This window comes from Streptomyces violaceusniger Tu 4113 (assembly GCF_000147815.2).
Taxonomy (GTDB): domain Bacteria; phylum Actinomycetota; class Actinomycetes; order Streptomycetales; family Streptomycetaceae; genus Streptomyces; species Streptomyces violaceusniger_A.
The window spans coordinates 6,989,804-7,102,796 of sequence record NC_015957.1 but is presented as its reverse complement, the minus strand read 5'-3'; the positions used below and the strand labels follow the sequence as shown (position 1 = coordinate 7,102,796).

General features: G+C 70.9%; 98 protein-coding genes and 9 pseudogenes (2 of these 107 cut by a window edge). 58 read left to right on the top strand and 49 right to left on the bottom strand.

What is annotated here, in order from left to right; genetic code table 11:
- The 9 genes from STRVI_RS28920 to STRVI_RS28880 form a co-directional block, all read right to left on the bottom strand.
- Nucleotides 1-332, bottom strand: the 5' portion of a protein-coding gene (locus STRVI_RS28920; RefSeq protein WP_014059170.1) for an aldo/keto reductase. 664 nt of this gene lie to the left of the window's left edge; only the first 332 of its 996 coding nucleotides appear in the window; it begins with the start codon at nt 330-332; its stop codon lies beyond the left edge, outside the window.
- A gap of 159 nt (nt 333-491) precedes the next feature.
- Nucleotides 492-1,838, bottom strand: coding sequence for an NADP-specific glutamate dehydrogenase (gene gdhA / locus STRVI_RS28915; RefSeq protein ID WP_014059169.1), 1,347 nt, complete (start codon nt 1,836-1,838; stop codon nt 492-494).
- Between the two features lie 71 nt (nt 1,839-1,909).
- Nucleotides 1,910-2,485 carry a TetR/AcrR family transcriptional regulator gene (locus STRVI_RS28910; RefSeq protein ID WP_043236677.1) on the bottom strand — a complete coding sequence of 192 codons (576 nt, stop codon included), beginning with the start codon at nt 2,483-2,485 and terminating at the stop codon, nt 1,910-1,912.
- A 32-nt stretch (nt 2,486-2,517) separates the two neighbouring features.
- Nucleotides 2,518-3,687: a pyridoxal phosphate-dependent aminotransferase gene (locus STRVI_RS28905; protein ID WP_014059167.1), complete on the bottom strand. Its 1,170-nt coding sequence runs from the start codon at nt 3,685-3,687 to the stop codon at nt 2,518-2,520.
- 23 nt (nt 3,688-3,710) lie between these two features.
- Nucleotides 3,711-4,508 (bottom strand): SDR family oxidoreductase, encoded by a 798-nt coding sequence (locus STRVI_RS28900; protein ID WP_014059166.1) that lies wholly within the window; start codon nt 4,506-4,508, stop codon nt 3,711-3,713.
- Nucleotides 4,509-4,543: 35 nt separating this feature from the next.
- Nucleotides 4,544-5,566 (bottom strand): biotin-dependent carboxyltransferase family protein, encoded by a 1,023-nt coding sequence (locus tag STRVI_RS28895; protein WP_014059165.1) that lies wholly within the window; start codon nt 5,564-5,566, stop codon nt 4,544-4,546.
- Nucleotides 5,563-6,306, bottom strand: a complete 744-nt coding sequence (locus tag STRVI_RS28890) for a 5-oxoprolinase subunit B family protein (protein WP_014059164.1) — start codon at nt 6,304-6,306, stop codon at nt 5,563-5,565. The genes STRVI_RS28895 and STRVI_RS28890 overlap by 4 nt, the downstream gene beginning before the upstream one ends.
- Before the next feature lie 19 nt (nt 6,307-6,325).
- A complete protein-coding gene (locus tag STRVI_RS28885) occupies nt 6,326-7,132 on the bottom strand; it encodes a LamB/YcsF family protein (RefSeq protein ID WP_014059163.1) in 807 nt (268 codons plus the stop codon).
- A 28-nt stretch (nt 7,133-7,160) separates the two neighbouring features.
- Nucleotides 7,161-8,537 (bottom strand): MFS transporter, encoded by a 1,377-nt coding sequence (locus tag STRVI_RS28880; RefSeq protein ID WP_014059162.1) that lies wholly within the window; start codon nt 8,535-8,537, stop codon nt 7,161-7,163.
- A gap of 572 nt (nt 8,538-9,109) precedes the next feature.
- Here STRVI_RS28880 and STRVI_RS28875 point away from each other — a divergent pair.
- Entirely contained in the window at nt 9,110-9,754 is a 645-nt protein-coding gene (locus tag STRVI_RS28875; protein WP_014059161.1) for an RraA family protein, read from the top strand.
- Nucleotides 9,751-10,926, top strand: coding sequence for a D-2-hydroxyacid dehydrogenase (locus STRVI_RS28870; protein WP_014059160.1), 1,176 nt, complete (start codon nt 9,751-9,753; stop codon nt 10,924-10,926). The genes STRVI_RS28875 and STRVI_RS28870 overlap by 4 nt, the downstream gene beginning before the upstream one ends.
- Before the next feature lie 38 nt (nt 10,927-10,964).
- Here STRVI_RS28870 and STRVI_RS28865 read toward each other — a convergent pair whose 3' ends face one another.
- Both STRVI_RS28865 and STRVI_RS28860 read right to left on the bottom strand, forming a co-directional pair.
- A complete protein-coding gene (locus tag STRVI_RS28865; protein ID WP_014059159.1) occupies nt 10,965-11,396 on the bottom strand; it encodes a pyridoxamine 5'-phosphate oxidase family protein in 432 nt (143 codons plus the stop codon).
- 117 nt (nt 11,397-11,513) lie between these two features.
- Nucleotides 11,514-12,350 carry an NAD(P)H-binding protein gene (locus STRVI_RS28860; protein WP_014059158.1) on the bottom strand — a complete coding sequence of 279 codons (837 nt, stop codon included), beginning with the start codon at nt 12,348-12,350 and terminating at the stop codon, nt 11,514-11,516.
- Nucleotides 12,351-12,432: 82 nt separating this feature from the next.
- Here STRVI_RS28860 and STRVI_RS28855 point away from each other — a divergent pair, with 82 nt between their 5' ends.
- Nucleotides 12,433-13,401, top strand: a complete 969-nt coding sequence (locus STRVI_RS28855; protein WP_043236674.1) for an AraC family transcriptional regulator — start codon at nt 12,433-12,435, stop codon at nt 13,399-13,401.
- A 32-nt stretch (nt 13,402-13,433) separates the two neighbouring features.
- Here STRVI_RS28855 and STRVI_RS28850 read toward each other — a convergent pair whose 3' ends face one another.
- Complete coding sequence (locus STRVI_RS28850) at nt 13,434-14,417, bottom strand: quinone oxidoreductase family protein (protein ID WP_014059156.1); 984 nt, start codon at nt 14,415-14,417, stop codon at nt 13,434-13,436.
- A 44-nt stretch (nt 14,418-14,461) separates the two neighbouring features.
- The gene (locus tag STRVI_RS28845; RefSeq protein ID WP_014059155.1) at nt 14,462-15,328 is read right to left on the bottom strand and encodes a helix-turn-helix transcriptional regulator; all 867 of its coding nucleotides are present in this window, start codon (nt 15,326-15,328) and stop codon (nt 14,462-14,464) included.
- A gap of 116 nt (nt 15,329-15,444) precedes the next feature.
- Here STRVI_RS28845 and STRVI_RS48815 point away from each other — a divergent pair.
- Nucleotides 15,445-15,855: pseudogene (locus STRVI_RS48815) on the top strand (FAD-dependent oxidoreductase); the annotation flags it as partial.
- Nucleotides 15,856-15,965: 110 nt separating this feature from the next.
- Here STRVI_RS48815 and STRVI_RS28840 read toward each other — a convergent pair.
- The gene (locus STRVI_RS28840) at nt 15,966-16,298 is read right to left on the bottom strand and encodes an AMP-binding enzyme (protein WP_014059154.1); all 333 of its coding nucleotides are present in this window, start codon (nt 16,296-16,298) and stop codon (nt 15,966-15,968) included.
- Between the two features lie 201 nt (nt 16,299-16,499).
- Nucleotides 16,500-17,555, bottom strand: a complete 1,056-nt coding sequence (locus STRVI_RS28835; protein ID WP_014059153.1) for an NADP-dependent oxidoreductase — start codon at nt 17,553-17,555, stop codon at nt 16,500-16,502.
- Between the two features lie 70 nt (nt 17,556-17,625).
- On the opposite strand from STRVI_RS28835, the gene STRVI_RS28830 reads away from it, so the two are divergent.
- Entirely contained in the window at nt 17,626-18,777 is a 1,152-nt protein-coding gene (locus STRVI_RS28830; protein ID WP_014059152.1) for a GlxA family transcriptional regulator, read from the top strand.
- Nucleotides 18,778-18,801: 24 nt separating this feature from the next.
- Here the strand turns inward: STRVI_RS28830 and STRVI_RS28825 are convergent, their stop codons facing one another.
- Entirely contained in the window at nt 18,802-19,998 is a 1,197-nt protein-coding gene (locus STRVI_RS28825) for a PucR family transcriptional regulator (protein WP_014059151.1), read from the bottom strand.
- Between the two features lie 254 nt (nt 19,999-20,252).
- On the opposite strand from STRVI_RS28825, the gene STRVI_RS46595 reads away from it, so the two are divergent.
- Nucleotides 20,253-21,086, top strand: a complete 834-nt coding sequence (locus tag STRVI_RS46595; RefSeq protein WP_014059150.1) for a DUF6328 family protein — start codon at nt 20,253-20,255, stop codon at nt 21,084-21,086.
- On the opposite strand, the gene STRVI_RS28815 is transcribed toward STRVI_RS46595, so the two are convergent.
- Nucleotides 21,037-21,786 (bottom strand): SDR family NAD(P)-dependent oxidoreductase, encoded by a 750-nt coding sequence (locus STRVI_RS28815; RefSeq protein WP_014059149.1) that lies wholly within the window; start codon nt 21,784-21,786, stop codon nt 21,037-21,039. The two genes, STRVI_RS46595 and STRVI_RS28815, sit on opposite strands and share 50 nt — an antisense overlap.
- A 95-nt stretch (nt 21,787-21,881) precedes the next feature.
- On the opposite strand from STRVI_RS28815, the gene STRVI_RS28810 reads away from it, so the two are divergent.
- Nucleotides 21,882-22,490, top strand: a complete 609-nt coding sequence (locus STRVI_RS28810; RefSeq protein WP_014059148.1) for a TetR/AcrR family transcriptional regulator — start codon at nt 21,882-21,884, stop codon at nt 22,488-22,490.
- 48 nt (nt 22,491-22,538) lie between these two features.
- Here the strand turns inward: STRVI_RS28810 and STRVI_RS28805 are convergent, their stop codons facing one another.
- Nucleotides 22,539-23,309 (bottom strand): SDR family NAD(P)-dependent oxidoreductase, encoded by a 771-nt coding sequence (locus tag STRVI_RS28805; protein ID WP_014059147.1) that lies wholly within the window; start codon nt 23,307-23,309, stop codon nt 22,539-22,541.
- A gap of 193 nt (nt 23,310-23,502) precedes the next feature.
- On the opposite strand from STRVI_RS28805, the gene STRVI_RS28800 reads away from it, so the two are divergent.
- Both STRVI_RS28800 and STRVI_RS28795 read left to right on the top strand, forming a co-directional pair.
- Nucleotides 23,503-24,066, top strand: coding sequence for a TetR family transcriptional regulator (locus tag STRVI_RS28800; protein WP_014059146.1), 564 nt, complete (start codon nt 23,503-23,505; stop codon nt 24,064-24,066).
- A gap of 79 nt (nt 24,067-24,145) precedes the next feature.
- Complete coding sequence (locus STRVI_RS28795; RefSeq protein ID WP_014059145.1) at nt 24,146-25,210, top strand: threonine ammonia-lyase; 1,065 nt, start codon at nt 24,146-24,148, stop codon at nt 25,208-25,210.
- Between the two features lie 19 nt (nt 25,211-25,229).
- Here STRVI_RS28795 and STRVI_RS28790 read toward each other — a convergent pair whose 3' ends face one another.
- From STRVI_RS28790 to STRVI_RS28780, 3 genes are all read right to left on the bottom strand, one after another.
- Nucleotides 25,230-26,663 carry an amidase gene (locus tag STRVI_RS28790; protein WP_014059144.1) on the bottom strand — a complete coding sequence of 478 codons (1,434 nt, stop codon included), beginning with the start codon at nt 26,661-26,663 and terminating at the stop codon, nt 25,230-25,232.
- A gap of 233 nt (nt 26,664-26,896) precedes the next feature.
- Entirely contained in the window at nt 26,897-28,498 is a 1,602-nt protein-coding gene (locus STRVI_RS28785; protein ID WP_106685732.1) for an AbgT family transporter, read from the bottom strand.
- Nucleotides 28,498-29,811 carry a metal-dependent hydrolase family protein gene (locus STRVI_RS28780; protein ID WP_014059142.1) on the bottom strand — a complete coding sequence of 438 codons (1,314 nt, stop codon included), beginning with the start codon at nt 29,809-29,811 and terminating at the stop codon, nt 28,498-28,500. Before STRVI_RS28780 ends, STRVI_RS28785 begins: the two co-directional genes overlap by 1 nt.
- A gap of 38 nt (nt 29,812-29,849) precedes the next feature.
- Between STRVI_RS28780 and STRVI_RS28775 the strand changes: the two genes are divergently transcribed.
- The gene (locus STRVI_RS28775) at nt 29,850-31,049 is read left to right on the top strand and encodes an Lrp/AsnC family transcriptional regulator (protein ID WP_014059141.1); all 1,200 of its coding nucleotides are present in this window, start codon (nt 29,850-29,852) and stop codon (nt 31,047-31,049) included.
- 94 nt (nt 31,050-31,143) lie between these two features.
- Entirely contained in the window at nt 31,144-31,764 is a 621-nt protein-coding gene (locus STRVI_RS28770) for an L-threonylcarbamoyladenylate synthase (protein WP_014059140.1), read from the top strand.
- 29 nt (nt 31,765-31,793) lie between these two features.
- Here STRVI_RS28770 and STRVI_RS28765 read toward each other — a convergent pair whose 3' ends face one another.
- Nucleotides 31,794-33,248: a glycoside hydrolase family 28 protein gene (locus STRVI_RS28765; RefSeq protein ID WP_014059139.1), complete on the bottom strand. Its 1,455-nt coding sequence runs from the start codon at nt 33,246-33,248 to the stop codon at nt 31,794-31,796.
- Nucleotides 33,249-33,259: 11 nt separating this feature from the next.
- Entirely contained in the window at nt 33,260-36,244 is a 2,985-nt protein-coding gene (locus STRVI_RS28760) for an alpha-L-fucosidase (protein ID WP_014059138.1), read from the bottom strand.
- A 219-nt stretch (nt 36,245-36,463) separates the two neighbouring features.
- Here STRVI_RS28760 and STRVI_RS28755 point away from each other — a divergent pair, with 219 nt between their 5' ends.
- From STRVI_RS28755 to STRVI_RS28735, 5 genes are all read left to right on the top strand, one after another.
- Nucleotides 36,464-37,468 carry a LacI family DNA-binding transcriptional regulator gene (locus STRVI_RS28755; RefSeq protein ID WP_014059137.1) on the top strand — a complete coding sequence of 335 codons (1,005 nt, stop codon included), beginning with the start codon at nt 36,464-36,466 and terminating at the stop codon, nt 37,466-37,468.
- Between the two features lie 297 nt (nt 37,469-37,765).
- On the top strand, nt 37,766-39,127 hold the full coding sequence (locus tag STRVI_RS28750) for a hypothetical protein (RefSeq protein WP_251982954.1): 1,362 nt from the start codon (nt 37,766-37,768) through the stop codon (nt 39,125-39,127).
- A 420-nt stretch (nt 39,128-39,547) separates the two neighbouring features.
- Complete coding sequence (locus STRVI_RS28745; protein ID WP_014059135.1) at nt 39,548-39,829, top strand: hypothetical protein; 282 nt, start codon at nt 39,548-39,550, stop codon at nt 39,827-39,829.
- Nucleotides 39,822-40,889, top strand: coding sequence for a polyprenyl synthetase family protein (locus tag STRVI_RS28740; RefSeq protein ID WP_014059134.1), 1,068 nt, complete (start codon nt 39,822-39,824; stop codon nt 40,887-40,889). Before STRVI_RS28745 ends, STRVI_RS28740 begins: the two co-directional genes overlap by 8 nt.
- A gap of 85 nt (nt 40,890-40,974) precedes the next feature.
- Nucleotides 40,975-42,138, top strand: a complete 1,164-nt coding sequence (locus STRVI_RS28735) for an oxygenase MpaB family protein (protein ID WP_014059133.1) — start codon at nt 40,975-40,977, stop codon at nt 42,136-42,138.
- A 52-nt stretch (nt 42,139-42,190) separates the two neighbouring features.
- Here STRVI_RS28735 and STRVI_RS28730 read toward each other — a convergent pair whose 3' ends face one another.
- Nucleotides 42,191-43,711: an FAD-dependent oxidoreductase gene (locus tag STRVI_RS28730; protein WP_014059132.1), complete on the bottom strand. Its 1,521-nt coding sequence runs from the start codon at nt 43,709-43,711 to the stop codon at nt 42,191-42,193.
- A gap of 268 nt (nt 43,712-43,979) precedes the next feature.
- Between STRVI_RS28730 and STRVI_RS28725 the strand changes: the two genes are divergently transcribed.
- Nucleotides 43,980-47,348, top strand: coding sequence for a BTAD domain-containing putative transcriptional regulator (locus tag STRVI_RS28725; protein WP_014059131.1), 3,369 nt, complete (start codon nt 43,980-43,982; stop codon nt 47,346-47,348).
- Between the two features lie 92 nt (nt 47,349-47,440).
- On the opposite strand, the gene STRVI_RS28720 is transcribed toward STRVI_RS28725, so the two are convergent.
- Nucleotides 47,441-47,701, bottom strand: coding sequence for a hypothetical protein (locus STRVI_RS28720; RefSeq protein WP_014059130.1), 261 nt, complete (start codon nt 47,699-47,701; stop codon nt 47,441-47,443).
- Between the two features lie 505 nt (nt 47,702-48,206).
- On the opposite strand from STRVI_RS28720, the gene rph reads away from it, so the two are divergent.
- From rph to STRVI_RS28705, 4 genes are all read left to right on the top strand, one after another.
- The gene (gene rph / locus STRVI_RS28715; protein ID WP_014059129.1) at nt 48,207-50,813 is read left to right on the top strand and encodes a rifamycin-inactivating phosphotransferase; all 2,607 of its coding nucleotides are present in this window, start codon (nt 48,207-48,209) and stop codon (nt 50,811-50,813) included.
- Nucleotides 50,814-50,954: 141 nt separating this feature from the next.
- Nucleotides 50,955-51,098: a hypothetical protein gene (locus tag STRVI_RS52950; RefSeq protein ID WP_167543230.1), complete on the top strand. Its 144-nt coding sequence runs from the start codon at nt 50,955-50,957 to the stop codon at nt 51,096-51,098.
- Nucleotides 51,099-51,486: 388 nt separating this feature from the next.
- The gene (locus STRVI_RS28710; RefSeq protein ID WP_014059128.1) at nt 51,487-52,338 is read left to right on the top strand and encodes an alpha/beta fold hydrolase; all 852 of its coding nucleotides are present in this window, start codon (nt 51,487-51,489) and stop codon (nt 52,336-52,338) included.
- Between the two features lie 244 nt (nt 52,339-52,582).
- A complete protein-coding gene (locus tag STRVI_RS28705) occupies nt 52,583-53,761 on the top strand; it encodes a serine hydrolase domain-containing protein (protein WP_251982757.1) in 1,179 nt (392 codons plus the stop codon).
- Nucleotides 53,762-53,865: 104 nt separating this feature from the next.
- Here the strand turns inward: STRVI_RS28705 and STRVI_RS28700 are convergent, their stop codons facing one another.
- Both STRVI_RS28700 and STRVI_RS28695 read right to left on the bottom strand, forming a co-directional pair.
- Nucleotides 53,866-54,132, bottom strand: a complete 267-nt coding sequence (locus STRVI_RS28700; RefSeq protein WP_043236670.1) for a hypothetical protein — start codon at nt 54,130-54,132, stop codon at nt 53,866-53,868.
- 25 nt (nt 54,133-54,157) lie between these two features.
- Nucleotides 54,158-54,583, bottom strand: a pseudogene (locus STRVI_RS28695) (cytochrome P450); the annotation flags it as partial.
- Between the two features lie 404 nt (nt 54,584-54,987).
- Between STRVI_RS28695 and STRVI_RS28690 the strand changes: the two are divergent.
- From STRVI_RS28690 to STRVI_RS52945, 4 genes and pseudogenes are all read left to right on the top strand, one after another.
- Nucleotides 54,988-55,641: a TetR/AcrR family transcriptional regulator gene (locus STRVI_RS28690; RefSeq protein ID WP_014059126.1), complete on the top strand. Its 654-nt coding sequence runs from the start codon at nt 54,988-54,990 to the stop codon at nt 55,639-55,641.
- Between the two features lie 136 nt (nt 55,642-55,777).
- Nucleotides 55,778-55,969, top strand: a pseudogene (locus tag STRVI_RS48800) (ferredoxin); the annotation flags it as partial.
- Nucleotides 55,939-56,402 (top strand): annotated as a pseudogene (locus tag STRVI_RS28685) (FAD-dependent oxidoreductase); the annotation flags it as partial. The pseudogenes STRVI_RS48800 and STRVI_RS28685, both read left to right, overlap by 31 nt.
- A gap of 20 nt (nt 56,403-56,422) precedes the next feature.
- Nucleotides 56,423-56,569, top strand: a complete 147-nt coding sequence (locus STRVI_RS52945) for a hypothetical protein (protein WP_167543229.1) — start codon at nt 56,423-56,425, stop codon at nt 56,567-56,569.
- Between the two features lie 9 nt (nt 56,570-56,578).
- Here the strand turns inward: STRVI_RS52945 and STRVI_RS28680 are convergent, their stop codons facing one another.
- Complete coding sequence (locus STRVI_RS28680) at nt 56,579-56,938, bottom strand: hypothetical protein (protein WP_014059125.1); 360 nt, start codon at nt 56,936-56,938, stop codon at nt 56,579-56,581.
- Between the two features lie 236 nt (nt 56,939-57,174).
- Here STRVI_RS28680 and STRVI_RS28675 point away from each other — a divergent pair, with 236 nt between their 5' ends.
- Nucleotides 57,175-57,930, top strand: a complete 756-nt coding sequence (locus STRVI_RS28675; protein WP_014059124.1) for a PDZ domain-containing protein — start codon at nt 57,175-57,177, stop codon at nt 57,928-57,930.
- A 79-nt stretch (nt 57,931-58,009) separates the two neighbouring features.
- On the opposite strand, the gene STRVI_RS28670 is transcribed toward STRVI_RS28675, so the two are convergent.
- Nucleotides 58,010-58,408: a GlxA family transcriptional regulator gene (locus tag STRVI_RS28670; RefSeq protein WP_251982756.1), complete on the bottom strand. Its 399-nt coding sequence runs from the start codon at nt 58,406-58,408 to the stop codon at nt 58,010-58,012.
- Between STRVI_RS28670 and STRVI_RS48795 the strand changes: the two genes are divergently transcribed.
- Nucleotides 58,379-59,080, top strand: coding sequence for an HD domain-containing protein (locus tag STRVI_RS48795; protein WP_150112927.1), 702 nt, complete (start codon nt 58,379-58,381; stop codon nt 59,078-59,080). The two genes, STRVI_RS28670 and STRVI_RS48795, sit on opposite strands and share 30 nt — an antisense overlap.
- A gap of 38 nt (nt 59,081-59,118) precedes the next feature.
- Here STRVI_RS48795 and STRVI_RS28660 read toward each other — a convergent pair whose 3' ends face one another.
- Nucleotides 59,119-59,805: a DUF899 domain-containing protein gene (locus STRVI_RS28660; RefSeq protein ID WP_043236667.1), complete on the bottom strand. Its 687-nt coding sequence runs from the start codon at nt 59,803-59,805 to the stop codon at nt 59,119-59,121.
- 143 nt (nt 59,806-59,948) lie between these two features.
- Between STRVI_RS28660 and STRVI_RS28655 the strand changes: the two genes are divergently transcribed.
- Nucleotides 59,949-60,641: a hypothetical protein gene (locus tag STRVI_RS28655; RefSeq protein WP_014059121.1), complete on the top strand. Its 693-nt coding sequence runs from the start codon at nt 59,949-59,951 to the stop codon at nt 60,639-60,641.
- Between the two features lie 8 nt (nt 60,642-60,649).
- On the opposite strand, the gene STRVI_RS28650 is transcribed toward STRVI_RS28655, so the two are convergent.
- Nucleotides 60,650-61,348, bottom strand: coding sequence for a DUF4232 domain-containing protein (locus STRVI_RS28650; protein WP_014059120.1), 699 nt, complete (start codon nt 61,346-61,348; stop codon nt 60,650-60,652).
- A gap of 197 nt (nt 61,349-61,545) precedes the next feature.
- Between STRVI_RS28650 and STRVI_RS28645 the strand changes: the two genes are divergently transcribed.
- Nucleotides 61,546-63,027, top strand: a complete 1,482-nt coding sequence (locus tag STRVI_RS28645) for a helix-turn-helix domain-containing protein (RefSeq protein WP_014059119.1) — start codon at nt 61,546-61,548, stop codon at nt 63,025-63,027.
- Nucleotides 63,028-63,197: 170 nt separating this feature from the next.
- Complete coding sequence (locus STRVI_RS28640) at nt 63,198-63,890, top strand: DUF4232 domain-containing protein (protein WP_014059118.1); 693 nt, start codon at nt 63,198-63,200, stop codon at nt 63,888-63,890.
- A 100-nt stretch (nt 63,891-63,990) separates the two neighbouring features.
- On the opposite strand, the gene STRVI_RS28635 is transcribed toward STRVI_RS28640, so the two are convergent.
- The gene (locus STRVI_RS28635; protein ID WP_014059117.1) at nt 63,991-64,515 is read right to left on the bottom strand and encodes an AAA family ATPase; all 525 of its coding nucleotides are present in this window, start codon (nt 64,513-64,515) and stop codon (nt 63,991-63,993) included.
- 270 nt (nt 64,516-64,785) lie between these two features.
- Here STRVI_RS28635 and STRVI_RS28630 point away from each other — a divergent pair, with 270 nt between their 5' ends.
- Nucleotides 64,786-65,787 carry an alpha/beta hydrolase gene (locus STRVI_RS28630; RefSeq protein ID WP_014059116.1) on the top strand — a complete coding sequence of 334 codons (1,002 nt, stop codon included), beginning with the start codon at nt 64,786-64,788 and terminating at the stop codon, nt 65,785-65,787.
- 61 nt (nt 65,788-65,848) lie between these two features.
- Nucleotides 65,849-66,233, top strand: a pseudogene (locus STRVI_RS54920) (VOC family protein); the annotation flags it as partial.
- A 171-nt stretch (nt 66,234-66,404) separates the two neighbouring features.
- Here STRVI_RS54920 and STRVI_RS28625 read toward each other — a convergent pair.
- Nucleotides 66,405-68,015, bottom strand: coding sequence for an MFS transporter (locus tag STRVI_RS28625; RefSeq protein ID WP_014059115.1), 1,611 nt, complete (start codon nt 68,013-68,015; stop codon nt 66,405-66,407).
- A gap of 90 nt (nt 68,016-68,105) precedes the next feature.
- On the opposite strand from STRVI_RS28625, the pseudogene STRVI_RS54915 reads away from it, so the two are divergent.
- The 3 genes and pseudogenes from STRVI_RS54915 to STRVI_RS28610 all read left to right on the top strand — a co-directional run.
- Nucleotides 68,106-68,393: pseudogene (locus STRVI_RS54915) on the top strand (helix-turn-helix domain-containing protein); the annotation flags it as partial.
- 516 nt (nt 68,394-68,909) lie between these two features.
- Nucleotides 68,910-69,572, top strand: a complete 663-nt coding sequence (locus tag STRVI_RS28615) for a TetR/AcrR family transcriptional regulator (RefSeq protein ID WP_043240088.1) — start codon at nt 68,910-68,912, stop codon at nt 69,570-69,572.
- Nucleotides 69,573-69,853: 281 nt separating this feature from the next.
- The gene (locus STRVI_RS28610) at nt 69,854-70,480 is read left to right on the top strand and encodes an RraA family protein (protein WP_014059113.1); all 627 of its coding nucleotides are present in this window, start codon (nt 69,854-69,856) and stop codon (nt 70,478-70,480) included.
- 64 nt (nt 70,481-70,544) lie between these two features.
- Here the strand turns inward: STRVI_RS28610 and STRVI_RS28605 are convergent, their stop codons facing one another.
- Nucleotides 70,545-71,288 carry a flavodoxin family protein gene (locus STRVI_RS28605; RefSeq protein ID WP_014059112.1) on the bottom strand — a complete coding sequence of 248 codons (744 nt, stop codon included), beginning with the start codon at nt 71,286-71,288 and terminating at the stop codon, nt 70,545-70,547.
- Nucleotides 71,289-71,563: 275 nt separating this feature from the next.
- Between STRVI_RS28605 and STRVI_RS28600 the strand changes: the two genes are divergently transcribed.
- From STRVI_RS28600 to STRVI_RS28590, 3 genes and pseudogenes are all read left to right on the top strand, one after another.
- The gene (locus tag STRVI_RS28600; protein WP_014059111.1) at nt 71,564-72,112 is read left to right on the top strand and encodes a dihydrofolate reductase family protein; all 549 of its coding nucleotides are present in this window, start codon (nt 71,564-71,566) and stop codon (nt 72,110-72,112) included.
- A 228-nt stretch (nt 72,113-72,340) separates the two neighbouring features.
- Nucleotides 72,341-73,555, top strand: coding sequence for a helix-turn-helix domain-containing protein (locus STRVI_RS28595; protein ID WP_014059110.1), 1,215 nt, complete (start codon nt 72,341-72,343; stop codon nt 73,553-73,555).
- 125 nt (nt 73,556-73,680) lie between these two features.
- Nucleotides 73,681-74,102: pseudogene (locus tag STRVI_RS28590) on the top strand (ATP-binding protein).
- Between the two features lie 347 nt (nt 74,103-74,449).
- On the opposite strand, the gene STRVI_RS28585 reads toward STRVI_RS28590, so the two are convergent.
- The 3 genes from STRVI_RS28585 to STRVI_RS28575 all read right to left on the bottom strand — a co-directional run bounded on the left by STRVI_RS28585 (nt 74,450) and on the right by STRVI_RS28575 (nt 77,623).
- The gene (locus STRVI_RS28585) at nt 74,450-75,196 is read right to left on the bottom strand and encodes a hypothetical protein (RefSeq protein ID WP_014059108.1); all 747 of its coding nucleotides are present in this window, start codon (nt 75,194-75,196) and stop codon (nt 74,450-74,452) included.
- Between the two features lie 247 nt (nt 75,197-75,443).
- A complete protein-coding gene (locus STRVI_RS28580) occupies nt 75,444-76,727 on the bottom strand; it encodes an MFS transporter (RefSeq protein ID WP_014059107.1) in 1,284 nt (427 codons plus the stop codon).
- A 107-nt stretch (nt 76,728-76,834) separates the two neighbouring features.
- Nucleotides 76,835-77,623 (bottom strand): DeoR/GlpR family DNA-binding transcription regulator, encoded by a 789-nt coding sequence (locus STRVI_RS28575; RefSeq protein WP_014059106.1) that lies wholly within the window; start codon nt 77,621-77,623, stop codon nt 76,835-76,837.
- 212 nt (nt 77,624-77,835) lie between these two features.
- Here STRVI_RS28575 and STRVI_RS28570 point away from each other — a divergent pair, with 212 nt between their 5' ends.
- Genes STRVI_RS28570 through STRVI_RS28550 form a run of 5 tightly spaced genes read left to right on the top strand, consistent with a single transcriptional unit; the run spans nt 77,836 to nt 83,241 of the window.
- Nucleotides 77,836-78,504 carry an HAD family hydrolase gene (locus tag STRVI_RS28570; RefSeq protein ID WP_014059105.1) on the top strand — a complete coding sequence of 223 codons (669 nt, stop codon included), beginning with the start codon at nt 77,836-77,838 and terminating at the stop codon, nt 78,502-78,504.
- Nucleotides 78,505-78,510: 6 nt separating this feature from the next.
- Entirely contained in the window at nt 78,511-79,581 is a 1,071-nt protein-coding gene (locus STRVI_RS28565; protein ID WP_014059104.1) for a 2-hydroxyacid dehydrogenase, read from the top strand.
- Entirely contained in the window at nt 79,578-81,038 is a 1,461-nt protein-coding gene (locus STRVI_RS28560) for an FGGY-family carbohydrate kinase (RefSeq protein ID WP_014059103.1), read from the top strand. The genes STRVI_RS28565 and STRVI_RS28560 overlap by 4 nt, the downstream gene beginning before the upstream one ends.
- Nucleotides 81,035-82,780 (top strand): dihydroxyacetone kinase family protein, encoded by a 1,746-nt coding sequence (locus STRVI_RS28555; protein WP_014059102.1) that lies wholly within the window; start codon nt 81,035-81,037, stop codon nt 82,778-82,780. The genes STRVI_RS28560 and STRVI_RS28555 overlap by 4 nt, the downstream gene beginning before the upstream one ends.
- On the top strand, nt 82,777-83,241 hold the full coding sequence (locus STRVI_RS28550; protein ID WP_014059101.1) for a ribose-5-phosphate isomerase: 465 nt from the start codon (nt 82,777-82,779) through the stop codon (nt 83,239-83,241). The genes STRVI_RS28555 and STRVI_RS28550 overlap by 4 nt, the downstream gene beginning before the upstream one ends.
- 74 nt (nt 83,242-83,315) lie before the next feature.
- Here the strand turns inward: STRVI_RS28550 and STRVI_RS28545 are convergent, their stop codons facing one another.
- From STRVI_RS28545 to STRVI_RS28520, 7 genes and pseudogenes are all read right to left on the bottom strand, one after another.
- Entirely contained in the window at nt 83,316-84,287 is a 972-nt protein-coding gene (locus STRVI_RS28545) for a glycoside hydrolase family 16 protein (protein WP_014059100.1), read from the bottom strand.
- 541 nt (nt 84,288-84,828) lie between these two features.
- Complete coding sequence (locus STRVI_RS28540; RefSeq protein ID WP_014059099.1) at nt 84,829-85,347, bottom strand: cupin domain-containing protein; 519 nt, start codon at nt 85,345-85,347, stop codon at nt 84,829-84,831.
- A 187-nt stretch (nt 85,348-85,534) separates the two neighbouring features.
- Complete coding sequence (locus STRVI_RS28535) at nt 85,535-86,464, bottom strand: NAD(P)H-dependent flavin oxidoreductase (RefSeq protein WP_014059098.1); 930 nt, start codon at nt 86,462-86,464, stop codon at nt 85,535-85,537.
- Nucleotides 86,465-87,082: 618 nt separating this feature from the next.
- On the bottom strand, nt 87,083-87,736 hold the full coding sequence (locus STRVI_RS28530) for a class I SAM-dependent methyltransferase (protein WP_014059097.1): 654 nt from the start codon (nt 87,734-87,736) through the stop codon (nt 87,083-87,085).
- Between the two features lie 99 nt (nt 87,737-87,835).
- On the bottom strand, nt 87,836-88,261 hold the full coding sequence (locus STRVI_RS56105; RefSeq protein ID WP_353477082.1) for an aminotransferase class I/II-fold pyridoxal phosphate-dependent enzyme: 426 nt from the start codon (nt 88,259-88,261) through the stop codon (nt 87,836-87,838).
- 94 nt (nt 88,262-88,355) lie between these two features.
- Nucleotides 88,356-88,988 (bottom strand): annotated as a pseudogene (locus STRVI_RS56100) (aminotransferase class I/II-fold pyridoxal phosphate-dependent enzyme); the annotation flags it as partial.
- Between the two features lie 200 nt (nt 88,989-89,188).
- Complete coding sequence (locus STRVI_RS28520) at nt 89,189-89,533, bottom strand: peptidase inhibitor family I36 protein (RefSeq protein WP_014059096.1); 345 nt, start codon at nt 89,531-89,533, stop codon at nt 89,189-89,191.
- 143 nt (nt 89,534-89,676) lie between these two features.
- Here STRVI_RS28520 and STRVI_RS28515 point away from each other — a divergent pair, with 143 nt between their 5' ends.
- Nucleotides 89,677-90,381, top strand: coding sequence for a GntR family transcriptional regulator (locus STRVI_RS28515; protein WP_014059095.1), 705 nt, complete (start codon nt 89,677-89,679; stop codon nt 90,379-90,381).
- 14 nt (nt 90,382-90,395) lie between these two features.
- Complete coding sequence (locus STRVI_RS28510; RefSeq protein WP_043240078.1) at nt 90,396-91,259, top strand: SCO6745 family protein; 864 nt, start codon at nt 90,396-90,398, stop codon at nt 91,257-91,259.
- Between the two features lie 18 nt (nt 91,260-91,277).
- On the opposite strand, the gene STRVI_RS28505 is transcribed toward STRVI_RS28510, so the two are convergent.
- Together STRVI_RS28505 and STRVI_RS28500 are read right to left on the bottom strand one after the other, a co-directional pair.
- Nucleotides 91,278-94,139 carry an FHA domain-containing protein gene (locus STRVI_RS28505; protein ID WP_014059093.1) on the bottom strand — a complete coding sequence of 954 codons (2,862 nt, stop codon included), beginning with the start codon at nt 94,137-94,139 and terminating at the stop codon, nt 91,278-91,280.
- Between the two features lie 303 nt (nt 94,140-94,442).
- Nucleotides 94,443-95,650, bottom strand: a pseudogene (locus tag STRVI_RS28500) (serine hydrolase domain-containing protein).
- Between the two features lie 313 nt (nt 95,651-95,963).
- Between STRVI_RS28500 and STRVI_RS28495 the strand changes: the two are divergent.
- From STRVI_RS28495 to STRVI_RS28465, 7 genes are all read left to right on the top strand, one after another.
- Entirely contained in the window at nt 95,964-97,241 is a 1,278-nt protein-coding gene (locus STRVI_RS28495) for a glycoside hydrolase family 16 protein (RefSeq protein ID WP_014059092.1), read from the top strand.
- Nucleotides 97,238-98,626, top strand: coding sequence for a chitinase (locus STRVI_RS28490; protein ID WP_014059091.1), 1,389 nt, complete (start codon nt 97,238-97,240; stop codon nt 98,624-98,626). The genes STRVI_RS28495 and STRVI_RS28490 overlap by 4 nt, the downstream gene beginning before the upstream one ends.
- 199 nt (nt 98,627-98,825) lie before the next feature.
- On the top strand, nt 98,826-99,881 hold the full coding sequence (locus STRVI_RS28485) for a sugar ABC transporter substrate-binding protein (RefSeq protein WP_435532592.1): 1,056 nt from the start codon (nt 98,826-98,828) through the stop codon (nt 99,879-99,881).
- Nucleotides 99,882-99,933: 52 nt separating this feature from the next.
- A complete protein-coding gene (locus tag STRVI_RS28480) occupies nt 99,934-101,022 on the top strand; it encodes a mandelate racemase/muconate lactonizing enzyme family protein (protein ID WP_014059089.1) in 1,089 nt (362 codons plus the stop codon).
- On the top strand, nt 101,019-102,098 hold the full coding sequence (locus tag STRVI_RS28475; RefSeq protein ID WP_014059088.1) for an ABC transporter permease: 1,080 nt from the start codon (nt 101,019-101,021) through the stop codon (nt 102,096-102,098). Before STRVI_RS28480 ends, STRVI_RS28475 begins: the two co-directional genes overlap by 4 nt.
- Nucleotides 102,095-103,171 carry an ABC transporter permease gene (locus STRVI_RS28470; protein WP_014059087.1) on the top strand — a complete coding sequence of 359 codons (1,077 nt, stop codon included), beginning with the start codon at nt 102,095-102,097 and terminating at the stop codon, nt 103,169-103,171. The genes STRVI_RS28475 and STRVI_RS28470 overlap by 4 nt, the downstream gene beginning before the upstream one ends.
- On the top strand, nt 103,168-104,712 hold the full coding sequence (locus STRVI_RS28465) for a sugar ABC transporter ATP-binding protein (protein WP_014059086.1): 1,545 nt from the start codon (nt 103,168-103,170) through the stop codon (nt 104,710-104,712). The genes STRVI_RS28470 and STRVI_RS28465 overlap by 4 nt, the downstream gene beginning before the upstream one ends.
- Nucleotides 104,713-104,763: 51 nt before the next feature.
- On the opposite strand, the gene STRVI_RS28460 is transcribed toward STRVI_RS28465, so the two are convergent.
- On the bottom strand, nt 104,764-105,495 hold the full coding sequence (locus tag STRVI_RS28460; RefSeq protein ID WP_014059085.1) for a GntR family transcriptional regulator: 732 nt from the start codon (nt 105,493-105,495) through the stop codon (nt 104,764-104,766).
- Between the two features lie 153 nt (nt 105,496-105,648).
- On the opposite strand from STRVI_RS28460, the gene STRVI_RS28455 reads away from it, so the two are divergent.
- Nucleotides 105,649-105,891: a hypothetical protein gene (locus STRVI_RS28455; protein ID WP_043236663.1), complete on the top strand. Its 243-nt coding sequence runs from the start codon at nt 105,649-105,651 to the stop codon at nt 105,889-105,891.
- Nucleotides 105,892-105,950: 59 nt separating this feature from the next.
- On the opposite strand, the gene STRVI_RS28450 is transcribed toward STRVI_RS28455, so the two are convergent.
- Entirely contained in the window at nt 105,951-107,828 is a 1,878-nt protein-coding gene (locus STRVI_RS28450; protein WP_014059084.1) for a propionyl-CoA synthetase, read from the bottom strand.
- A gap of 336 nt (nt 107,829-108,164) precedes the next feature.
- Between STRVI_RS28450 and STRVI_RS28445 the strand changes: the two genes are divergently transcribed.
- The 4 genes from STRVI_RS28445 (at nt 108,165) to STRVI_RS28430 (ending at nt 111,791) form a co-directional block, all read left to right on the top strand.
- A complete protein-coding gene (locus STRVI_RS28445) occupies nt 108,165-109,508 on the top strand; it encodes an aminomethyltransferase family protein (protein WP_014059083.1) in 1,344 nt (447 codons plus the stop codon).
- 29 nt (nt 109,509-109,537) lie between these two features.
- Nucleotides 109,538-110,410 (top strand): methylenetetrahydrofolate reductase, encoded by an 873-nt coding sequence (locus tag STRVI_RS28440; RefSeq protein ID WP_014059082.1) that lies wholly within the window; start codon nt 109,538-109,540, stop codon nt 110,408-110,410.
- Between the two features lie 169 nt (nt 110,411-110,579).
- The gene (locus STRVI_RS28435; protein ID WP_014059081.1) at nt 110,580-111,506 is read left to right on the top strand and encodes a LacI family DNA-binding transcriptional regulator; all 927 of its coding nucleotides are present in this window, start codon (nt 110,580-110,582) and stop codon (nt 111,504-111,506) included.
- 51 nt (nt 111,507-111,557) lie between these two features.
- Nucleotides 111,558-111,791 (top strand): hypothetical protein, encoded by a 234-nt coding sequence (locus STRVI_RS28430; RefSeq protein WP_014059080.1) that lies wholly within the window; start codon nt 111,558-111,560, stop codon nt 111,789-111,791.
- Nucleotides 111,792-111,854: 63 nt separating this feature from the next.
- On the opposite strand, the gene STRVI_RS28425 is transcribed toward STRVI_RS28430, so the two are convergent.
- The gene (locus STRVI_RS28425; RefSeq protein ID WP_014059079.1) at nt 111,855-112,778 is read right to left on the bottom strand and encodes an SDR family oxidoreductase; all 924 of its coding nucleotides are present in this window, start codon (nt 112,776-112,778) and stop codon (nt 111,855-111,857) included.
- Between the two features lie 85 nt (nt 112,779-112,863).
- Here STRVI_RS28425 and STRVI_RS28420 point away from each other — a divergent pair, with 85 nt between their 5' ends.
- Nucleotides 112,864-112,993, top strand: partial view of a TetR/AcrR family transcriptional regulator gene (locus tag STRVI_RS28420; protein WP_014059078.1) — the 5' end (the start) only. Its footprint extends 437 nt past the window's final position; the window shows 130 of its 567 coding nt (coding positions 1-130); the start codon lies at nt 112,864-112,866; the stop codon falls past the right edge of the window.

The window sequence follows — 112,993 nt, the reverse complement described above, 5'->3', positions numbered from 1 at the left end:
TCCTGCCCGTCGCAGGTGCGGGTCCGCTCGTCGAAGAGGTTGCCCCATTTCGTCGCGATGACGACGTCGGTGCGGTGCTTGCCGAGGGCGCGGCCGAGCAGGCGTTCGCTGTGGCCGGTGCCGTACGCGTCGGCGGTGTCGAAGAAGGTGACGCCGAGGTCGAGTGCGCGCTGAATCGCCCGTACGGACTCCTCGTCGTCGACCTTGCCCCACCCCAGGGGCTGCCCGTCGGCGGACTGCCACTCACCGCCGATGGCCCAGCAGCCGAAGCCGAGAGCGCTCACCTCGATGCCGCTGCGGCCCAGTGTTCTGTTGTGCGCCGTGGTCTCCATGCCCGGGGACAGTAGGAGTTGGAGCGCACGCGAAGGCAAGCCCAAGCCCTGACGGGATTGCCTTCGCGTGCAGGAGGTTGCCTTCGTGTGCGCCGTCGTGTGTGTCTTCGGATGCGCTTTCGGGTGCGTCGCGGTGTGCGCCGTCTTGTGCGCCGCGGGTCAGATGACTCCCTGGGCCATCATCGCGTCCGCGACGTGGCGGAAGCCCGCGGTGTTCGCGCCGAGCACATAGTCCTCGGCGTCACCTCCGTAGATCTCGGCGGAGGCGCGGCACTGGGCGTGGACCTGCCGCATGATGCCGGCGAGCTGGTCCTCCGTGCGCTCGAAGGTCCAGCGGTCGCGGGAGGCGTTCTGCTGCATCTCCAGCGCGGAGGTGGCGACCCCGCCCGCGTTGGCCGCCTTGCCCGGGCCGAAGAGGACTCCCGCGCCGCGGAACACCTCGACCGCCTCGGGTGTGCACGGCATGTTCGCGCCCTCGGCCACGGCGAGCACACCGTTCTTCACCAGCGCGCCGGCGTCCTGCTGGTGCAGCTCGTTCTGGGTCGCGCACGGCAGGGCGATCTCGCACGGGACGTCGAACACCGACCCCCGGTCGGAGAACCGCGCGCTCGGCTTCGCCTCGGCGTAGGCGGAGAGCCGGGCGCGGCGCACCTCCTTGATCTCCTTCAGCAGGGCCAGGTCGATGCCGTTCTCGTCGACCAGGTAGCCGGAGGAGTCGGAGCAGGCCACCACGAGACCGCCCAGGGCGTGGACCTTCTCGATGGCGTAGAGGGCGACATTTCCCGACCCGGAGACCACGACCCGCCGCCCGTCGAAGCCCTGACCGCGGGTGGCGAGCATTTCGTGGGCGAAGAAGACCGTGCCGTAGCCGGTGGCCTCGGTACGGGCGTGTGAACCGCCCCAGCCGACCGGCTTGCCGGTCAGCACCCCGGCCTCGAAGCGATTGGTGATCCGCTTGTACTGGCCGAAGAGGTAGCCGATCTCACGGCCGCCCACTCCGATGTCCCCGGCGGGCACATCGGTGTGCTCGCCGAGGTGGCGGTACAGCTCGGTCATGAAGGACTGGCAGAACCGCATCACCTCGGCTTCCGAGCGGCCCTTGGGGTCGAAGTCCGACCCGCCCTTGCCGCCGCCGATGGACAATCCGGTCAGCGCGTTCTTGAAGATCTGCTCGAAGCCGAGGAACTTCACGATGCCCAGATTGACGCTCGGGTGGAACCGCAGGCCGCCCTTGTACGGTCCCAGGGCGCTGTTGAACTCCACCCGGAAACCGCGGTTGACCTGCACCGTTCCCTGATCGTCCACCCATGGGACCCGGAACATGAGCTGTCGTTCCGGTTCGCACAGCCGCTCCACGATCCGGGCGTCCGCGTACTCCGGGTGCGCCTTGAGCACGGGGCCTATGGCGTGCAGGACTTCGTGGGCCGCCTGGTGGAACTCCGCTTCCCCGGGGTTCCGGCGGCGGAGGGTGTCGTAGACGGCTTCGATCTGGGCACTGACGTCCATGTGGTGTCTCTCTGCTCAGGTGAGGGCGAGCCGGGCGTGGATCCGTGGGTCGTGCGGTTGCCGCGCCCAGATTAGGGGCTGGGGGCGGACCAGCCGATCAGGGCGCCGCGCAGGGCGGCCACGAGGCGGGTGGCCGCCTCGTCCTCGGTACGTCCACTCTTGATGAGGTCGAGGATGTCCCGCGGATCGAACAGCGCGTTCCACAAATACAGGGCCTCGTCCCCGAGATCCCCTAGACCGAGTTCCTCGGTGGTCTGCCGCAGCGGTTCGGTGAGCGCCTCCGCCTGCGGGGTGAGATAGCCGGTGCCCTCACTCAGCCGTTCGAGATAGCCGCGGTGCGACCGCATCTGTGCCATCGCACCGCCGTGTTCCAGGACGAGGGACACCCAGTACCGCGACACCGCTTCGAGCCTCACCATGCCTCGTGTGGTCTGCCGGCCGCTGAAGTCCCGTAGCTCGGAGCCCACCTGGGCCCGGAACGCGTGCAGGATCTCCTCGACGGAGGAGAAGTGCCGGTAGGCCGTCGCGGTGGACACCTCGGCGTGCTTGGCGATCTCGGCCAGGCTGACCGGTGTCGGCGAGTTCTCGAAAAGCAGCGCGGCGGCCTTGATGAGGTGCCTGCGGTTGCGCTCGGTGTCACTGCGCATGGGTCGACTCCTCGTCGGGTGGGGGACGGCGCTCACCGCAGGGCCGACAGGCCCTCGGCCAGTCGGCGTACGCCCTCGGTGATGGCCTGCGCGCTGGCAGCGTACGACAGCCGGAGGTGCCCCTCGCCCTGGGCGCCGAACTCGCTTCCGGGCCGGACGGCGACGCCGTGGGCGCGGAGTGCCGCGACGACCTCCACCGAGGGCAAGTCCAGGTCGTAGCACGGGAATTGGTAGAACGCGCCCTCGGGCGAGCTGAGCGTGAGGCCCGGGATCGCGGCGAGTTCCGTACGCATGATGTCGCGCCGCTGCTCGTACGCCTCGCGCATGCGGGCCACGTCCTCGTCGCAGCTTCGCACCGCGGCGAGCGCGGCGTCCTGGACGAAGGTGTTCACCGAGCCGTTGAAGGTGTTGTGGATGCGTGCCGACGCCTGGATGAGCGCCGACGGGCCCCACAGGTAGCCGACGCGCCAGCCGGTCATGGCGTAGCTCTTGGAGAAGGTCTGGCAGTACACGGTGCGGTCGCGCAGGCCGTCGAGCGAGATCGCCGAGGTGAACGGGCGGCCGGTGTAGTCGAGGTCGGAGTACGCCTCGTCGGAGATGACGATGGTCGAGGTGGCGTCGAGCAGCTCGGCGAGCGCTTCGAGCTCCTCGCGGCTGTGCACGATGCCGGTCGGGTTGCCGGGGTTGCAGAAGACGAAGAGCCGGGCGCCGGTGAGGGCGTCGGCGAGCCGGTCGAGGTCCCAGTGCAGGTCCGGCGCGAGCGGGACGGGCACGACGGTGGCTCCGGCCATGCTGACCAGATCGGCGTAGAGGGAGTAGGTGGGGTCGGGGATGACCACCTTGTCGCCGGGGTTGACGATGCCGAGGATCGAGGCGGCGAGGCCCGCGGTCCCGCCCTGGGTGATCAGGATGTCCGCGGCGCTGACCGCTGTCCCGGCCAGGCCGGTGAGCTTCTCGGCGAGCGCCTCGCGCAGTGCCGGTTCGCCGAGCAGCGGTGAGTAGTGGGTGCGTCCGGCGCGCAGCGAGGCGTGGGCCGCCTCGGTCACGGGGCGGGGGGTGTCGAAGTCGGGTTCGCCCATGGCGAGGGAGACCAGGTCGGCCCGGGACTGCGGCTGCTGCGTCCGGCGGGAGGCGGCCGCGATGCGGGCGACGGCCTCGGCGGTGGCGAACGGGGGCGGCTGCGTGGTGATGGTGGGCGGCATGCGCTCCTCCTGGTGGCGGGTGTTCAGGGCTGCGGTGTGGCGCCGGCGGGTGCGCCCGCCCAGCGGCTGATCTCGAGGTCGGCGGAGGTGTCGCGCTGCCGGGTGGGGGCGACGACGATCTCCTGGAGGACGACGCGCTGGGGGAGGGTGACGGCGAGGCGGATGGCCTGGGCCACGTCCGCGGGCCGTACCATCTCGGCGCGCTCCTCCGGGGCCGGAGGGCGGGCGCGGTTGTCGAGGATGGGGGTGTCCGCTTCACCGGGGAGCACGGTGATCGCGCGCAGCCCCTGGTTGCGGAAGGTGTTGTGCAGGAAGGTCATGAAGTTGCGGACCCCGGCCTTGGCCGCGCCGTAGGCGGCGCCGCCGAGCAGATTGGGGTTGACGGCGGCGAGCGAGGAGACGGTGACGATCGTCCCGCCGCCACGGCCGAGCATGTCGGGCAGCACGGCCTGGGTGAGCTGGAAGACCGCGGTGAGGTTCACTTCCAGGACGTGACGCCACTCGTCGTGCGGGAGCCACTGCGGGTTGAGCACCGTCGAGGAGCTGCCCGCGTTGTTGACCAGGACGTCTACGGGGCCGAGTTCGGCGTGGACCCGGTCGAGGACCTGTGTCACATCGTCGGCACTGGTGATATCGGCGGCGAGGGCGAGTGCCGTGCCGCCCTCGTCGCGGATGGTGGCCGCGACGGCGTCGAGCGCCTCCTGTCTGCGCCCGAGCAGCACGACGGTGGCGCCGTCCTGGGCGAGCAGCCGCGCGGTCTCCAGGCCCATCCCACTGCCCGCTCCTGTGATGAGAGCGGTCCTGCCGGACAACGTCGTCACCGTTCCTCCTCTACCACACAAATGAGATTCCGATTTCAAGTGAGAATATCTTCTCGTTTATTGCGGGACAAGGGTTCCCCGAAACCGAGGGCGCCGAACGCCTCGGCGGCCGCCTGCCCCAGTGCGCACACCTCCGCCTCGCGCCGCGCGAAGCGGCGCAGCGAGACCTCGCGGTCGGCCCAGCGGAACCGCAACTCCCGCCCCGGACCGGCCTGTCCGAGCAGGGGCAGCGACGCCCGCGAGGCGACACCGACGATCGGATAGCCCGCCGTCAGGCTCCGGTAGCGGCCGAGCACGATCAGCTCGTCGGCATGCGGGATCTGGAGCGCCCCGATGGGCACTCCGTGCGACACGATCTCGGTGTCGGAGTCCGGATGCAGCACCGGCCCGTCGAGCCGCAGCCCCACATGGTTGGAGCGCGGGGTGACGACGTACGCCGACTCCGCGATCAGCTCACGGATGCCGGGGATCGTGCGCACGCCGTGGCTCGCGACGACGTCGACGACCCAGGGCCCGTCGTCGAAGCGCGGAACGGGGACGGGCAGCCGGAACAACGGCGAGGCGAACAGCCGATGGCCGAATCCCCGGAACTCCGTGCCCAGCAGCACCCGTTCACCCGGGGCGATGACCTGCCCGAATCCCATCCTGGCGTCCGGGGCCGCGCTCCCCAGCAGGGTCTTCGCGGCGAGTGTGCCGTTCACGGCCAGATAGGTACGGATCCCCCGGCTCATGTCCCCGCGGACGCGTAGCTCCTGGCCCGCCGGTACCACCAGCGGCGACCAGGTGTCGACGGGCGCGCCGCCGACGGTGACCCGGGCGGGTGCGCCGGTCACCGCCAGCAGGACGTCGGCGTCGGGGACCAGGCCCAGTTCGCCGCCGAAGTTCTCGATCAGTGTCGCGCCCCGGGCGTTGCCCACCAGGCGGTTCGCCACGGCCGCCGAGTGCTGGTCGGCCGCGCCACCGGTGGGGACACCGCGCCGCTCCGTATCGCGGCGGCCGAGATCCTGGAACGTGGTGACCCATCCGGTGCTCGTGATGTCCAGCGCCACGGTCGTCATACGGCCTCCTCCACCGGCAGCAGGAAACCGGCATCCCGCACCGGGGCCTCGTCCCGGGGCACGGGGACGAAGCGCACGATGTCGCCGGTGCCGAACGAGACGGGGTCCGGCCGGGAGATGTCGACGATGGTGTACGGGGTGCGCCCGACGACACGCCATCCGGTCGGACCGGGGAACGGCTGGATGATCGCGTTGGTCCCGGCGATCATGATCGCTCCGGGGGCGACGTCCGTCCGCGGTTCGGCCCGCCGGCGCACCGGTCTGGGCACCTTGAGCCCGTCCATCATCGGGGCCATCGCCGCGCCGAGGAGGGAGATCGTGAAGGTGGACTCCGCGATGGCCTCGATGACCTCGGCGGGGGCCAGGCCCAGTTCCTCGGCGACGGACCTCAGATCCGGGCCGGTCTCCTCGTCGAAGACGACGGGGACGGTGAACGCGCGCACCGCCCGCGGGCGGGCCGTACCCGTACCCTCCGACGGCGAAGGCGCCCACCGCGCCACCAGACGGGCCGCGTACTCCACATGCTCGAGCGCGGTCCGCAGCGGGTCGAACTCGATGAGCAGGGACTCCAGACCGGAGACGACATCGAGCACGCCGTGCGGGCGGTGGGCCAGGAACCGGTCGCGGAAGGCGACGATCCCGGCCCTTCGGATGGCCTGGTCGGGGTGGGGGATGGTCACCATCACCGCCGAGTCCCCGAAGGGCTCGACGGTGAGGGCGCCGTACTGTGCTGTGGTCATCGCCTGGTGCGCTCGGCCGTCAGCCGGCGAGCGCGACCTCCGCCTTTTCCGCCAGGACCTCGCGCAGCCCGGCGACGCGGATGCCCGCGGCGCCGAGCGCGCCGCGCAGCGCGGTGCCGTTCGCGAGGACGGACGGGTGGTCGCCGTGCAGCAGCAGCACATCGGCGTCGTGGCCGAGCGGGACCACATTGCCGTTGACCGAGCGCACGGTGCCCTCCCGCACCACCTGGGCCGAGCGCTGCCCGATCAGCTCGGGGTCGTGGATGAGGCCGCCTTCCTGTGAGCGGGGGACGGGCATGCCGTCGTCGCCGTAGCCGCGGTCGGCGAGGAACACATAGCCGACCTCCAGCCCGCGCTTGCGCGACTCCTCGGCGAGCAGACCGCGTTGGCAGATGACGATGTAGTCGGTGTTGTATGCGGCGATCGCGTCGGTGATGGCCCGCGCGTGCTTGGCGTCGGTCTGCGCGATCGAGCCCATCCGCCCGTGCGGGGCGACATGGCTGATGGTGCCGCCGTGCACCCGCGCGAAGGCGTCCAGCGCGCCGAGCTGGTAGAGCACATCGGTACGGATCTCCTCTTCGGACGCCTCGATGAGACGACGGCCGAAGCCGACGAGGTCGGGGTAGCCGGGGTGGGCGCCCAGCTCGATGCCGCGCGCGACGCAGCCCGCGACGGTCCGGTCCATGATGCGCGGGTCACCGGCGTGGAAGCCGCAGGCGATGTTCGACGAGGTGACGAGGGTGAGCAGGGCTCCGTCGTCCCCGATGGTGTAGTTGCCGAAGCTCTCGCCGAGGTCGGCGACGACGGCTACGGAGTTGATTCCCATGGTGTCTCCTTGTGCCGGGGTGGGTGGTTCAGCGGGCGGTGAGGGGCCGGCCCTTGGTCTCGCGCAGGAAAGCGATGGCGATCAGGGTGATCACGGCGGTGATGATGGAGGCGAAGGCGGGGACGAGCGCGGAGCCGGTCGACTCGATCAGCTCGGTCATCACCAGCGGGGCGCTGCCGCCGAAGATGATCGTCGAGATGCTGAACCCGATGCTGTAGGCGGAGTAGCGCACCGTGGTCGGGAACATCTCGGCGAGCGCGGTGTGGACGACCGCGGCGTGGCCGGAGAAGGCGATCGCCAGCACGATGGTGCCGATGCAGGCGAGCCCGAACTCGCCCGTGGTGATGAGCCGGAACATCGGGTACGAGACGGCGGCCATGGCCACGGCGGAGCCGGTGAGGACGGGCTTGCGGCCGATCCGGTCGGACAAGCGGGCCATGAGCGGGATACAGAGGGAGATGGCCACCAGGCTGAACGCCGTGACGGTGAGCGACCGCAGCATCGAGAAGTTGTGCTCGCCGAGCGAGGACCTCAAGTAGGTCGGCATATACACGAACAGCAGGTAGTAGCCGGGGCCGTTGAGCGCCGGGAGGAAGATCGTGAGGGCGATCGCCTTCAGATGGCGCGGGGAGGTCAATGCCTCCCGCAGCGGGTTGCGCGCGACGGTGTTCTGCTCCCGCAGCGCCTCGAAGTGCGGGGTCTCCTCCAGCCGGCGGCGGATGTAGAAGCCGACGTAGCCGAGCGGGACGGCCAGGAGGAAGGGCACCCGCCAGGCCCAGGAGGTCATCGCGTCATCGCCGAGCGTCGTGATGAGAAGGGCGGAGAGGGCGCTGCCGAACATCAGGGCCACGAACGAGCCGACCGCGATGAAGCTCATCATGTAGTTGCGGCGGGTGTCGGGCGCGTACTCGCCGACGAAGGACATGGCACCGGCCACCTCACCACCCGCCGAGAAGCCCTGGAGCACACGGAGCAGGACCAGCAGCGCGGGCGCGGCGACACCGATGACACCGGACGACGGTATGAGGCCGATGGCCGCGGTCGCGGCGGAGATGAGGACCAGCAGGGTGGCGAGAAGGCCCTTGCGCCCGAGCCGGTCACCCAGATATCCGCAGATGACGCTGCCGAACGGGCGGGCGACGAAGCTGATCAGGAAACCGATGTTGGTGAGGAAGAGTCCCCCGGCCTCGGCCTCCCCCATGATGTTGATCGCGAGGTAGGTGACCAGCAGGCCGTACACGCCGTAGTCGTACCACTCGACGAAGGACCCGATGGCGCCCGCGAAGGTGGCCTTGCGGACGACCTTGCCGTCAGCGGAGACGATGTCGACCGGTGCCGCGTTGGGCGTGTCCGACGCGGCGTCGTGACGATCTGAAGTGGTGTCGAGCCGATCTGACGTAGTCATACGCGATTACTTTCGGTGTCGCGGACTCCTGGAACGGTGTCCTGAAGGATCATGCGCTGAACGGGGTCGCTGTCAGCGGTCGCTCCTGGGCCGGGGCGCACCTGGACGTTTCGTGGTCTACGGGTTCTATGGGAAGGCGATGACGGCGCTCGGGCCGTGCTCGCTCGCCTGAGTGAGGCCAGAGGTGAGGCAGGACGGAAGGGTCGCGGAGCGGCGTCAGAGCCAAGTTGCGACGTGAACCGCGAATGAGAATAGATTCGCATTCTGGGGTGGTCAAGGATGTGTGTTGCCCCCTCGTTAACCTTTCGCTTCCATCGCGCTTCCGCCTTGGACTCCAGGGTTCGCCCGGCGATTTGAGGGTGCTTTCGATGGTGGTGTCGGGGTACGACCTGTCCCGAAGGGGCTGATCTCGCGGGCTGGGCACCTCTTGTCTTGCGTCACGGATGGATGCAGACTGACTCTCGCGAAACGCGAAACCTTTCGCACTTTCTCGTTTGGGGCGTGGTGATCCCACGACGCCCGCACCGCCACCGCCCCGCCCGGCGGAACCGGACCCGGTGAAGGAGCCTGCGATGACCCAGGACAACGTGCGCGTGAGCAGCGCGTGGGAACGCGTCGAGGGACAGGTGCTGGATCAGTTCCGCGCCCACTCCGTGGCCAACCTCGGGGATGCCCTCGACCGGCTGAACATCGTCGACGGTGGCATCGCGCCCATCTGGAACGGGGCCAAAGCCGTCGGCACGGCGCTTCCCATTCTCACCGTCGCGGGAGACAACAAGGCCGTGATCGCGGCGCTCGAGCACATCCGCCCCGGTGACATCCTGGTCATCAACGCCTTCGGCCACGACGGCCGCGCCATCATCGGCGACAACCTCGCCCAGCGCTTCGCCGTCTACGGTGCCGCCGGGGCGGTGGTCGACGGATATGTGCGCGACGCCGCGATCATCGGAGAGCTCGGGGTCCCGGTCTTCGCCCGCGGGCTCACCCCCGCCGGTCCGTTCAAGAACGGCCCGGGCACGATCGGCGAACCGGTCGCCATCGGCGGTGTCGTGGTGAACCCCGGAGACATCGTCGCCGCCGACGGGGACGGCGTCATCGTCATCCCGCCGCACCGGGCCGATGAGGCGCTGAGGGCGGTCGAGGAGATCGTCGCCCGCGAGGCGGCGCTGGACGCGGAGGTCGAAACGCTGCGGAACCAGGTCAAGGCCGTCCGATGAGCGGCCGGGACGAGACGACGGGGCAGGATCGGCTGACCGCCCGGGACCAGATGACCGCCCGGGACCAGATGACCGCCCGGGACCAGATGACCGCCCGGGACCAGATGACCGGCTGGGGCCGCGTGGCGGACCGCCTCCGCGTGGCGGTCGCCGCCCCGCTGTCCGAGGAGAACTGCGCCCGCATCCGGGAGTTGGAGCCGCGGATCGACCTCGTCGTCGACCACTCCCTCCTCCCGCCGATGCGCTGGCCCGCCGACTTCGCCGGCGACCCGGCCTGGCGGCGCGGCCCCCAGCAGCAGCGCGCCTACGAGGCGGCGATCGACTCGGCCGACGCCCTGTACGGCATCCCCGACCTGGACCCGGCCGCCCTGGCGCGGGCGGTCCGGGCCAACCCGCGGCTGCGCTGGGTGCACACGATGGCCGCGGGCGGCGGTGGCCAGGTCAAGACGGCCGGGCTGAGCGCCGAAGAGCTCGACCGGGTCCTGTTCACCACCTCGGCCGGTGTGCACGGGCGCCCGCTCGCCGAGTTCGCCGTCTTCGGCGTGCTCGCGGGTGCCAAGGACCTTCCCCGACTGCGGCGCCGGCAGGACGACCGGGAGTGGACCGGCCGCTGGACAATGGGGCAGGTGAACCAGCAGACGGTGCTGGTCCTCGGCCTCGGCGGGATCGGCCGGGTCGTCGCCGAGACCCTCCACGCGCTGGGGGCCACGGTCATCGGCACGAGCAGGAGGGACGTCACCGTCACCGGCGTCTCCACCGTGGTGCACCCCGACCACATCACCGAAGTGGCTCCCACCGTGGACGCCGTCGTGAACACCCTCCCCGGCACCGAGGCCACCGAGCACCTCCTCGGCGAACGGTTCTTCGGCGCCCTTCGGCCCGGCGCCTGTCTCGTGAACGTCGGCCGCGGAAGCGTCGTCGACGAGGCCGCGCTGATCGGCGCGCTCGACTCCGGCCGGGTCGGCTTCGCCGCGCTGGACGTCTTCGAGACCGAACCGCTGCCCGCGCACAGTCCGCTGTGGGACCACGACCGGGTGCTGGTGAGCCCGCACACCGCCGCGCTCGACGCGGCGGAGGACCGCCGCATCGCCGAACTCTTCGCCACCAACACCACCCGGCTCCTCGACGGGCACGAGTTGCTCAACCGCGTGAACACCGTCGAGTTCTATTGACCGGGGCGGCGGCGCACTCGAAGAGGTTGTCGCGGAGGTCAGAACGCGTAGCGGCGCACGGTCTCCGGGTGGATGACGAGACGGACCCAGTCCTCGGCCAGGATCCCGGCGAGGTCGTCGGCGCGGGCCGGGTCGTCGTCGAGGTCCCAGTAGCGCGCGGCCAGCCGGGCGGCCAGGTCGTGTGCTCCGTCGGTTTCCACCGTGGTGCGGCCGGCCACCCACAGCCAGCGCTCGCGTTCGCCCACCGGGGCGGCGACCACGATCGAGGCGCGGGGGTCGCGGCGCAGGCGCCGCACTTTGAGCGTGTCCGGGCCCGTGAAGAGCTGGATCGTGCCCTCGGCGGTGGCCTCGAACCACACCGGCCGGGGCTGTGGCGGAAGCGGCCCCCCGGCCACGGACAGGAACCCGTACAGGGGGCGCCGGAGGAACTCGAGGTCCTGGGTGGTCAGCGAAGTGGCGTCGGTGCTCATCACGGCCCTTCCGATGGGTGAGGGGGAATGGTTTCGAGGTCGTTGAACGAGGCGTCGGCTCGTTCTGATCGTGTGATCCCAGGGCGATGGCCAGGCAGCTCGGCCGCCGCCGGGCGGTCATCGCCCCCAGGCTCCCGCCGCCGCGGCCCGCACGACGTAGTCCTCAAAGGTCCGGGGCGCCCGTCCCAGGACGGTGGCGAGGTCATCCGTCGTCCCGGCCAGCAGCCCGCGTTCCATCAGTACGAACATCTCGGCCACGTGGTGGGCGTCCTCCTCGCCCACGCCCTCCTCGACCAGCGCCGCGGTGTACTCGGCGGGGGAGACCTGCCGGTAGGCGATGGGCCGCCCGGACGCCCGGGAGATCAGCCGGACGGCCTCGCCGAAGGTGAGCGCACGCGGTCCGGTCAGCTCGTAGATCCGTCCGGCGTGCCGGTCGGTCTCGGTCAACACCGCGGCCGCGGCGTCGGCGACGTCCTCCGCGTCGATGAACGGCTCGGGAACCTTGCCGGCCGGGAGCGCCAGCTCCCCGGCGATCAGCGGGGCGTGGAAGACGTCCTCGTCGAAGTTCTGGGCGAAGTTCGACGGCCGCAGGACGGTCCACTCCAGCGCCGAGCCGCGTACGGCATCCTCGGCCGAGCGCATGTCAAGGCCGAACGTGGAGTCGCCCCAGGTGTCGGAGCCGCGCCCGGAGAGCAGGACCAGCCGCCGCACTCCGGCGGCCTCGGCCCGGGCCACGAACTCGTGCACCGGGCCCGGCACGCGCGGGGCCACCAGATAGGCGACGGCGATGCCCCGCAGGGCCGCGTCCCAGCCGCCGGGGTCGGACCAGTCGAACCGGGTCCGGCTCGATCGGGAGGCGGCCCGCACCGGTGTGCCGTGCAGCCGCAACCGGGCGAGGATCCGCCGACCCGTCTTGCCGGTCGCGCCGAGGACGAGAGTGGTGTCGTTGCTCATGAGACCGATTGAACATGGCCGACTCGGACGAACCCATAGGCAAAAAGCTGGACCACCTGTGTATGCGTCTAAAATCGCTGAGGTGGACGCCTTCAGTGACCTGATCCGCGGGGTGCGAGCCCATGGCTCGTTGTTCGGCAGCTCGACCCTGTCCCCGCCCTGGGCACTGCACTTCGTGGACGGCGCGCCGCTCACCCTGTGCACCGTCCTCACCGGGGCGGGCTGGATCGTGCCGGAGCACGGTCCGCCCGAGCCGCTGCGCGCCCGCGAGACGGTCGTCGTGCGCGGCCCCGCCACGTTCACCTTCGTCGACGAGGTCGGCACCCGGGCCGAACCGATCGCATGCGGCGAGCACTGCGCGACGCCCGAGCAGGGCGGGACCCGGCACCGGCGCGGCTGGAACGACTCCGGCGGGGACACCGGTCACGGCCCCGGCGGGGACACCGGTCACGGCCGTGCTGCCACGACCCTGATCGTCGGCGCCTATCCCGTGCGCGGCGAGATCAGCCGCCGACTGCTGGACGCGCTGCCCGTCGTGCTGCGTGTGGACGCGGGGGGCACGGGCGACCCCGTGCTGGACCACCTCGCCGCCGAGGTCGCCGTCGACACACCGGGCCAGCAGGTCGTACTCGACCGGCTGCTGGACTGGATGATGGTCTGCACGCTGCGCGAGTGGTTCGACCGGCCCGGCGGCGAGCCCCCGGCCTGGTGGGCCGCCCAGCGGGACCCGGTGGTCGGCGGCGCGCTGCGCCTGCTGCACGCCGAACCGGCGGCACCATGGACGGTCGCCGCCCTGGCCGAGCACATCGGGGTGTCGCGTTCGACGCTGGCCAAGCGGTTCGCCGACCTGGTCGGCGAACCCCCGCTGACCTACCTCACCCGCTGGCGCATGACGCTCGCCGCAGACCTCCTGGTCGAGCGGAAGGCCGCGACCATCGCGGACATCGCCCGCACCGTCGGCTACTCCGACCCGTTCGGATTCAGCGCGGCGTTCAAACGCGTCCGAGGCGCCAACCCCAGCGAATTCCGGCGCGCCGCGACCACGTCATAGCGCCGCGACCACGTCATAGCGCCGCGACCACGTCATAGCGCCGCGACGTCCAGTACCAGCTTGCCCGTGGTCGCCCCCGCCTCGATCCGGCGGTGCGCTTCGGCGACTCGCTCCAGCGGCAGAGCCTCAACCTGTACCCGCAGCTCTCCCTTGGCCACCGCCTCCACCGCACGGCGCAGCGCCCGGCCCGCCTCGTCGGGGTGGGCGGCGGCGAAGGCGGCCAGATTGAAGCCGGAGACCGTCCTGTTGGTGAACCACAGTTCGTTGGCCGGGACGCCGACGTCCTGGGCGCCCGAGGCATTGCCCATGATCACCAGGCGGCCCATGGAGGCCAGCCGGTCCAGGCTCGCTCGGCGGGTGGAGCCGCCGACCATGTCGACGACGATGTCGAACCGGCCGGCGTCGGCGAGCCGGTCACGGAGGATCACCTCGTCGTAGCCGAAGCCCTTGGCGGTGTCGATCTTGGAGGCGCTTCCGACCGTGCCGACCACGCGGCCCGCGCCCAGCAGACGGGCGGCCTGGCCGAGTTGGCTCCCTACGCCGCCGGCGGCGGCGTGCACCAGGACGCTCTCGCCGGGAGCGATGCGGGCGACCCGGTCGAGCACCAGGAAGGCGGTGGTGCTGTTGGACGGCAGAGCCGCGGCCGTGCCCATTCCGATATCCAGGCCGTCCAGCGGGGCGACCAGGTCCGCCGAGGTGACCGCCACCTCGGCGTAGCCGCCGGAATCGACGATCGTCAAGGCGGCCACCGGCCGACCGGGCCACAGATCCTCGACGCCCTCGCCAACGGCGCGGACGTATCCGGCGACCTCGATGCCCGGTACGAAGGGCAGCGGCACATCGACCACGCCGCGCCGGTAGAGGACCTCGGCGAAGTTCGCACCCGCGTAGGCCACGTCGATGGCGACCTGGCCCGGCCCCGGGACAGGGATCGGCACCGTGTCGGCGCGGAGCACCCCGGCGTCGCCGAACTCGGGGATGGTCACTGCCTTCATCTGTGTGTCATCGCTGTTCATGGCAGTGATGCTGCCGCTTGGTCAGGGGGCCGGGCAGTGTCCGTTCATCCTGGGTGTGCCACCACCAGGCTGCGCCGCCGCATCAGCTCCTCCAGCCGCTGCCGGGTGTCGGTGCCCGGGCGGGGGTTGTGCAGGATCAGATGGTGCCCGGGGTGCTCGGGCAGCGGCAGCAGCGTGGCGTCGAAGACCAGGGTCCCGGCCGTGGCGTGGTCGACCGCCTTCACCGCACTGGTGTGCTCGGCCACGTCGTGGCGCGCCCACAGCTCCGCGAACTCCGGACTGACCGCGGCCAGGTCGCCGGCGATGCGATCGAATTCCGGATCGTCCGGATAGTGTGCCGCATCGGCCCGGAAGCCGGCGGCCACCTGGGGCGCGGTCTCGGCCCAGTGCCGGTGCAGCGTCCGGTAGCGGGCGTTGGTGAAGAACGAGACCAGGCAGTTGTGGTCGGTCTCGCCGTAGCCGAACACCTCCCGGGCCATGTCGTTGACCGCGGTGAAATTCCAGTGGCGGTCGCGGACATAGCCGGGCCGTGGCAGCCAGGAGTCGAGCAGCCGTCGCAGCTCGGGCGAGGTGGGCACGGCGGGCGCGGGCGCGTCCCGCGGCGGGTTGAGCCCGGCCAGCCGGTACAGGTGCCCGCGTTCGGCCGCGTTCAGCAGCAGCGCGCGGGCGATGGCGTCGATGACCTCCTCGGACACCGTGATGTCGCGCCCCTGCTCCAGCCACGTGTACCACGACACCCCGACCCCGGAGAGCACCGCGACCTCCTCGCGCCGCAGCCCCGGGGTGCGCCGCCGACCGCCTTCCGGCATACCGACATCGGCCGGTGAGACCCGCGCCCTGCGGCTGCGCAGGAACTCCCGCATTTCGGCGCGGCGGCGGTCACGGGACAAGGAGGAGCGAGCACTGGCCATGAGACAAACCCTAAGGCTGCTTCTCCGCCGGATGGGCGTGCGTCCGGGTACTCGACGATTAGGAAAAGCGCCCAGGACGGACGAGGCGCCGCCGCACATCGTCCGGCGACACCACCCTGTACCCGCTGCGCGGCCCCCTTTTCCATGTGCGCGACCACGGCAAGGCCATGCCGCGGATCACCAGCGCGCACGCGATGGCGTTCGACGCCTCGCGTGGCGACCAGAACATGGTCTTCGTCGTCCCGCGCGGCGACCACTGCGTGGTGCTGGGCGGCCTCGTACAGGCCAACGAGTGGCCGACGCATCTGCCCTTCCGCCATGCGCCGGTGCAGGACATGGTGCGGCGCTGCCAGGAGTTCCTGCCCGCGCTGCGCACGGCCGTGCCACAACTGGCGCCGGTACGGGTGGGGTTGCGGCCCGCACGGCGCGGAAACGTCTGCCTGGAGGCCGGGACCGGCACCCGCCTGGTGCACAACTACGGGCACGGCGGCTCGGGATTCACCCTGTCCTGGGGCTGTGCGCGGGAAGCGGCGCGACTGGCCGCCGAGGTGGCGCGGGCCTGGAGATGTGCTGCGCGGGTGGGGGAGCGGGCCGCCGGGATGCACCCGGCGGCCCGCTCCCCCACCCGCTCCAGGCGTCAGGAGCAGGTCTTGCGCAGCTCGCGCTTGGAAACCTTGCCGGTGGGGCCGAGGGGCAGGGCGGTCATGAAGACCACCTTGCGCGGGTACTTGTGCCCGCCGAGCCGTTCCCGGGACCAGGCGATGACCTCCTCGGCGGACGGGACGCGCAGGTCGGCCCGCAGCACCACCGCGGCGCACACCTCCTCGCCCTTGACGTCGTCGGGCACTCCGACGACCGACACCTCGGCGATGGCCGGGTGCCGGGCCAGCCGGATGTCGCCCTCGACGATCGCGAGGCGGTGCGGATGGCGACGGGCGGAATCGCCGAGGATGGCGGCGACACTCAGCATGGCGTCTCCCCTGAGGCCGAGCGGTGGATGCCGTGGCTTACGACGGGCCCAGAATCAGACATCGCCGCTGGTCCCGACCATGTGCGGGTGCCACCCTTGGCGGTCGCGAGGTGGGCACGGGCCCTCGCCGGCGAGGCGCCGTGCGTACGGGCCACGGTTGGTCGCCCTCCTGTGCCTCGGCACGGCCCCGGGCATCCCGCCTCAGCGCACGGTGATGACCAGCTTGCCCGTGGTGCGACCCGTCTCCCCCTGGACATGGGCCCGGGCGCCCTCGGCGAGCGGGAAGGTGCCGGAGACATGGGCGCGGAGCCTGCCCCGGTCGACGAGCTCGGCGATGGCGCGCATCCCGGCCTGGTCGTGCTCGACGAGCAGGGAGACGGCGCGGACCTGTGCCTTCTCCGCCGCGGCCCGGGTGTCCTGGGCGCCCGGCAGCAGGGAGACGAGGACGCCGCCGGGGCGGAGCACGCTCACCGAACGGGTGGCGGTCTCCCCGCCGAGGGCGTCGAGGACGACGTCGTAGCGCTCCTCGGCGCCGGTGAAGTCCTCGGAGCGGTGGTCGACGCAGGCATCCGCGCCGAGTTCGCGCAGGAAGTCGTGTTTGGGGGCGCTCGCCGTCCCGGTGACATGCGCGCCGCGCTCCTTGGCGAGCTGTACGGCGAGATGGCCGACACCGCCGGCCGCGGCGTGGATCAGCACCCGCTGCCCGGCCCGCAGGTCCGCGGTCTCGACGAGGGCCTGCCAGGCGGTGAGCGCGGCCAGCGGCAGAGCCGCCGCCTGGACGTGGTCGATCCCGGCGGGCTTGGCGGCGAAGGCGCGGGTGGGGCCGGTCACGTACTCGGCGTGGGAGCCCGCCCCGTACGGGTAGGGCAGCATGCCGAACACCTCGTCACCGGGCTGGAAGAGGGTGACGCCGAAACCGGTCTCCACCACGGTGCCGGAGACGTCCCAGCCGAGGGTCAGCGGCGGGGGCGGCAGGAAGATGCTCAGGGCGCGGTGCTTGAAGTCCGTGGGATTGAGCCCGGCGGCGTGTACGGCGACGAGGATCTCGCCGGGGCCGGGCGCGGGCCGCGGCAGCTCGGTCAGCCGCAGGACCTCGGGGCCGCCGAGGGCCGTCTGGTGCAGGGCGAGCATCACGGGGGCGCCGCCTGGGGCGGCGGGGTGCGGGGAGTCCGTGGCGGCTGCCGGGGCCGGGGAGTCGGGGTTCTCGGGGGTGTCAGCCGAAGGGGTGTCCGTTGAAGGGGTGTCCCTCGAAGTCATGGCTCGATCCTGGCCGTACGGTCCGGGCCGGGGCGATGGCCAGAAGGTCAGCCTCCGATACATTCCTGCCATGACCGTCGACCCTGCCGCCCACCGCATTCCCGGCACCCGCACCACTCCGACCGCCCGCACCACTCCGACCGCCCGCCCCGCGTCCGCCGCGCCCTCCCGGGCCCGTGAGCTCGCCGACCGCGCGGCCGAACTGGACCGACAGATGCGCCCGGAGCCGCGGCCCGGCGCCCACAAGGTCGTCGTCCTTGCCCTCGACGGCGTCTATCCCTTCGAACTCGGCATTCCGCACCGGGTCCTGGGCTCCGCCGGCGGCCGCTACGAGGTGCTGTCCGCGAGCGTGGACGGGCGGCCCGTGCGTACCGACTCGGATCTGACCGTCACCCCCGGGCACGGTCCCGAGGTGCTGGCCGAGGCGGACACCGTGGTCATCCCTCCGTACGCGATCACCCGGGCCTCGGCCGCCGCCCCGGACCCGCAGGTCCTGGCCGCGCTCTCCCGCGTCCGCCCCGGCACCCGGCTGGTGTCCATCTGCACCGGTGCCTTCCTGCTGGCCGCCGCCGGTCTCCTGGACGGGCGCCGGGCCACCACCCACTGGGCGCTCACCGACCACTTCCAGGAGCTGTTCCCCCGGGTCGAGCTGGACGCAGGTGTGCTCTTCGTCGACCACGGTGATGTGCTGACCTCCGCGGGGGCGGCGAGCGGTGTCGACGTCTGCCTGCATCTGGTGCGCCAGGACCACGGCAGCGAGGTGGCCAACCACGTCGCCCGTTGCTGCGTCGTGCCGCCGTACCGGGACGGCGGGCAGGCGCAGTACATCGAGCGGCCGCTGCCGCCGGCGAGCGAAACCGGCACCGGGCCCACCCGCGACTGGGCGCTGCGGCGGCTGGAACTGCCTTTGTCGCTGGACGAACTGGCCGCGCACGCGGCGATGAGTACCCGTACCTTCGCCCGGCGCTTCCGGGAGGAGACCGGTCTGAGCCCCGGCCGCTGGCTGACCCAGCAGCGGCTGCGGCGGGCACGGCATCTGCTGGAATCCAGCGATCTGCCGGTGGAACGGGTCGCCCACGAGGTCGGCTTCGCCACCGCAACCTCGCTGCGGCGGCACCTGGCGGCGGAGGCGGGGGTCGCCCCGTCGGCGTACCGGCGCACTTTCCGCGCCTCGGGTCCGGCCGCGGGCGGCGTCAGGGAGGAGTCACGGGCCGGGGGCTGAGTGGCCGTCGTCTCCTGATGCGCGCTACGTACTCGGCAGCAGGTCCAGCGTGAGCAGCCCGAGATGGCCGGCCAGGAGGAAGCGGTGGTCCTCCAGCGAGCTGCCGCTGAGCTGCTCGATGCGGCGCAGCCGGTTGAGGATGGTATTGCGGTGGGAGTACAGCACGCCGGCGGCACGCGCGGCGGAGCGGCCGCTCCGGTACCAGATCGTCAGCGTCTTGAGCAGCACCTCCCGCTCGTCGTCCGGCAGGTCGAGCACCGCGCCCAGGGCGCGCCTGGTCAGCCGCTCGGCGAGGGCCGGGCTGGAGATGACCAGGGCCTCGGGCAGGCGTTCGGCGATCCACGCCACCTCGTCGCCCTCGTGCCGCACGGTCTGCAGGGCGACATCGGCCGAACGGTGGGCCTCGGGCAGTTCGTGCATCGCGTCGAAGGGGTCGGAGACGCCGATCCGGCCGGACGGGTTGCGGTTGAGCGCCCTGATCAGCCGGGGCACGCTGGAGTGACCGAGTGCCACCAGGCCGATCTCGCGGTCGCCGCGGATGCGCCAGGCGGCTGGGAAGGAGTAGGCGTCGCAGGCGTCGCGGGCGGCACTGAAGGTGTGGTGGGCGGCGATGTCGAAGGTCGCCACGGCCACGGCGTACGGGCCGGTGGCCGGCAGGCCGAGGATCTCCAGTGCCTCGGCGGCCAGTTGGGGGTCGCCGCCGCGGCCTTCCAGAAGGGCGTCGAAGGTGGCCTGCCGGCGCTGAGCGTCCCGGCGCTGCAGTTCGGCCTCGGTGGTGCGGTAGCCCTGGACGACGGCCTCGGAGTGACGGTCCATGACGTTCATCACGGCCGTGGTGACTTGGAGGAATTCCGTCAGTTCGGTGTGGGAGCGGCCCTCGACCTCGGCCAGCAGCGAATTGAGCACCAGCTCGGTGGCGAGCCGGTAGGCGCGTAACACCGCCTCCAGCGGCACCCCTTGCTGGGCCCGGCGGCGTCCGGTGGTGCGCCCCACCGCCAGTTCCTCCTCCGGCGGGCGCTCGACTCCCGCCAGGGACTCCAGGATCGCCCGCAGGTTCTCCTGCACCGATGCGGCGAGGATCTCCAGCGGTACGGCGCCGATCGACTGGTACATCGGCTCCTGCGCGACGATCTGCCCCACGATGCGGCGGCTGAGTTCCGGGACCTGGCTGAGCATGCGATGGGCCACCGCCGTAAAGGCGGTGCGGGAATCTGCCGACATGTGTCGGGAGGGTAGCGAGGGATTTCCACTGCGTGAACAGCCCGTGGCCGTCGGCTTGAGAACACCTGGACTCAAGTGAGAACGGGGGTTGAACGGCAGGCGAACGCGCCCTGCACAATCAGCCCCGCCAGAGGCTGTGCACCGGAACAGAGCGGCAGCTCGGGCCCACACATACCGTGAGCCAACCGAGATCCCCGCCGTTCACGGACCCGACGCGTTCGCGTCACGGGTATCCGCTCAGGGAGGCGAATGCGATGCAGGAGATGCAGTACCGCGCACCGGACGGCGAGCACGAGGGGTGGCTCGAACCCGCCGAGCACAAGGGGTGGTTCGAACCGGGACACCGGCACGCGCCCCAGACGAAGCAGGGCGCCGTGGTGACCAGCACGATGCCGCTGCCCCGCTCCGAGCCCCTCGTGGCGCACCAGGACCAGCCCCAGCCGCGCAGCGCGCCCGCCCACCACACCGACCAGCGGCCGACGGTCACCCAGCGGCACACCGAGCGGCACACCGAGCGGCTCCACCGCAGGTACGCCGAGATCCTTCAGGAGGTGCGCATCGCCCAGTGCGGCATTCAGATCCTCTTCGCGTCCCTGCTGACCCTCGGGGTGACCCCGAAGTTCGCGCAGCCGACCGCGTTTCAGCAGTGGACCTACTGTGCCGCGCTCGGCTGCGCGCTCGGCGCGGCCGGTACGCTGCTCGCGCCCGCCGCCCTGCACCGGCTCGTCCGGGGCGACCACGCCAGGGACGCCCTGGTCGATTCCGCCCATCGCTGCCTGATAGCGGGGATGGCGTTTCTCGCCCTGGCGCTCAGCACCGCCATGACGCTGATCATGGATATGGCGATCGGCACCATTCCCGCTCTCATCAGCGGCGCCGCCGCGCTGTTCTGGTTTCTCCTGCTGTGGCTGCTCGGGCCGATGCACATCCGCAGACGTATACGGCCGGTCGGGCCGAAGGGTGTGCACACCGCCGCGACATCCGTGTCGGCCGGACAGGCTGCCCCGCCCGCTGACATGACGGGACAGCCGGCGGCGGTCAGAACTGGTTCTCGCCCCCGTCGACGTACAGGTTGGCGCCGAGGATGAAGCTGCTCTGCTCGGAGGCGAGGAAGGCCACCGCGTTGGCCACCTCGTCCGCGCGCCCGATCCGGCCGAGCGGGACACCCGCCGCGAATTGCGACTTGGTGACGGGCGCGTCCGCCGTGGCGACCACGCCATCGAGCCCAGGAGTGTCGATGGTGCCCGGGGAGACCGCGTTGACCCGGATGTTCCGGTCCTTGAGCTCGTTGGCCCAGGTCCGGGAGAAGGACCGGAGCGCTGCCTTGGAGGCCGCATAGGTGCCGAACGCCGTGACACCGTCATCGGCGCGCACCGAGGAGTTGAGGATCACCGAGGCGCCGTCGTTGAGCAGCGGCAGTGCCTTCTGCACGGTGAACAGCGTGCCCCGCACATTGACGTCGAAGGTCTGGTCGAAGTGCTCCTCGGTGATCTGCTCCAGCGTCGCGAACGACGCGGCGGCGGCGTTGGCGAACAGTACGTCCAAACCCCGGCCCCAGGCGCGGACCGTGTCGTACAGCCGGTCCAGGTCGGCGAGGTTCGAGATGTCGCCCGCCACCGCGGTGGCCCTCGCCGAGCCGATGGTCTCCACGGCCGCGTCCAACTGGGTCTTGCGCCGGCCGGTGATGAACACGTGCGCGCCCTCGTCGGCCAGCCGTACGGCGGTGGCCAGGCCGATGCCGGTGCCGCCTCCGGTCACGACGGCGGTCTTGCCCTCGAGCTGTCCCATGCGAATGACCTCCCCAAAACTTCAGTACCGATCGGTACTGAATAAGACCATAGCACTTCCGTACCGATCGGTGCGGAAGAGATAGACTGGGGGACATGGATACGCACGAGAAGGCGTCGATCGGCCGACCGAGGGGATTCGACGCCGACGAGGCCCTCGAACGGGCCATGCGGGTCTTCTGGGAACAGGGCTACGAAGGTGCCAGCCTCACCGACCTGACCAGCGCCATGGGCATCACCCGCACCAGCATGTACGCGGCCTTCGGCAACAAGGAGGATCTGTTCCGCAGGGCGCTGGAGCGCTATACCGAAGGCCCCGCGTCGTATGCGGCCCGGGCCATGCGGGAGCCGACCGCCCGGCAGGTGGCCACCGCGTTCCTGGGCGGCTCCGTCCGGGCCACCACCCGCCCCGGCTGCCCCACCGGATGCCTCGGCGTCCAGGGCTCCCTCGCCGCCGGCGCCCCTGGGCGCAACGCCCGCGACGCCCTCGTCGCCTGGCGCGACGAGGCCATCTCGGACCTCCGCGACCGGTTCCAACGGGCCGTCGACGAAGGCGACCTGCCCCCGGACACCGATCCCGGACTGCTCGCCCGCTACCTCATGACCGTGGCGAACGGCATCGCCGTCCAGGCCGTCGGCGGCGCCACCCGCGACGACCTGCAGCAGGTGGCCGACATGGCCCTGCGAACCTGGCCGCCCGCCTGACGCAACCGCTGGGCCGGCCGGCCGTGGCGGCCTGCCCGGCGGCGTGTCTCAGCTCTGTTCGGTGGGGCGGAGGAGGAGCTGGTTGAGGGCGACGTGGCGGGGGCGGGTGACGATGTAGGCGACGGCGTCGGCCACGTCGTCGGGCTGGAGGGTCTCCATGGAGGCGTACCAGTCCTGGTTCATCTCGCGGATGCCGTCGCGGATGTGGTCGGTGAGCTCGGTCGCCACGGCGCCGGGCTCGACGGAGCTGACGCGCACGTGCTGCTGGGTGAGTTCCTGGCGCAGTGCCTCGCTGAACGCGGTGACGGCGAATTTGGTGGCGGAGTAGACGGAGGCGCCGCCGATGGCCTGGCGTCCGGCGACGGAGCTGATGTTGACCAGGTCGGCCACGCCGCGCGGGGAGTCCTGTGCGGCCGCGGTCAGATGCGGCAGGGCGGCATGGGTGAGCTGGAGGAGGGCGGAGACGTTGAGGTCGACGTTGCGCTGCCACTCGCTGAGCGGGGCGTCGGCGGCGGGGCCGACGAGCATGATGCCGGCCGCGTTGACCAGCGTGTCGAGGCGTCCCAACTGTGTGGTGACGCGCTCGGTGAGTGCGGCGGCTTCCCCCTCGGCGGTGATGTCGGCGGGGAAGGGGTGGGCCGCGCCCCCGGCGGCGCGGATGTCGGCGGCGATGGCGTCCAGGCGGTCCGCGCGGCGGGCGGCCAGGGCGACGGTGGCCCCATGACCGGCCAGGGTGCGGGCGGTGGCCTCGCCTATTCCGCTGCTGGCGCCGGTGACGAGGGCGACGGTACCGGACAGGCGATTGATGGAAATGCTCACTTGCGGTGCTCCTGCGTAGGGATCGGGGGCGGACACGTGGCCGTGTGTCCCACGGAGGCGGTGGGGCGCTCTCGGGGCGGATCGTGGCGGGCTTGGTCAACTTCACGAGAAACGAACTGGTTCGTTTTTCTCGGGAACCGTAACGCGTCGCATGCGGCACCGCAAACAAACTGGTTCGTTTAGGATGGGGAGCATGGACAAGGCACAAGCCAGTAGGCGGCGGCTCCTGGACGCGGCCGCCGCCGAGTTCGCGGCTCACGGCATCGCCGGGGCGCGCGTCGACCGCATCTCGGCCGACGCCAAGGTGAGCAAGGCGCAGATGTACGCCTACCACGGCAGCAAGGAAGACCTGTTCGACGCGGTCCTGACCGACCAGGTCGACTCCATCCTCGACACCGTGCCCCTGACCCCGGATGACCTGCCCGGCTACGCGGTGCGGCTGTACGACGCCTACCTGGCCGGCCCCCAACTGGTCCGTCTCGCCATCTGGGCACGCCTGGAGCGCACGCCCTCCGGCCACCTGTTCAGCGCCTCCGATGAGGAGCCGAAGATCCAGGCGATCAGCCGCGCCCAGGAAGCCGGGCAGGTGACCCGCGACCTCCCGGCGGAGGACATCCACTCCATGGTCATCGCCCTGGCCATGACCTGGTCACCGGCCAGCCTCACCTACGCCGCGACAACGGCCGATCCCGCCGCCGACCGGCAGCGCCACCGCGACAGCCTGGCCGCCACCGTGCGCCGCGCGTTCGTACCCTGACGACACCGACGGACGGGACAACGCGCGTACCCTGCCCGATGCGGGACCCCGCACCGACCACGCGAGAGGACACCCACCGTTGTCCGAGATCCACGACCGGCCCGGGGAGCGGGGGCCGCGTCCGCCCGAGCCCCCGGAAGCGAAGGCGGCGGCCGTCGCGGACGGCATCGTGCCCGGCTTCGGCATCGACACCATTCACGAGGCGGCGCGGCGCCTGTCCGGTCATGTGGTCCGGACACCTCTGCTCACCTCTCCGATGCTGGACGAGCTCGTCGGCGCCCGCGTCCTGGTCAAGGCCGAATGCCTCCAGCTCACCGGCTCGTTCAAGGTGCGCGGGGCGCTCAACGCCCTGCTCACCCTGGACGAGGAGGCGCGCCGCGCCGGGATCGTGGCCTACTCCGCAGGCAACCACGGACAGGGCGTGGCCGCGGCGGCACGGCTCGCCGGTTGCCCCGCGGTCATCGTCATGCCGCATGACGCCCCGCGCATCAAGGTCGACAACTGCCGCTGGTGGGGCGCCGAGACGGTCCTGTACGACCCGCGGACCGAGGACCGGGAAGAGGTCGCCCGGAAGATCCTTCAGGACCGCGGCATGACGCTGATCCCGCCCTTCGACGACGTCAGGGTCATGGCCGGGCAGGGCACCGTCGGCCTGGAGGTCGCCGAGCAGGCGCGCGGGCTGGGCCTGCCTCCGGACGCGGTCCTGGTGAACTGCAGTGGCGGCGGGCTGGCCTCCGGTGTGATCACCGCGCTCGACCACGCGTTCCCCGGCATGACGCACCACATCGTCGAACCGGCGGGCTTCGACAAGATGGCGCGGTCCCTGGCGACCGGCCGCGTATGCGCCAACCCCCACCCGCCCGGTGGCCTCATGGACGCCATCTCCGGCCCGGTGGCCGGTGCGCGCCCCCTGGCCGTCCTCCGCCACCACGACGTGACCGGCCTGACCGTCACCGACGAGGAGGTCCTGGCCGCCATGGGCACGGCCCACCGGCTCCTCAAGATCGTGGTGGAGCCGGGGGCCGCCGCGTCCCTGGCGGCACTGCTGTCCGGGAAGGTGGACGTACGGGGCAGGACCGTGGCGCTCGTGGCGTCGGGCGGCAACGTCGATCCAGCGGTCTACCGCCGGGCCCTGGCGGACTGAACCGCCCCGCCGAGGACTACTACATCCCCTCGGCGGGGAACACCTGTGGCCGATGTGACGCCCAGGGGCGCTCCGCCTCCAACTGCGCGGCCACGCACACCAGCAGGTCCTCCCGTCCGTAAGCCGCCGCGAGCTGGATGCCGATGGGCTCGCCGGACTCGGTCAGCGTCGCCGGTACCGCGATCGCGGGCTGGCCGGTGGTGTTGAACGGTGCGGTGAAGGTGAGCACGTCCACAGACTTCTGGAGGCCGTCCGGTTCCCGCCACGGCCACCCCACCGGCTTGGGCGGTGTGGCGAACACCGGACTCAGCAGCAGGTCGAACTCCTGCCACCAGTGGGCCATGGCGGCCCGGAGCCCGTTCTGCCAGGCCAGGGCGTCGGCGAGCTCCAGCCCGGAGATCTCCCGCCCGCGCCGCACCCAGAGCCAGGTGACGGGGTCGAGGTCGTCGGGGCCGGGCTCCTCGCCGAGTTCCCTGGTCAGCGCCTCCACGCTCTGCACCGCGGTGACACTCAGCGCGTCGAAGAACGCGGTGAGGCACCGGGGTTCCAGCATGCGTGCCGGATACGCCTCCTCGACCTCGTGGCCGAGCCGCTCGAGTATCCGGGCCGTGTCGAGAACGGCGTCCCGCACCTCATCCGCCACCTGGGGCGCGTGGTCGGGCGCATGGGCGAGGACACCGACCCGCAGCCGCCCCGGATCACGGCCGACCACCGCGGCCAGGCCGCCCGGCGGAAGCGGCGCGGGGCCGCCCAGGTCTCCGGGCGCGCCACCGCTCACCGCGTCGAGCACCGCCGCCGTGTCGCGCACGGTCCGGGTGACAACGGCCGGGACGCTATGCCCCCACCTGCTGGACTTGCCCGGACCCGCGCTGACGCGCCCCACGCTGGGCTTCAGGCCGACCAGGTGGCAGAACGCGGCCGGCATCCGGATCGAGCCGCCGCCGTCGCCGCCCTGCGCCACCGGCACCATGCCCGCGGCGACCGAGGCCGACGCGCCACCTGATGAACCACCCGGGGTGATATCGGTACGCCACGGGTTCCGCGTCACACCGTGCACTCGGCTCTCACTGACCGAGAGCAGGCCGAACTCCGGCGCCGAGGTCTGGCCGACGACGACGAAGCCCGCCTCCTTCAGCCGCCGGTTGACCACGGCGTCCTCCCGCGCCACGCGACCGTGCCCGGCCACCCACGCGCACCCGAAGTTGGCCGGGTCGCCTTCGCTTTCGTTGAGGGCCTTCGTCAGCGTGGGCACTCCCGCGAACGGGGTGTCCCGGCGCACCCGGTCCGCCTCCGCGAGCGCCCGCTCGTACCGCCGGTGTGTGATCGCGTTGATCTGGGGGTCGGTTGCCTCGATGCGTTCGATGGCAGCCTCGACGAGTTCTCGCGGGGAGACCTCGCCCCGCCGTACCAGGTCCGCCTGGTCCAGTGCGTCCATCGTGGCCAGCGTGGTCATTCAGTTCTCTCCTGATCTGTGGGGGGCAGCGGAACGTGCGCCGGCCGGTCCGCTGAGCGGTCCGGATCCGTGACAGTCGGGGCGAGATGGCCGTAGCATCCCAGCCCGACCGATGACGGAGGCGCCATGCTTCCCACCGAGCCGTGCTTGGCGGGGGAAGGGGCGTGGGGGTGACCGGCCACGCGCAATGGAGTGTCCCGAGGGCCGACCGTGTCGCGGAGTCGCGTGCGCGGTCACTTCATGCCGATGTGCGCACCGGGCCCCAGGGGCAGACCGAACCCGTAGAAGACGCCCAGGATCGCCAGCCACACCACCAGGAACGGCACGGCGAAGACCGCGAGGCGGGCGATGAGAGTGCCGAGCCGGGCCTCGGGTTCGTACTGGCGGAGCATGCCGAGGATCAGGAAGAGGTACGGGTTCATCGGCGTGAGGATGCCGGTGGCGGAGTCCCCGATGCGGAAGGCCGCCTGGCTGAGCGCGGGACTCATCCCGAGCAGCATGAACGCCGGGACGAAGATGGGGCCGGCCAGGGACCACAGGGCGGAGCCGGAGACGATGAAGAGGTTGAGGCAGGCGGTCAGCAGGACGAATGCCACGATGACCCAGAAGCCCGTGAGCCCGATGGAGTTGAGGGACGCGGCGGCCTTCACGGCCAGCAGGATGCCGACGTTGGACCAGTTGAAGAGCGCGATGACCTGCGCCGCCACGAACATCATCACGAGGTAGCCGGACATGGTCTTCAGCGAGTCGGAGACGGCCGTGATCATTTCTCCGGCGCTGGTGAGGGTCCTGGCCGCCATGGCATAGGTGACGGCCGCCAGGAGGAAGCCGCAGAACACGATCGGGACCATTCCGGTGAGGACCGGGGACGGCAGCAAGGCTCCGCCCTCGCCGCGCAGTGGGGCTCCGGAGGGCAGCCACAGGGCGAGGACCGCCGCCAGGTAGGCGGCGATGACGAGCCCGGTGTACAGCAGGCCCCGGCGCTGGGCGGGGGTGAGGGTCAGGTCCTCGGGCTCGGGCTCGCCCTCGGCCACCTGGTAGGGCCCGAGGCGCGGTTCGATCACACGGCTGATGAGGAAGCCGCCGAGCAGGCCGAGCACGATGCTGCTGGCCGCGGTGAAGAAGTAGTTGATGAGCAGATGGATGTGCAGCCCGTCGCCGCCGGGGAGTGCCGAGGCCGCCTGCTGGGTGATGCCGACGTAGGTGGCGTCGAGCGAGCCGACGGTGAATCCGGCGGCGTACCCCGCGCTGACACAGGCGAAGGCGCCGATGAGACCTGCCACGGGGTGGCGGCCCGCGCTCTTGAAGACCATGGCCGCCAGCGGCGGGAAGACGAGCGCGGCGACATCGGTCATCACATGCGCCTGGCAGGCGAAGAGCGCCAGCGCGTATGGCAGTACGGCCTTGGGGGCGCGGGCCAGTGTGGCCCGCATCAGGGTGTTCAGCAGGCCGGTCTTCTCCGCCAGACCGACGACCATGAACAGTGTCAGAACCGTGCCGATGGGCGGGAAGGTGGCGAAGTTGAGGACCAGGTTCTCCAGCAGCCAGCGCAGTCCTTCGCCGGTGAGCAGACCGGTGATGTGCTTGGTCTCCGCCGTGCCCGGCACCGTGGCGGACACGTCGGCGAGGTCGAGCACGGTGGAGATGACGGCCAGCAGGGCGAAGAGCGCGGCGAACAGGACGACGGGGTTGGGCAGCGTGTTGCCCGCCCGCTCGATCAGCGAGAGCAGCCGGTCGAGCCCGGTGGGCCGCGGGTCCTGCGGGGTCTTCCCGTCCGCGGCCTGACTGCCCGGGGTCTGATGGTCCGGGGTGGGGAGGCTGTGCAATGAGGACATCATGGCTGCCTTACGGCCGGGGCGGCTGGGGTGGCCGGGGTGCCGGCCGGGGACAGCAGGTCCTTGCGGACCACACCGTCCTGGACGACGCAGACGACGTGGGCGGGGTCGCCGAGGATGCCGATGTCCGTGAGCGGATCGCCGTCACAGATGATCAGGTCGGCGGTGCGGCCGGGGACAAGGGTGCCGAGCCGGTCGGCCAGGCCGAGGAGTTCGGCGGACGTACGGGTACCGGCCACGATGGCCGCCATGGGGTCCATGCCGAGGTTCACCAGGTGGCCGAGCTCTTTGAGGTTCACACCGTGCGGGGCGATGGCCGCGTCCGTGCCGAGCGCGACGCGGGCGCCGCGCTCAATGGCACGGGAGATGTTCTCCTTGGTGATACCGGCCCAGCGGGTCTTCTTCTGGTACTGGTACTCCGGCATCGTGTTCTTGTCGATGCTCGTGAACGCGGCGGACAGCGTCGGTACGACGAAGACGCCGCGCTCACCCGCCATCTCCAGCGCCCGCTCGTCCAGCCCGTAGCCGTGCTCGATGCTGGTGACACCGCCGCGGATGGCGTTGATGATGCCCGCGGTGCCCTGGGCGTGGGCGGCGACCGGCGTGCCGCCGTGCCGCCGCGCCTCGTCCACGACGGCGCGGATCTCCTCTTCCAGAAGTCCCTCGTCCTCGGGCTGGTCGTACGGGCTCGCCATACCGCCGGTGGCGCAGATTTTGATCACGTCGGCGCCCGCGCGCAGCACTTTGCGTACGGCCAGGCGGGCCTCGTCCACGGTGTCGGCGAGGTCGGCCATCTCACCGCCGGTGAGGTCGGTGCCGTCGAGCAGCCGGAAGTCGGCGTGGCCGCCGGTGTGGCCGATGATCCGCACGGCCGTGTGCAGCCGCGGGCCCACGATGCGTCCGGTCTCCACCGCCGTTCGGTAGCCCGCGGACAGCCCGCCCAGGTCACGGGCGGTGGTGATGCCCGCGTCGAGGGTCTGCCGCAGCCGCGTGGCCGTGTCGTAGGTGACCAGCACCGGATCGAGTTCGCCATGGCGTCCGGGGTGGGCCCGGTGGGCGTACGCGAGATGGACATGGCAGTCGAAGAAGCCGGGCAGCACGGTCCGGCCGCCCGCGTCGACGTCCCGGACCGGGGACGCGCCCTCGGGCCCCGAAGGCGCGGTCGCGGCGGGTCCGGCGTAGGTGATGGTTCCCTCGGCGTCGACGGTGACGACGGCGTCGTCCACGGGGGAGGCACCCGTGCCGTCGATGAGCCTGGCATGGTGTACGCGCAGTGCGGTCCTGGCGGTCTCGTGCGTCGTGGCATCCGTCATGGCGGGCGGAATCACTCCTCGAATCTCAGGAACAGTGAATGGAGTGTGGAATGCTGAGGAAAGGCCCACGTCGCGATGCAACTTTGAGCCGCGATTCCCGGGAAACCCGCAGGAACGCGCCTCCTCAAACCGCGCAGGATCGCGCCGCGCCGGAACTGGACGAACTCGACCGCGGCATCGTGCACGCCCTCCAGATCCACCCCCGAGCCCCCTGGACGCTCGTCGGTGAGGTGCTCGGAGTCGACCCGGTGACGGCGGCGCGGCGCTGGCAGCGCCTGGAGGACGCGGGGCTCGCCTGGGTGACCGCACATCCGCGGCTGGCCAATTCGCGGCTCGTGGCGACCGGCGTCATCGAGGTCGACACGGACCCCGGCGCCGCGGCGAACATCGCCCGGGCCCTGGCGGCGGACCACGCGGTGGTCAACGTCAAGCTCACGGCGGGCGGCCGCGATGTGATCGCCGAGGTGCAGGTCCGGGACCTGAACGAACTGCTCCGCCTCACCACACGGCTGTTCCAGGGGACACCCGGGGTACGGGCGACCCGAGCACACATATCCACCGGCATGCCGACAGAGGGCAGCCGATGGCGGCTCCGCAGCCTGGACAGCGACCAGTGCGCCCGCATCGACGCGGCCCTGCCCCCGTCGGCCCGGCCGGCGGACGATACCGCCGTGGGCTGGGACGCCCTGGACACGCGGCTCCTGGAACTGCTCAGCGCCGACGGCCGCATGTCGATGCGCAAGCTGGCGGCGGCCGCCGACGTGGGCCTCACCACGGTGCGGCGCAGACTCCAGTCGCTGCTTCCGTCGCAGGTGAGCCTGCGCTGCGACCTCGCCCGCTCGCCGTTCGGATGGCCGCAGTCCGCGGTGTACTTCGCGTCCGTACCGGCCCAGCACCTGGAGGAGACGAGCCGTGTGCTGTCCGGCTTCCGCGAGGTCCGCGCGTGCGCGATCATCGCGGGCCCGCACAATCTGGTGGTCGACGTCTGGCTGCGCGGCCTGAGCGATGTGCACGCCTTCGAGGCTCACCTCTCCCGGCGGCTGCCCCGTCTGACCATCGACGACCGTTCGCTGGTCCTGCGCACGGTCAAGCACATGGGCCGGTTGCTGGACGAGGACGGCCGCTCGGTGGGCGTCGTCCCGCTGCTGCACCCGCACGGCCCGCGCTCATCCGACGCCGGCAACGCCGACCTGGCCGACACGAGCCCGGCCGCGGGTCTCGACCTCCATACGGTCTAGGCCACCATCGCCGCGAGCGCCGCCCGGCCATCGCGGCGCCGCCGATCAGGCCACCGAGGTCGAGGCGCACCGTCGGTGCACGTAGGCTCGGTGGATGGCGAAGTATTTCGATGTGCATCCCGATAACCCTCAGCAGCGCACCATCAGCAATGTGGCGGACAGGATCCGCTCCGGCGGGCTGGTCGCCTATCCGACGGACTCCTGCTTCGCGCTGGGATGCCAGATGGGCAATCGCGACGGAATTAATCAAATCCGGTCGATTCGCAAGCTCGACGACCGTCACCACTTCACCCTGATGTGCCAGAACTTCGCGCAGCTCGGCCAGTTCGTGCACATCGACAAGGATGTGTTCCGCGCGATCAAAGCGGCGACGCCCGGCAGTTACACCTTCATCCTCCCGGCGACGAAGGACGTACCGCGTCAGCTTCCGCATCCGAAGAAGAAGACGGTCGGCGTCCGGATCCCCGACCATGTCGTCACCCAGGCACTGCTCGCCGAGCTCGGTGAGCCACTGCTCTCCAGCACCCTGCTGCTGCCCGACGAGGACGAGCCGATGACGCAGGGCTGGGAGATCAAGGAACGGCTCGACCATGTGGTGGACGCCGTCGTCGACTCGGGGGACTGCGGCACCGAGCCGACCACGGTCATCGACTTCTCCAGCGGCGAGGCCGAGATCGTACGCCGGGGGGCGGGCGACACGGCACGGTTCGAGTAGCCGCGCCGCCGGCCCCGACCGCGCGCCGATCAGGGGTGTGGCAGGGGTGGCATCTCCTGGCCGTTGACGATGACCCGCCGGAAGGTCAGGTCGTCGGTGCAGGCGATGCTGTCGGGGTTGAGGATGCCGGTGAAGGTGGAGCGGGAGAGGCGCACACCGCGCAGATGGTCGGTGTCCAGGCCGACCAGCCGCAGCACGGTCTGGGCGCCGTCGATAGCCATACGGTCCATATGGATGTTTCGCACGGACACCGGCAGGGTCCCGTCCTCGCCGCCGTTGTAGGCCATGGTCACGAACGCGATGTCGCGCTCCACGTCCTGTCCGGTGAAGTTCCGGATGTGCACACCGTCGATGAAGCCGCCGCGCTTCTTGTTCGCCTTGACGTACAGCGCGTGCTTGACGGGGTAGCGGCCGGGGAAGTCCGGTGGGTTGATCTCGCAGTTCTCGGCGAAGATGTCGCGCACCCCGCCGGACATCTCGCTGCCGACGGTCATCCCGCCCCAGCGGCCGGAGAACTGGCAGTCGCGCACGACGATGTTCCTGCTCGGCACGCCGACGCGGTGGCCGTCCTCGTCCCGGCCGGACTTGACGGCCACGCAGTCGTCGTTGGTGTTGAAGCGGCAGCCGGTGATGAGCACATCCGAGCAGCACTCCGGGTCGCAGCCATCGGTGTTGTAGAGCGTGCTGTCCACGGTGACACCGCGCACGGTGACGTTGCTGGAGAGCACCGGATGCACGGTCCACATCGGCGGGTCGACGATGGTCAGGTCGCTGACCAGGACGTTGCGGCAGCGGTAGAACTGCACCATCTTCGGCCGCAGACAGTGGCCGTCACCGAAGACGCGCCTGGCCACCGGCGCTCCCGTGGAGCCCATCTCACGCAGCAGCTTCTGATCGGCCCCCTGCGGTCCGCTGTCGCGGTACCAGCTCTCCCACGGGCCGAGCCGCGCCTGCCCGTCGAGGGTGCCGGGCCCGGTGACCGCGACGTCCCGCGCGCCGTACGCGTAGATGAAGGGCGAGTAGTTGTAGCACTCGGTGCCCTCCCAGCGGGTGAGCACCACCGGCAGGAAGTCGCGTGGATCCGGGCTGAAGGCGATGGTGGCGCCCGCGGTGACATGCAGGTTCACCCGGCTGCGCAGATGGATCGCGCCGGTGAGGAAACGGCCCTCGGGGACGACGACCTGGCCGCCGCCCGCCCGGTGGCAGGCGGCGATGGTGGCCCGGAACGCCGCGGTGTTCATCGTCCGCCCGTCGCCGACCGCGCCGTAGTCGGTGATCCGGAAGCTCCGGCGGGGGAAGGCGGGCGGCCTGATCCGGTCCAGGATCCCCGGCACCGCGCGCCACGCCCCGGTGTAGTCGGTGGCCGCGCCGGTGTGCGACGTGGCCGCGTACGCCTGCCCGGCGGGCAACTGGGGGAGCAGCGCGCCTGCCGCCAGCAGACCGCCGGTGCGCAGCGCCGAGCGGCGGGAAGGTCTCGGATGCATCGCCTGGCTCCTCAGGTGGTCCGGCCGAGGGAGAGCCGGTCGAGGTCGGGGGCGGACTCGGTGTCGTTGGAGATCTTGATGGTGTTGGCGCCGGATTTGAGGGTGACCGGGATGGAGGCCGTGCGCGGGGTGGTGTTCCCGGTGTCGGTCACGGTCACCTTGGTCGCCGGGCCGCCGTTGACGCTCACCTGGAACGAGCGGGTGCCGTTGACCGTGTAGTCGAGGTGGAGCGTGTGCTGCCCGCCGTCGGGGACGACGACATCGGGGAAGACCATGGCCGCCTGCTCGCTGCCGCCGATGTTGCGCACCTTCTCGGCCCCGGAGCAGGGCCCGCAGTTGGTGAGGCCCGTGCTGCCGAACTGGTTGGCCGAGTCCTCCGCCTCGCGTGCCCAGATCCGGTCGGCGGGCAGTGGCCGCACCTTGACCTGGTCCGAGGCCGACTTCTGCCGGCCGAGCAGCCCGAAGTCCGCCGTGACGGGGATATCGGCCGAACCCGCGTCCTGGCCGGGCGGGGAGGTCAGCGTCCAGGTGCCCCGCACCGTTTGGCCGAGCCGCAGCGACCGGGCCGTGACCGGGCCGCCGTCCGCGGTCCAGCCGGCCGGCAGCCGGGGAGCGAGGCTGATGCCGTCGAGCTGCTCGTCGGCGTCGAGCCGGAGAGCCGCCGTGACGGTGAGGGACCGCTGGCCGGGCCCGACCCACTGCAGACCGTGGGGCTGGACGGTGAGCGTGGTCTTGGGCGTGTACGAGGCCGGGGGCAGCGGGGCGACCGCGATCCGGTCCAGCCCGGGGCCGCGGCGCCCGGTGCTGAAGACCTTCACCGTGTTGGCGCCCGCCTTGAGCGGCGCGGACACCGCCGTGCTCTCCGGCACCTCGGGGCTGCCCGCGACGACGGGGACCTCGACCGGTGCCGCGCCGTTGACGCTCACGGACAGTGAGGAGGCGGCCTTCGCGGTGTGGTCCAACTGGAGCCGGTAGTCGCCGCTTTCGGGGGCGCGGACGTCACGGTACGTCACGGAGTTGCGGGCCCCGCCACCGAGGCCGTCCACCCGCCGGCCGCCCGAGCAGGCGCCGCATGCCACGGAGTGGACCGCGCCCGACGACGCGTTCTGCCGGGCCTCGGCCTCCAGCGGCAGCTCGGTGCGGGTGGTCTTCGAGCGGCCGTAGGCCACCTGGATCTCGTCGATGCGCAACTGGTTGGAGAACTCCGGCGCCTGCGGGCCGCCCCACAGGCTGCGCACCTCCAGCTTCAGATAGCGGGCGTCCCGGCCACCGATGTCGATGGTCCGCACCCCGCGGGCGCTGGGCAGGGTGCCGGAGCGCACCTGCGTCCAGCGCTTGCCGTCGCCGCTGGCGTAGACGCGGTAGTCCTTGATGCGTGCGGAGTCCTCGGGGCGCCCGAAGGACGACCGGGCGTGCGTCGGCGACCACTCGCGCTGGTTCACCGCCAGCGCCGTGGTGTGCTTGCGCGCGCCGAGGTCGAGGGTGACGGAGACGGGCAGCTTGCCGTCACTGTCCCAGTAGGTCTCGTAGTCGCCGTCGGCCAGGCCGGCCGCCGGGTGGCCGGTCCGCGCGGAGGTGGCGGTGGCGCCGATACCGGACTGCGGATAGAAGGGCCGGCGGCCGTCGGTCTCGACCCTGAAGACGGTGTCGTACGGATCCCAGTCGTGGGCGCCGAGGATGGACAGATGGCCGCCGGACTGGCTGAAGCGCATCTTCTCGCCGGTGCGGAGGTTGGTGACCCGGCGCACCGTGTAGCCGTTGTCGCCCAGCCGCACCATGTCGGTGCGGGGCGGGGTGACCACGTGGACGTACTGGGTCCGGTCGCCGTTCTCGCCCCGGCCCACGGTGACCACGCCGTGGGCGCCGTCGTTCCAGAACCCGGGTTGCATGCCGCCGTACATATAGCCGCCGCCCTCGACGCCGTGCACCGACTCCTTGATGGGCTCGACCCAGTTCCCCATGACATCGTTGAACTCCTCCTGCTGGCTCGGGAGTTTGCCGTTCACCATGGGCGTCTCGGCCATGAGCGACTTGATGGAGGAGCCCGCGTTCGTGATGTAACGGCCGGTGCTGAGCCGGGCGTCGACCTCGTGGTCACCGCCGTCGTACCACCAGTCGCCGGTGGTCGGCAGCTTGTAGTCGGCCTCGGTCAGCCGGGGCATGGGAACGCTCACGGCGGCGGGGTAGTCGTACGCCGGGGTCATGCCGGTCTTCTGCTCATTGCTGACCGTGTCCATGATCGGCGTGTCTTCGTTGTTGTTGCTCAGCAGCCAGTCGGGCCGGCGCTCGCGGATCTTCTCGTAGAGGCCGTGCTCCTCCCAGTACTCGTTGTCGTTGTCGATCCAGAACCCCGACAGGTCCGGGTACTTCTCCATGGCCTCGAGGAACAGGTCGTAGCTGTACCTGCCAAAGCCTTGGCGCGTGGTGAGGTCGATCTGCTCGCCCTTGTACGCCGAGTAGGCGGCCGAATCCAGCGCTTCGACGCCGTCCGCGTTGTGCCACTGCGGGTCGTCGGTCATATAGAGGACGATGTGCACGCCCTTGGCCTTACCGGCGGCCACCAATTCGCCGAGCAGATCGCGCTCGGTGGCACAGCTTCCCGGAATCTTCGACGGCCAGGGGCGGGCGTAGCCCAGCCTGCTGTGGAAGGTCGCCAGCACGATGTACGAGGCGCCGAGCTTGCGCGCCTCGTCCACCCAGTAGTCGGCGCTCCAGCCGCCCTTGGTGACATCGCGCTCCCACTCGGCGCAGTCGCGGTGCCGGGGGTGGGTGAACATGCCCCAGTGCAGGAAGAGCCCGGCGGTGGACTGGCGCAGCCACTCCTGCCGGGGGTGCTGGACCTCGGCCTTGGCGGGGGCGGCGAGGAGACCGATGGCCAGGGCGAGTACGACCGCCGCGCACACAGCGCGCCACCGCGAGCGGGTGGCGCGGACGGCATGTGTGGTGCGGGCGGCAGAGATGCGGAAGGGGCGGAGCGGGATCCTCGGCGTGGGCATATCCTGTCCTCCGTGAACGTTCCCGTGAGCGCTCACGGAGCACTGTCCGGCCCACCCGGCCGCCGTGTCAATATGCGTGCGGCGGTGGGGTGTTAGGCGGTGGCGATCCGTTGACGTCCAGGGGCGCCGCGGTGATTATCAAGGCGGGAGTGGATCGGGGACCGCATCCATGAGCGCGCCCGAGTGCCACGTCCGCGGGTGCGGAGAGGGGTGGGGACCATGCCCGCGAACGGCAGGTCGCGCCGTATCACCATCGACGACGTGGCTCGCTCGGCCGGGGTGTCCCGGCAGACCGTGTCCCGCGCGGTCAACGACAAACCGGAGATCGATCCCGCCACCCGGCAGCGGGTGCTCCTGGTGGCCCAGTCCATGGGCTACCGGCCCAGCCGGTTCGCCCGTGGCATGGTCGGCCCGGGGCTCACCACGCTGGGGCTGGTCATCGCGGATGTGCTCAACCCCTTCTTTCCCGAGGTGGTCTCCGGCGTGCTGGCGGCGGCCGACGAGCGCGGCTGGCAGGTTGCCGTCTACAGCACCGGATCCGCCCTGGAACGCGAGACCGCGGTGGCGGAGACCGTGGTGAACCACGTGGACGCGTGTATCGCCTTTCTGCTGGATCCCGGCGCCATCGAGCTCATCCGGCGCTCCGGAATGCCCTTCGTACTGCTGGACAACGAGCACCGGCCACCGGCGGTGAGCGGGGGGCGGATCGACTTCGCCAGCGGAATGCGCCAGGTGGTCGGCCACCTCGCCGAGCGCGGCCACCGCCGGATCGCGATGCTCGACGACCGCGGGCGCCCCGACGCGGGCGACCGCGGCACCCGGCACTCGCTCTTCCTCGGGACCGCGGCCGAACTGGGGCTGCCCGCGGACGAGAGCTGGGTGTTCCCGGCGGCCAACTCCCTCGACGGCGGGGCGGCGGCCATGGACGATGTGCTGGACACCGGCTTCGGCGCGACGGCCGTGCTCGCGTACAACGACCTGATCGCCATCGGTGCCATGCGCCGCGCCCGCGACCGCGGGGTGCGGGTGCCGGAGGACTGCGCGTTCGTCGGCTGCGACGGGCTGACGCTGAGCCGGCTCGTGGACCCACCGCTGACCACCCTGACGGTCGACAAGGAACTCCTCGGCCGGGCCGCCGTGCGGCAGGTCGCCGCGCAGATGACCGGCGCCGGAACGGGCGAGACGGTGATCGAGCCACGCCTCGTGGTCCGCGCGTCCTCCTGACCGCCCGCCGCCGCCGTTGGCGTTCCCGGCGGTTCCCGGCGGTTCCCGGCGGTTCCCGGCGGTTCCCCGCGGTTTCCGGCGGTTTCCGGCGAACAATATGAACGCAATGATCGACGGGATGGCGCTCGCCCCCGGCGGTTCTTAGCATCCCCGTGCGCAGCGCAGCTTCGCGCGGAGCACGATAGGAGCCACTCCTTGAACACATCTGACGCGCCCACGCATGTCTCCTGGTGGGCTTCACACCGCCGACGCCGTCCAGCGGTACTGGCGGCCGTGCTCGCGGCCGTGTCCCTCGGCATGCTCGGCAACGCACCCGCCGGCCACGCCCAGACCCCCCGGCCCGCGGCCGCCACCTGCCCGGCCAAGCTGGCCGGGAAGGCGAAGTGCTACACCGGCCAGGACACCAACGGGGCGTACTACGCGATCGCGGTGCCCACGCACTGGAACGGATCCCTCGTCGTGCACGCACACGGCGGACCCGACCTCGGCGACTCCTCCGATCCGTCCCGCAGCACCGACGACCTGGAGCGCTGGGCGGTGATGGTCGACCAGGGATACGCCTGGGCCGGCTCCTCCTACCGCCGTGGTGGCTACGGAACCCGGATGGCCGCCGCCGACACCGAGAACGTACGCCGCCTGTTCCTCGCCCGGTTCGGCAAGCCGAAGCGGACCTATGTCCACGGCCAGTCCTGGGGCGGCGACGTCGCCGCGAAGGTCGCGGAAACCTACGGCGCACAGCCCGGGGCCTACGACGGGGCGCTGCTGACCAGCGGTGTCCTCGGCGGTGGCTCGCGCGGCTACGACTACCGCGTCGACCTGCGGGTGGTCTACCAGTACTACTGCCGCAACCACCCCCGGCCGACCGAGCCGCAATACCCCCTGTGGCAGGGGCTGCGCCCGGACTCCACCCTGACGAACGCCGGGCTCCGCGCCCGTCTGCAGGAGTGCACCGGCTACGCGTCCGACCCCGCGGACCGGACCGCGACGCAGCAGCGCAACCTCGACGACATCCTCGCCGTCACCCGCATCCCGGAGCGCTCACTCGAATCGCATCTGCAGTTCTCGACCTTCACCTTCCGGGACATCGTGTGGAACCGGCTCGGCGGCCGTAACCCGTTCGGCAACCGGGGTGTGTGGTATTCGGGTTCACACGACGACAAGGCGCTCAACGCAGGGGTCGAGCGGTTCTCGGCCGATCCCACCGCCCGCCGTGACCTCTCCTACGACAGCGATCTCACCGGCAGGGTCTCCCTTCCGGTCCTCACCCTGCACGCGATCGACGACCCGACGGCCTTCGTGGAGCACGAGGCGGCCTACCGCGCCACTCTCCGGGGTGCCGGCCGGGGCGGAAACCTCGTCCAGACGTTCACGAAGGAGACCGAGCACAGTGCGCTGAGCGACTCTGAGTACGCCAACTCCATCTCCGCGCTGGACACTTGGGTGCGCTCCGGCCGTAAGCCGACCCCGTCCTCGATCGCGGCATCCTGCGGCGCCTTCGACGACATCTACGGCAGCGGTTGCTTCTACGACTCCGCCTTCCACCCCTCGCCCTACGCCTCGCGGGTCCGTCCCCGACCGGGCGGGTTCGGCTGGCCCGCCATGACCGCGGCGCAGGAGCGGGCGTGGAGCCGGATCGACGGTGTGGGGATCGCCCCCTGACGGGCCCCGGCCGCCGGGGTCGGCTTCCTGCGGCCGGCCCCGGTCCCGACGCCGGTCAGGTGCTTCGGGGAGCCGCAGCTCGGGGGCGGGGAGGGCCGGGCTCCCCGCCGTGGTTACCGTGGCCCCAGCACCCCACCGAACCGCCCCCTGGAGGACCCCGTGCCCGTACTCCTGGTTCGGCGGCCGTGATCAAGTCCGGGTGACCTATGTGATCCAGCCCGAACGGATCAGCAGCTCCCGCGGCTAGGCGGGTCCGCTGGGCCGTGGTCGCCCGACCCCCGCGGGAAGAGCAACCCGCACAGACGAGCGATGTCGTCACTCGATCGTGAGTTTTTCCCTTCATATGCCCGGTGCGCTGCCACGCTGGCCAGCACGGCGTATGACCGGCGCCGCCCGGACGTGCTGAGGGTGGGGGATGGGATGGCGCAAGACGCGGGACGACGCGGGGGACTGGACGAGCGGGCGGTGCTGCTGGCCGCCGGGCTGGCCGATCTGGCGGTGAGCACGCTGGGTTCGGTGCTGGCGACGGCGCGGGGGTTGCTGCGCCGCTCGGACGGCGCGGAGCTGGCGGCGGAGGCCGAGCACGATCTGATGGCACGCGGGCGCCTGGCGCTGGACCGGCGTACCGCGGCCGTCCCCCCGGCCCACCTGGAGATTCTCGCCCGGCAGGCGCTGGCTCGGCGGGCCACCGGCGATGTCTGACCGGCAGGGGTCCGACCAGTGGGGGCCGGCCGCGTTCAAGACCCGCGTGGACGAGGTGCTGCACCGCTTCATCGGCCTGGAGGCCGAGCAGTTGTCGGCGATCGACCCGGCCCTGGGCCCGGTGGCCGGGCAGTTGGAGGCGGCGGTCGCGGACGGCAAGCGGCTGCGGGCGGCGTTCTGCTACTGGGGCTGGCGCGCGGTGGGGCAGCCGGACAGCGACGCGCTCGTGCGGGCTGCGGCCTCGATGGAGCTGGTGCATGCCGCCGCGGTGGTGCATGACGATCTCATCGACGACAGTCCGCTGCGGCATGGCAGGCCCACGGCGCATATCGCCCTGCGCGCTGCCGTGCGCCGTCGGCCGCGTGCCGTCGCCGCCGCCAGGTCGTTGGCGATGCTGGTGGGCGATCTGCTGATGTCGCTGGCCGGGCAGATGTTCGCCACCAGCGGTCTGCCCGCCGCGTACCTCGCACGGGCCCGCCCGCTGTGGTCGCTGCTGGCCCGCGAGCTGATCGCGGGGGAGTGCCTGGAGATCCTGCGCACGGGGGCCGATCCGGACACCACGGCGTCGCTGAAGGTGATCCGGTACAAGACCGCCAAGTACACCGTCGAGCAGCCCCTGTTGATCGGCGGAGCCCTCGCCGGGGCCGGGCAGCGGCTGCGCGAGGGCTACTCCGCGTACGGGCTGCCGCTGGGCGAGGCGTTCCAGCTCCGGGACGACCTGCTCGGCCTGTTCGGCGACCCGGAACGCACGGGCAAGGCCAACGCCGACGATGTGCGCGGCCACCGGCCCACGGCCCTGCTGGCGGAGACCTGGCGCATCGCCGGCGACGGCGAGCGCGAGCAGTTGAGCGCCCTCCTCGGCCGACGTGATCTGGACGCGGATGGCCTGGACGCGGTCCGCGAGGTGATGTGCCGGCTGAAGGCCCCGGACCGTATCGAGGCCATGATCACCGCGCGGGTCGAGGAGGCCCTCGACGCTCTGCACGAGCTGGACACACCCCCGCACGCCGCCGCTGCCCTGACCGCGCTGGCGCGTTCGGCGGCGCTCCGCCTGTCCTGACCCCCGCACAGGCGGGAGTTACGTGCCGTCCCGGCCACCGCCCCCGCCTGTCGTGGACGACCCGTCAATGACAAGGAGTCCTGTCATGACCTACACCGAGGCATCGATGGACGCCCTGCGGCAGGCCGGTGACGAACTCGCCGACGCCACCGTCGCCGCCCTCTTCGAGCGCGGGGAGGTGGGCACGTTCAACACCCTGATGCGTTATGTCTCCACCGTCGGCGCTCCCTTGCCGGACGGGCTGCCCGACGTCGCCCGGGAGTACCTTCGGGCCACCAGCGCCCCGCCCTCCTGGGTGGACTGGGGGGAGATGGAGAAGGCCCGGCTGTTCTTCATCGACAACAACGTGCACATCTCCACCGCGCTGTCCTTCGTCTCCATGCCCGCGTGCTACGTCGTCCCGCGGGTGGCGAAGCTGCTGTCGGCCACCCACGGGCTGAAGTACCCCTCCAAACGGATGGCGGAGACCGGCCAGTTCACCGTCTACCTGATGCAGCCCGGCGCCTTCGAGGCCGGCAGCCGCTTCATCCCCGCCGCCCAGAAGGTGCGCCTCCTGCATGCCTCCATCCGCCACCACCTGAAGCGGGAGAACCGCTGGGACACCGACGCGCTCGGGACGCCGATCTGCCAGGAGGACATGATCGGCGGGCAGATGTTCTTCTCCCTGCTGGTCCTGGACAGCCTGCACCGCCTCGGCATCCACATGTCGACGGACGGCGCGGAGGCGTACTACTACGCCTGGCGCGTGGTCGGTGCCATGCTCGGCGTCGACCAGGACGCCGTCCCCACGACCCTTGACGACGCCCGCCGGTTCCTCGACCTGTACATGGTCCGGCACATGGGGCCGTCCGAGGAAGGCGCGCAGCTCACCCGGCAGCTCATCGACCTCTACGAGGAGGTCGTGCCCGGGACCTTCTTCGACCCGATCGTCTCCGCACTCATCCGCCACCTCGTCGGGGACACCTGCGCCGACTGGCTCCAGGTGCCGCGCACCCCATGGGACACCGTCGTCAAGGCCGTGCCCCACCTCCTCGGCGTACTGGAGACCATCGAGGACCGCTCCCCGCTCGGGGCCTGGGCGCTGGACCGCCTCGGCCACCTCACCACCATCCTCGAACTGTCCTCCCTCACCCGCGGACGCGTGATGCACTACGCCATCCCCGAACAGCTCAGGAAGGACTACGGCATCCCCGGCACGGTGCCCCGCACTCACCGGTGGACCCCGCCTGCCGCCACCGTCTCCCAGTGACCCCCGCACGCCATCTTCGACGGCACAGCGAGAAGGCAACGGGGGAGCCGTATCAGGCCACCGGGCTGCCGAACCATGGGACCGCGGCCCGCTCGAACGCCGCACGGTCGGGGTGGCGATCACCTGCCCAGGCAACGACGCCGTCTGGCCGGACGAGCACGGCGCCTGACCCGAGGTCGTTTCTCGCCGGCCCGGCCACGTACCGCAGCCGGCTCTCCCAGCCCATCGCTGAGCCGTGCAGGCATCGGTCGACGGTGAAATCGAGCACGACGCCTTGTCCGTCCCGCATCAGGTCGCCGAGACGTGTGCCGTCCTGAAGGCGGAGGTCCGGGGCGTTGCGGCCGACGAGTGGATGCTCGCTGCCGAGGTCGTAGCGGACCGACGATCCCGACACCTTCTGGAACACATAGGTCGTTCCGTCACGGGTCCCGAGCAGGTCGCGGACCACCGCTTGGATCGCCTGGCCATGCGGGTCCGGCCGCATGGCCGCCACCTGGGCGCGCGACCAGTCGAGCACCGCCGCGCCGATCGGATGGCGCTCGTGGGTGTAGGTGTCGAGCAGCCCGTCCGGCGCGTGCCCGTGCACGGTCGCCGCGAGCTTCCATCCCAGATTCATGGCGTCGCCGAGGCCGGTGTTGAGCCCCTGCCCGCCGAGGGGGGAGTGGATATGAGCGGCGTCGCCCGCGAGCAGGACGCGGCCCGCCCGGTAGGTCGTCGTCTGCATCGCCCGATCGGTGAAAGTCGAGGCGAGATGGATGGCGCTCAGTGTCACGTCGGTGCCGGACACTCGGCGCAGAACGGTCTGGAGATGGTCGCGCGTCGGCGGCTGCGAGCGGTCGAAGGCGCCACCGTCGAAGTCCGTCATGCCGATGTGCCCTTCCGCGGGCATCCGGATGTACATGCCGGTCGGCGTCAGGTTGAACCCGGGGCGCAGCTTCTCGGGATCGGCGATGGCGGCGTGCAGGGTGTAGCCGGTGAACTGCGGCTCGGTGCCGACGAATGCGAAGCCCGCGAGCCCGCGCACCGCACTGCGTCCGCCATCGCAGCCGACGAGCCAGCGCGCCGGATACTCATGCTCGCCCGCTTGCGCGACCACGCTCTCCTCGTCCTGGGCGATGGCTGAGACCGTGACGCCGCGCCTGATGTCCACGCCGAGCTTGGACGCCCGCTCGGACAGCACCGCCTCGACCGCTTCGAGGTGCGTCAGCACGCCCTCCGGTGCCGGGCTGGGAAGCCGGAACGGCAGGGCGGCGACGTCGATCTTGGCCGGATCGAGCACCATCCCGGCGAAGTGGCCCGCGGCGCGCGGGGGTGACGGCTCGTCGGTGTCGGCGTCCGCGCCGGGATCGTCGTGGACGCCCGAGGCCGTCAGCAGCGGGTGCAGCATCCCGCGGCGGTAGAACGCCTCGACCGAAGCGGCGGACAGGCCCCGCATCCCGAGCGGCTCCGCCCGCCACGGGGAGCCGGGCTCCGGCTCCCGTTCGAGCACCAGGACCGAGCAGCCCGCGAGGCCGAGCTCGCAGGCGAGGAACAGACCGACCGGGCCGGCGCCCACGATCACTACGTCATGCACGACAGAACTCACCTTCCGAAGCCTGTGGTCTTCAGGCACGGGAAGACTGACGCGGGCCGCTCACACGGGGCACACACGGCGCTGACACGGGGGCACGTGGCGCTGACACTGCCGTCCCGCACGGTCCCGCACCGTCTCGGCGCCGCGTTCACGTATCCGGTGCGGGCGTGGACGGCGAACGTCGGGCGCTGGCCTGATGTAGGCGCCGCCCTGATGCGGGCACTGCCCTGATGCGGGGATCCGAGGGCGCGTGCGCGAAGATCGGGGGATGGACGGGAGTGCGCTTCGCGTCACGCTGCTCGGCGCCTTTCGGGTGTCGCGCGGTGGCGCCGCCCTGCCCGTTCCTGGTGCCCGGTCGCGGGGTCTGGTCGTACGGCTGGCGCTCGCCGGTGGGCGCGCGGTCGAGCAGGGCGTCCTGATCGACGCGATCTGGGCCGAGGACCTGCCGGCCGGCCCCGCCCACGCCCTGCAGACCCTCGTCTCGCGGCTGCGCCGGACCCTCGGCTCGGCCGACGCCGTCGCGCAGGTCGCGGGTGGCTACCGGCTGGACGTGGACGCGGCCGACGTGGACGCGCTGCGGTTCGAGCAACTCGCCGCCGACGGCCGTGCCCGCCTGCGGGCCGGCGACCCGAATGCCGCGGCGGCCGTGCTCGGCGAGGCCGTGGCGCTATGGGACGACCACCCCGGAGCCGAGCCCACGGCCGTCGCCGCGGTCGCGCCCGCCGCCGCGACCCGGTTGGCCCACGCCTCGGTCGAGGCCGTCGCCGACCTCGCCGAGGCCGAGCTCTCCCTGGGTCATGCCGACGAGGCCGCCGCCCGCCTGACCGCCTTGCTCGCCGAGCACCCCGTTCACGAACGGGCGGCCGCGCTGCTCATGGACGCGCTCGCCGCCCAGGGCCGCCAGGCCGAGGCCCTGGCCCGGTACGAGCGGATCCGCGCAACCCTGGCCGACGTCCTCGGCACCGACCCCGGCGCTGCCCTGCAGGAGCGCCATCTGCGCCTGCTGCGCGCCGAGCGGCCCGCCCCGGCCGCCGACACCGCGCCGACCAGTCCGGCCGAGCGGACGAGCCCCGCCAAGCAGACCAGTCCGGCCAACCTGCCCGCGCCGCTGACCAGTTTCATCGGGCGTGACGACGACCTCGCCCGGATCGACACGCTGCTCGCCGCCGGGCGCCTGGTCACCGTGCTCGGTCCCGGCGGCGCCGGTAAGACGCGCCTCGCCATCGAGGCTGCCCGCCGTCGCCGCCACGCGTACCGCGACGGCACCTGGTTGATCGACCTCGCCTCGGTCACCGAGCCGGCCAAGGTGGGCGCGGCGCTGCTGGCCGCGATCGGGCTGCGCGGCGGCGCGATGTTCGAGGCCCGGATGAGGGTCGAGGGCGAGGAGTCGGACGTACTCGTCGACCAGCTCGCCGGCCGGGAGAGCCTGCTGCTGGTCGACAACTGCGAGCATCTGATCGACGCCGTGGCGCACCTGATCTCGGCGCTGCTGGCCCGCTGCGCCGGGCTGCGGGTGCTGGCCACTAGCCGGGAGCCGCTGGCGATCGACGGCGAGGGGCTGGTCCCGCTCGGCCCGCTCACCCTGCCCGAGCCCGACGCGGACGTCGGGCAGGCTCGTCGTACGGCGTCGGTGCGCCTGTTCACCGAGCGGGCGGCGGCCGTGCGGCCCGGGTTCGACGTCGACGCGTCCAACCTCGGCGAGGTGCTGCGCATCGTCCGCGGCCTGGACGGCATGCCGCTCGCGCTCGAACTGGCCGCGGCCCGCCTGCGAACGCTCGCGCTGGCCGATCTGGCCGCCGGGCTGTCCAACCGGTTCCGCCTGCTCACCACCGGCAATCGGACCGCCTTCCCGCGCCACCGCACGCTGCGGGCGGTCATCGCGTGGAGCTGGGACCTGCTCGACGCGGACGCGCGTACGGTCGCGGAGCGGATCGCGGTGCTGCCCGGCGGCGTCACGCCGGCCTCGGCCACCGCGGTCTGTGCCGGTACCGCGGTGCCGGCCGACGAGATCCGGGAGCTGCTCGCGGGCCTGGTCGACCGGTCGTTGCTGCAACTCGCGCCGGACACCGGCCGGTACCGGATGCTGGAGACGATCCGCGAGTACGGCCTGGAGAGCCTGGCCGAGCGGGGCACCCTGACCGGCGTGCGGGACCTGGCGGCCCGCCACTTCGCCGAGCTGGTCGCCCGCCAGGACCCGCTGTTGCGCGGTCCTGGGCAGCTGGACGCGCTCCATGTGCTGCGCGCCGAGTACGACAACGTGCTCGCCGCCCTGCGCCGCCTCTGCGATAGGGGCGACTCCGGCGGCGCCGACGGCGCGATCGGGCTCGCGGTGAACCTGATCTGGTACTGGCAGATGCTCGGCCGCCACTCCGACGCGGTCTACTGGCTCGGCGAGGCGGTCGCGTTGCCGGCCGAGCGGCCGAGTGCGGAGCGCGACATCGCCGAGGGGATGCTGCTGCTCCACACCATCGCCATCCCGGGCGCGCCGGCCCTCGGTTCGATCAGGGAGCGGCGCGAGGAGCTGTGGGCGCTCACCGAGCGGCTGCTGAGCCGGCCGGAGTCGCCGGGCTTCGGCGGCTTTGGTGGCTTTGGCGGCACCGGCGGCATTGGCGGCATTGGCGGCGCTGTGACCGCGGCCGGGCTGGCCTCCCTGGAGGAGATCGGAGCGTCGCCGACGATCATCCAGCGGCTGGTCGACGGACCGGACGTGTGGCTGGCCGGACTGGCCCACATGTTCCGGGCCCAGTCCGCCGAGGCCGAGGGCCGCCTCGATCCGGTCCGCGGCGATGTGACCGCCGCCCTGGAGTGCTTCGCCCGGGCGGGCGACCGCTGGGGCCTGGCCAGGGCGCTGCCGCTGCGCGCGCTGCTGCGGCAGTACGACGGCGATCTCGACGGCGCGCTGGCCGACCTGACCGAGGCGAAACGGCTGGCCCGCGAGTTCGGGTCGCTCAGCCTCAGCGACGAGATCTTCATCGACCTGCGATGGATCGATCTGCAGGTGCGGTTCGGCGAGACCGCACGGGCGACCGAGATGATCGCCGCGACCCGGGAGCGCGCGCTGCGCTCGGCGTCGCCCGAGATGGCGATTCTCCTCGACGCGCGGGAGGCCGGCCTGTGGGTAGGGATCGGGGACTTGGATCGGGCGCGTGAGCTGGTCGAGTCGGCCGAGGCCGAGCTGTCCGTGCGGTTCCCGTTCGGCGGCGGCCACGGGCAGGGGTTGGTCGGCGCGGTGCGGGGCGCGCTCTGTCTCGAACTCGGCGACGGGCCGGGCGCCGAGGAGGCGCTGGGCCGGGCGTACGCGGCGGCGGTCGACAGCAAGGACATGCCGGTCGTGGCGATGGTCGCGGTGCTCGTGGCCGGCCTTGCCGCGCTGTACGGGCGCTACCTCGACGTGGCCGTTCTGCTCGGCGCGGCGGCCCGCCTGCGGGGTGCCCACGACCGTACCGATCCGCAGGTCCGCACGCTGACCAGCCGCGGCCGGGCCGCGCTCGGAGACGAGCGCTTCGCCGAGGCGTACGAGACCGGCCGGCAGCTGGCCGCGCCGACGGCCCTGACCCGGGCCGACCCGGCACGACTGCGCCATGCGGCGCCGCCCGCGGCGGACGGCGCCGGACCTTCCGGCTTTCACTCGCGGTGAGTCGGCCGGCCGACGGCGTCGAACACGGCGACCGAGTCGAGGTAGCCGCGCGCTGACCGCTTGACCGTGGACCGCGTATTCGAGGACGACGATCACGCTTCACGGTCCCGGTGGACCGCCAGTTCGTCGGAGCCGTGCAGGACCATCGTTTCCCCATAGCCGCGGTAGAGCTCCGCGACGGCTTCCCGGCCCACGATGCGCCGTGGGTAGCTGGGGACGGAGATGACGTACTCGAAGACGGTGTCCTCGGCCAGCGTGTTGCAGAAGTCCTCGCCGTCGACCAGCCCGCTCAGCCCCTCCGCGACGATCCGGAAGAAGGGAGCCAGGGCCTCGAAACCCGGGCGGGCGGTCATGAGTTCACCGCCGGGAGGGCCCAGGTGTGGGCATTCCTGCGGGCGACGTCCGCGAAGCCGGCCGACGGGGCTCCGGTGACCTTGAGGACATGGCCGTTGGGCCGCGGGCGGCCCAGAATCGCGCCCTTGCCGGGAAACCCTGGGCGTCGGCCTATATGAGCTACGGCGACCGTCTACGCGGCGTGCCACCGCTTCGGGGAGAAGCCTGTCGCTTCCCATGGACGGCAAAGGCAAAGGCAAAGGCAAGGAGAAACAATCTCTCCTTGCCACTTTCAACGTATAGCGCGCCGGGGGGCTTGCCGCAAGCCCCGGGTCACGGCGCAGAATCGTCGGCCGATGCCACAACCTGCGGAAATGGGGGCACGACGTACGTGTGTTGTTGTCGACGTATGGGGGACGCGATGACGTCGAACCAGTGGTGGGACCGGCCCGCGGTGCAACGGAGCACGGCTGCCTCGGAGGTCTCGGTGGTCTCGGTGGTCTCGGCGGTCTCGGCGGTCTCGCGATGAGTGAGCAGTATGTCTTGGATCTTCAAGAGGTTGCCGAGACGCAGGTCACGATCGTCGGCGGCAAGGGCGCGCACCTGGGCGGGCTGTCGCGGATCGAAGGTATCCGGGTGCCGGGTGGCTTTTGCGTGACGACGGACGCCTTCCGGCGGATCATGGCGGAAGCGCCGTCGATCGACGATCACCTCGATCAGTTGTCGCGCGTGGACCCGGACGACCGGGAGGCGATCCGCACGCTCAGCGCGCGGATTCGCCGGACCGTCGAAGGGATCGCCATCCCGGGCGATCTCGCGGCGGAGATCACCCGCGCGGTCGGCCGGCTCGGCGAACAAGCCGCCTGCGCCGTCCGATCCAGCGCGACGGCGGAGGACCTGCCGACGGCCTCCTTCGCCGGTCAGCAGGACACATACCTGAACGTCGTGGGGCCGACGGCGATCCTCCAGCACATCAGCCGGTGCTGGGCCTCGCTGTTCACCGAGCGGGCCGTGACCTACCGTCACCGGAACGGCATCGACCACCGTACGGTCCACATGGCCGTGGTCGTGCAGCAGATGGTCTTCCCGCATGCGGCCGGCATCCTGTTCACGGCCGACCCCGTCACGGGCAACCGGAAGGTGGCCACCGTGGACGCCGGCTTCGGGCTCGGCGAGGCCCTGGTCTCCGGCCTGGTGAACCCGGACGTCTTCACGGTGCGACACGGCGAAGTCGTCGCCAGGACGATCTCCGCCAAGCAGCGTGCCGTTCAGCCCCTGCCCGCCGGCGGTACGCGGGAAGTGCCGATCGACTCGCGGCGGCAGGAGCAGCCGGCGCTGACGGATGCGCAGGCCGTACGGCTCGTGGAGCTCGGGCGGCGGATCGAAGCACACTTCGGCCGCCCGCAGGACATCGAATGGTGTCTGGCCGACGATGGCTTCCAGATCGTGCAGAGCCGGCCGATCACGACCCTCTTCCCCATCCCCGAGACCGGCGACCAGGAGAATCACGTCTACCTCTCCGTGGGCCATCAGCAGATGATGACCGACCCCATGCGGCCTCTGGGGATCTCCGTGTGGCAGCTCACGGCCATGGCGCCGATGCACGAGGCCGGCGGAAGGCTGTTCGTCGACGCCACCCGGCGCCTGGCCTCGCCCGCGAGCCGCGCCGCCCTCCTGGACGTCGTGGGGAGAGGCGATCCGCTGATCAGGGACGCTCTGGAGACCGTCCTCGACCGCGACGATTTCGTCCGGTCGCTCCCGGACGCGGGTCTCGGAGGGCCCCCGGCGCGTGGCGCGTCCGCCCCGATCGAGACCGATCCGGCCATCGTCACCGAGCTGATCGAGCGCAGCCGGACGTCCATCGCCGCCCTGGAGCGCGATATCCGGACGAGGACCGGACCGGCGCTGTTCGACTTCCTGCTGGAGACCTTCGAGGAGCACAAGCGCGTCCTCAGCGATCCGCTGAGCATGCAGGCGATCATGGCGGGGATGGAGGCCACCTGGTGGCTCAATGACACGCTGCGGGAGTGGCTGGGCGAGAAGAACGCGGCTGACACGCTCACGCTGTCCGCCCCCGACAATGTCACGTCGGAAATGGGACTGGCGCTGCTCGATGTGGCGGATGTGATCCGCCCGCATCCGGAGGTGGTGGCGTTCCTGCGGGGCGTGGAGTGCGTCGAGGACGATGCCTTCCTGGACGAGCTGGCGAAGCTCGTGGGCGGGGCCGAGGCGCGCGACGCCATCGAGTCCTACCTCGACCGGTACGGCATGCGCTGTGTCGGCGAGATCGACATCACGCGGCCACGGTGGCGCGAGCGCCCCACCACGCTCGTGCCCGTGATCCTCGACAACGTCAGGAACTTCGAGCCGGGCGCCGCCGAGCGGCGCTTCGAGCAAGGGCGGCAGAAGGCGGAGAAGAAGGAACAGGACGTGCTGTCCCGCTTGCGGGCCCTGCCGGACGGGGACCGGAAAGCGGACGAGACCAAGCGGATGATCGACCGGGTCCGAACCTTCATCGGGTACCGGGAGTACCCGAAGTACGGCATCATCAGCCGCTACTTCGTCTACAAGCGAGCCTTGCTGGCGGAGGCCGAGCGCCTCGTGCGGGCAGGCGTGCTCCCTGAGCAGGAGGACATCTTCTACCTCACGTTCCAGGAACTCCACGACGTCGTGCGCTCGCACCGGGTGGATGACCGGCTCATCCAGCAGCGCAAGGACGCGTTCCGGTCGTACCACGCGCTCACCCCGCCCCGGGTGCTCACCTCGGATGGTGAGGCCGTCACCGGGGCGTACCGGCGCGACGACGCGCCGGTAGGCGCCCTGATCGGGCTGCCGGTTTCCGCCGGGACCATCGAAGGACGGGCCCGCGTCATCCTTGACATGGCGGAGGCCGATCTCGAAGCGGGCGACATCCTGGTCACGGCCTTCACGGACCCGAGCTGGTCGCCGCTGTTCGTCGGAATCGCGGGCCTGGTGACGGAGGTGGGCGGCCTGATGACCCATGGCGCGGTGATCGCCCGGGAGTACGGCTTGCCGGCCGTCGTGGGCGTGGAGCGGGCCACCCGGCTGATCCGGGACGGACAGCGGATCCGCGTGCACGGAACCGACGGGTACGTCCAGATCCTGCCCTGACCGGCCACACCGGGCAGCCCCGACGGCACATCCATCGGCCGGGAGGCGTCGAGCGGGACAGCCTCCCGGCCCTTGGCCGGGGTGCCGAGCTCGCCATCGGGACATGGGTAGTCGCCGAACAGGCCGATGCGAAGTCCGGTGGTGAACGAGGCCATCGCGTTGCTGAACTGCTGCGAGCGGTCCGGGCTCTCGTTCACCCAGTCGAAGAAGGGCTTGCCGAGGTGGTGCGTCGCGGCGGGCTCGCCCGTCCGCAGCGTGTGGAGCAGGTCGCTGAACGGCGCGTAGTGGGTCTCCAGCCACATGACCGTCCCCGTACAGCGAATTGGGGGCGCGGCGGGACAACGTCGCTCCTATGGGCGCCAGGGAGACTCGATCGCCGTCGAGGGCGACGGATTGAGCGAAGAGCCATTCTTTATGGCAGGTGGCCAGTCAAACGTGGACGTAACCATCAGCGGCCACAAGGCGATGGGGGCCGGATTTATTCGATTCCGGCTCGGATTTATTTCCACCGGCCGGTAACGGGACGCAGCCGGTGGCGGGAGCCGCGTTGCCGGGTGTGCTCGCGCCGCTCATTACCTCCGGCGTAATCGACGGACGGGAGCTGCTGGACGAGAGTTGCCGCAACGCAACGACACCTCGTCGCCCAGGAAAGCCCAGGAAGGATCCGCCCACCATGCCGCATTTCGAGGGTTCCGACGGAACGAGCCTGTTCTACACCGACTGGGGACAGGGCAAGCCGGTGGTCTTCGTCGCCGGGGCCTGGCTCAGCAGCAGCTCATGGGAGTTCCAGATGCTCCCGCTGTCCGGGGCGGGCCTGCGCTGTGTCGCCTTCGACAAGCGGGGGCACGGCCGCTCGGACTGGGTCGGCCACGGCTTCGACTACGACACCCTCGCCGATGATCTCGCGGCGCTGCTCGAACGCCTCGACCTCCGCGAAGTGACCCTGGTGGCGCACTCGATGGGCGGTGGGGAGGTGATCCGCTACCTGACGCGCCACGGCTATGCGCGGGTGAGCCGGGTGGTGCTGATGTCGGTCACCGCGCCGTTGATGGCCTGGGCACCGGACCACCAGGACGGGATCGACCAGGACGCCTTCGACGCCCTGCTGGCGGGGCGGTCCAAGGACCGCCCGCAGTGGATGGCCCAGAACGCACAAGCGTTCTTCGCGACGCATCTGGGCAACACGATCTCCACCGAGCTCATGGAGTGGACGGTGCGGAGATGCCTTGACTGCTCGGCCAAGGCGGCCATCGAGGTGGTCAGGACAGGGTTCACCACCGATCTGCGCGAGGAGGCCGCCGCGCTCCAGGTCCCGGCCCTGATCATCCACGGCGACGCCGATGCCTCCGCTCCCATCGGACTCTGCGGCCGACGGATGGCGAAGCTGGTGCCGGACAACGTCTACAAGGAGTACCCCCGAGCGGGACACGGCCTCTTCATGACCCACGCCGATGACGTCAACCAGGACTTGCTCGACTTCATCGGCGCCACCTCGACCCTCGACGGGACCAATTATTCCGACTAGGGAACGCATTAGTCCGGTCCCCTCTCTCTTGTGCTCGCTTCCGCTTCTGTGAATGCTTGACGCGGCACTCTATGGCAAGAAAGGCATGTCCTTGTGTGTGAGCACGGGATCGTGTCCTTGTTGAATATCAGTACCCCGCAGCTCCGCGAAATGCGATATCGGCCATCTCCGGGTCTGATTTCAAGGTGGTGTGTGAAGGTTCCCCGAACGGGGAGTCGTCGGCTGGGTGATACCGCCTGGCGCTGTGGCCGACGTCAAGTCATTCGCCGAGGAAGGGTGGTCGGTGGTGGACGTGCAAGGAAGCTGTGACGCGCGATTCACGCCCGTGCGAGAGGCGCTCGCCGAGCAGATTCGGTCCGGTAACGAGTTGGGCGCCGGCCTGGTGGTGGATATCGACGGGCACACCGTCGTCGACATCTGGGGTGGCTGGTGCGATCCGGGGCACCGTACGCTCTGGGGCCGCGACACCATCACCAATGTGTGGTCGACGACCAAGACCGTGTGCAACCTCGCGGCCCTGATGCTGGTCGACCGGGGGCAGCTCGATCCCTACGCCCCGGTCGCGAAGTACTGGCCGGACTTCGCCGCGAACGGCAAGGAGCACATCGAGGTCTGCCACCTCCTCAGTCACACCTCCGGCGTCTCCGGTTGGGAGACGCCGTTCACCACCGAGGACACCTACGACTGGGACTTCGCCACCCGGCGGCTCGCCACCCAGGCGCCGTGGTGGGAACCGGGAACCGCGTCGGGATACCACGCACAGAACCAGGGCCACCTCGTCGGCGAACTGGTGCGCCGGGTGACCGGTAAGCCCATGAAGGCATTCGTCGCCGACGAGATCGCCGGACCACTCGGCGCCGACTTCCAGATCGGAGCCAGCGAGGCGGACTGGAGTCGGATCGCACCGATCATCCCACCGCCCCCACTCTCGTTCGACGTGGCGGCTCTGGACCGTGAGGGCCCGAGGTTCAAGACCCTCGTCGGACCGCTGTCCAATGCCGAATCCGCGAACACCCCGGCCTGGCGCCACGCCGACCTGCCCGCGCTCAACGGCCACGGGAACGCACGGTCCGTGGCCCGAATCCTCAAGGCTCTCGCGCTGGGCGGCACCGTCGACGGCGTTCGGTTGCTGTCGCCCGACACGATCGGGGTCATCTTCGACGAGCAGAGCCACGGAACCGATCTCATCCTCGACATCCCCCTGCGATGGGGTATCGGCTTCGCCCTTCCCGAGAGCGAGTCAGTGCCGTATGTGCCTCAGGGGCGGGCCTGTTACTGGGGAGGATGGGGCGGCTCGCTGATCGTCATGGACCTCGACACCCGCACCACCATCAGCTACATGATGAACAAGATGGCACCGGGCATCATCGGTTCCGACCGGTCCGAGAACTATGTCCGCGCGATACAGAGTTGCCTGACCTGACCTGACCTGACCTGACCTGACCTGACCTCCTCGCCCTGACCCGGGACGGTGGGTTCAGAGCCGCTTTCGCAGCCAGCGCAGGGAGGCGAGGCCCAACGCGGTCATCATGGCCACGATATGGGGATCGGCGTCAGGTCCGGCCGCGGCAGCGGTCCGCAGGAGAAACCCGGCGTGCAAGGCGAGCGCAGCGCCTCCAGGTTGAGCGAGTACGGCAGTACACTGGATGCCACCGCCACCACCGCGGCCACCCACAGCACACGGGGGTCCAGGAGGGCGCTCCCGGCGTGGGCGAGGCCGTACGGAGCGCTCAGCAACGCTGCCCACAGCACCGCCAGGGCCAGGCCATGACCGCCGCTGAGGCGTCGCGCCATGCGGGAGGAGACGAGGATGCTGCGGCTACCAGCTCACCGGCAGTTCGTAGACGCCGTAGACCACGCCGTCGTCCTTGAACGGAATCCGCTCCAGTGCGGTCACCCGGAGCAGGGTCGGGACGCGGCGGAAGAGGGTGCGGTAGACGACCTGGAGCTCCAGGCGGGCCAGGGGCTGGCCCAGGCGCTGGTGGACGCCGAAGCCGAACGTCATATGGCGGCGGGCGTCGCGGCGGACGTCGAGCCGGTCCGGGTCGGGGAAGACGTCGTGTTCCCCATTGCCGGTGGCGCCGGGGATGATGACGCCTTCCCCGGCCCGGATGACCTGGCCGCCGATCTCGATGTCATCGAGCGCGAGGCGGCGCTGGCCGTTGTGGACGATGGTCAGGTAGCGCAGCATCGCCTCCACCGCGCCCGCGACGATCTTCGGGTCGTCGGTGTCGCGGACGACAGCGGGTGACGAGCCAGGGCGTGCTGCCGTCCCGCAGGCGGACCCTGGAGAGCGGCCGCGCGGCGTGCAGCCGCATCATCTCCGGGGGCGGGGCGAACGGGCACCCGGCCGCCCGGGGGCATCGGAAACTCGGGAATGGTCTCGTCCGGGGTGCCGGGATGGGCGTTGATCACGGTCGGTCCGATCTCCGCTGTGAGTTTAAATCAATGAGTTGATTTAAACTCAAGGAGGAGTGGGTATCAAGGCGGAGGCGCCGAGGGGTCCGGCCCGCGCGGCGCCGCAGGTCGTCCACGACGTGCCGTTGCGTAGGCTTCCGGTGTTTGACCTCGCCGGTTCGGGCGAGGACCCGCGGCGGCATCTGGGGCCAGCCGTCGCGGAGTGTGTGAGGTCCCGATGGGGCGGTGGCGATGGCAGACAGAATGAGGCAGGACGAGCGGGTCGCCGCGACGCGGGAGGCGTTGCTGAGCGCGGCGGAGCGGCTGTTCGCCGAGCGTGGGGTGTACGCGGTGGCCAACCGCCAGATCAGCGAGGCCGCCGGGCAGGGCAACAATGCGGCGGTCAGCTACCACTTCGGCACCAAGGTCGACCTGGTGCGCGCGCTTGTTCGCCGTCATGCCGAGCAGATCGAGGGGATCCGGGCGCGGCTGCTGGCCGAAATCGGCGATTCCGCCGATCTGCGGGACTGGGTGGCCTGTGCGGTCCGTCCGACCACCGAGCATCTCGAAGCCCTGGGCCACCCGAGCTGGTACGCGCGGTTCATCGCCCAGGTCACGGCCGACCCCGCGCTCTACGCGATCGTGACCGAGGAATTCTCCGTCGCCGCTCCATCGATGCGGGTGTTGCAGGACGGCCTGAACCGTTGCCTGCCGGACCTGCCCGCCGAGGTGTACGCCGAGCGCTCGGCCATGACGCGTCACTTGATCACGCAGATGTCCGTCGAGAGGGAGCGCGCCCTCGCCGACAACGCTCCTACCTCCCGTGCGACATGGCATGACGCCGCCACCGGCCTCATCGACGCGATCGTCGCGTTGTGGCATGCGCCGGTCACGCGCGTGCCGTGACCGGCGGTCGGGGCCCCAAGGATTAAAGCACTCGCTTGGCTTTTTTAAATCGTCGGGTTTACTTGCTCCGAGAGGCGATGCGGCGCGCACTCACGGCCGCGTCTCCAGCCGATGAATCGACGAAGGAGCATCAGCGATGAAGGTCACCGTGGACGAACACAAGTGCTGTGCCGCGGGCACCTGCGTGCTGATCGCCCCGGAGGTGTTCGACGAGCGCGAGGACGACGGCGTCGTGATCCTGCTCGACGCTGCCCCCGCCGAGAGCCTCCGCGCCGCGGTGCGCGAATGCGCCACCGTATGCCCCGCGGGTGCGATCCACATGAGCGAGGGCGCACGAGCGCTCCCGCCGATGTTCTGGTGGTCGGAGCCTCCGCGGCCGGGCTCTCCACCGCGGAAGCCCTGCGGCGCAAGGGATTCCAGGCGGCCTGACCGTCCTGGGCGCCGAGCCGCATCTGCCCTACGACCGGCCACCGCTGTCCAAGCAGGTCCTCTCCGGCACCTGGGAACCGGACCGGGCCTTCCTCCGCCGACCTGCCGAACTCTCCGCGCTGGACGCCGAGTTCATCCTCGGCGATCCGGCCGTCGGCCTTGACGCGGAGGTGCGCACCGTCCACACCGCATCGGGCCGTGTGCTGCGGGCGGACGCGATCGTCGTGGCGACGGGTCTGCGGCCCCGTGTCTTCGCCGGACAGGACGGCCTCGCCGGGGCCCATGTGCTGCGCACACTCGACGACGCGTTGGCACTGCTGGCCGGCATGGTGTGCTGTCGGCCGATGCCGAGGTGACCGTCGTGGACGGGGACATGGCGCAGGGCCGGTTCGTCGCGCTGTACGACCGGAATGGCGCCACCGTCGGCGTGCTCGGCTGGCGCATGCCCAAGCAGACCCGGCTGCGTCGGCAGGAGGTCGTCGACGCGTTCACGTCATGACGGGCGCGGTCAGGTCTCGTGGACGAGGCGTCCGGACGCGAAGAGGGCGACCTCGGGCCGCCATCCGTCACAGTAGTCAGGCTCACCGGCGAAGCGCAGCGCCAGCGCCCGGACGGGCAGGCAGGGCCACGCGGGGACGGTGATGCGGCCATAGGAGGGGAAGAGCGTGTACGGGGGAATCCGCGAGCATGCGGCGCAGCCGGTGAACCTCATGACCCGCGTCTCCGCGCGACCGCCACCCCCTTCGAAGTAGGCGGCTGAGATCCGCCGTGGTTCATGGGTGACGAGGTGCTCGAGATCGCTCTCGTCATCCAGCCGTGTCAGCAGGAAGCCGAGCAGTTCCTCGGTGAAGCGGTCGTAGCGGGGCACTCCTTGAGCCTGCCATGGCGCGCCTGACGCGGTGATTCTGCGTGACGTGGTGATTCTGCGTTGGTCCTTCTCGTTCGTGCCTGGGTTCCGGGCCCGGCAGATGCATTCGTGAGTGAGCCGTGGACCAAACACGGTGGGGTGATTGCCCACCTTATTGAGTGACTTATACGGGTGTTCTGCCCGTGCCCGAGCCGTGGCTGGGACGGTTGACCATCGTCGATCACGGAGGGCTTTTGATGATCCGTAAGTTCGCCCGGGTGTGCAGCGTTCTGGCCTTGGGCACCGCGATGCTGGCCGGCGCGGTTGCGCCGGCGGTCGCATCGGCCGCATCGGCTTCGGCATCCGAGCAGCGCCAGGTTCGTTCCCTGCCCCCGCAGCAGAACGTCCCCAGCCTCGACGCCGGCGGGCCTGCCGGCACCGTCGCCTATCCGCCGGACGGGCAGCGGCACTTCGGGCCCGGCAGCATCAGCGTCCAGGCGCCGCCCCACACCCGCATCACCGGCCTGGATCTGGCGTGCACCGGGATGGCCTGCCCCGTGAGCATCGCCGCCGACGGCAAGTCGGCCACGGCCCAGCTCACGGGAAGCGTCTGGGACTTCATCCGGCCGTTCATCGTCAACGTCGTCGCCGACATCGACGCCCCGCTGGCCGGAGGAACGTTCAGCGGCACCTTCACGCTGGACGGCGTGACACAGCCGCTCACCGTGAACATCACCCCCGGCATCCAGGGCATCATCGCGGCCAACCTCAGGAACACCAGTCCCGCCGGTGGCGGAGTGCGCGTGCTCGGCGTCGACCCGGGCAGCAACACCGACGCCGCGGGTCTGCTGCCCGGTGACGTCATCGTCGAGGTCGCGGGAACACTCACCCCCACCGTCAACGACCTCGACACCGTCCTGAGCGGTAAGCGGTCCGGCGCCACCTACCCCGTGACCGTCAGGCGCGGCGGCGCTCTCGTCACCCTGCAGATTCCGCTGGACCCGGAGCCGTAACCCCAAGCCCCCCGTCAAGGATCACAACACCCGGACACGTGCGGCCCGTTCCCCTCCAGGGAGCGGGCCCCGCGGTGTTTCAGTCGGCGAAGGTACGGCGGTATCGCGACGGGCTGGTCCGGGTCAGCGCGGTGAAGTGCACGCGCAGCGACTCCGCGGAGCCGAAGCCGCATCGGTGTGCGATGTCGTCGACGCCAAGGCGAGTGGTTTCGAGGAGGACGCGGGCCCGGGCCACACGTTGCCCAGCCACCCAGTTCATGACGCTCGTGCCGGTCGCGGCCCGGAATCTGCGGCGCAGGGTCCGCGTGCTCATATGGCTGTGCCGGCCGACCGACTCCAGAGTGAGCGGCTCGTCGAGATGCTGCAGAATCCAGGTGATCACGGCGGTGATGTCCGAGTCGCCGCCGGGCGGGACGGACTCGATGAACTGAGCCTGTCCGCCTTCGCGATGCGGCGGGCTGACCAGAAACCGGGCCATCGCGTTCGCGGTCGCCCGCTCGGCGCGCCGCCGGACGCCATCGGGGGGTGGCCGCGGACGTCGGCCACCGAGGCCGCTGTCGCCTTCGCCGCCGAGCATTGCCCCGCCTACCTGCTCAACCACTGCATCCGCAGCTTCTTCTACGCTCGCAGCATCGCCGCCACCAGAAACCTCGTCGCCGGGACGGACTACGACGACGAGACGCTCTTTCTCGCCACGGTGCTGCACGACATCGGCCTGACCGACGAGGGACACGGCCCGAACCGGTTCGAAGCGGACGGCGCGTTCCGAGCCGCCCGCTTCGCCCGCGACCACGGCCTGTCCGATGCCGCCGTCGACCTGCTCTGGGACGCGGTGGCGCTGCACACCTCCACCGGCATCGCGGTCCACAAGCAGCCGGTCGTCGCCCTCACACACCTCGGCATCGGCGCCGACATCTTCGGCTTCGGCGCCGAGGAAGTGGACCGGGCCGTGCTCGACGCCGCCCACTCGGCGTTCCCCTGGCTGGATCTGCGTGAGCGGATCCTCGAGACGGTGGTCCACCAGATCGACGAGCAGCCGTCGAAGTGGGCGCCCGTGTCATTCGTCGACGCCGCGTACCGCAGGCTCCGGCCGGACAATCCGTTTCCCGGGCTGGACGAGCTCTGTGCCGCCCCGGCGGTTCCGGACTGACGGGGCGGCAGCGCGCGGGTCCGCCCGGAGGCGGACCCTCACGCCTCCGGGCCGTAGAGCGCGGCGATGTCCTCGGACCCGGCCCAGCGGCTGTAGGTGGGTGCCTGTGGCCAGCCGTCGGGGGAGTCCTGCCACTCCTCCTGCCGCCCGTACGGCAACAGATCGATCAGCGCGAAGGAGTGGCTGAGCTGCTCGGTGCCACGGCCGTTGGTGTGCCAGGTGCGGTAGACGGCGTCGCCGTCGCGCAGGAACACGTTGACCGCGAATCCTCCGCCGGGCGGTGCGCCGACGTCGGCACCGAACGGGCTGTTCGCCGTGGAATACCAGGCCATCGTGTTCCCGACCCGCCGCTTGTAGGCGAGTGCCTCGTCGATCGGGCCCTGGGTGACGATGACGAACCGGGCGTCGTAGTTGTCCAGGAACTCCAGCCGGGTGTACTGCGAGGTGAACCCCGTACAGCCCGGGCACTGCCACTTCTCGCCCGGGAACCACATGTGGTTGTAGACGATCAGTTGCCTCTTGCCGTCGAAAAGGTCCGCCAGCCGAACCGGTCCGTCCGCGCCCTCCAGGGTGTAGTCGGGCATCTCGACCATCGGCAGGCGGCGGCGCTCGGCGGCGATCGCGTCGAGCTCCCGGGTCGCGGCCTTCTCCCGAACGCGCAGCGCTTCGAGCTGACGCCGCCAGGTATCGGCGTCGACGACGGACGGTAGTGCGTTGGGGCTCATGGTCCGCTCCCTGATCATGTGTGTGGCCTGCTGTGTCTATGTGTAGACCTCGCTCGGTCGTCGAACTCATCGGTGCCGGCCATGTCACCGCTTGGTTCCCCGCCCCGACCGGTGAGGCGGAGGCCCGTTCTAGGATCTTCGGCATGGCGAAGCGCGCGGTACATCGGCGGGCCCGGAAGCTCCTGGGCGAGGAGCCCGTGGCCCTGGTCTGGTGCGAGATCCACAAGCCCATTCCCACACCGCCCAAAGAGGTGCACCGCGCCGCGGGCAAGGGACGGCTGAAGCCGGGCCGCCACTGGCTGCTGTACGTCGGCGCCGTCGTGTTCTTCTTCGTCGTCATCCCGATGATGCTGATCGACAAGCTGGGTGGCCGACTCGACCGGCTGTCCCAGCCACGACGCAACCGCGGACCGCGGGCCGGGGAGCCGCAGACTCCGCCGGACGCCCGCCGCTCCGCATCCGGCCGCGACCCTGCCCGCGATCGCCGGCAGGACCCGACCCACGGCATCTTCGACGGCGACTGGAACCTGACCGCGGGCCAGCTACTGCTGCGCTGGTACGGGCACTCGCCCAACCCCAAGCGCCTGGTCATGCTGGCCCGCGATCGCGTCTGCGTCGCCACGTCCCCTCGCCGTCGGCTGTCGCCCACCAAGGCCGACGACTTCCAGACCTTCGCGGAGTTTCCCCTCGATCAGGTCCGTGTCGAGGGCGAGGCGGGCCAGCCACGCGGATTCGCCACGTTCCGGCTCCGCTTCACCGACGGCTCCTGGCTGGAGGTAGGACGGCTGGGTGAACCCGAGGACGCAGACCACTTCTTTCGCACCGTCAACAACTGACGGTGGTGTTACCAGCTGATGGCGTCGTCCATCGACTGCTGCCAGTACGTGACCTTGAGGGAGTCGTCGATGTAGGCGCCCTTGGCGGGCAGTGACGGGTGGGCGGCCGAGGGGACGTCCTCGTCGGCGGTGCGGCCCTGGAAGTAGACGGCCAGGGACTTCTCGGTGTGGCCGTTGGTGCCGCTGCCGTCGGCGGCCGACAGGTTCACGGAGGAGTAGCCGGACTCGCCCGGGGCGAGCGTGACGACGGCCTGCGGCTTCGAGTCCTCGATCACCGGCGGCACCGACTGGGCCTCGCCGAAGCGGACGGCCGGGTAGCCGTAGAGGTAGCAGGTGCTGTCGCCGGTGTTGGTGACCGTGAGCAGCATGTGGTTCACGGGGCGGTTCAGGGGAGCCGCGACCGTCTTGGTGTTGGAGCCCTGGCAGGTGACGCCCTTCCTTCCGCTCGTGCCGGACTTGCCGGTGTTGGTCTTGCCGTTCCCCGATGCCGCGGGCACGTCCGTGGCCGACTTCGAACCGGTGGTGCCTGTCTTCGCGTCCTCCTGGGAGGACGAGCCGGAGGCCGACGCGGTCGAGGAGGCGCCCGCCGACGAGCCCTCATTGCGGACGCCCTCTCCGTCGTTGCACGCCGTCAGGGAGAAGGCGGCGACCGCGACGGTAGCGGCGGCGGTCAGGAGGCGGATGCGGGAGGTACGGATGCTGGACATGTGGGTGAGCCCTTTCGGTGGTGCGGTGGGTGTGGTGCTTGGATGACCGGAGCTTGTGGGGCGGTCCGTCCCAGCCGCCACGAAAGCCGGGCAGTCGGAGACGCTGGAACGCAGAAACGGGCTTTGACCAGGGGGAACGTAAGGGACCTGGGACGCGGGAATGGGACGCGCCGGGCCACAGGGGAAGGGGAGTAACGGTGTCAGCGACGACAGGGGCCGCGGGAGCGACGGGGGCCGCCGGGGACGCGGAGGCGTTCGCGGAGCAGTTGCGGGGGCTCAAGGAACGCTCGGGGCTGAGCTACGGGACGCTCGCCAAGCGGCTGCATATGAGCACGTCCACGCTGCATCGTTACTGCAACGGCACGGTGGTACCGGCCGATTACGCGTCGGTCGAGCGGGTCGCCCGGGTGTGCCGGGCGACCCCCGAGGAACTGGTCGAGCTGCACCGGCGGTGGATTCTGGCGCATGCGGCACGGGGGCCTAAGGAGCAGGGGCCGGACGGGGCGGCGCGCGGCGCGGGGGCCGGGGCGGGGGTCGGGGAGGGCGTCGGGGCCGGGGAGCAGGAGGGCGCGCCGACGCCTGGTGGTTCGGCGCCCGGCGCCGGGGGCCGCGGAGGGCCCAAGGCGGCGACGCGCCCTGCCGATTCGGGTGCTGTGCTGCCCGAGGCGACGGCTGGAACGGAGTCGGCGTCCGAGGGCGGTCGGCTCCGCGAACCCGATGGGACGGACGAACCGGTTGGCGGCGGCACCGTCCCACCCGCTCCCGTACGGCCCCGGCGGCGGCGCCGCACCGCGCTCATCGCGTCCGTCGTCGTGGCCGCGGTGCTGGGAGCCGTCGCGTTCGCCGTGAATCTGCCGTCCTCCGGAGACGACGGCGGTGGCGAGAAGGCCGCGGGGGCGGGGGCCGCCACGCCGACCACCGGCCCCGGCACCGCCACCGGCCGAGCGAACGACAAGCGGCCGTCCGCATCGGCCTCCCCCTCCCCGTCTTCCCCGTCCCGGGGCGCGAAGACCGGCAAATCCTCCGCCCCGGCGTCGGAGCCCGCCGCCCACAACGGCGGGAGCGCCGCCGAACGCCCCGGCGGCGCACCGGTCAACATCGCCACCCGCCCCTTCGTCTACGACAGCCCCTGCAGCCAGCACTTCCTCGTCGACAGCGAGCCCGAACAGGTCGGCCCGCCCGCCGCCGAGCCGGATGCGCCCCGCTGGGCCGCCGCGTACGGCGCGGTCTCCTCGGGGGAGCAGCGCGTCGCCCTCACCGTGCCGGGCACCGGGAAGGACACCGTCGTCCTGGAGGCGCTGCACGTACGCGTCGTCGCGAAGAGCGCCCCGCTCGCCTGGAACGACTACTCGATGGGCGTCGGCTGCGGCGGCGACGTCGAAACCAAGTCGTTCGACGTCGACCTCGACAACGGCAGCCCGACCGCCACCGTCAAGAACGGCCAGCGCGACTTCCCGTACAAGGTCAGCGAGTCCGACCCGGAGGTCTTCTACGTCACCGCCCACACCAGGGCGCATGACGTCCGCTGGGACCTCGCCCTGGACTGGTCCAGCGGCGACCGCCACGGCACCGTGCACCTCGACAACAGCGGCACCCCCTTCCGCACCAGCGCCGCCGCCGGCCGCCCCGGCTACGACTACCCGCTGGGCAGCAGCGAGTGGGCCAAGCGCGAGGAGTAGCCACGGATGCCGAACGCGGCTGTCCCCCCACAGGCGCGCCAACGACCTGTTAGCCATCGGTTAGTCGATCATCAGCGGCGGCGGCCAGGGTTGCTTCCAGGACGCGGAACACGCACCACAGGGAAACCCACCCCGTCCCGGACGCACTTCAACCACCCCCGGGGGATTCCATGCCGCGCAAGACCGCTCTCCGCCGCACCCGCACCGTCGCCGCGGCCTCGCTGATCGCCGCTGCCGCCCTCTCGCTCACCGCCTGCCAGGGCGGCGGCTCCGACTCCGACGCCAAGGGAAGCTCGTCCTCGGCCACCTCGAAGGCCACATCCGGAGGTTCCTCCGACGCTTCCGACGCTTCCGACGCTTCCGACGCTTCCGACGCCTCCGGCGACGCCGTCGACACCAAGGGGGGCAGCGCCGCCGGCGGCTCCTCGTCGGCGAGCCGCTGCACCAGCGACCAGCTGGACGCCGCGTGGTCGAACTGCGAGGGCGGCCCGGACATGGACTACGACGGACAGCAGACCGCCCGGGTGGTGCTGAAGAACACCGGCACGGCCGACTGCACCATGGTCGGCTTCCCGGGCGTCCAGCTCCAGACCGCCCACGGCGACACCTGGGACCTGCCGCGCACCAACGCGAAGCCGAAGCCCGTCCGGCTCAGCGAGGGCGAGCGGGTCGGCTTCGATATCACGCTCCTGGCGTCGACCCACGACGACGACCGGAAGTTCGAGCCGAACCAGGTCGTCATCACCCCGCCGAACGAGCGGCGGAACCTCGTACTGGACTGGCCGTACGGCGGCGCCCCGCTGGACCAGTCGGGCGCCACCCACCCGGGGACCTTCGTGGGCCCGGTCAGCGCGGCGGAGTGAGCCCTGGGGCGGACATCAGTCGGGCGGGCGGTACGACAACGGGCCCCGCGAGCCGCACAGAGCAAGCCGTGACGTTCTTCGTCCGGATCGTCGACTCACCTCAACTCTTGACGGCCTCCGCGATCTGCAGGGCGGCCTGGGCGGGCGTGAGGTGCGTGGTGTCGACGACCTCGGCCTCGTCATGTAGCCACGTGCGGGCCGCTTCGGCGTAGGGCTTGAGGTATTGGAGACGGAACGGGGAGTTGGGGCCAAGAACAGTGTCGCCCGCGATGCGCCCGCGGAGGGTGTCCTGGTCGGCGTGGAGGACGAAGTGCCGTACCGGAATGGCATGTTGGGCGAGGCCGGTGCTGATCTCGCGCCAGTACTCCTCGACCAGGACAGTCATGGGCACGACCAGAGTGCCGCCGGTGTAGTCGAGTACGCGGCGGGCGGTCTCGACTACGAGCGGCCGCCACGGCGGCCAGTGCTGGAAGTTGTCCGTCGCGGGCAGCGCCGGCGTGATGTCCATGAGTGTCTCGCCGACCTTCTCGGCGTCGAACACCCGTGAATCCGGGATCAGCTGCTGCACGAGTGCACTCGTCGTCGTCTTGCCTGCGCCGTGAGTGCCGTTGAGCCATACGATCATGGGACCGACGCTAGCGCTGTGCGGGTCACGGGAACGGGAACAGCAGAAATCCGGTATGGCTTCGGCACCCGTGAGAGATGCGGCTCCCCGCCGTTGGCGTTGCTCACGGCGTCGCGGCAGGCCGCCGCCCGCTAGCGCCGTAGCTCCCGCCCGGGCGTAGCCTCGCCCGGGCCGAGGTCGTTGTCGAGGGGCCGTTCGGCGGTCCGCGGGAGATTGTGCTCACGTCGGCAGTGACCAAGCCCACGGGCTTCCGGCGGCGTTGGCGCGGGCATGGCCATTACAGTCGGCGCCGTGGACTTCCTCACCGACATCCTGGGCGAGCCCTACCAGTCGATCGACCTGCCGCTCGCGGCCGACCACGAGGGCGATGTCGTCGCGACCCTGGTCCGCCGCCGGTCCGCGGATCCTGGCGCCGCGGCGGGAGGCTCCCGCCGAGCGGTGCTCTATGTGCACGGCTTCGTCGACTACTTCTTCCAGACCCACCTGGCCGACTTCTACGCCGAGCGCGGCTACGACTTCTACGCGCTGGACCTGCGCAAGTACGGCCGCTCACTGCGCCCGCACCACTCGCCGAACTACATCCACGACCTCGACGCCTACGACGAGGAACTCGACGAGGCCGTCCGCATCATCCGCGAGGTCGACGGACACGACACCCTGCTGCTCAATGGCCACTCAACGGGCGGCCTGATCAGCGCCCTGTACGCCGACCGGCGGGCCGGGCAGGGGACGATCGACGCGCTCTTCCTCAACAGCCCGTTCCTGTCCCTGCCCGCTCCCTTGCTGATCCGCACGCTGGGCGCCCCCGTCGTCGATCTCCTCGGACGGCTGGTGGCCACCCGCAAGCTCCCGGCCCCGCTCAACCCGCACTACGTGCACAGTCTCCACCGTGACTTCCGGGGCAGTTGGGAGTTCGACCTGACCCTCAAACCGGCCGGGGGCTTCCCCCTCTACGCCGGGTGGCTGGCCGCGATCCAACGGGGTCAGCGGCGGGTGCGCCGCGGATTGGGCATCGACTGTCCGGTCCTGGTGATGGCTTCGACCGCCAGTACCGCCACCACCGAGTGGGACGACGCCCTGCTCCGCACCGACGGCGTACTGCGCGCCGACGACATCGCCCGCCTCGCACCCCGGCTGGGTCCCCGGGTCACCACCGTGCGCATCCGGGACGGGGTGCACGACCTGGTGCTGTCGATGCCCGAGGTGCGCGAGCGCATCTTCGCCGAGCTCGATCTCTGGCTCCGCGCCTATCTGCCGGAGCGGGCCGGGTAGTTCGCGGACCATCCTGGCGCTGAGCCGCACGCCCAAGGCGACCCGCTCGGCGGGGTCGGCGATGCCCTCCAGCCGTTCGTCGATCGCCCTGCCGGCCTGGCTGGAATTCGAGAAGCCCGACCTGGACCGCGCCGAGCTCTTCGCCCGTGACGTCGGCTTCGGCATCGTCGCCCGCCACGAACGGGAGCTGTGGCTGCGCGGCACCTTCGCCGGTCCTCCCTGCATGGTGATCCGTAAGGGGCGTACCTCCCGGTTCATCGGCCCGGCGTTCCGCGCGGCCGAGCGGGCCGACCTCGACCGGCTGGCCCGCGCGACCGGCTCCGCCGTACGGGACGCGAACGTGCCGGGCGGCGGAAAGGCCGTCGATCTGCTCGACCCCTCCGGCTTCCCGGTGCGGGTCGTGCACTGCGCCGAACGGGCTGCCCGCACTGCCCGAGCAGCGGCCCCCGCGGTGGGCGCTGGGCGGCGTTCGTACGACGGTGGTCCGTGCCGAAGTTCAGCGGGGACGGTCGTCGACGTCCGCACCGATCTGGGAGGCACAAAAAAGGACGGTGCCGGGCGTCCCCTCCCAGCACCGTCCAGGGCCGTGCGCCGCTCGAGGCACGGCCCGTCCGGGGTCAGCCGACCTCCGCGGGCTCCTTCACGTCCTCTTCCGTCCGCTCCTGGCCGTGCTGGGGCGCGGCGGCCTTGCGGCCGGGCAGGACGGCCAGGACGATCAGGGCGCCGGCGGCCATGATGATGCCGCCGATGAGGCTCGTGTGCGCGACGCCGTGGGCGAAGGACTCGTGCACCGCGTCCACCAGCGCCTGGGCCTTCTGGGGGCCGCCGCTCGGGCTCTTCGCGATCTGCTCGGCCACCGCGAGGCCACCGCCCACCGACTCCTTGGCGGCGTCCATGGCGTTGTGCGGGAGCTGGTTGCCCACCAGGTCACCCAGCTTGTCCTGGTAGGACGTGCTGAGCAGGGAACCCAGGAGGGCGATGCCGAGGGAGCCGCCGAGCTCCAGCGAGGTGTCGTTGGCGCCGCCGCCGACGCCCAGTTCGGACTCGGGGAACGAGTCCATGATCGTGTCGGTCGCCGGGGACACGCTCAGGCCGATCGCGAAGCCGAGCAGCAGCAGCGACGGCAGGAAGTCGGTGTAGTCCGAGCCCTTGTCGATCTGCGTGAGCAGGAACACGCCCACGGCACCGATGACCATGCCGGGCACGACCATGGCCTTCACCCCGAGCTTCGGGGCCAGCTTCCCGGTGACCGCGGCGCCGACGAACACGCCACCGGCCAGCGGCAGCAGACGAACGCCGGTCTCCAGGGCGTCGTAGCCGAGCACGAACTGCAGGAACTGCGTGGCGTAGTAGATCGAGCCGAAGGTGCCGAAGAAGAAGAACAGCACCGCGAGCATGGAGCCGCCGAAGGCACGCAGCTTGAACTTCCGGACGTCCAGCATGGGGTGGGGGTGCTTGAGCTCCCACAGGGTGAAGGCCAGGAAGCCCACGCCCGCGACCACGGCCGCGGTGACCGGGCCGGCGCCCCAGCCGAAGTGCGGGCCCTCGATGATCGCGTAGACGAGCGAGCCGACGGAGACGATCGAGAGCAGACCGCCGATGTAGTCGATCCGGCCCTTGTCCTTCGCCTTGGACGGCGGCACCAGGAGGAGTGCGCCGATGACGCCGACGACCGCGATGGGCACGTTGATCAGGAAGGTGGAACCCCAGGCGTGGTCCCGCATCAGCCAGCCGGCGACCACGGGGCCGACGGCGATGGCGAGGCCGGAGGTCGCGGTCCAGGCCGTGATGGCCCGTGCCCGCTCACGCTTCGGGAAGATCGCCACCAGTAGGGACAGCGTGGCCGGCATGACCACGGCGGCGCCCACGCCCATGATCGCCCGGGCGGTGATGACCAGGTTGGTCTCGTCCACCTGGCTGCCCATCACCGAGCCGCCCGCGAAGATCAGCAGGCCCGTGACGAGGGCGCCGCGGCGGCTGTACTTGTCGCCCATCGCGCCGAGCACCAGCATCAGCGCGGCGTAGGGGACGGTGTAGCCGTCGACGACCCACTGCAGGTCGCTGCTGCTGAGGTGCAGGTCCGTGGTCATATCGGGCGCGGCGACGATCAGGGATGTGTTGGCCATGACCACGATCAGCAGGCTCAGGCACAACACGATCAGTGCCCACCAGCGCCGTGGGTACGGCCCGGTCATCTTCTCGACCGGGGTGTTCGCGACGAGCGGCATCGGAAGCTCCTAGGGGGCGAAGCGGTCGGCTTCGGGGGTCGGCAGGAGCGGTGCGGGCTGCTGCCTTGCACCGAGGACAGTTACTTGCCCATGGATGTGCAGACTAGTTTATTGCCCATCGGTGTGCAAATATTGCTTGCCCGTCGATGGGCAAGCAGCGGGACCCCGCGAAGCGGCCCTGGTGAAGGAGGTGCCGCCGTGCCCAACCCGCGAGCCCTGCCTGCCCCCGGGCGCCGCCGGACGCGCACCACGCGGACCCGCATCCTCGAAGCGGCCCGCCGGGAACTGGACCGTGATCCCGACAGCAGCCTGGGCGACATCGCCGAGGCCGCCGGGGTGTCGCGCCGTACCGTCTACAGCCACTTCGCCGGGCGGTCCGCGCTGGTCGAGGGGCTCGTGGACGACGCCGCGGAGGCCCTTCGGGCGGCGCTCACCGAGGTCGCGCTCCCGGCCCCCGACGCCGCCACCGCCCTGGCACGCTTCGTCCTCACCCTGTGGCCGGTCGGCGACCGCTACCGCGTGCTGCTCCGGCTCGCCCCCCAGGACCTGGGCACCGAACGGGCCGACGTCCTCGCCCCCGCCCGCGACATGGCCACGGCGATCATCACCGAAGGCCGGCGGCAGGGCGTCTTCCACACCAGCCTTCCGCCGCCCGTGCTCAGCCGCGCCGTCGAGGCATACGTTCTGACGCTCCTCGAATGTGTGAACACCGGCACCTGGACCGACGACGGCACACGCACGGCCGCCGCCGCCCTCATCGCCGTGGGGGTCGACGGCGACCTCGCCCGGTGCGGTGGTGGTCCGCATGCCGCAAGCGATCCCGGATCGCGAGGAATGCCCCGTGTCAGAATGGACCTGCCGCTCCTGTCCGCCGTACCGCCCTCGAGGTTGTCCGTGACCAAGCCCGCTGCCCGCGTCCCGCAGCGACGCAACGCGCGCTCCAACCGGGCGCGCATCCTGGCCACGGCCCGCAAGGAACTCGGCCGGAACCCGGACATCACACTGGAGGAGCTGGCGCGCGCCGCCGGTGTCGTACGGCGCACCCTCTTCGGCCACTTCCCCGGACGGGTCGCGCTGCTCGAAGCGCTGGCCGAGGAAGCCTCCGAGGCCCTCCGGGACGCGGCGGTGGCCGGAGTGCAGTCCAAGGGCCCTGCCGAGCGGGCGCTCGCGCACTTCGCGTTGTCGATGTGGCCCGTGGGCGACCGCTACCGGATGCTCCTGGCGCTGGCCCGGCACGACCTGGGCGCGGAACGCGTCGCCGAGATCATCAAGCCCGCGCGTGACGACGTCACGTCCATCCTGGAGCGCGGACAGCGGGACGGCGTCTTCCACACCCATCTGCCCCCCGCGGTGCTCAGCGCGGGCCTGGAAGCGCTCACGGTCGCTCTGCTGGAGCAGGTCAACACGGGGGCACTGGAGGACGACGGCACCCGAAGCGCCGTTGCCATGCTCATCGCGGCCGGTGTGCCCGAGAAGCAGGCATGTGCCGTGGTCGAGGACGTCGCCGCCACGGTCACCGCGGAGGCCACGGAGGCCGCGGAGTCCACCGCCGACTGAGCCGTCGCACGGCGACGTGGACGACGGGCCCGGTGCTGGGGCCGGCGAGGTTCATGCCGGATCCGACGGCCGGCCGGGGCCCACGCCGGTCGTGTCGCCGAGCAGCCGTTGCATGAAGGCGAGATCTTCGTCCGCCAGGTCGCGACGTACCCGTGTGTCTCGGCGCTCCGGCCCCTCGCCATCGAGCTGCCGCGCTGCGGCCGGATGGCTAGCATTGACCACATGGTGTGTCCGGTATGGGGGTGATCGTCCGGTGCCGCGATGAGAGGGAGGTAGCGACGATGGCCAGCGATCCGAAACCCGTGCCCGACCGCGTGTCCTGCGCGTCGCTGGTCGACGCCATGGGCCGGGTCCACGGTCACCGGGCGCATATCGTCGGCCTCGTCAGCCCCGCGCCACGCAAGCTGTTCGGCCCGGCCGCCACGATTGCCTATGTGCCCTACCGCGACGACGTGCCGCACGCCGAGTTCGGCGATCTCTTCGGCCAGGCGGTCGGCGACCGTCCGGCGGGCACCGTGCTGGTGCTGTCCAGCGGAGGCTATTCCGACGTATCCCACGGCGGTGGAACGAAGCTCTCCAGGCTCGAACACACCCATGCCGCCGGAGTCCTGGCGGACGGGCGGCTGCGCGACTTCGACCAACTGGGCGCCTACGGCTTCGCGACCTGGTGCCGAGGGGAGGCGAGTCGCTGGGGCGGCGACATCGCCATGCCCTATGCCGCCAACGTCGCCGTGGAAGTGGGCGGCGTATGCGTGGTCCCCGGGGACTACGTCTACGCCGACGCCAGTGGCGCGGTCGTGATCCCGAGCGGAAGCCTGCGGCAGGTGATCGACGAAGCGCTGAAGATCGAGGCCGAGGATGCCCGCGCCGCGGAGGAGATCCTCGGCGAGTACCGGGCGCCCTCGTGAGGCACCGATTCTCGTCGAGAGGCCGGGCCGGTGGGCGGCCCTCTCGCAGAGATCCTCGGCAACCTCAGCGGTAGTCGGGGTTGGGGTAGTCGAAGCGGCAGCCCGCTTCCCACTCGGAGCGCTGGTTGCCGTGGGCGGGGATGCCGTCGGCACGCTTGAGCATGGCCCCCAGATGCATCAGGTTCCAGGTCATGAAGGCGGTGTTGCGGTTGGTGAAGTCGTTCTCCGGGCCGCCCGAGTCCGGGTCCAGGTACGACGGTCCCGGTCCCGCCGCGCCGATCCAGCCCGCGTCGGCCTGCGGCGGGATGGTGTAGCCGAGGTGCTGGAGGCTGTAGAGGACGTTCATCGCACAGTGCTTCACACCGTCCTCGTTGCCGGTGATCAGACAGCCGCCGATGCGTCCGTAAAAGGCGTACTGGCCCTTGTCGTTGAGCAGACTCGAGCAGGCGTAGAGACGTTCGATCACCCGCTTGGTCACCGAGCTGTTGTCGCCGAGCCAGATCGGCCCCGCCAGCACCAGGATGTCCGCCGCCATCACCCGCTCGTACAGCGTGGGCCAGGCGTCGGTGGCGAAGCCGTGTTCGGTCATGTCCGGGTAGATGCCCGTCGCGATGTCGTGGTCGACGGCCCGGAACTCGTCCGTGGTGACCCCGTGCGCATCCATGGTCGCGCGACTTCTGTCGATCAGCCCCTGGGTGTTGCTCTGCTGCGGAGACGGCTTGAGTGTGCAGTTGATGTACAGGGCGGTCAGGTCGTCGAAGCGGTACGCGTCATCGGTCGGGGTGGCGGTGGATGGCGACGCTGCCATGGGGGCTCCTCATACGGGACTGCTGATCCGGCGGGCCGGGCCAGGCTCAGCAGCATCTCGCGAAGATCGCCGCTTGCTATGGAGCGACACCAGGGGAGAGCAGGAGGGATGCGGGGCCCCGGGGGCACCGGCGCCACGGTTGCCAACGGCGTCGCCGAACCGATGAGTTCTGTCGCCCAGGCTGGTCTGCACTCTCGACACCTTGAACACCTTGAACACCTTGAACACCTTGAACACCTTGACCACGCGACATCGACCGACAAGGAGCAGTGACCGTGCGGAAGATCATCGAGCAGGCGGTAATCACCTTGGACGGCCAGATCAGCACCCCCCAGAACTGGCTCCCCACACGGTGGGCCGGCGAGTTCGAGCAACTGTCCAGGGACCTGCTCTTCTCCGTCGACGCGCTGCTCTACGGGCGGGTCAGCTACGAGAACCACGCCGAGGTGTGGCCGACCATGGAGGAGGCGTTCGGCGACTACGCGGTCCGGATGAACACCATCCCCAAGCACGTGGCGTCGCGCACCCTCACCGAGGTGAAGTGGAACGCCACCCTGCTCGGGGACGACGTCGTCGACGCCGTACGCAAGCTGAAGGAACAGCCGGGCGGCGACATCCTCAAGGTCGGCACCGGCGGCTCGTTCAGCCGGACACTGCTCGAGCACGGCCTGGTCGACGAGTATCTGTTCTGGCTGTTCCCGGTCATCGCCGGCAGCGGCGAACGGCTCTACGACGGGATCGACACCACGGACTTCGACCTGATCGACGTCAAGCGGCTCACCAACGGCGTCCTCGGCCTCACCTACGTTCCGAACGCCCGCTGACACCACCGTGCCCCGCCGTGCAACGGCACCAGTGTCCTGTGGACGGAAGCTTCAGCCCTCCCACCGGCGAACCGGCGCATCGGGATCATCGCGCAACCACGCGGATGCCGCCTAGAGGGGGCGGCCAGAGGCTGAGCGATCTCCCGCGGGCGCCGTACGCGAACGGCCCGCCGTAGCCCTCGCCCTCGGCGGCGCTTTCCCGAACGCGGCGGCGCGTACCGTGGCAGCGTGGCAAACGAAGACCTCGGGCGGACCCTGCGCCGCTTGCGCCGTCCGGCCTCCCTGACGCAAGAAGAGCTGGCCGAGCGCTCCGGCGTGTCCGTCGATGTGATCCGTCAACTCGAACAGGGGCGGAAACACTCGGCACGCCTCCCCACGTTGCACGCGTTGGCGAACGGTCTTGGTGTGGAGCTGACCACGCTTCTGGGCGACCCGCCTGCCGTCTCCTCCACCGGCGAGAACGACGGACCCCGCTTCGTAGCGGTGCGCCGCGCCATCATGCCCGCGCTCTGGGGACCGGAGCCGGAGCCACCAGGACCTGGCTTCTCGTCGGACCGTCTGCGCGAGCAGATCGCGGACGGCTGGACGCAGTACCACTCCGCCGAGTTCGACACGGTGATGAAGGCCCTGCCGGACTTGATCTCGGACGCGCGCACCGCTACGGCCTCGGCCAACGACGACGACCGCAGGACGGGTTTCGCGGCGCTGGGCAAAGCGCTTCAGCTCGCCGGACACGTCGCCGTGCGCATGGGCAAGACCGATCTCGCCCTCATCAGCCTGGAGCGTGCGATAGAGGCTGCGGGCCAGTCCTCCGATCCACTGCTTCCGCCGATGATCGTCAACTCCACGGCGTGGACCTACCAGCGGCAAGGCCGTCTGGAAGACGCGTTGAGCATTGCCCTCCGTGTCGCCGACGACATGTTGAACGCGGGCCGTACCGACACGGCCGACGGCCTGAAGGTGTGGGGCGCGCTGACCATGAGCGCCGCCACGTCGGCCGCGCGAAGCGGCGACTATGAGCGCGCGGCGGCGATGATGGAGACGGCGGAGAAGGAAGCCGCCCGGGTCTCGAAGCTGCCCGACGGCGGCGACAACCGTATGGTCAGCGTCTTCAGCCCGTCGTCGGTCCGCATCGAACGCGTCCGGCTCGCAGTCCAGTACGGGCACCCGAAGGACGCCTTGGCACTGGCCAAGGGGATACGGCTGAGCAAGGACACCCCGCCGTCCTGGCGGACGTGGCTGCTGCTGGACGTGGCCCGGGCCCACACGGACATCGGCGACGCGGCCGGGGCGGTGAAGACCCTGGAGTCCCTGCGCCGGGTGGCGCCGACGTGGATGCGGCACCACACCTTGGCCCTGGCCATCGTCCGCGACCTGTGGGCACTCCCCAACCACCCGCCGGGGCTACGGCCGTTGGCGGAGTTCCTGGGGGTCAGCGAATAGCGTGCTGAAAGTGGGACGTTGTGCCCCTGTCGGCGTTTCCCGGCATGTCGCTTACATAAGGCGACAGCGCCCCGGCGGCCGTGCGACCAGCCCGGGGGTTGGCCGATCCGAGGAAGCAGACCGACATGCCGCAACCTACAACGCGTGCCCGCCCGACCGGGCGTCCCGGGTACAGCGAGACTCTGCCGCGCGAGCCCGAGAGCGCCGCCACCGCCCGGCGCCTGGTGCGCGTCGCCTTATCCGTCTGGGGCCTGGACGACTTGGCCGAGGACGGAACCCTGATCATCTCCGAGTTGGTGACCGACGCCGTCCGGCACGCGCGGAGAGAAACCATCCGGGTCGTCATCGACCGCCCCGGGGCGGCACGGGTGCGGATCGGCGTCGTGGACTTCTCGAAGGTGCGCCCTGTGCGCAGGGAGCCGAACATCGGAGACGAGAACGGGCGCGGCTTGGCACTCGTGGGGACACTGGCAAGGGACTGGGGCACCGAGCCGCTGCCGTGGGGAAACGGGTATGGGCAGAGCTGGGCGGGGAGGTACGAGGATGAGTACGTGCGCAGTGATCCGGCACGAGACGTGGACCCTGCAGCCCGACCGCGAGCCGGACGCCGAGCCGACGACGTACGCGATGGAGTGCGCGGTCTGCGGGGAGGCGCCTGAAGCCTCCGGGGACTTCGCCGATGCCGGCGGTCGGGGTGTCCGGCGCGAGGGCGAGCGGGAACGGGGTGCCGCGCCGCCCCGACCGGCCGGTGCCGGCGATGGCCGGTACCGCCGCGATCGGGGCGGTTGTGCGTCTGCCGGCCACCGCTCATTGAAGAGGGCCGGGGCCTGTTCTCGATGAGCGGCATGCCGGTCGACATCAGCTACTGTCTGCTGCCGGTCTGACGCCCCGGCCTCACTTCAGATGTCGGGTGAAGAACTGGGCCGCGACGTCTCCCGCGAACTGCGGGACGCCGGTGTGCCCGCCCATGTTGGCGTGCAGGGACTTCTCCTTGGAGCTGAAGGCGTCGAACAGGTCCAGGGCCGCCTGCCGGTCGTTCCCTTCGTCGTCCCACTGCAGCAGGACGTGCAGGGGAATGGTGACCTGCCGGGACTCCTCGAACATGGCGCGAGGCACGAAACTCCCGGCGAAGAATGCGGCGGCCACGATGCGCGGCTCGACTACCGACAGCCGGATGCCGATGGAGATCACTCCCCCCGAGTACCCGACCGGGCCGCCGATCTCGGGCAGTGAAAGGAGGGCGTCCAGGGCGGCCTGCCATTCCGGAACTGCCTTTTCGACCAGCGGGAGGACGAGGGCGTCGACGATCTCGTCGCTGACCGGCTCGCCGGCGTCCATCGCCCGGCGCAGGTCGGCGCGGGCCTGCTCGGCGGCGGGCCAACGGGGCCGGTCGCCGCTTCCGGGGAGCTCGATGGTGGCCGTGGCGAAGCCCTCCGCCGCGGAGTGCCGGGCCCGGGCCACCAGCCGGGGGTACATCTTGCGCAGCCCGAGGGGAGGGTGGCCGAGCAGGATCAGCGGCACCGGTGTGGATGTGGATGTGGATGTGGATGCGGGTGTCCACAGGATGCCGGGGATCTCGCCGAGGGAGAATTCGCGCTCGAGGACGGCGTCGTCGAGACGCTGTTCGGAAGTGAATCGCATGGTCGTGCCTTTCGGGAGGGCTCTCAAACGGCGCTCCCGGACGACCTATCGCCCGACCGTGACCCCGGAGGGGAGCACCCATGTCGATACTGCGTTCACGGGTACCACCTCCTCGTTCTCTCGCACGGCCTCCGGAAAAGTAGCAGTGGTCGCTGTGTGCCGCCAACGGGTTTCTGCCCAACCCGCCCGGCCCGGCCGCTCTCGTGGTGCGGCGGGCCGGTGCGGGTGCCACCCGGCGCGGCGGGGTTCAGGCAGTCGTGGTGGTCGAGGCCGTGTCCGTACGGGGCTGCCGGCCGGTCGTCGTGTCCAGGGCCGGGGGCTCGTCACCCCGTTCCTCGGGCAGCTTCAGCAGGAGCGTCAGCACGAAGGCGACCAGGTAGAGGGCGAGGAAGATCAGGGTGACTCCGCCGGCGCCGACGAGGGGGAAGAAGAGGCTGGCGAGTGCCGGGCCGACGAAGGCCGCGCCGCCCGCGCCCAGGTTGAGCAGGGCCATCGAGCCGCCCTTGTTCTCCGGCGCCATCGACGGGATGAGCGCCGAGATGGGGACGAATCCCGCGAGGGTGGCGCCGTAGAACATGCCCGCGAGCACCGCGACCCAGTAGTAGTCCGCGCCGAGCCAGGTCGGCACGAAGTACAGCGTGGTGACGCTGATCGCGCAGCCCAGGGCGCCGAAGCCCGCGATGGTCGTGCGCCAGCCGATGCGGTCGGAGAGGACGCCGAAGATGAGGTTGAAGAAGATGTTGGTGCCGTAGATGATCGCCAGCAACTGGAGCCACTTGTCCTCGCCGAAGCCGACGTCGTCGGAGAAGATCCGCGGCAGGTACACCAGCATGCCGAACTCCGGGGCCGTGTTGATGACCCGGACCAGGCAGCCCACCAGCACGCGCGGATGGGTCCAGATGATGGAGACGGAGTTGAGCAGGCTCTGGCCGGTGGTGACCTCCGGCGGCGCCATCCGGTCACCGCCGGGCCTCCTGCGCGCGCCGACCAGAGCGATGGCGCCGCCGAGGAGGATCAGGGCGAGTGCCGACCACAGCGTGCCCAAGCGGCCGAACGAGGGGATCGTCAGGCTCGACCACAGCGAGCCGAGGGTGGGCAGGCCGCCGGTGAAGGCGAAGTAGAACCAGCCCACCGCGGTGCCCAGCCGGGCCTTCGGCGCCGTGTTGGTGATCCATACGAGGAAACCGAACGCGAAGAGCGGGTAGCCGAACCCCCGGAGGCCGTAGAAGAGCAACATCAGCGGGTAGTTCTCGGTGCCCAACGCGAAGAGCAGGTACGCGGCGTCGAAGACGGCCCAGATCACCAGGCCCGTCCACATCACCCGGCGCGGCCCCCACACCTGGCAGAGCGCACCGGAGAACCACGACGCCAGCATGACGGCGATGCCGTACACCGTGATGACGTACCCGGCTCGTACGTCCGTCGCCGCGCCGTGGTCGGCCATGTACGGGGCGATGAATCCGGCTTCGACACCATCGCCGATCATGAACAGGAGTACGCCCAGATAGCCCAGGATCAAGGGTTTCGGCATCGCTCGACCTCCACTCTGCGGTGATGTAAGGAGTACGACCGCAGATACTCAAGCGCGCCGAGAGAAATATCAAGAGTCTTGGTAAAGATAACGGGATCGAGTGGTAACTACTCCGTCTCGACGACCCGCACATCCGTCAGCTCCCGCATCTCCCGTACCAGCTCCTCGTCCACCGGACCGGTCAGCAGAACATGGTCGAAGGAGTCCACGCCCTCGAGCTGGTGCAGCGCGCGACGGCCCACCTTGCTGTGGTCCATGAGCAGCACGCTTCTCGCGCCCGCCTGCCGGGTGGCCCGCTTGATGCTGACGATCTCCTGCTCCTGGTGGAACGTCATGCCCGCGGTCATCGCGGAGGTGGAGAGCACGCTCAGATCGACGGAGATGCCACCGATCATGTCCATCGCCGGCAGGCCGATCCATGAGTCATGGGTGCGCGAGTACTCGCCGCCCACGCAGATCAGCCGGATGCCCTCGGCGCCCCTCAACTCCTCGGTGATCAGACGGTAGTTGGTCACCACGGTCAGCGGCCCCACCTCGGGCAACAGCCGGGCCAGAGCCAGCGCCGAGGTCGAGTCGTCCAGCATCACCGACGTCCCCGGGGCCACGAACGGCAGGGCGGCGTGGGCCAGTGCCCGCTTCTCGTCGGCGTGCGCGTGCAGCCGGAAGTCGGAACTGGACTCGAAGACCATCGAGGGCTGCGCGGAGACGCCGCCGTGGTACTTGCGCAGAATGCCGCGGTCCGCCAGCTCGGCGATGTCCCGGTGGACCGTCATCAGGCTGACGCCGGTCAGCTCGACCAGTTCGGCGACGGTGGCGTCCCCGCGGGCCAGAACGTGGTCGACGATCACTTGGTGCCGCTGCTGCCGCGCGCCGCGCGACGACGGGGGAGTAGTCATGCCCCCATCCTGCCGTGTTCATTTCTCACATAGAACCAGTGACAACTCACGCAGCCGATGTTAATTTCGCTGTGCCGGACACCGCCGGGTGCAACGGGCACCGCCCGGTGCGACGGACACCGCCGGGTGCGACGGACACCTCCCGGTGCCACGGACACCGCACGGTGCTCCGGCACAGCCGGAAATCATCAGCCAGGAGATCAGGGGTACGCATGGCCGACGCAGTGGTCTTCGACATGGACGGCGTACTGGTGGAGAGCGAGCATCTGTGGGAAGAGCTGTGGGCCGCGTACGCCGCCGAACGCGGCCGCGCGTGGGGCCCGGATCAAACGCGGGACGTCCAGGGGATGAGCGCCCCCGAGTGGGCCGCCTACCTCACCCGGTTCTGCGGGGCGGGTGACTCCGCGGCAAGCACCGAGGAGGTCGTGGTCGACGGCATGGTCCAGGCGCTGGCCGACGGCCGCATCGGCCTGCTGCCCGGAGCACGCGAGATGATCTCCGCCACCGCCGAGCTCGCACCCGTCGCGCTCGCCTCCTCCGCGCCGCGCCGGGTCATCGACGCCGTCCTCGTCCACCATGGTGTCGACCACCACTTCAAGGCGACCGTCTCCAGCGCCGAGGTGGAGCGCGGCAAGCCGAGCCCGGACGTCTATCTGGCCGCCGCCCGCGCCCTCGGCGTGGCCCCGGAGCGCTGTCTGGCGGTGGAGGATTCCAGCAACGGACTGCGCGCCGCCGCGGCCGCCGGGATGACGGTGGTGGCCATCCCCAATCCGCAGTACCCACCCGCCGACGACGCCCTCGCGGCCGCCGCCTACCGTTCTGCGGACCACCATGCCGTACGTGACTTCCTGCTCAGCAGGCTCGACACCCGAGGGGAGTGACCCGACATGACCGCGGTCCTGGCATCCGGCGACGACTTCATCGCCCCCGAACTCTTCGCCGACGCTCTGAGCGAGAGCCTGCCCTCCGCCGGGCTGAGCTTCCGCACGCTGCGCACCCGCTGGCCGAACGAACCCTTCGGCCCGGTGGGCGCCGACGGGCAGGGGAACGGGGGTGTGAAGGAGGCCAGCGGCACCGAGGAACAGGTGCTGGAGGCGCTCGGTGACGCGAGTGTCGCCCTGACCCAGATGGCTCCGTTCACCTCCCGTGTCATCCGCGAGTCGCCCCATCTGAAGTTCATCGGCGTGGCCCGTGGCGGCCCGGTCAACGTGGACCTGGCCGCCGCCACCGCCGCCGGGATACCCGTCACCTTCACGCCGGGCCGCAACGCCGCCGCTGCCGCCGAATTCACCATCGGCCTGATCCTCGCCGCCATGCGCCACCTCACCTTCGCCGACGCGGCCCTCAAGGAGGGCACGTGGCGCGGGGACTACTACGCCTACGAGAACGCGGGGCTGGAGCTCGACGGCGCCACCGTCGGCCTCGTCGGGTACGGAGCCATCGGCTCCATCGTGGCCCGGGTGCTGCGCGCCTTCGGCGCACACGTCCTCGTCTCCGATCCGTACACGGATCCGGCCCGGGCACAGGCCGACGGTGTCGAGCTCACCACCCTGGACGACCTGCTGCGGCGCAGCTCCGTCGTGAGCCTGCACGCCCGCGTCACCCCCGAGACCCGGCATCTGCTGAACGCCGGCAACCTCGCGCTCCTGCCCGAGGGCGCCGTCCTCGTCAACTCGGCCCGCGGCGAGCTGCTCGACTACGCCCCGCTGCCCGGCCTGCTGGAGTCCGGCCGGCTCGGCGCACTCGCCCTGGACGTCTACGACATCGAGCCGCCCCCGGCCGACTGGCCGCTGCACAAGGCCCCCCATGTCATCACCACGCCTCATCTGGCGGGATCCACCCGGCAGACCGCCGACCGGGCCGCCCTGATCACCGCCGCCGAGGCCGCCCGCTTCCTGCGCGGTGAACCGCTGCGGCACGTGGCCAATCCGGAGGTGCTGACCGGGGGCCGGCCATGATCGTCGGAGTCGACATCGGCACCTCGGTCACCAAGGCCCAGCTCATCTCCCGCGACGGCCGGACCACCCCCGCCCACGAGGCCCGCAGCACCGTCTACACCCTGCCCGGACACCGCGTCGAGCAGGACCTGGACGATGTCGTGGGCACCGTGGAGACCGTCGTACGGGCGGCACTCGCCGACGCCGCGCAACTGGGCGAGGAACCGGCCGAGGCCCTGGCCCTCACCGGGCAGGGCGACGGCCTGTGGCTGCGCGACGCCACCGGCGCCCCCGTCGGCCGCGCGCTGTCCTGGATGGACGGCCGGGCCGCGGACCGGCTCGACCGGTGGACCGCCGACGGCACCCTGCACGCCCTGCACCGGCGCACCGGCGTCGGCCTCTTCCCCGGCTCCGCGGCACCCCTGCTGGCGCATCTGGCCGAACACGAGCCGGAGCGGCTGGGGGCGGCCCACGTCGCCGGATACTGCGTGGACGCCGTCGTGCAGCGGCTGACCGGTGCCGTGACCGTCGATGTCTCCGACGCCTCGCAGCCGTTCCTCGACGTCGCCACCCGCACCTACGACGAGACCGCGCTCGAGCTGTGCGGACTGTCCGCACACCGCCGGCTGCTGCCGGATCCGGCGCCGCCCGGCACCCTGCACCGGCTGCTGCCCGACGCCGCCCGGCGGCTGGGCCTGCCCGCCGGGCTGCCGGTCTCGGCCGGTCCGTTCGACATTCCGGCCTGCGCCTTCGGCTCGGGAGTGGCCGAACCGGGCGAGGGCAACCTCATCATCGGCACCACCCTCGCCGCCCAGGTCCTCGACACCGAGCCGCGCCCGGCCATCGCCGAGGACCCGGCCGGGATGCTGCTGGCGACCCCGTACGAGGGCCGCTATCTGCGGGTCATGCCCGCCATGATCGGCACCGCGGGCCTGGACTGGCTGCTGAAACTTCTCGACGTCAAGATCGAGGCGCTGGACGCGCTGCTCGTCCAGTCCCCGCCCGGCGCCTCGGGCGTCACCGCGCTGCCGTTCCTGTCCGCCAGCGGCGAGCGCGCACCATTCGTCGACCCGCGGGCCCGTGGCCGCTTGGACGGTCTCTCCCCGCTGGCCGGCCGCGCCGACCTGGTACGGGCGCTGTGCGAGGCCGTCGCCTACTCGGCCCGGCACTGCATGGAAACCCTCGGCGTCACCCGCACCGTCACCGCCTGCGGCGGCGGCGCGCGCTCCGGCGAGTGGGCGCGCATCTTCGCCGGTGTCCTCGGCGGTGACCTGGACGTCTGCGACGACGCCGTGGGCATCCGCGGTGCGGCCCACGTCGCCTGGCGCTCCCTGGGCACGCCGGTCGACCCCGTCGCCTGGCGCGCCCGCCTGCGTACCGTGACCGCCGAGCGCGGGCTGATCGACCACTACGCCGAGGGCTACACCGCCTACCGCCAGGCCCTCGACATCGCACGCGAAGGCTGGAGCACCCGATGACCAGGCTCTTCAACGACCCCGCCCGGTTCACCGACGACATGATCACCGGGTTCGCCGCCGCCCATCCGGAACACGTACGGGCCGTGCCCGGCGGTGTGGTGCGCGCCCGCCCCACCCGTACGGGGAAGGTGGCCGTCCTCACCGGCGGCGGCTCCGGCCACTACCCGGCCTTCTGCGGTGTCGTCGGCCCCGGATTCGCCGACGGTTCGGTCATCGGCGATGTGTTCACCTCCCCGTCGGCCGCCCGCGCCCGCTCGGTCGCCGAGGCGGCGGAGGCGGGCGGCGGTGTCCTCTTCCTCTTCGGCAACTACGCCGGAGACGTGATGAACTTCGGCCTCGCGGCACGGCAGTTGGCGGACGACGGCACTCCCGCCCGCTGCTTCGCCGTCACCGATGACATCGCCTCCGCCCCCGCCGACCAGACGGCGCGGCGGCGGGGCATCGCGGGCGGCTTCGTCGTCTTCAAGACCGCGTCGGCGGCGGCCGAGGAAGGCGCGCCGCTGGACGAGGTCGTCCGCGTGGCCGAGCACACCAACGCCCGTACCCGCACGCTCGGAGTGGCTTTCGACGGCTGCACCCTGCCGGGCTCCGACGCGCCCCTGTTCACCGTTCCCGAGGGCCGCCTGGGCCTCGGTCTCGGCATCCACGGCGAACCGGGGGTGAGTGAGGACACCCTGGGCACCGCCGAGGACCTGGCCCGCGCCCTGGTGACGGGGCTGCTGGCGGACCGGCCTGCGGACACGGACGGCGAGGGCCGGGTCGCGGTCGTCCTCAACGGCCTCGGCGCCACGAAGTACGAGGAGCTGTACGTGCTGTGGGGCGCCGTGGCCCGGCTGCTGGACGAGGCGGGGCTCACACCCGTACGCCCCGAGGTCGGCGAACTCGTCACCAGTCTCGACATGGCCGGTTGCTCCCTCACTCTGAGCTGGCTGGACGACGAGCTGGAACGCCTGTGGCGCGCACCGGCCGACACCCCGGCCTTCCGCCGGGGGACACCGCAGGAAGTCCCGGTGGACGCCGCCGCCGCACGGCCCGCCGCCGCCCCGCGCCGCCCCGAGCGGTCCGCCGCCACGGCATCCGGCGCGGCGGTCGAGGTCGCGGAGCTGTCCGTCCACGCACTGCGCGCCGCCCACGACGTACTGCACCGGGACGCGGAGGCCCTGGGCAGGCTGGACGCAGTGGCGGGCGACGGCGATCACGGCCGTGGCATGTGCAAGGGCGTCGACGCGGCACTGGTGGCCGCCGAGAAGGCACACGCCGAACGGCTCGCCCCGGCGGCGGTGCTCGCCGCCGCCGGAGATGCCTGGGCGGCGGAGGCCGGAGGCACCTCGGGTGCGCTGTGGGGCGTGGCGCTGCGCGCCATCGGCGCCGCACTGCCGGCCGACCGGGCGCCGGGACGCGAGGAGTTGGCGTCCGCCGCCACGGCCGCGCTCACCGCCGTCACCTCGCTCGGCGGGGCCGAGGTGGGCGACAAAACCCTGGTCGACGCTCTCGCGCCGTTCGCCACCGCCTTCGCGGCGCGGCTGCGGACCGGAGACCCGGTGGCCGAGGCGTACGCGTCCGCCGTGGCCGAAGCCCGTACGGCCGCCGAGGACACCGCCGCCCTGCGCCCCCGCCTCGGCCGCGCCCGCCCCCTCGCCGAGCGCAGCGTGGGCACCCCCGACCCCGGAGCCACCTCACTCGCCGCGGTACTGACCGCGGTGGCCACCCTCCACACGACGACAGGAAGCGATCCCGTATGACCACCGCGAACGCGTTCCGGATCGTCGTCGGCTGTGACGACGCCGGCTACGACTACAAGGAAGTCCTCAAGCGGGATCTGCTGGCCGACCCCCGGGTCGCCGAGGTCATCGACGTCGGCGTGGGCAGCGACGAGCACACCGCCTACCCGCATGTCGCGGTGGAAGCGGCCCGCCGCGTCGCCGAGGGCACCGCAGACCGCGCCCTCCTGGTGTGCGGCACCGGCCTCGGCGTGGCCATCAGCGCCAACAAGGTCCCCGGCATCCGCGCGGTCACCGCCCACGACAGCTACTCCGTGCGCCGCTCGGTCCTCAGCAACAACGCCCAGGTGCTCTGCTTCGGCCAGCGCGTCATCGGGCTGGAACTCGCCCGTTCGCTCACCGACGACTGGCTGGCGCAGAGCTTCGACGAGACCTCTCCGTCGGCGGAGAAGGTTGCCGCGATCCGGAGCTACGAGGGCTAGGACAGACCGACAACGTCGGGCTCCACGACCACAACCGGATCGTGGAGCCCGACGTACGGGGAGCCGTGTCGTCGTTACTGGCTCACCTTGACGGAGAACGAGTCCACGCTCATCCCCTCACCGGAGGTGGTGTCCGCCGCCGGCGAGGTGCAGCCGCAGACCTTGTTCGGGTAGGAGCCGCCGACCGCGACATTGAAGATGGCGAAGAACCCGTGGTCGACCGCCTTCTTCCAGGTCTCGGCGGACACCTGGTTCTGCTTCACCGTGAAGGTTTCCTTGCCGTCGCGGTAGAAGCGCAGTTGCTCGGCGGAGGTGTCGGTGCGATCCACGATCACGGAGTACGTGTGGTAGTCGGTCTGGCAGCCGTCGCACGGCAGCAGATCGCTGGTGATCCCGTCCGGGTCGTGGCACTCACCGGCCCACTCCCCGCAGTGGAAGGTGTTCGAGTGCTTGCTCAGCCCGTTGACGTTCTCCATGATGTCCAGCTCGCCGATGCTCGGCCAGTTGGTGGCGCCGGTCGGACGGGCGTCGGCGCCCATGGCCCAGAAGGCGGGCCAGATTCCGAGGGCCTTCTCCGGGTTGGGCTGCTTGAGGGAAGCACTGATCTCCAACTGCCCACCGGCCGGGGCCTCGAAGTCGGTGCGCTGGGTCTCCACCCGGCCGGACGTCCACTTCCCGGAACCGTCGCGGATCGGCTTGATCACCATGTGACCCTCGCCGTCGTGGTAGACGTTCTCGGTCGAGTCCGTGACCGACTCGACCTCCCCGGTGCCCCAGTTCGGGGCGCCGCCCGGGTAGCCGGTGCCGATGTCGTACAGCCAGTCGTTCTTGTTCAGGCCGGTGCCCGCCGCGCCGTCGAAGTCGTCCTGGAAGACGGTGGTCCACTCGGCCGCGGCGGCGGGTTCGCCGGCGGCGGCGGTGTTGGAGGACACGGTCAGAGCCAGCAGTCCGGTCAGCGGAAGCGACAGGGCGGCCACGAAGGCCAGTACGCGTCGTCGGCGGCGGGGCTTGGCCTCCGCCGTCGTACGGGAGGTGATCCTGAACATGTGGGGGGCTGCTTTCGTCCGAAGGAACGTCGGTCACGGGGTGTGCGAGCCCCCGTAGCCCGCTCCTGGCGTGGGGTGTGGTGGAGGCTGGACTACGGGGACTCGGGCACAGGGACAGCGCGAGCGCCATCGGGTCGAGAGAGCGCTCACACAGAACGACTGTCTTGGACCCTGCCCTTGCCGGTCAAGAGCCGCGCCGAGTTCACCAGTTGAACGTAAGCCCGTCGCATGGCCGCGACCTCGCGGAAGTATCGCTCGCCCCACTTCAGAATTGGAGACATACGCGGGGTGCCGGCATCCGCGCGTGCCAACTCTTGACGGCACCCCGGGGTGGGCCGAATGAGTGTGAGGAGGCCCCGTCGGCTGCCGGAACTGCCGCGAGGGCGGCCTCGACCACGGCCGCGGTCGACCGGAACGCCGACCATGCCGCCGATCTCCTGGCCCGGCACATCGACCGCACCGCCGAGGGGGCTGAGGCACGTCTCCGAGAGCGGCGAGCCGGACGCCGAGCAGGCCGGTGGCGGTGTCCCGGACCCCCGGACTACTCCGTCCCGGGTTCGAAGTCCTCCACGAAGTAGCTGTCGTGCCGGATGCGAAACCGCTTGAGTTCCTCGCCGCCACGCTGGGTCATCTCCGCGACCCTCTCGAAGTACTCCTCGCGCGGGGCGCCCGGGGCGAACAGCAGGAGCATGGACACGGGCTCGTCCGCCACGTTCTTGAACGCGTGCAGGCCACCGACCGGTACGTACAGGAAATCGCCCTCGCGGCCCGTGATCCACTTCTCGCCGTTGTAGAGCTCCAGCTTGCCCGAGAGGATGTAGAAGGACTCGGAGATGGCCTTGTGGAAATGGGTCTTGGGTCCGCCGGACCGTGGACCCATCTCCAGCTTGTACAGGCCGAATTCGCCGCCGGTCGACTCGCTGGTGGCGAGGTAGTGGGTCGAGCCGCCGGGTGAGGAGAGGTCCGGCGGGGTGCCGGCCGGGCGGAAGGTCGCGTTCACTTCGCCCCTGTCGCCGTGGTAGCGGGGCTCCGGGTACTCGAGGTCTTCCGGGTAGGACATGATGTGCTCCTTTCGGCAGGTCTCCACTGGCATGATGGCTCCGCCCCGGGAAGGCTGCATCGGGCTTCCGGATGACCTTGGTGGTCGTTGAACGGGGCCGGAGACCTAAGCCCCTGTCGTCAGTCGGAATCCTGGCCGGAGAGCGCCCCGCGCAGGCGTGCCACCGCGCCGGTGGCGAGTTCGCGGATCAGTCCGCGGCCGGTTCGATCCTGGTCACGGCGCCGACCGACTCGCCCGCGTAGAGCGGCATCGCGTCCACCTGCCCGGTCGTGGTCCGGGTCGGGCAGAACGGACTGGATGCCGGGACGGGCACGGTGGCACCGGCCAACACGATCTCGCCCGCCACGTCCGTGTCGAGGCCGCGCGCGCGGTCGACGCAGGCCGAGAGGACCCGGTGCGGTGCGTCGGGCCACATGGCCGAGAACTGCGTGGTGAGCACGGTGTCGGCGGCGTCGGCCCGGATCAGGGCCTGCTGATACTCCGGGTGCGCGTCGGCTTCCGTAGTGGCGACGAACCGGGTCCCGATACGAGCGGCATCGGCCCCGGCCGCGAGGACCGCCGCCACGGATCTCGCCGTGGCGATGCCGCCTGCCGCGACGACCGGGATGTCGACGTGCTCCACCACTTCACAGAGCAGCGGCAGCATGGCCCGGGATCCGCGGACGTGGCCGCCCGCCTCCGCTCCCTGGACGACGACGAAGTCGCATCCCGCGTCGGCCGCCTCCCGTGCCTCCGCCACCGAGCCGACCTGCCACGCGGCGAGCGCCCCGCCCGCCTTGCCCCGAGCGACCAGCCGAGGGGAGGGGGCCGCCCAGAAGAACTCGACGACGGACATCCGCTCCGCGGCGATGTCGATGCACGCCTGGTCCTGGAGGACGGGGAGGATGAAATTGATCCCGACCGGACGGGTGGTTCGCCGCCGTACGTCCTCCAGCAGCCCGGTGAGGGCTTCCGGTGTCGCCATCGGGAAGGCGACCATGCCGAGGCCGCCGGCCTCGGAGACCGCGGCCGCGAGGTCCACGCCACTCACCCAGCCCATCCCGGCCTGCTGGACGGGCACCGTGCAGCCGACGAGTTCCGTGAAGCGGGTGCGCGGGGCCGGTGGTGTGGTTGCCATGGTCCGATGGAACAGGCCCGCCGCCGGACGAGGCGGCTCCGACGCGGCCGCTCCGGTGTGCGTCACGCACAAGGCGTAGCACGGCCTCGCGGCCCACCCTCCCAGCGGGACTCGACATGTGCTGGGCCCGCCCGCTCCCCTCCCGCTCCCGTCCGCGGTGCAGGCCGGGAGTGGCTGCATGACCCGCGGGGCGGGGGTTACCCGGTTGGTGGCCCGACCAGTGCCCTGCTGCACGTGGCCTGAGACCAGGGGCCCTAAGGGTTTCCCCCTCCCCGGCCTCCATGTAATTGCGCGATCTCCGTGTTGCTGTGCGCTTGTGCCACGAGCATCAGGACCTCGTGCTCACGGGCCGTCAGCCGCCTGAGGGCGGTGGAGGACGCGGGCGGGGCGATGCTGCCGGCGAAACGCGAGATGAGACGGCGGGTGCCGCATCCATCACGAAGGGCCGATGACCACCCATGCGCTCCTCACGTTCACCGCTCCCCCTCACCGTGGCCACCGCCTCCCGGCGTATGCGGGACCACGCACGCCGACTGGTCCTGGCAGCGGCCGCCGCACTCGCGCCGGCGGTGGTGTCGACCGACGCTCATCTGATCCTCGCCGGAGCCGGACCGGTTCTCAGGCACAGGCGGCCGGTGGTTCCGCGACGCCGATGAACTTCCCGGCCACCAGCCGGATATGGGCCGACCAGCCCAGCGCCGTGAGGTCGGCGGCGAGTGAGGAGGGGGCGTGGAACACCTTCACGATGCGGTACCGGCTGCCGTCGTCGAGTCGGCGCAGGGCCACCGGGACCGGCTGGCCGGAGAGCACGGTCTCCTCGGCGGCCGCGGCGGGACCGTCATCGATGAAGACCGCTCTGCCACCCGGTGCGAGTGCGGAGGCGACGCTGTTCCAGAAGCCGGGCAACCGCGCCGGTGGCACGTGGGAGAGCCAGAAGGCGAAGAACACCGTGTCGTAGCAGCGCGACGGCTGCCACTCGAACAGGTCGGCCTCAACGAACCGGACGGTGGCGGGCGCGGTACGCGCACGAGCGAGGGCCAGCGCTTCAGCCGCCGCGTCGACGGCCGTCACCGAACGCGCCCGCGTGGCGAGCAACGAGGTCCACTGCCCCGTCCCGCACGCCAGCTCCAGCACATCCCCGGCAATCGGGAGGTCATCGACGGCAGCCAGCAACTCCCGCAGGTCTTCGCGCTCCGCGTAGGGCCGGTCGTATTCCGCCGCCCCCGCCCTGTAGTAGGCCATCTGCTCGGTCAGAAGAGCGTCGTCATCCACTGCGGGTTCCTCCCGGTTCGGCCGCAGCCGAGCACCCTCGGCTCGGGAGCCCGGTCGCCACCGGCACCCTCGACCTTGACCTTCGGGCAAGGTCAAGCGTCAGGCCGGCCGCGGCCCGCAGGGTCGGCCAAGGACATCCTTGGCCATCAGCTCAAGCCGCCCGGCGAACTCGGTGAGCCCGGCCCGGTCCACGTTGCCGAAGCTGACCCGGAAGACCTGGCGGTCGTCGGGCAGGAAGGCGGTGCCCGGAATGACGAGCGTGTCGTAGCGGGTGATGAGGTCGCGCACGACGTCGTCGGTGCCGCGGTCGGCGAACGGGTGGCGGACCCAGCCGAAGAACCCTCCGCAGCTCAGCAGCTCGAAACCGCCCGGCAGCTCGGCCAGCACGGTCTCCAGCCAACGCCGCTTCTCCGTGGCCTCGTTCGCACGCGCACGCCGCCACTCCTGGGCCGAGGTCAGCCCGGCCCAGGCGGCCTCCTGCCCGACGCGCGGAGGGCAGATCGCCACGCAGTCGAGCAACTTCATCACCTCGCGGTTCAGCTCGGGCGAGGCGACCACCGGCGCCCACCCGGTAGCCGGGAATCGCGAGGTCCTTGGAGAAGCTGTGCAGGCTCACCAGGGTCCGCGCCCAGTCCGGGTCGGCGAACAGGTCGTGCGCCGGTCGCACGGTGTCGCGGAACGAGCGGTAGGTCTCGTCCACGATCAGCGCGATATCGTGCCGCTTCGCCACCGCGTAGAAGTCCGCGAGCACATCCGGCGGAATGGTGACACCGCTCGGGTTGCCCGGGGTGACCAGCACGATCGCCCTGGTACGCGGGGTGATGAGCGCTTCGGCCGCTTCCGGGTCGGGCACGAGATCGGGCCCGGGCTCCAGGTAGCGCGGCACGACGCCGTTCATGCGCAGCCACATGTCGTAGTTGAAGTAGTACGGCAGGACTTCGATGACCTCGTCGCCCGGCTCGGTGAGCGCCTGCGCGACCAGGCAGAACGCCTGGTTGCAACCAGCGGTGACGACCATCTGGTCAGCCCCCACCGGGCTCTGGTAGCCGCGGCTGAGGTCGGCGGCGAAGGCATCCCGCAGCCGGGGCAGTCCGGGGCTCGGCACATAGGCGGCGCCGTTCGGCTCGTGCGCGACCTTGGCGACGTGCTCGATCAGCTCGGGCGCGGGCGGGTAGCTCGGCGCGGCCTGGGCCAGATCGAGCAGCGGCCGCTCGCCGCTGCGGCCCGCCAGCAGGGCATACGTCGCGCCCATCGGCGAATCGATCTCCTGCACGGTGCGCGGGCTGAGTCGCACGTCGGCGCTCCTTCACGGGGGGCTGGCCGCTGTCGGTTCACCGCGATGCTACCGACCTCCCCCGCGCGCCGACCGGGCCACGGCAGCGGGGACGCGCGCGAGGGAGGCGGAGGAGAGCACTCACCACCTGCACAAGCTGGCGTCCAGAGACGGGTGGGTCAGCAGTTGTCGCCCACCGCGTCGATCTTCGAGCCGAACCGGCCGCTGTAGTTGCTGGCGTAGTCGCCCTTGCGGACCGAGTGGCACTCCTTGCCCGAGGCCCAGTCGATGAAGGCACCGGTCCTGTTGGCCCGGAAGGAACCCACGTGGTCCGTGAACCGGCTGGGCAGGTCCACATAGCCGCCCCGCCAGGTGTAGAGCTCGCCCGTACCGTCCTGGAACCGCCACAGGCAGATCGCGTTGCTCGCGCAGGCGGGCAGCGCCTGGGCCTGTACGGAGGGGCCCAGCGTGGTCACCACAACGGTCCCGGCAACGAGCGCGAAGCGTGTGAAACGTGCGTTCATTCCGTCCTCCTTGACGCGGAAGCCAACGCCACGATTGTTCAACTCGGGACGGACGGCGGATAGACAGCTCCTGTGTTCGACGGTGGCCCACATCGATCATTCAAAGATAATCGATTATCGTCTGGATCATCTATGATGGCGGCATGGCTCAGACGACCCACACGTCGACCTCCTCGGGGAAGCAGATGCTCTCCGAGCAGGTCTACGCACACCTGCGGGACGCGATCATGCGTGGGGACCACGCCCCCGGTGACGCCCTCAAACCGCAGGACCTCGCCAAGGAACGGGGCGTGAGCCTGGCCGTCGTGCGCGAGGCGCTCGTACGGCTGGTCGGCGAGGGCCTCGCGGACCGGCTGCACAACCGAGGCTTCGCCGTCCCTGCCCACTCCGACCGCCGCTGGCAGGAGATCGCGGAGGCCCGCCGGACCATCGAACCGGTCGTGCTGCGCATGTCCATCGAGCGCGGCGACGTCGACTGGGAGTCCCGCGTACGCGCCGCCCACCACCGGCTGACCCGGACCCAGGCGTACGTACCGGGGGAGGGCGAGTACTACAGCGCCGCATGGGCCGAGGCCCACCGGGTCTTCCACCGCGCACTGCTGGAGGGCTGCGGCAACCCCGTCCTGCTGGAGACCTTCGACCGGATGTGGACCGCGAGCGAGCTGGCCCGCCGCTGGTCGGCACACCGCAACCCAGGCCGGGACGGCGTCCGTGAGCACCGCCTGCTGGAGGAGGCGGCGCTGGCCCGCGACGCCGACACGGCGGCCGAGGTACTGGTCCAGCACCTCACCATGACCGCGGCCGTACTGACCGGCCGCACCCACCACGACCCCGCGAAGGAAGCCTGATGCGCCTCGCCGACCTGACCACATTCGAGCCGAGCGCGGGCCGCCGCTGCCACAGCGTCGTCAATCCCCTGCACTCATGCGTGTACTTCGCGCCCGAGCGGCAGGACGAGTTCGCGGCGCTCGGGCTGGAGCGCGGGGCCATGGCCTACTTCGCGGACCGCGCGGCCCCGCTCGGGGCGGTCGGCGCGGGCACCGTCTCGGCGACGTTCTACAACTTCAACCACGAGCATGTGGAGCGGTTCATCCCCGCCGCGTGGGCCATCGCCACGCCGGAGGCGGTGCTCGCGGCGCGGCTGCGCGGCGCGAACAAGGTGCTGCGGCGGCTGCTCGGGGAGACGGCCCTGACGTCGAAGGAGATGGCCGAGGCCGCCGAGCTGGCGCTGCGCGCCACCGAGGCGTGCCACCGGGAGGCGCGGCCGCTGTACGCCGCGAACGCGGGGCTCCCGGTGCCCGAGGAACCGCATCTGGCCCTGTGGTACGCCGCGACGCTGCTGCGCGAGCACCGGGGCGACGGTCACCTCTTCGCCCTGGCCATCGCGGGGCTGTCCGGGATCGAGGCGCTGGTCCTGCACAACGCCACCGGCACCGCGCCGACGTCGGCGACGTTCATGCGGACCCGCGGGTGGTCCGCCGAGCAGTGGGCCGCCGCCCGGGACCGGTTGCGCGAGCGCGGACTGCTGGACGAGGCGGGGGATCTCACGGAGTCGGGCGCGGCCCTGCGCGGTGACGCCGAGGCGCTCACCGACCGCCTCGACACCGCCCCGTACGACCACCTCGGCCCGGCCGCCACCGCGCGCCTCACCGAGCTGGCCGGTGGCTTCACCGAAGCCCTCAGGGCGGCGGGCGCCTTCCCGGCGGTGCACTTCGGCAAGGGCTAGTCGCCACCAAGCCGCCAGCTAGTCGCGCATGACGTCGGGTTCGTGCCGGCGCAGCAGACGTGCCACGGCGAAGCCGCAGACCAGCCCGATCGCCACGAGCACGCCGAGGTCGATGCCCCACTGGGAGACGGTGTGCGCCCACAGCGGGTCGACTTCGTTCGGCTTGTCGAGATTCCAGGGCGGCATGGTGTGCCCGAGGTCGAGTGTGGTCCCGGCGCCCGCGACCGCCCAGCGGGCGGGCATCAGCCAGCCGACCTGTTCGATGCCCGGAGAGCTGAACAGCTTGAAGAGGACGCCCGTGAAGACCACCTGGACGATGGCGAACATCACCAGCAGCGGCATGGTCTTCTCGGCCGTCCGCACCAGCGCGGAGATGACCAGGCCGAACATCATGGAGGTGAAGCCCAGCGCACTGATCACCACGCAGACCTCGACGGCCGTGGGCATGAGCAGCCCCTGGGCGGGCAGTTGGCGGACGGAGAAGCCGATCGCGCAGAGGACGGCACCCTGCATCGCGGTGATCAGACCGAGGACGATCACCTTCGACATCAGATACGCGGACCGGGACAGACCCGTGGCTCTCTCCCGTTCGTAGATCACCCGTTCCTTGATCAATTCGCGTACGGAGTTGGCCGCGCCGGAGAAGCTCATGCCGATGACGAGCACCAGCAGAATGGTTCCGGACTCCTGGTTGTAGCGGAAACCACTGTCGGGCGGTGGCGGGACGAGTCCGTACTTCGCCGGAACCAGACAGCTGACCCCGCCCAGCACCGCCGGGAGGAGCAGCATCAGCGCCATGAAGCCCTTGTCGGAGGCGATGACCGACAGATAGCGGCGGATCAGGGTCCACAACTGGGCCACCCAGTACCGCCGTTTGGGCTGCAGGGCTCGCGCGGGCGGCTGCGCCGGAAGGGTGCCCGGCTGCTGCGGCGGTACGGCCGAGCCGACCTCCGCGACACGCCGGACGTGCTGCGGGGAAGCCCGCCAGCGCCCGCCCCAGTCGTCCTCGCGATGGTTCTCGAAGGCGGAGAAGACATCGGCCCAGCTCTCGTGTCCGAAAAACTCCAGGGCCTCGCCCGGGACGCCGAAGTAGGCCACGGAGCCGCCGGGCGCCATGACCAACACCCGGTCGCACAGCGCCAGTTCGGCGACGGAGTGGGTGACCACCAGCACGGTGCGGCCGTCGTCGGCGAGCCCCCGCAGCAACTTCATGACATCGCGGTCCAGGCCCGGATCCAGCCCGGAGGTGGGCTCGTCGAGGAAGAGCAGGGAGGGCTTGGTCAGCAGCTCCAGGGCGACGGACACCCGCTTGCGCTGACCGCCGGAGAGCGAGGAGACCTTCTTGTCCCGGTGCACGTCGAGCTTCAGCTCCTGGAGCACCTCGTCGATACGGGCCTTGCGCTCGGCGGCCTTGGTGTCACCGGGGAAGCGCAGCCTGGCGGCGTACTTCAGCGCGGTGTCGACGGTCAGCTCCTTGTGCAGGATGTCGTCCTGCGGAACGAGGCCGATACGGTGGCGCAACTCGGCGAACTGCGTGTAGAGATCGCGGTGGTCGTAGAGGACATGGCCGCGGTCGGCGGGCCGGTAGCCGGTGAGGGCGCGCAGGAGGGTGGACTTCCCGGAGCCCGACGGCCCGACTACCGCCACCAGGGACTTCTCCGGGACGCCGAAGGAGACGTCGTCCAGGATGGTCTTGCCGCGCCCGACGGTCACCGTCAGGTTCCGGGCGGCGAAGGAGACTTCACCGGTGTCGGCGAACTCCTCCAGCCGGTCCCCGGCGAGGCGGAAGGTGGAGTGGCCGACACCGACGATGTCGTGCGGACCGATGAGCTGACGGTCCACGGGCTGCCCGTTGACAAAGGTGCCGTTGTGGCTGCCGAGGTCGACGATCTCGAAGCGGCCACCGGGCAGGGGCCGGAACTCCGCGTGGTGGCGGGAGACATGCGGGCCCTCCACCACGAGTTCGTTGTCCTGCGCCCGGCCGATGCGCATCGGCCGCCCCTGGACGAGCCGGTGAACACCCGACGGGCTCCGGTCAATGAAGTGGGTTGCGGCGGCTCCGTGGGGCCCGTCCCCGTCTGTGGCGGCGGCGGGCCGGTGCGGGTCTCCGGCGGCGGGCCGGTGCGCGTCCCGGGCGACGCTCGGGCCTGCGGTACTGGTCGGGGCCGCCGCCGCTTGCCCCACTGAGGCTGCCGCCGCCGACGCCGCGCCCGCCGCGCCCGCCGACGCCGCCGCGCCCGCCGACGCCGCCGCGCCCGCCGGGGCCGCCGCGCCCGCCGGGGCCGCCGGACCCTCCCCCGCCCGGGGGTGGGGCGCCACCGGGGGTGCACCGGCGGCTGCCGCCGTGCCCCAACCCGTATCACCTCGCGCCCCGCGAGGGGGCTGGGGATGGGCCTCGGGACGGTGCTGGGGATGAGCTTCAGGACGGGGCTGGGGATGAGCCTCGGGACGGGGCTGGGGACGAGCTTCAGGACGGGGCTGGGGATGAGCCTGGGGACGTGCCTCGCCCTGGGGTGCCGCCGCGCGGTCCTGCGCCGCAGCGGGCGCCTGGTCGCCACTCGCCGCCGCCGCTGGCGCCGCCGCCGGCGCGGCCTCGGTGAAGTCCAGCCGCATGCCGCTGGAGAAGTGCCCCAGCCGGACGATCGAACCGTGGCCGATCTCGATCCGCTGGACACGGTGTCCGTCCACGAACGTGCCATTCGCGCTGCCGAGGTCCTCGATGACCCACGTCCCGCCGACGCAGCGGATCGTGATGTGCCGCCGGGAGACGCGGCGGTCGATGGTCGGGATGTCGGCCTGCTGATCGCGCCCCACGGTGTAGCTCCGGGACGCGTCCAGGGTCCAGGTGCGTCCATTGGCATGCAGTACAAGTTCCGGCACGTCTGCCCCAAGTCGGTCGTGTGCACCGAGGCCGTCTGCGTGAGGATAGTCGACGGCTCGGACGGGTCCTGCGGGTCCTGCGGTTCCGCCGTGTGCCCGGACGGCCCGGGAACCGGCGGGCGTCATGCGGTCTGCGGCGCGAGGCGGCCGAAGTGGTCGTCGGGTGTCACGGCGGTGTGTCCTCGTGGGGTCGGTCAGTCGGTGTGCGGCCCGGACCGGGCACGCCGACGCGTACGGCCATAGCCGGTTTGGAAGAGGGCGCGGGGCATGCGGAGGTTGCGTGTCATGGCGCGGGGTCCAAACTTACCTTCCCGGCAGCGGTGGTTCGCCTGCGTCCCCGCGATGGCCCCCGGCGCACCGTGCGTGGTCGATGAGGGCGCCGGCCGCGTTCTCCTGGTCCAGGATGTGCTCCGGGGTGTCGCCGCGTGCCTCGGACATGGAGACCGCGGCGCTGCGCCTGCCGTCGTCGGTGACGCCGTTGAGGGTGATGTAGCCGCCGTCCCCGCCCTCGTGGCTCCAGTACGTTCCTCCGCAGCTCAGCGGGCGTTCGACCAGGCCGAGCCCGTATCGGCCGCCGGGCCAGAGCTGTTGGAACTCCTCGCTCACGGGGACGGTCCGCTTCATCTCGGCCAGTTGCCGCGTCGGTAGCAGGCGGCCCGCGAGCAGCGCGCGGAAGAAGTCGTTCTCGTCCCGCGTGGTCGTGACCCACGAAAGGTTCTCGTGGTCCACCGGTATCTGGTCGGTGACGTCCACCCGGGAACCGGGGCCGAAGAGCTGGTAGGCCGTGGCGTGCGGCCGGGGGAGGGTGGGCGAGGTGCCCAGCCACCGGGTCCGGTCGAGGCCGAGCGGGCGCAGGACGCGGTCTTCGATCTCCTGGTGGGCGGGGTGACCGGTGGCCTTGTTGATGACCATGTCGAGCAGGACGTAGCCGGTGTTGGAGTACGCCCAGCCCTCGCCGGGCGGGAAGTCCGGCGCGTGGGCCATGGCGCGGGCGAAGAGCTGCTCGGGGCCGTAGACGTCGTGGCGCTGCTGGTAGTACTCCTCCGGCGTGGTGTATCCGGGCAGGTCGTCGTGGATGCCGCTGGTGTGCTGGAGCAGTTGGCGGATGGTGATCCGGCTGCCGTCGTCGCCGTTGCCCCGCACCACTCGGGCAGCCAGTGGTCGACCGTGTCGTCCAGGGAGAGCCTGCCCTCGGCCTCCAGTTGGAGGACCACGGTGGCGACCAGCGTCTTTGACGTGCTGGCCATGCGCAAGTAGCCGTCGGCGGCAACGGGGCGGCCGGTGTTCAGGTCGGCGGTGCCGCTGGTGGCGACCGAATGCCGACCGTCCGGCGCGACCACGCGGGCCTGCACACCGCTGACACCGAGGGCGTGGATCGCCTCGGTGTCCTGGCGCAGCCGCTCCACAGGGGAGGGACCTGCGGGCTGGGCGACGGCGGTGGCCACCTCGGTGGCGAGCAGCGTAGCGACACCGAGGGCCAGGGCGAGATGTTTTCGCGGAGTCGGAGGCATGGCTGAACGCTGGATTCGCCCCCAGCGGGGCGCCATCCGGTGCACCCCAGGACCGGTATGGGGGGTATCCCCCGCGGGCCGTCACCAGTCGTGCGGCCGTCCTCCACGGCGGTTTCTGTCCATACATATGGTCCATACCAAGCCCTTGACAGGATTTTCCTTCACTTCTTAAATCACGTAGTGAACTAAGTACCTCTCGGATCGCTCATCGCACCCCGGTCGGCGCCGTAACCACTTGGTTCCACCTGTTGGTTTCGCATGCGCCTCACGTCTCTCCGTACCTGTCATGCACATGTTTCTGGAAGGGAGAGTCATGGACTCCCCGCGCTTACCCCGGCGACTGCTGCTCTCCGTCGTCTCGTTCCTCGCCCTCGCGTCCCTGTCCACCGGACTGGCGCAGGGTGCGCCCGCCTCCGCGGCGCAATCCGCCGCGCCACCGGCCGTGGCCGCCGAGGCCGCCGCCGTCACCTTCTCCGACGAGTTCGACGGGCCCGCGGGCTCCGCCGTCGACGGTGGCAAGTGGCAGGTCGAGACGGGCGACAACGTCAACAACCATGAGCGGCAGTACTACACGGCGGGCAACCGCAACGCCGCCCTCGACGGACAGGGTCATCTGGCCATCACCGCCCGCCGCGAGAACCCGAGCAACTACCAGTGCTGGTACGGAAGGTGTGAGTACACCTCCGCCCGGCTGAACACGGCCGGTAAGTTCACCACCACCTACGGCCGGGTGGAAGCCCGGATGAAGATTCCGCGCGGGCAGGGCATGTGGCCGGCGTTCTGGATGCTGGGCAATGACATCGGACAGGTCGGCTGGCCCAACTCGGGCGAGATCGACATCATGGAGAACGTGGGCTTCGAGCCGTCCACGGTCCACGGCACCCTCCACGGCCCCGGCTACTCGGGGTCCGGCGGCATCGGCGCCGGGTACTCCCTGCCCGGCGGCCAGGCGTTCGCCGACGCGTTCCACACCTTCGCCGTCGACTGGAGCCCCAACGCGATCACCTGGTCCGTCGACGGCACCGTGTATCAGCGGCGCACCCCCGCCGACCTCGGTGGCCGGCAATGGGCGTTCAACAAGCCCTTCTTCGTGATCCTCAACCTCGCGGTCGGCGGCTACTGGCCCGGAGACCCCAACGGCAGCACGGTCTTCCCCCAGCAACTCCTCGTCGACTACGTCCGGGTCAGCACCGACAGCGGACAGCCGGGCGGCGGCGCCATCACCGGTGTCGGCGGCAAGTGCATGGACGTGGCGGGCGCCGACAACGCCAACGGCACACCCATCCAGCTCTACGACTGCAATGGATCCGCCGCGCAGCAGTGGACCGTTGGTGGCGATGGGACGATCCGTGTGCTGGGGAAGTGCCTGGACGTGGCGTCGGGTGGCACGGCCGACGGCAGCCAGGTCCAGCTCTACGACTGCAACGGCAGCGCGGCGCAGCAATGGGCCGTTCCCGCGGCCCGCGACATCGTCAATCCGCAGGCCAACAAGTGCCTGGATGCCGCCGGTGGCAGTTCGGCCAACGGTACCCGGCTGCAGATATGGACCTGCACCGGCGCCGCCAACCAGAAGTGGACGGTGACCAGATGAATATGAGACTCCTGCGCAGACCCGCGGTGCGCGGCATCCTGGGCGCAGCGGCCGCCGCCGCCCTGCTCACCGGCCTGACCGGCATTCCCGCGAGTGGTGCCGTGGCGGCCACCGGACAGATCACCGGTGTCGGCGGCAAGTGTGTGGACGTGGCGGGTGCCAACAGCGCGAATGGCACACCCATCCAGCTCTACGACTGCAATGGATCCGCCGCGCAGCAGTGGACTGTTGGTGGCGATGGCACGATCCGTGCGCTGGGAAAGTGTCTGGACGTGGTGTCGGGTGGCACGGTGGACGGCAGTCCGGTCCAGCTCTACGACTGCAACGGCAGCGCGGCCCAGCAGTGGTCCCTCCCGGCGGCCCGCGACATCGTCAATCCGCAGGCCAACAAGTGCCTGGATGCCGCCGGTGGCAGTTCGGCCAACGGTACCCGGCTGCAGATATGGACCTGCACCGGCGCCGCCAACCAGAAGTGGACTGCGCCGGACGGTGGCAGCACTCCGCCGACCGGGCCGGGAGCCATGGCCGTGGCCCCGTACCTCTACAATGGCTGGGGCAGCCCGCCGAGCCCCACCACCGTGATGAACGCGACCGGCGTCAAGTGGTTCACGCTCGCCTTCGTGCTCAGCAACGGCTATTGCAACCCGCAGTGGGACGGTGGCCGTCCGCTCACCGGAGGCGTCGACCAGCAGACCATCAACACCGTGCGGTCCGCCGGTGGCGATGTCATCCCGTCCTTCGGCGGCTGGAGCGGCAACAAGCTGGAGAGCTCCTGCGGCAGCGCGGGCGAGCTGGCCGCCGCGTATCAGAAGGTCATCAACGCCTACGGTCTCAAGGCGATCGACATCGACATCGAGGCCGCCGCGTACGACAGCCCGACCGTCCAGCAGCGCACGGTCGACGCGCTGAAGACGGTCAAGGCCAACAACCCCGGCATCAAGGTGTACGTCACCTTCGGCACCGGCCAGAACGGCCCCGACAACAGCCTGATCAGCAAGGCCGCCGCCGCCGGTCTGACCGTGGACAGCTGGACCATCATGCCGTTCAACTTCGGGGGAGCCGGCCAGAACATGGGCCAGCTCACCCTCCGCGCCGCCGAGGGGCTCAAGAACGCGGTCAAGAGCGCCTACGGGTACACGGACGACCAGGCGTACCGGCACACCGGCATCTCCTCGATGAACGGCATCACCGACAACGGCGAGACCGTGACCGTGAACGACTTCCGCACCATCCTGGGCTACGCCCAGCAGCGGCACCTCGCGCGGCTGACCTTCTGGTCGGTCAACCGTGACCGGCCCTGCACCGGTGGCGGAGCGGACACCTGCTCGGGCGTCTCCCAGCAGCCGTGGGACTTCACCCGGGTCTTCGCCCAGTACGCCGGCTGATCCAATTCAGGACACGCGTTTCCTATAGGAATCTGCGAGACGAGATCCGGCACCCGATCCACAGGGGTGCCGGATCTCGTGTTTGTCCGGGGCCTTGACGGGGCGGCTCGACTGGCACACCATCGCGGCATCAATTTCCTATTTGATTCGTGGGGGTGCGGAGGTGGGTCTCCGGACTGGATCTGTACTGCCGGGAGTGGTGGCCGTCGCGTTGCTGGCCGCGGGTTCGGCGGCTTGCACGCTCAAGAACTCGGGTGAGCCGACGGGCGGCCAGGGCCCCGCGTCCGCGCGGGCGGGTGGCGGCTCGGCCGTGCTCGCGGACGGGTCGGCCACCAAGGTGGCGCTCGTGCCCGGCGGCGCCCACCCCTACTTCCAGCCCTGGAAGTCCGCGGGCACCGAGGCGAAGAAGACGTACCGGCTCGGGGGCGTGACGTTCGACGAGACGGCGGAGTGGGACCAGCAGAAGCAGAACAATCTGCTGTCCACGCTCGCCGCGCGCGGCTACAACGCGTTCGGCGTCTTCGGGGTCTCGCCGACCGACATCAACACCACATTCGCCGACCTGAAGTCGCAGGGCCTCGCCGTGGCCTCGCTCGGCTCCTGCCCGGCGGGCAGGAACGAGGCCGACTTCTGCCTCTCCACGGATGTCGAACTCGCCGCGTACAAGGCGGCCAAGGCCGCCATCGACGCGATGGGCGGCAAGGGCACGATCGTCCATCTGACGGGCAACAACGTGGACGCCAACACCCAGTTGCGGATCAAGGGCGTCGCCAGGGCCGTGAAGGAGTCGGGCGGCAAGGCGAAGCTGCTGCAGACCGTCACCGACATCGACAAGGACCTGCAGACCGCGCAGAAGGCGGTGTCCGACCTGCTGACGGCCAAAGGCAAGCAGATCCAGGGCATCGTCTCCACCGCCTACAACCCGGCCGTCGCCGCCGCCGACGCGGTCAGGAGCTCCGGTTCGCGGGCGAAGGTCGTCGCCATCGACGACGACGCGAAGATCCTCAGCTCCATCAAGCAGGGCACGGTCACCGCCACCGTCGTGCAGAACCCGGTGGGACAGGCGAAGGTCGGGGCGTGGGCGCTCGCGCTGCTGCAGACGAAGCAGTGCGCCATGCGCACGCCCGGTCAGTCCGTCGACTCCGGCTCGTTCGTCGTCACCAAGCAGAACGTCGCGACCTACGACCGTGCGCGGAAGGCGAAGACCGATCGGCTGAAGAAGCAGTTCGCCGACGACGTCCTCGCGTGCGGCTGATCCCCGCCGTCCCCGTACTACGGAACGCTCTACAGAAAACGGGCATCACGAGATGAGCATCATCACGACCGCCACGGCCAAGCTGGCCGACATCGCCGTGGAGACGGACCGCACCGACGCGGTGCAGTCCTTCGTCAAGCAGGAGACGGTCCTGGTCGACATCACCACGGTGGACGGCAGCACGGGGACCGGCTACGCCTACACCATCGGCACCGGCGGAACCTCCGTACTGGCCCTGCTGCGGGACCATCTGCTGCCCGCCCTCATCGGGCAGGACGCGCGCAACATCGAGGCGCTGTGGCAGCGGCTGTTCGCCCTGACCCGCGCCACCACCACCGGAGCCATCACCTCGCTCGCGCTCGCCGCCGTCGACACCGCGCTGTGGGATGTGCGCTGCAAGCGCGCGGGCGAGCCGCTGGGGCGGCTGGCCGGCGGCCACCGCCAGGACGTTCCGGTCTACGACACCGAGGGCGGCTGGCTCCATCTGACCGCGGACGACCTGGTGAAGGGGGCGCTCCAGGCCAGGAAGGCCGGGTGGGACGGCGTCAAGATCAAGGTGGGCAAGCCGCATGCCGCCGAGGACGCGGAGCGCCTGCGCGCCGTACGAGAGGCCGTCGGCCCCTCGCTGCACATCATGACGGACGCCAACCAGTCGCAGACGATGTCCTCGGCCCTCCAACTGGCGGCCGCGCTGGAGCCCTACGACCCGTACTGGATCGAGGAGCCCCTGCCGGCGGACGACATCAGCGGCCATGCCCGGCTGGCGCGTGCGACACGGATTCCCGTCGCTGTCGGCGAGTCCCTGTACTCGCCCGCGCAGTTCCGCACCTACCTCGAGACGGGCGCCGCTTCCATCGTGCAGGTCGACGCCGCCCGCATCGGCGGGATCACCCCCTGGCTCAAGGTCGCCCACACGGCGGAGAGCCACAACGTCATGGTGTGTCCGCACTTCCTGATGGAGCTGCATGTCAGCCTCGTGGCCGCGGTGCCCAACGGCAGGTTCGTCGAGTACATCCCGCAGTTGCGGGCCGTCACCCGCAGCGAGTTGACGATCCGCGACGGGCGGGCCCTGGCGCCGGATGTTCCGGGGATCGGCATCGACTGGGACATGGACGCCATCGACGACCGGAGGGTGTCATGACAACGCCCGTCCTCCCGCCGGGCACCGACACCGGCCCCGCCGGGGCCACGCCGCCGCGTCCGGTGCACCGGCTGCCGTTCTGGGTCAACCAGCGGCTCGGCCTGCTGGTGCTCGTCATCGGCCTCAGCGCCCTGTTCGGCGTGGCGCAGCCGGCGTTCCTCGATGAACGGCTCGTGCTGTTCCCGCTGGTGCGGGACGTCTCGACGCTGACAGTGGTGGCGCTCGCCCAGATGGTCGTCCTCTCGGTGGGGCATATGAACCTGGCCGTCGGGCGGATGGCCGCCTTCGGAGCCCTGTTCGCGGGATTCGGCTACGACCGGCTGGACCTGCCCCTGCCACTGGGCCTGCTGCTGTGCCTGCTGGCCGGGGCCGCCATCGGCGCGCTGACCGGCTGGATCATCACCCGTACCGGGGTCAGTTCCTTCGTGGTGACCCTGGCGATGGACTTCGCGCTGCTGGGACTCGTCTCCCTGCTCTACTCGGCCCTGACCGAGAACGCCGCCTTCACCAGCAAGCCGTCCGGGCTCGCGGAACTGCGCTCGTACTCGCTGGCCGACATCTGCGTCGGGCCCGTGTGCGGATCCCCGGTCATCCCGCAGTTGGCGCAGTTCACCGTCCTGGCACTGGCCGGCCTCGGTTTCCTGTACGCCCGCACCCGCATCGGCCGGGAGCTGCTGCTCACCGGGGCGAACCCCGCGGCGGCCGAGCTGTCCGGCATTCCCACCGGCCGCCGCCTCATCCTGGCGCACACGCTCTCGGGGCTGCTCGCCGCGCTCGCCGGATTCATGGCCGCCGTCGGCACCGGAACGTTCCGCGCCTCCATCGGGGATGACTTCATGCTGCCCTCCTTCCTCGGCTCGGTGCTCGGCGGCACCCTGCTCACCGGCGGCGTCGTCTCCGTACTGGGCGCTCTGCTGGGCACGTCCCTGGTCGGCGTCATCCGCAAAGGGCTCGATCTGCTCGGTGTCGGTCTCGAAAGCCTGAACATCTACCTCGGCTGCGTACTCCTGCTGGCCCTCTCGGCCGACCGGGTGCGCACCGTGGTGGCCCATCGCAAGGTGGTGCGCTCCACATGAACACGATCCACGATCGGCGAGAGCGGGGCGCCGCGGTCCTGCGCCGCTTCTCCCGCTCCACGACGATGACCCTGCTGTGCGTGGTGCTCGCCGGCTACCTCGCCCTGGGCGTGGCCTCCTCCGGCTCGTTCCTCGAGGGCCCATCGATACGGACCTTCCTGCGGTATCTGGCCACCCCTGTCCTCATCGGGCTGGCCCAGATGGTGGCGCTGTGCGTCGGACAGCTCAACCTCGCGGTCGGCGCGCTCGGTGGCTTCACCGCCTGCCTGATGGGCGTCCTCATGGCGGACCAGGGCGTGCCCGCCGGGGTCGCGGTGGCGGCCGGTGTGCTGGCGGCGACAGCCATCGGGCTGGTGACGGGCCTGTGCATCGTGGCGACGAAGATCAACGGCTTTATCGTCACACTCGGGACGATGACGATCCTCCAGGGGGCGCAGTACTGGCTGGTGGGCACGCGCACCGTCGACGGATACTCCGCGGGCCTGAAGGAGCTCGGCAGGGCGGCCCCGCTGAACGTCCCGCTGGTGTTCCTCACCGCTCTGGCCGCCGCGGCCCTGCTCGCCGCCTTCCTGTACCGCGGCACCGCCGGCCGGCGGCTCCTGGCGGCGGGCGGCAACCCGCTGGCGGCCAGGCTGTCGGGCATCTCCACGGACCGGCAGATCGTGCTCGCCCACACCCTGTCCGGACTCTTGATCGGCGTGGCAGCCCTGACCGCGACGGCGTCGCTGCCCGGAGTCAACCGCAGTGTCGGCGGCGACTGGTTGCTGCCCAGCTTCGCGGCACCCATCATCGGCGGCGTGGCGCTCACCGGAGGGTCGGTCGCCGTGCTCGGCACGGTGCTCGCGGCCTTCGTGATGCGGCTCATCGACGCCGCACGCGCGCAGTTCTCGCTCGACCCGAGCTGGGTGAACTTCCTCATCGGCGTGGTCGTGCTCGGCACGGTGGTCGGCGGCCGTATCCACCAGACCCACCTGGAAAAGCGGGGCGGTTCGCGCGGCAGCGTACCGCCCGCACCACCGCCGAGTGACGCGCGACCGACCGCCGTCCTGCCGCACACGGGAGGTTCCGGATGAGCAACGTCCTTCTCGAATGCCACGCCATCGTCAAGGTCTTTCCCGGCGTACGGGCCCTGGACGGCGTCGGACTGCGGCTGACCGAGGGGTCCATCCACGCGCTGCTCGGCGAGAACGGCGCGGGAAAGTCCACCCTCATCAAGGTCCTGACCGGGGTGCACACGCCCAACGGCGGCCGCCTGACCTGGTGCGGCGGCGAGGTCCACCTGCGCTCACCACAGGAGGCCACCCGTACCGGTATCGGCGTGGTGCACCAGGAGCGCAATCTGATTCCGGGCTTCTCGGTGGCCGAGAACATCACGTTGCAGAGCCCTCCCTCGCACCGCGGTCTGATCGACCGCGCGGCGATGACCGCGCCCGCTCTGAGGTGCCTCGGTGAGCTGGGTCTGGACCTCGACCCGGACCAGCCGGTCCGTGAACTGTCCGTGGCACAACAGCAGTTGGTGGAGATCGCGAAGGCCCTGTACACCGAGAGCCGGGTGCTGCTCCTGGACGAGCCGACCGCTTCCCTCTCCCCGCAGGAGGCGGAGCGCCTGTTCGAGGTCGTCCGGCGGCTGAAGGCCCGGGGGACGTGTGTCGTCTTCGTCAGTCACAAACTGGAGGAAGTGTTCGCCATCTGCGACACCGTCACCGTGCTGCGTGACGGCAGGTCCGTGCTCGAGTCCTCGCCGCTCGCCGACCACACCCACGACGATGTGGTCGGTCTCATGGTCGGCCGTGCCCACTCGGCCACCGAGATGCGTCCGCGGGAGGTGGACACGTCCGCGGCGCCGGTGCTCTCGTTCGACGATGTCTCCACCGCCGCCGGGCACCGGGACATCAGCCTGGACGTCCGGCCCGGGGAGATCGTCGGTCTGTACGGCCTGGTCGGCGCGGGGCGCAGCGAACTGGTCAAGGCCATGCTCGGCCTCGACCGCGTCACCGGCGGGGAGATCCGGGTGCACGGCGAGCCGGTGCGCATCACCTCTCCCCGGCAGGCCCTGCACCGCTTCGGCATCGGCTATCTCACCGAGAACCGTAAGGAGGAAGGGGTGTTCCTGGAGCAGCCCATCGCCCGGAACATCACGGTGACGGTATGGAAGAGGCTGGCGAAGGCGTTCGGCTTCGTCTCCGCGCGCGAGGAGCAGGCCGTGGCCCACGACCTCGTCGAACGTCTCGGCATCCGCATCTCCGGGCTGGGGCAGAACGCCGGTGAGCTGTCCGGTGGCAACCAGCAGAAGGTGAGCCTGGCGAAGTGGCTGGCGGCCGACACACGGCTGCTCATCGTCGACGAGCCGACCGTCGGTGTCGATGTGCGCACCAAGCACGCCTTCCACGAACTCATCTGGGAGCTGGCCCGCGATGGCCTGCCCATCCTGCTGATCAGCAGCGACCTCGCGGAGATGATCACGCTCGCGGACCGGGTGGCCGTGATGGCCGACCACCGGATCCGCGGTGAGGTGGACAACGACCGCGACTACGAGCGGATGAGCGGCCGGATCATCCGCATCATCCACGACCGCGCGACCCCGGCCGTGCGCCCGCGAGCGGTGGAGGCATGACCGGGCCGGGCTGACCCCGCCCCGGCCGCGCCGATACAGGACGCCGCGCGGTCAGGACTCCTTGTCCTGGCTGAGCTGGCGCCGGAGGCTGCGGGCGAGGTGCTCGGCCATTGCCTCGGCCGCGCGGTCGGGGTTGCGGCGCAGTATCGCGTGCAGCACGCGCTGGTGCTCGGCGAGGGTCGGGTCCTCGGCGTCGAGCACGCTGCTGAGCCTGAAGATGTGCAGATGGGAATGGAGCCGCTCCACCGCGTCCGCGAGCAGCGGCCGCCCGGACGCCTGCGCGATCGCGTCGTGGAAGCGCTGGTCGAGGGCGGCGAAGTCGCGGTAGGCCGCATAGCGCCCGGCGGTCCCCGAATGGGACTGCATCTCCTCCGCGATCCGCTCGATGCCGTCGAGCTGAGCCTCACTGGCGTTGCCCGCGGCGAGCGCCGCCGCCCTCGGCTCCAGCAACTGCCGCATCTCGAAGAGCTCCTCGAGCCCCTGGCGGGTCAGCAGCTCGGTGGTGCGGTACCCCGAGAGCGGTCTCTTCACCACCAGGCCGTCGGACTCCAGCCTGGCCAGCGCCTCCCGGATGGGGGTCGGTGAGACGCTCAGGGCGCGGGCCAGGGCCTCGATGCTGACACGCGCGCCGGGAGTGATCTCATGGTCCATGACCATGGCCTTGATGTTCTCGTAGACGCTGTCCGACAGGGCCTGACGGGCGGGGGACAGATCCCGGCCGTGCCCTTCGCGCGGTGCCCCGAGCGCGGAGGTGTCGTGCGCGGAGGTGTCGTGCGGTGGCATCCGGCCTCCTGGTGCTGTTCGGGGCTTGTCGGGGCAGCAACAGTTTACCCAGGTGAGGGACGCGGTTCAGGGGTGAGCCGGGTCCGCCCCACCCTGTGCTGAGCTGCGGCGAAGTGGAACCCGATATAGTCGTTATGGGTCATATTCACCTGCTTGGGGGAAGTCGGGAAAAGGAACCTCGTCCGATTTCCACTACGAGCGCGATGGCTCCTGGACTACGAGCGCGATGGCTCCTGGAAGGACGAGGACCTGCTGGTCCAGGCCGAGTACGAGATCCGGGTCACCGACCGCAAGTGGCTGGAGCCGCTGAGCGTGGACGACGGCTGGGGGTCGGCGGCCTTTCCGCTCAACGGCGACAGGGCGGCGGGAGCCGGTGAACCCGCGCCCGGTCAGTGATCGACCGCGCGCCCCGGCGGCGGTCCACCACCGACCCAGATGCTGTCGGCGAGGGACGCTCACTCAGGGCGCAGCACCGGCCGCAGCGTGTCCAGCACCGACGGGTCCTCGATCGTCGACGGCACCGGCTCGTCGCGGCCGTCGGCGATTCCGCGCATCGTCTTGCGCAGGATCTTTCCCGACCGGGTCTTGGGCAGCGCCTCCACGACCGAGACGGCCCGGAACGCGGCCACCGGGCCGATCTCCCGGCGTACCGCCGCGATCAGCTCCTCGCGGAGGTCTTCGTCGCTGATCTCGGCGCCCGCCTTGAGCACCACGAAACCCCGGGGCAACTGGCCCTTGAGCTTGTCGCGCACCCCGATCACCGCACACTCGGCCACTGCCGGGTGCGCCGCGAGCACCGCTTCCATCGCACCGGTGGACAATCGGTGCCCCGCGACGTTGATCACGTCGTCGGTGCGGCCCATGACGAACAGATAGCCGTCCGCGTCGCGGTACCCGGAGTCACCGGTCAGGTAGTAGCCGTCGTACTGGGACAGATACGCCTCGATGAACCGCTGGTCGTCACCCCACAGCGTGGGAAGCGCGCCGGGAGGCAGCGGAAGCCGGATCGCGATCACGCCCTCCTGGCCCGCGGGCAGTTCGGTACCGCCCGGGTCCAGGACGCGCACATCCCAGCCGGGAACCGGGACCGTGGCCGACCCGGGCTTGACCGGCATCGGCTCCAGCCCGTGGAGGTTCGCCGCGATCGGCCAGCCGGTCTCGGTCTGCCACCAATGGTCGATGACCGGTGTGCCGAGGTGCCGGTGCGCCCAGCGGTAGGTCTCGGGGTCGAGCCGCTCCCCGGCCAGGAAGAGGGTGCGGAACGCCGACAGGTCGTACTTCTTCAGCTCGGCGGCCTCCGAGTCGAGCCTTTTGATCGCCCGCAACGCCGTAGGAGCGGTGAACAGCGCCTTCACCCCGTGGTCGCTGATCACCCGCCAGAACGCGCCGGCATCCGGGGTGCCCACCGGCTTGCCCTCGTACAGCACGGTGGTCGCACCGATCAGCAGCGGCGCGTAGACGATGTAGGAGTGACCGACCACCCAGCCGACGTCGGACGCGGTCCACCAGACGTCGCCCGGCCCGATGTCGTAGATCGCAGCCATCGACCACGCCAGCGCCACCGCATGGCCGCCGTTGTCGCGGACGACGCCCTTCGGCCTGCCGGTGGTACCGGAGGTGTACAGCACATACAGCGGGTCGGTCGCCGCCACCGTGACCGGGCCGACCGGCTCGGCGCGGGCGACGAGATCCGCCCAGTCCACGTAACGCCCGCCGAGCTCCGCTCGCGCCCGGTCGCGCTGCAGGATGACGACCTTGTCCGGCTGATGGGCGGTCAGACCGAGCGCCGCCTCGACGATCGGCTGATACTCCACGACCCGCGTCGGCTCGATCCCGCAGGACGCCGCGACGATCACGGCCGGTTCGGCGTCCTCGATCCGGGCGGCCAACTCCTTGGGCGCGAAGCCGCCGAAGACCACCGAGTGCACCGCCCCGATCCTGGCGCAGGCCAGCATGGCGATGACCGCCTCGGGCACCATCGGCATGTAGACGATGACCCGGTCGCCCTTGCCCACCCCCAGCGAGCGCAGCGCCCCGGCGAAGAGCGCGACCTCGTCACGGAGCTCGGCGTAGCTGAAGCGCCGGACCGCACCGGTCACCGGGGAGTCGTAGATCAGCGCGGTCCGGTCGCCGTGGCCGTTCTCGATGTGCCGGTCCAACGCGTTGTAGGAGGTGTTGAGTTCACCGTCGGGGAACCACCGCAGGAGCGGCGCACGGGAGTCGTCCAGGGCCTGGGTCGGCGGCCGGATCCAGTCGATCGCCGCCGCCGCGTCCAGCCAGAACCCTTCGACGTCCTCGAGGCTGCGGTGGTAAGTCTCGTCGTACGCGCCCATCAGCGCTCCTTGCATTGCTCGGCCTTGGAAAACTGTGAGCAGTGTGGCCCATCGGCCGGACGGCGGCCAGCCCCGTCAGGGTGGTGCCTTTCACGTCGGCACGACGTCCGCGCGCGTCCCGACGCGGTACCCAAGGCGGCCGCCCATGTCGAGATACGTGAGCGCGCGTAAAGGAATCCGTGATCAGAACTCGTGCGGGACGGGGCGTTTTTGCTAGCTTTCGCTAGATCGATTTAGCGAGCCGAGTCGCCGGAGTCTGTGCGGTGGCCTACCTCTGCCGTTCACTAAAACGATTTAGCTCAACGAAGCGGGCAGCGACGAGAAGAAGGAGCCGTGATGGCAACCCCCTCCCTCCAGGACGGCATCGACAAGGCCGGCTCGCCGATCAGGCTGTTGTGGCAGCCGGATGCCGAGCCGTGGACCCCCGAGGTCGTCGAGCGCGAATACGCGGGCTGGCGTCAGGAGCAGGCCGCGTGGCACGAGGGCGTGGCCCTGCTCAACCTCTCGCATCACATGTCCGACATGTGGATCGAGGGCCCGGACGCCACCAGGGTGCTGGCCGACCACGGAGCCAACAACTTCGAGAAGTTCGCCATCGGACAGGCCAAGCAGTACGTGCCGGTCACCGGGGCCGGCCACCTCGTCACCGATGGGATCCTCGCCCGGGAGGCCGAGAACACGTACGTGCTCAGCGGGGTCCCGGCCGCGCAGCACTGGGTGCGGTACCACGCGGAGAAGGGCGGCTACGACGTCGGCTTTGTCACCGACCCCTCCTCCGCCTTCCGGCCCGGCGGCGGTGATCCGAAGCTGTTCCGCTACCAGATCCAGGGCCCGCTGGCGGCGGAACTGGTCGAGCGGGTTTTCGGCGGGCCGCTGCCGGAGACCAAGTTCTTCCACTCCACCGCGGTCACTCTGGCCGGGCGTCCCCTGCGCGCCCTGCGCCACGGCATGGCCGGTCAGGCCGGCTTCGAGTTCATCGGCCCCTGGGGCCACGCCGCGTATGTGCACGAAGCGTTCCTGGCGGCGGGTGAGCCGCTCGGCCTGATCCAGGTCGGGGCGCTGGCGTACACCACGCCGAGCGTGGAGAGCGGCTGGATCCCCTCGCCCGTGCCCGGCATCTACACCGACCCGGACCTGCTGGAATACCGAACGTACCTGCCCCTGTTCGGCATCGAGGGCAAGCGCCCGCTGAACGGCAGCTTCTTCTCGGAGGACATCGAGGACTACTACGTCTCCCCGTACGAGCTGGGCTACGGGAAGATGATCTCCTTCAACCACGACTTCCTGGGCCGGGACGCCCTGGAGAAGGCCAAGGGCGAGGTGCGCCGCACCAAGGCCACCCTCGTCCTCGACGCCGACGACGTGCGCACGGTCATGGGCGAGGGCCAGGACCCCGGCTTCGTGCTCACCTACGCCCGCCACCGCGTGGAGAACGCCGCCGGTCTGGTCGGTGTGACGATGCAGAGCGCGTCGATCGACCCCGTGGGCACCGTGCTGGCGCAAACCCTGATCGACGCCGAACACGCCGCACCGGGCACCGAGGTGACGGTGGTCTGGGGGGAGCACCCCGGTCCCGGCACCGACCCCGAGGCCGACCTCGGCTTCCCCCGCATCCGCGCCACCGTCCAGCCGTCCCCGTTCAACGAGCACGCGCGCGCCCTCTACCGCCGTGATCGCTGACGCCGGTTCAGAAAGCGAGACACCCGACGATGAATCCCCCGAGCTCGGTACGAACAGCGGTCGGTACCTCGCTGCTTGAGGACTTCTCCCTGGAGATGACCGGGAAGGACGTCCCCGAACTGGAGGAAGCCCGCGACACCATCCCCCAGGGAACCCGGATCAACATCACCTTTCTCGGCAACGAGGACCTGCGGATGCGGCTGGACGCTGCCCGGGAGGTCAAGCGGCTCGGCTTCGTTCCCGTACCGCACATATCCGCCCGCCGCCTGGGGTCACGCGACGACTTCGAGCGGTTTCTGGCCGGTCTGCACGCCGACGGCACATCCGACAACGTGTTCGTCGTCGGCGGTGACCCGGCCCGCCCCGAGGGCCCCTATGCTGATTCCCTGTCCCTGATCGGCACGGGGCTGCTGCAGGAGTACGGCGTTCGCCACGTCGGTATCAGCGGGTACCCGGAAGGGCACCCCGCGATCGACGCCGATGCGCTGTGGTCCGCGCTGCGGGACAAACACGCGGCCCTCGCCGACCAGCCGCTGGAGGGCTGCATCATCACGCAGTTCGGGTTCGCCGTGGACCCGGTGCTGGCCTGGGTGGAAGAGGTCCGCCGCCGCGGCATCGACCTTCCGATCAGGATCGGGGTGCCCGGGCCCGCCGGAGTGCGTCGGCTCCTGTCGTACGCGGCCCGTTTCGGCGTCGGCACCAGCGCCTCCGTGGTGAGGAAATACGGGTTCTCCCTGACCAACCTCATGGGTACGGCAGGGCCGGATCGCTTCCTGCGCGACCTCACCGCGGCCCACGACCCCGGCCACCACGGCGAGTTGAAGATTCACTTCTATACGTTCGGCGGGCTCGGGGCCACCTCCGACTGGGCCGCCCGTATCCGGAAGGAAAGCCCGGCATGATCCTCACGCACGACGCCCCGGCCGGGTCATCGGCGACGGCAACCACACCATCGTCCTCGCGTAGGCCGGCCCCACCGCTCAATCGTCCCAGAGCTCGGCTCACACCGCTTTCGGTGAGGCCGCTGGTCGGGCGGGCGCGCCCGGTCCGATGGAGAAGGAGTGTGCCGACATGGGGCGTTCCGGTCGGGTGACGTTGAGCGACGTGGCCAAAGCGGCCGACGTGTCGCAGGCGACGGTGAGCTTCGTACTGAACGACGACCCGCGGCAGACGATCTCCGTGGCGACCCGGGAACGGGTCCTGGAAGCCGCCCACGAGTTGGGGTACGTCCCGCACGGGATCGCCCGCGCGTTGCGCGAGGGTTCTTCGCGCATCGTCGTGCTCAACGTCGACCAGGGCCTGGAGGGCAACTTCTCCCGGAGCTACGTCCGGGGCCTGGACGAGGAGCTGGCCGAGCATGACCACGTTCTTCTTGTCCGGCACGGGCACGGGGCGCCCGAGGCCACGCGGAAGGTCCTCGACGCCATCGTGCCGCGCGCGGTCCTCCGGCTGGGCGAGGTCTACATGCAGGCAGACGTGCCCATCGAAGAGGACTGGGAGAGCGGGTTCGCCGCCAATGCCGCCCTGCAGATCGACTACCTGGCCGAACGCGGGCACACCCACGTCGCCATGGCCATGCCGGACCACGACTTCCCGCTGACCGAGGCCCGCCTCGGATTCGCCCGGGAGGTCGCCCGGCGACTGGACCTTCCGCCCCTGGAGCGCTTCGTCGTCGCGCGGCCACGGGAGGCCGGCGCTGCCGCCGTCGAGGCGTTACTGGCGGAGCATCCGGACGTCACCGCTCTGGCCGCCTTCGACGACGACATCGCGCTGCGCAGCCTCACGGCCCTGCGCGACATCGGGCGGCGCGTGCCCGAGGACGTGGCCGTGATCGGCTTCGACGAGACCGAGTACGGCGCTCTGTCGACGCCCGCGCTCACCACCGTCCACATCGATGCCGAGGTCCTCGGGCGGCTCGCCGCCCGAGGCGCCCTCGGCATCGACACAGCGGGACTGGCTCCGGTGCCCGGACGGATCGTGGTCCGCGCGTCGGCGTGACGGCCGAGCAGCCGATACAGATGATTTCCCCTGCTCCGCACCCTCAGGCCGGTGCGTTTCCCGCACCTGGAGACCTCCGAGGGCACCGGCCGGGTGCTGGCCGCCTACGGCGCGAGCTTCACCGACGCGCCGCACACCTGCGCCCTCGTCGGTGGCATCGGCCTGCTGGTGGCCGCCGTTGTCGCCCTCGCCCTGATCGGTGTTCGTGCCCGGCCGGGGTACGGCGCCAGTGGGGCGGCCACGGTGAAACACTCCACCGGGGCGGCGGCCGGTGACGTGAGCTGAGACGCGCGGGGCGCGACTGGGGCGCAGTGCCGGCTTCGCCGCAGGTGGCGTCTTGGCCCTTCGTCAGGCGGTGGCGGCGGGGGTGTGGAAGTAGTGGCCCTTGTCGAGGTCTTCGAGGAGGCCGGGGCGGGTCGGCTGCCAGTCGAGCAGTTCGCGAGTCAGGGTGTTCGACGCCGGGGAGTCCATGCCCAGGAAGGCGCCCAGCCAGGTGAAGTGCTCGGCCGCGGCCTCGGGCGCCACGGAGGTGACCGGGACGTCGAGATGGCGGCCGATCACCTCGGCGATGTCCCGGATGGTGACGCTCTCCTCCGCGGTGCCGTGCAGCACCGATCCCGCCGGGGCCTTCTCGACCGCAAGGCGGAACAGCCGTGCGGCGTCGAGCCGGTGGACGGCCGGCCAGCGGTGGGCGCCGTCGTCGATATAGCCGGAGACGCCCTTGGCCCGGGCAGTGGCGACCAGAATCGCCATGAAGCCCTGGTCTCCTTCACCGTGACAGGTCGGGGCGAGCCGTACCACGGAGGAGCGCACGCCGCGTGGGGCGAGGGCGAGCACCGCCTGGGCGGTGGCCGATCGGATCGAGGTCGGCGAACCGTCGATCGTGGGGATGGTCCGCTCGGTCGCCACCCGTCCGGGCGCGAGCCCTGCCAGGCCGCCGGCGAGGACGAAGGGGCGGTCGGTGCCGGCCAGCGCGTCGCCGAAGGTGTCGACGGCGCGGCGATCGGCCTCGGCGGCGCCCTGGAAGTCGCCGGTGAAGGCGATGTCGTGCTTGAAGGCGAGGTGGATCACCCCGTCCGAGGCGATGGCCGCGTCCCGCAGGACGTCGAGGTCGTCGACGGTGCCGCGGACGACCTCCGCCCCGGCCGTGGTGAGCGCGGCGGCGGAGGTGTCGGAGCGGGCGAGGCCGAGGACCTGGTGTCCCGCGTCGAGGAGATCGGGGACGAGAGCGGAGCCGAGCCAGCCGGACGCGCCGGTCACAAAGATGCGCATGGGAAACCTCAGACCGTGTCGATGTCAGTTACTGTCATCGACACTACAGCTGATGACACGGACTGTCATCGCGTAAGATCCGCGTATGGGTAGGTGGCAGCCGGACGCGCGGGGACGCATGGCGAAGGCGGCGCTGGAGCTGTACAGCGAGCGCGGCTACGAGCAGACCACCGTGGCGGAGATCGCCAGACGGGCGGGGCTCACGGAGCGGACCT

Bases quoted from the DNA above. Each gene is read 5' to 3' on its own strand.
- gdhA (WP_014059169.1), bottom strand. From the start codon at position 1,838: ATGGACGTCAGTGCCCAGATCGAAGCCGTCTACGACACCCTCCGCCGC.
- STRVI_RS28910 (WP_043236677.1), bottom strand. From the start codon at position 2,485: ATGCGCAGTGACACCGAGCGCAACCGCAGGCACCTCATCAAGGCCGCC.
- STRVI_RS28905 (WP_014059167.1), bottom strand. From the start codon at position 3,687: ATGCCGCCCACCATCACCACGCAGCCGCCCCCGTTCGCCACCGCCGAG.
- STRVI_RS28895 (WP_014059165.1), bottom strand. From the start codon at position 5,566: ATGACGACCGTGGCGCTGGACATCACGAGCACCGGATGGGTCACCACG.
- STRVI_RS28890 (WP_014059164.1), bottom strand. From the start codon at position 6,306: ATGACCACAGCACAGTACGGCGCCCTCACCGTCGAGCCCTTCGGGGAC.
- STRVI_RS28885 (WP_014059163.1), bottom strand. From the start codon at position 7,132: ATGGGAATCAACTCCGTAGCCGTCGTCGCCGACCTCGGCGAGAGCTTC.
- STRVI_RS28880 (WP_014059162.1), bottom strand. From the start codon at position 8,537: ATGACTACGTCAGATCGGCTCGACACCACTTCAGATCGTCACGACGCC.
- STRVI_RS28875 (WP_014059161.1), top strand. From the start codon at position 9,110: ATGACCCAGGACAACGTGCGCGTGAGCAGCGCGTGGGAACGCGTCGAG.
- STRVI_RS28870 (WP_014059160.1), top strand. From the start codon at position 9,751: ATGAGCGGCCGGGACGAGACGACGGGGCAGGATCGGCTGACCGCCCGG.
- STRVI_RS28865 (WP_014059159.1), bottom strand. From the start codon at position 11,396: ATGAGCACCGACGCCACTTCGCTGACCACCCAGGACCTCGAGTTCCTC.
- STRVI_RS28860 (WP_014059158.1), bottom strand. From the start codon at position 12,350: ATGAGCAACGACACCACTCTCGTCCTCGGCGCGACCGGCAAGACGGGT.
- STRVI_RS28850 (WP_014059156.1), bottom strand. From the start codon at position 14,417: ATGAACAGCGATGACACACAGATGAAGGCAGTGACCATCCCCGAGTTC.
- STRVI_RS28845 (WP_014059155.1), bottom strand. From the start codon at position 15,328: ATGGCCAGTGCTCGCTCCTCCTTGTCCCGTGACCGCCGCCGCGCCGAA.
- STRVI_RS28840 (WP_014059154.1), bottom strand. From the start codon at position 16,298: ATGCTGAGTGTCGCCGCCATCCTCGGCGATTCCGCCCGTCGCCATCCG.
- STRVI_RS28835 (WP_014059153.1), bottom strand. From the start codon at position 17,555: ATGACTTCGAGGGACACCCCTTCAACGGACACCCCTTCGGCTGACACC.
- STRVI_RS28830 (WP_014059152.1), top strand. From the start codon at position 17,626: ATGACCGTCGACCCTGCCGCCCACCGCATTCCCGGCACCCGCACCACT.
- STRVI_RS28825 (WP_014059151.1), bottom strand. From the start codon at position 19,998: ATGTCGGCAGATTCCCGCACCGCCTTTACGGCGGTGGCCCATCGCATG.
- STRVI_RS46595 (WP_014059150.1), top strand. From the start codon at position 20,253: ATGCAGGAGATGCAGTACCGCGCACCGGACGGCGAGCACGAGGGGTGG.
- STRVI_RS28815 (WP_014059149.1), bottom strand. From the start codon at position 21,786: ATGGGACAGCTCGAGGGCAAGACCGCCGTCGTGACCGGAGGCGGCACC.
- STRVI_RS28810 (WP_014059148.1), top strand. From the start codon at position 21,882: ATGGATACGCACGAGAAGGCGTCGATCGGCCGACCGAGGGGATTCGAC.
- STRVI_RS28800 (WP_014059146.1), top strand. From the start codon at position 23,503: ATGGACAAGGCACAAGCCAGTAGGCGGCGGCTCCTGGACGCGGCCGCC.
- STRVI_RS28790 (WP_014059144.1), bottom strand. From the start codon at position 26,663: ATGACCACGCTGGCCACGATGGACGCACTGGACCAGGCGGACCTGGTA.
- STRVI_RS28785 (WP_106685732.1), bottom strand. From the start codon at position 28,498: ATGTCCTCATTGCACAGCCTCCCCACCCCGGACCATCAGACCCCGGGC.
- STRVI_RS28780 (WP_014059142.1), bottom strand. From the start codon at position 29,811: ATGACGGATGCCACGACGCACGAGACCGCCAGGACCGCACTGCGCGTA.
- STRVI_RS28775 (WP_014059141.1), top strand. From the start codon at position 29,850: ATGGAGTGTGGAATGCTGAGGAAAGGCCCACGTCGCGATGCAACTTTG.
- STRVI_RS28770 (WP_014059140.1), top strand. From the start codon at position 31,144: ATGGCGAAGTATTTCGATGTGCATCCCGATAACCCTCAGCAGCGCACC.
- STRVI_RS28765 (WP_014059139.1), bottom strand. From the start codon at position 33,248: ATGCATCCGAGACCTTCCCGCCGCTCGGCGCTGCGCACCGGCGGTCTG.
- STRVI_RS28760 (WP_014059138.1), bottom strand. From the start codon at position 36,244: ATGCCCACGCCGAGGATCCCGCTCCGCCCCTTCCGCATCTCTGCCGCC.
- STRVI_RS28755 (WP_014059137.1), top strand. From the start codon at position 36,464: ATGCCCGCGAACGGCAGGTCGCGCCGTATCACCATCGACGACGTGGCT.
- STRVI_RS28750 (WP_251982954.1), top strand. From the start codon at position 37,766: ATGCTCGGCAACGCACCCGCCGGCCACGCCCAGACCCCCCGGCCCGCG.
- STRVI_RS28745 (WP_014059135.1), top strand. From the start codon at position 39,548: ATGGCGCAAGACGCGGGACGACGCGGGGGACTGGACGAGCGGGCGGTG.
- STRVI_RS28740 (WP_014059134.1), top strand. From the start codon at position 39,822: ATGTCTGACCGGCAGGGGTCCGACCAGTGGGGGCCGGCCGCGTTCAAG.
- STRVI_RS28735 (WP_014059133.1), top strand. From the start codon at position 40,975: ATGACCTACACCGAGGCATCGATGGACGCCCTGCGGCAGGCCGGTGAC.
- STRVI_RS28725 (WP_014059131.1), top strand. From the start codon at position 43,980: ATGGACGGGAGTGCGCTTCGCGTCACGCTGCTCGGCGCCTTTCGGGTG.
- STRVI_RS28720 (WP_014059130.1), bottom strand. From the start codon at position 47,701: ATGACCGCCCGCCCGGGTTTCGAGGCCCTGGCTCCCTTCTTCCGGATC.
- rph (WP_014059129.1), top strand. From the start codon at position 48,207: ATGAGTGAGCAGTATGTCTTGGATCTTCAAGAGGTTGCCGAGACGCAG.
- STRVI_RS28710 (WP_014059128.1), top strand. From the start codon at position 51,487: ATGCCGCATTTCGAGGGTTCCGACGGAACGAGCCTGTTCTACACCGAC.
- STRVI_RS28700 (WP_043236670.1), bottom strand. From the start codon at position 54,132: ATGGCGCGACGCCTCAGCGGCGGTCATGGCCTGGCCCTGGCGGTGCTG.
- STRVI_RS28690 (WP_014059126.1), top strand. From the start codon at position 54,988: ATGGCAGACAGAATGAGGCAGGACGAGCGGGTCGCCGCGACGCGGGAG.
- STRVI_RS28675 (WP_014059124.1), top strand. From the start codon at position 57,175: ATGATCCGTAAGTTCGCCCGGGTGTGCAGCGTTCTGGCCTTGGGCACC.
- STRVI_RS48795 (WP_150112927.1), top strand. From the start codon at position 58,379: ATGCGGCGGGCTGACCAGAAACCGGGCCATCGCGTTCGCGGTCGCCCG.
- STRVI_RS28670 (WP_251982756.1), bottom strand. From the start codon at position 58,408: ATGGCCCGGTTTCTGGTCAGCCCGCCGCATCGCGAAGGCGGACAGGCT.
- STRVI_RS28660 (WP_043236667.1), bottom strand. From the start codon at position 59,805: ATGAGCCCCAACGCACTACCGTCCGTCGTCGACGCCGATACCTGGCGG.
- STRVI_RS28655 (WP_014059121.1), top strand. From the start codon at position 59,949: ATGGCGAAGCGCGCGGTACATCGGCGGGCCCGGAAGCTCCTGGGCGAG.
- STRVI_RS28650 (WP_014059120.1), bottom strand. From the start codon at position 61,348: ATGTCCAGCATCCGTACCTCCCGCATCCGCCTCCTGACCGCCGCCGCT.
- STRVI_RS28640 (WP_014059118.1), top strand. From the start codon at position 63,198: ATGCCGCGCAAGACCGCTCTCCGCCGCACCCGCACCGTCGCCGCGGCC.
- STRVI_RS28635 (WP_014059117.1), bottom strand. From the start codon at position 64,515: ATGATCGTATGGCTCAACGGCACTCACGGCGCAGGCAAGACGACGACG.
- STRVI_RS28630 (WP_014059116.1), top strand. From the start codon at position 64,786: ATGGCCATTACAGTCGGCGCCGTGGACTTCCTCACCGACATCCTGGGC.
- STRVI_RS28625 (WP_014059115.1), bottom strand. From the start codon at position 68,015: ATGCCGCTCGTCGCGAACACCCCGGTCGAGAAGATGACCGGGCCGTAC.
- STRVI_RS28610 (WP_014059113.1), top strand. From the start codon at position 69,854: ATGGCCAGCGATCCGAAACCCGTGCCCGACCGCGTGTCCTGCGCGTCG.
- STRVI_RS28605 (WP_014059112.1), bottom strand. From the start codon at position 71,288: ATGGCAGCGTCGCCATCCACCGCCACCCCGACCGATGACGCGTACCGC.
- STRVI_RS28585 (WP_014059108.1), bottom strand. From the start codon at position 75,196: ATGCGATTCACTTCCGAACAGCGTCTCGACGACGCCGTCCTCGAGCGC.
- STRVI_RS28580 (WP_014059107.1), bottom strand. From the start codon at position 76,727: ATGCCGAAACCCTTGATCCTGGGCTATCTGGGCGTACTCCTGTTCATG.
- STRVI_RS28575 (WP_014059106.1), bottom strand. From the start codon at position 77,623: ATGACTACTCCCCCGTCGTCGCGCGGCGCGCGGCAGCAGCGGCACCAA.
- STRVI_RS28570 (WP_014059105.1), top strand. From the start codon at position 77,836: ATGGCCGACGCAGTGGTCTTCGACATGGACGGCGTACTGGTGGAGAGC.
- STRVI_RS28565 (WP_014059104.1), top strand. From the start codon at position 78,511: ATGACCGCGGTCCTGGCATCCGGCGACGACTTCATCGCCCCCGAACTC.
- STRVI_RS28560 (WP_014059103.1), top strand. From the start codon at position 79,578: ATGATCGTCGGAGTCGACATCGGCACCTCGGTCACCAAGGCCCAGCTC.
- STRVI_RS28555 (WP_014059102.1), top strand. From the start codon at position 81,035: ATGACCAGGCTCTTCAACGACCCCGCCCGGTTCACCGACGACATGATC.
- STRVI_RS28550 (WP_014059101.1), top strand. From the start codon at position 82,777: ATGACCACCGCGAACGCGTTCCGGATCGTCGTCGGCTGTGACGACGCC.
- STRVI_RS28545 (WP_014059100.1), bottom strand. From the start codon at position 84,287: ATGTTCAGGATCACCTCCCGTACGACGGCGGAGGCCAAGCCCCGCCGC.
- STRVI_RS28540 (WP_014059099.1), bottom strand. From the start codon at position 85,347: ATGTCCTACCCGGAAGACCTCGAGTACCCGGAGCCCCGCTACCACGGC.
- STRVI_RS28535 (WP_014059098.1), bottom strand. From the start codon at position 86,464: ATGGCAACCACACCACCGGCCCCGCGCACCCGCTTCACGGAACTCGTC.
- STRVI_RS56105 (WP_353477082.1), bottom strand. From the start codon at position 88,261: ATGAAGTTGCTCGACTGCGTGGCGATCTGCCCTCCGCGCGTCGGGCAG.
- STRVI_RS28520 (WP_014059096.1), bottom strand. From the start codon at position 89,533: ATGAACGCACGTTTCACACGCTTCGCGCTCGTTGCCGGGACCGTTGTG.
- STRVI_RS28515 (WP_014059095.1), top strand. From the start codon at position 89,677: ATGGCTCAGACGACCCACACGTCGACCTCCTCGGGGAAGCAGATGCTC.
- STRVI_RS28495 (WP_014059092.1), top strand. From the start codon at position 95,964: ATGGACTCCCCGCGCTTACCCCGGCGACTGCTGCTCTCCGTCGTCTCG.
- STRVI_RS28490 (WP_014059091.1), top strand. From the start codon at position 97,238: ATGAATATGAGACTCCTGCGCAGACCCGCGGTGCGCGGCATCCTGGGC.
- STRVI_RS28480 (WP_014059089.1), top strand. From the start codon at position 99,934: ATGAGCATCATCACGACCGCCACGGCCAAGCTGGCCGACATCGCCGTG.
- STRVI_RS28475 (WP_014059088.1), top strand. From the start codon at position 101,019: ATGACAACGCCCGTCCTCCCGCCGGGCACCGACACCGGCCCCGCCGGG.
- STRVI_RS28470 (WP_014059087.1), top strand. From the start codon at position 102,095: ATGAACACGATCCACGATCGGCGAGAGCGGGGCGCCGCGGTCCTGCGC.
- STRVI_RS28465 (WP_014059086.1), top strand. From the start codon at position 103,168: ATGAGCAACGTCCTTCTCGAATGCCACGCCATCGTCAAGGTCTTTCCC.
- STRVI_RS28460 (WP_014059085.1), bottom strand. From the start codon at position 105,495: ATGCCACCGCACGACACCTCCGCGCACGACACCTCCGCGCTCGGGGCA.
- STRVI_RS28450 (WP_014059084.1), bottom strand. From the start codon at position 107,828: ATGGGCGCGTACGACGAGACTTACCACCGCAGCCTCGAGGACGTCGAA.
- STRVI_RS28445 (WP_014059083.1), top strand. From the start codon at position 108,165: ATGGCAACCCCCTCCCTCCAGGACGGCATCGACAAGGCCGGCTCGCCG.
- STRVI_RS28440 (WP_014059082.1), top strand. From the start codon at position 109,538: ATGAATCCCCCGAGCTCGGTACGAACAGCGGTCGGTACCTCGCTGCTT.
- STRVI_RS28435 (WP_014059081.1), top strand. From the start codon at position 110,580: ATGGGGCGTTCCGGTCGGGTGACGTTGAGCGACGTGGCCAAAGCGGCC.
- STRVI_RS28425 (WP_014059079.1), bottom strand. From the start codon at position 112,778: ATGCGCATCTTTGTGACCGGCGCGTCCGGCTGGCTCGGCTCCGCTCTC.